99 protein-coding genes (2 of these 99 cut by a window edge) are annotated in these 115343 nt (G+C 35.6%); 51 read left to right on the top strand and 48 right to left on the bottom strand.

Features of this window, described 5'->3' with window-relative positions:
• Positions 1–276: the 3' end of a TonB-dependent receptor gene (locus tag ACEN2N_RS07150; protein ID WP_441823684.1), read on the top strand. It extends 1899 nt beyond the left edge of the window; 276 of the gene's 2175 nt are visible here — the last part of the coding sequence; its start codon lies off the left edge, out of view; it ends in the stop codon at positions 274–276.
• Positions 277–380: 104 nt separating this feature from the next.
• A complete protein-coding gene (locus ACEN2N_RS07145) occupies positions 381–1046 on the top strand; it encodes a hydrolase (protein ID WP_441823683.1) in 666 nt (221 codons plus the stop codon).
• 3 nt (positions 1047–1049) lie between these two features.
• On the opposite strand, the gene ACEN2N_RS07140 is transcribed toward ACEN2N_RS07145, so the two are convergent.
• Positions 1050–1484, bottom strand: a complete 435-nt coding sequence (locus ACEN2N_RS07140) for a hypothetical protein (RefSeq protein ID WP_441823682.1) — start codon at positions 1482–1484, stop codon at positions 1050–1052.
• Positions 1485–1619: 135 nt separating this feature from the next.
• Between ACEN2N_RS07140 and greA the strand changes: the two genes are divergently transcribed.
• Positions 1620–2096, top strand: a complete 477-nt coding sequence (greA, locus tag ACEN2N_RS07135; RefSeq protein WP_441823681.1) for a transcription elongation factor GreA — start codon at positions 1620–1622, stop codon at positions 2094–2096.
• A gap of 76 nt (positions 2097–2172) precedes the next feature.
• Positions 2173–2565 (top strand): HIT family protein, encoded by a 393-nt coding sequence (locus tag ACEN2N_RS07130; protein ID WP_441823680.1) that lies wholly within the window; start codon positions 2173–2175, stop codon positions 2563–2565.
• On the opposite strand, the gene ACEN2N_RS07125 is transcribed toward ACEN2N_RS07130, so the two are convergent.
• On the bottom strand, positions 2552–2908 hold the full coding sequence (locus tag ACEN2N_RS07125) for a hypothetical protein (RefSeq protein ID WP_424003125.1): 357 nt from the start codon (positions 2906–2908) through the stop codon (positions 2552–2554). The two genes, ACEN2N_RS07130 and ACEN2N_RS07125, sit on opposite strands and share 14 nt — an antisense overlap.
• Positions 2909–2910: 2 nt before the next feature.
• Complete coding sequence (locus ACEN2N_RS07120) at positions 2911–4059, bottom strand: ATP-binding protein (RefSeq protein ID WP_441823679.1); 1149 nt, start codon at positions 4057–4059, stop codon at positions 2911–2913.
• 126 nt (positions 4060–4185) lie between these two features.
• Here ACEN2N_RS07120 and ACEN2N_RS07115 point away from each other — a divergent pair, with 126 nt between their 5' ends.
• The gene (locus ACEN2N_RS07115; RefSeq protein WP_441823678.1) at positions 4186–4563 is read left to right on the top strand and encodes a DUF3127 domain-containing protein; all 378 of its coding nucleotides are present in this window, start codon (positions 4186–4188) and stop codon (positions 4561–4563) included.
• A 131-nt stretch (positions 4564–4694) separates the two neighbouring features.
• Entirely contained in the window at positions 4695–5327 is a 633-nt protein-coding gene (gene aat / locus ACEN2N_RS07110; protein ID WP_441823677.1) for a leucyl/phenylalanyl-tRNA--protein transferase, read from the top strand.
• Here aat and ACEN2N_RS07105 read toward each other — a convergent pair.
• The 5 genes from ACEN2N_RS07105 to ACEN2N_RS07085 all read right to left on the bottom strand — a co-directional run bounded on the left by ACEN2N_RS07105 (position 5319) and on the right by ACEN2N_RS07085 (position 8773).
• The gene (locus ACEN2N_RS07105) at positions 5319–6014 is read right to left on the bottom strand and encodes a DUF2490 domain-containing protein (protein WP_441823676.1); all 696 of its coding nucleotides are present in this window, start codon (positions 6012–6014) and stop codon (positions 5319–5321) included. The two genes, aat and ACEN2N_RS07105, sit on opposite strands and share 9 nt — an antisense overlap.
• A complete protein-coding gene (locus ACEN2N_RS07100; protein WP_441823675.1) occupies positions 5995–6582 on the bottom strand; it encodes a hypothetical protein in 588 nt (195 codons plus the stop codon). Before ACEN2N_RS07100 ends, ACEN2N_RS07105 begins: the two co-directional genes overlap by 20 nt.
• 19 nt (positions 6583–6601) lie before the next feature.
• Positions 6602–7165 (bottom strand): DNA-3-methyladenine glycosylase I, encoded by a 564-nt coding sequence (locus ACEN2N_RS07095; protein ID WP_441823674.1) that lies wholly within the window; start codon positions 7163–7165, stop codon positions 6602–6604.
• Positions 7166–7200: 35 nt separating this feature from the next.
• Positions 7201–8163 carry a sodium-dependent bicarbonate transport family permease gene (locus tag ACEN2N_RS07090; RefSeq protein ID WP_441823673.1) on the bottom strand — a complete coding sequence of 321 codons (963 nt, stop codon included), beginning with the start codon at positions 8161–8163 and terminating at the stop codon, positions 7201–7203.
• 295 nt (positions 8164–8458) lie between these two features.
• The gene (locus tag ACEN2N_RS07085) at positions 8459–8773 is read right to left on the bottom strand and encodes a hypothetical protein (RefSeq protein ID WP_441823672.1); all 315 of its coding nucleotides are present in this window, start codon (positions 8771–8773) and stop codon (positions 8459–8461) included.
• A 96-nt stretch (positions 8774–8869) separates the two neighbouring features.
• On the opposite strand from ACEN2N_RS07085, the gene ACEN2N_RS07080 reads away from it, so the two are divergent.
• Positions 8870–9793 carry a LysR family transcriptional regulator gene (locus ACEN2N_RS07080; protein ID WP_441823671.1) on the top strand — a complete coding sequence of 308 codons (924 nt, stop codon included), beginning with the start codon at positions 8870–8872 and terminating at the stop codon, positions 9791–9793.
• On the opposite strand, the gene ACEN2N_RS07075 is transcribed toward ACEN2N_RS07080, so the two are convergent.
• Positions 9790–10107: a hypothetical protein gene (locus tag ACEN2N_RS07075; protein WP_441823670.1), complete on the bottom strand. Its 318-nt coding sequence runs from the start codon at positions 10105–10107 to the stop codon at positions 9790–9792. The genes ACEN2N_RS07080 and ACEN2N_RS07075 overlap by 4 nt on opposite strands.
• A 186-nt stretch (positions 10108–10293) precedes the next feature.
• Between ACEN2N_RS07075 and ACEN2N_RS07070 the strand changes: the two genes are divergently transcribed.
• From ACEN2N_RS07070 to ACEN2N_RS07050, 5 genes are all read left to right on the top strand, one after another.
• Positions 10294–10980: a TetR/AcrR family transcriptional regulator gene (locus ACEN2N_RS07070; RefSeq protein ID WP_441823669.1), complete on the top strand. Its 687-nt coding sequence runs from the start codon at positions 10294–10296 to the stop codon at positions 10978–10980.
• Complete coding sequence (locus ACEN2N_RS07065; RefSeq protein ID WP_441823668.1) at positions 10973–12655, top strand: peptidase domain-containing ABC transporter; 1683 nt, start codon at positions 10973–10975, stop codon at positions 12653–12655. The genes ACEN2N_RS07070 and ACEN2N_RS07065 overlap by 8 nt, the downstream gene beginning before the upstream one ends.
• A complete protein-coding gene (locus ACEN2N_RS07060; RefSeq protein ID WP_441823667.1) occupies positions 12648–14000 on the top strand; it encodes an HlyD family secretion protein in 1353 nt (450 codons plus the stop codon). Before ACEN2N_RS07065 ends, ACEN2N_RS07060 begins: the two co-directional genes overlap by 8 nt.
• Before the next feature lie 2 nt (positions 14001–14002).
• On the top strand, positions 14003–15406 hold the full coding sequence (locus tag ACEN2N_RS07055; RefSeq protein WP_441823666.1) for a TolC family protein: 1404 nt from the start codon (positions 14003–14005) through the stop codon (positions 15404–15406).
• A gap of 62 nt (positions 15407–15468) precedes the next feature.
• Positions 15469–16092, top strand: coding sequence for a thioredoxin family protein (locus ACEN2N_RS07050; RefSeq protein WP_441823665.1), 624 nt, complete (start codon positions 15469–15471; stop codon positions 16090–16092).
• Positions 16093–16152: 60 nt separating this feature from the next.
• On the opposite strand, the gene ACEN2N_RS07045 is transcribed toward ACEN2N_RS07050, so the two are convergent.
• The 6 genes from ACEN2N_RS07045 to ACEN2N_RS07020 all read right to left on the bottom strand — a co-directional run bounded on the left by ACEN2N_RS07045 (position 16153) and on the right by ACEN2N_RS07020 (position 21570).
• Positions 16153–16881 carry a hypothetical protein gene (locus ACEN2N_RS07045; protein WP_441823664.1) on the bottom strand — a complete coding sequence of 243 codons (729 nt, stop codon included), beginning with the start codon at positions 16879–16881 and terminating at the stop codon, positions 16153–16155.
• 64 nt (positions 16882–16945) lie between these two features.
• Positions 16946–17659: a tRNA pseudouridine(55) synthase TruB gene (truB, locus tag ACEN2N_RS07040; RefSeq protein ID WP_441823663.1), complete on the bottom strand. Its 714-nt coding sequence runs from the start codon at positions 17657–17659 to the stop codon at positions 16946–16948.
• A 23-nt stretch (positions 17660–17682) separates the two neighbouring features.
• Positions 17683–18480 (bottom strand): undecaprenyl-diphosphate phosphatase, encoded by a 798-nt coding sequence (locus ACEN2N_RS07035; protein WP_441823662.1) that lies wholly within the window; start codon positions 18478–18480, stop codon positions 17683–17685.
• Entirely contained in the window at positions 18481–18744 is a 264-nt protein-coding gene (locus ACEN2N_RS07030; protein ID WP_133674069.1) for a DUF3098 domain-containing protein, read from the bottom strand.
• Between the two features lie 9 nt (positions 18745–18753).
• A complete protein-coding gene (locus tag ACEN2N_RS07025) occupies positions 18754–19632 on the bottom strand; it encodes a cell division protein FtsX (protein ID WP_324025091.1) in 879 nt (292 codons plus the stop codon).
• 63 nt (positions 19633–19695) lie between these two features.
• Positions 19696–21570, bottom strand: a complete 1875-nt coding sequence (locus tag ACEN2N_RS07020; RefSeq protein WP_441823661.1) for a T9SS type B sorting domain-containing protein — start codon at positions 21568–21570, stop codon at positions 19696–19698.
• Positions 21571–21684: 114 nt separating this feature from the next.
• On the opposite strand from ACEN2N_RS07020, the gene ACEN2N_RS07015 reads away from it, so the two are divergent.
• The 6 genes from ACEN2N_RS07015 to ACEN2N_RS06990 all read left to right on the top strand — a co-directional run bounded on the left by ACEN2N_RS07015 (position 21685) and on the right by ACEN2N_RS06990 (position 28451).
• Positions 21685–22545 (top strand): UbiA family prenyltransferase, encoded by an 861-nt coding sequence (locus ACEN2N_RS07015; protein WP_441823660.1) that lies wholly within the window; start codon positions 21685–21687, stop codon positions 22543–22545.
• Between the two features lie 83 nt (positions 22546–22628).
• Complete coding sequence (gene leuS / locus ACEN2N_RS07010; RefSeq protein WP_441823659.1) at positions 22629–25463, top strand: leucine--tRNA ligase; 2835 nt, start codon at positions 22629–22631, stop codon at positions 25461–25463.
• Positions 25464–25551: 88 nt separating this feature from the next.
• Positions 25552–25806, top strand: a complete 255-nt coding sequence (locus tag ACEN2N_RS07005) for a SemiSWEET family sugar transporter (RefSeq protein WP_073240765.1) — start codon at positions 25552–25554, stop codon at positions 25804–25806.
• A gap of 140 nt (positions 25807–25946) precedes the next feature.
• Positions 25947–27047 (top strand): alanine dehydrogenase, encoded by a 1101-nt coding sequence (gene ald, locus ACEN2N_RS07000; RefSeq protein ID WP_441823658.1) that lies wholly within the window; start codon positions 25947–25949, stop codon positions 27045–27047.
• Positions 27048–27182: 135 nt separating this feature from the next.
• The gene (locus tag ACEN2N_RS06995) at positions 27183–27878 is read left to right on the top strand and encodes a zinc metallopeptidase (RefSeq protein WP_441823657.1); all 696 of its coding nucleotides are present in this window, start codon (positions 27183–27185) and stop codon (positions 27876–27878) included.
• 72 nt (positions 27879–27950) lie between these two features.
• Positions 27951–28451, top strand: coding sequence for a GNAT family N-acetyltransferase (locus ACEN2N_RS06990; protein ID WP_441823656.1), 501 nt, complete (start codon positions 27951–27953; stop codon positions 28449–28451).
• On the opposite strand, the gene ACEN2N_RS06985 is transcribed toward ACEN2N_RS06990, so the two are convergent.
• Positions 28448–28918: an Lrp/AsnC ligand binding domain-containing protein gene (locus tag ACEN2N_RS06985; protein WP_027065872.1), complete on the bottom strand. Its 471-nt coding sequence runs from the start codon at positions 28916–28918 to the stop codon at positions 28448–28450. The genes ACEN2N_RS06990 and ACEN2N_RS06985 overlap by 4 nt on opposite strands.
• Before the next feature lie 150 nt (positions 28919–29068).
• Positions 29069–30442 carry a saccharopine dehydrogenase family protein gene (locus ACEN2N_RS06980; protein ID WP_441823655.1) on the bottom strand — a complete coding sequence of 458 codons (1374 nt, stop codon included), beginning with the start codon at positions 30440–30442 and terminating at the stop codon, positions 29069–29071.
• 81 nt (positions 30443–30523) lie between these two features.
• Here ACEN2N_RS06980 and ACEN2N_RS06975 point away from each other — a divergent pair, with 81 nt between their 5' ends.
• From ACEN2N_RS06975 to pckA, 4 genes are all read left to right on the top strand, one after another.
• Complete coding sequence (locus ACEN2N_RS06975) at positions 30524–30916, top strand: DUF423 domain-containing protein (RefSeq protein ID WP_441823654.1); 393 nt, start codon at positions 30524–30526, stop codon at positions 30914–30916.
• A gap of 61 nt (positions 30917–30977) precedes the next feature.
• The gene (locus tag ACEN2N_RS06970; protein WP_441823653.1) at positions 30978–32444 is read left to right on the top strand and encodes an SLC13 family permease; all 1467 of its coding nucleotides are present in this window, start codon (positions 30978–30980) and stop codon (positions 32442–32444) included.
• A complete protein-coding gene (locus tag ACEN2N_RS06965; protein ID WP_441823652.1) occupies positions 32445–33572 on the top strand; it encodes a glycerate kinase in 1128 nt (375 codons plus the stop codon). It begins immediately after the preceding gene.
• Between the two features lie 256 nt (positions 33573–33828).
• The gene (gene pckA / locus ACEN2N_RS06960; protein WP_441823651.1) at positions 33829–35445 is read left to right on the top strand and encodes a phosphoenolpyruvate carboxykinase (ATP); all 1617 of its coding nucleotides are present in this window, start codon (positions 33829–33831) and stop codon (positions 35443–35445) included.
• Between the two features lie 57 nt (positions 35446–35502).
• Here the strand turns inward: pckA and ACEN2N_RS06955 are convergent, their stop codons facing one another.
• From ACEN2N_RS06955 to ACEN2N_RS06945, 3 genes are read right to left on the bottom strand one after another with little or no spacing between them, the layout of a single operon-like run.
• Positions 35503–36246 (bottom strand): uroporphyrinogen-III synthase, encoded by a 744-nt coding sequence (locus ACEN2N_RS06955; protein WP_441823650.1) that lies wholly within the window; start codon positions 36244–36246, stop codon positions 35503–35505.
• An 8-nt stretch (positions 36247–36254) separates the two neighbouring features.
• Positions 36255–36908 (bottom strand): DUF4271 domain-containing protein, encoded by a 654-nt coding sequence (locus ACEN2N_RS06950; protein WP_441823649.1) that lies wholly within the window; start codon positions 36906–36908, stop codon positions 36255–36257.
• Positions 36908–38581 (bottom strand): ArnT family glycosyltransferase, encoded by a 1674-nt coding sequence (locus ACEN2N_RS06945; RefSeq protein WP_441823648.1) that lies wholly within the window; start codon positions 38579–38581, stop codon positions 36908–36910. The genes ACEN2N_RS06950 and ACEN2N_RS06945 overlap by 1 nt, the downstream gene beginning before the upstream one ends.
• 135 nt (positions 38582–38716) lie before the next feature.
• Between ACEN2N_RS06945 and ACEN2N_RS06940 the strand changes: the two genes are divergently transcribed.
• Genes ACEN2N_RS06940 through ACEN2N_RS06930 form a run of 3 tightly spaced genes read left to right on the top strand, consistent with a single transcriptional unit; the run spans position 38717 to position 41216 of the window.
• Positions 38717–39445 carry a polyprenol monophosphomannose synthase gene (locus ACEN2N_RS06940; protein ID WP_424003060.1) on the top strand — a complete coding sequence of 243 codons (729 nt, stop codon included), beginning with the start codon at positions 38717–38719 and terminating at the stop codon, positions 39443–39445.
• A 2-nt stretch (positions 39446–39447) separates the two neighbouring features.
• Positions 39448–40785, top strand: a complete 1338-nt coding sequence (locus ACEN2N_RS06935) for a dihydroorotase (RefSeq protein WP_441823647.1) — start codon at positions 39448–39450, stop codon at positions 40783–40785.
• Entirely contained in the window at positions 40782–41216 is a 435-nt protein-coding gene (locus ACEN2N_RS06930; protein ID WP_441823646.1) for a DUF4296 domain-containing protein, read from the top strand. Before ACEN2N_RS06935 ends, ACEN2N_RS06930 begins: the two co-directional genes overlap by 4 nt.
• On the opposite strand, the gene ACEN2N_RS06925 is transcribed toward ACEN2N_RS06930, so the two are convergent.
• Positions 41197–42204, bottom strand: coding sequence for an SDR family oxidoreductase (locus ACEN2N_RS06925; RefSeq protein WP_441823645.1), 1008 nt, complete (start codon positions 42202–42204; stop codon positions 41197–41199). The two genes, ACEN2N_RS06930 and ACEN2N_RS06925, sit on opposite strands and share 20 nt — an antisense overlap.
• A 104-nt stretch (positions 42205–42308) precedes the next feature.
• On the opposite strand from ACEN2N_RS06925, the gene tyrS reads away from it, so the two are divergent.
• The 4 genes from tyrS (at position 42309) to ACEN2N_RS06905 (ending at position 45140) form a co-directional block, all read left to right on the top strand.
• Positions 42309–43601 (top strand): tyrosine--tRNA ligase, encoded by a 1293-nt coding sequence (tyrS, locus tag ACEN2N_RS06920; RefSeq protein ID WP_441823644.1) that lies wholly within the window; start codon positions 42309–42311, stop codon positions 43599–43601.
• Positions 43602–43628: 27 nt separating this feature from the next.
• Positions 43629–44012 (top strand): hypothetical protein, encoded by a 384-nt coding sequence (locus tag ACEN2N_RS06915; RefSeq protein ID WP_441823643.1) that lies wholly within the window; start codon positions 43629–43631, stop codon positions 44010–44012.
• Positions 44013–44090: 78 nt separating this feature from the next.
• Positions 44091–44624, top strand: coding sequence for a hypothetical protein (locus tag ACEN2N_RS06910; RefSeq protein WP_441823642.1), 534 nt, complete (start codon positions 44091–44093; stop codon positions 44622–44624).
• Between the two features lie 69 nt (positions 44625–44693).
• Positions 44694–45140: a hypothetical protein gene (locus ACEN2N_RS06905; protein WP_441823641.1), complete on the top strand. Its 447-nt coding sequence runs from the start codon at positions 44694–44696 to the stop codon at positions 45138–45140.
• 7 nt (positions 45141–45147) lie between these two features.
• Here the strand turns inward: ACEN2N_RS06905 and ACEN2N_RS06900 are convergent, their stop codons facing one another.
• The 6 genes from ACEN2N_RS06900 to ACEN2N_RS06875 form a co-directional block, all read right to left on the bottom strand.
• On the bottom strand, positions 45148–47637 hold the full coding sequence (locus ACEN2N_RS06900; RefSeq protein WP_441823640.1) for a DUF3857 domain-containing protein: 2490 nt from the start codon (positions 47635–47637) through the stop codon (positions 45148–45150).
• Between the two features lie 131 nt (positions 47638–47768).
• On the bottom strand, positions 47769–48746 hold the full coding sequence (locus ACEN2N_RS06895; RefSeq protein ID WP_441823639.1) for an acyl transferase: 978 nt from the start codon (positions 48744–48746) through the stop codon (positions 47769–47771).
• A 74-nt stretch (positions 48747–48820) separates the two neighbouring features.
• Positions 48821–49144, bottom strand: coding sequence for a T9SS type A sorting domain-containing protein (locus ACEN2N_RS06890; protein WP_441823638.1), 324 nt, complete (start codon positions 49142–49144; stop codon positions 48821–48823).
• Between the two features lie 175 nt (positions 49145–49319).
• The gene (locus ACEN2N_RS06885; protein ID WP_424003038.1) at positions 49320–49628 is read right to left on the bottom strand and encodes a T9SS type A sorting domain-containing protein; all 309 of its coding nucleotides are present in this window, start codon (positions 49626–49628) and stop codon (positions 49320–49322) included.
• 244 nt (positions 49629–49872) lie between these two features.
• A complete protein-coding gene (locus ACEN2N_RS06880) occupies positions 49873–51927 on the bottom strand; it encodes a hypothetical protein (RefSeq protein ID WP_441823637.1) in 2055 nt (684 codons plus the stop codon).
• Between the two features lie 55 nt (positions 51928–51982).
• Positions 51983–54811, bottom strand: a complete 2829-nt coding sequence (locus ACEN2N_RS06875) for a TonB-dependent receptor domain-containing protein (protein WP_441823636.1) — start codon at positions 54809–54811, stop codon at positions 51983–51985.
• 184 nt (positions 54812–54995) lie between these two features.
• Between ACEN2N_RS06875 and ACEN2N_RS06870 the strand changes: the two genes are divergently transcribed.
• From ACEN2N_RS06870 to ACEN2N_RS06850, 5 genes are read left to right on the top strand one after another with little or no spacing between them, the layout of a single operon-like run.
• Entirely contained in the window at positions 54996–55682 is a 687-nt protein-coding gene (locus ACEN2N_RS06870; protein WP_441823635.1) for a response regulator transcription factor, read from the top strand.
• Complete coding sequence (locus tag ACEN2N_RS06865; RefSeq protein WP_441823634.1) at positions 55683–56753, top strand: sensor histidine kinase; 1071 nt, start codon at positions 55683–55685, stop codon at positions 56751–56753.
• Positions 56754–56805: 52 nt separating this feature from the next.
• Positions 56806–57474: a tRNA (guanosine(46)-N7)-methyltransferase TrmB gene (trmB, locus tag ACEN2N_RS06860; RefSeq protein ID WP_424003028.1), complete on the top strand. Its 669-nt coding sequence runs from the start codon at positions 56806–56808 to the stop codon at positions 57472–57474.
• A gap of 4 nt (positions 57475–57478) precedes the next feature.
• Complete coding sequence (locus tag ACEN2N_RS06855; protein ID WP_441823633.1) at positions 57479–58105, top strand: LysE family transporter; 627 nt, start codon at positions 57479–57481, stop codon at positions 58103–58105.
• 13 nt (positions 58106–58118) lie between these two features.
• Positions 58119–58463, top strand: coding sequence for an MGMT family protein (locus ACEN2N_RS06850; protein ID WP_441823632.1), 345 nt, complete (start codon positions 58119–58121; stop codon positions 58461–58463).
• Between the two features lie 2 nt (positions 58464–58465).
• Here the strand turns inward: ACEN2N_RS06850 and ACEN2N_RS06845 are convergent, their stop codons facing one another.
• Both ACEN2N_RS06845 and ACEN2N_RS06840 read right to left on the bottom strand, forming a co-directional pair.
• Positions 58466–59812, bottom strand: coding sequence for a sensor histidine kinase (locus tag ACEN2N_RS06845; protein WP_441823631.1), 1347 nt, complete (start codon positions 59810–59812; stop codon positions 58466–58468).
• Positions 59812–61176, bottom strand: a complete 1365-nt coding sequence (locus ACEN2N_RS06840; RefSeq protein WP_424003022.1) for a sigma-54-dependent transcriptional regulator — start codon at positions 61174–61176, stop codon at positions 59812–59814. Before ACEN2N_RS06840 ends, ACEN2N_RS06845 begins: the two co-directional genes overlap by 1 nt.
• Before the next feature lie 200 nt (positions 61177–61376).
• Here ACEN2N_RS06840 and ACEN2N_RS06835 point away from each other — a divergent pair, with 200 nt between their 5' ends.
• The 9 genes from ACEN2N_RS06835 to ACEN2N_RS06795 all read left to right on the top strand — a co-directional run bounded on the left by ACEN2N_RS06835 (position 61377) and on the right by ACEN2N_RS06795 (position 78354).
• On the top strand, positions 61377–62723 hold the full coding sequence (locus tag ACEN2N_RS06835) for a TolC family protein (RefSeq protein ID WP_441823630.1): 1347 nt from the start codon (positions 61377–61379) through the stop codon (positions 62721–62723).
• A gap of 56 nt (positions 62724–62779) precedes the next feature.
• Positions 62780–64030 (top strand): efflux RND transporter periplasmic adaptor subunit, encoded by a 1251-nt coding sequence (locus tag ACEN2N_RS06830; RefSeq protein ID WP_441823629.1) that lies wholly within the window; start codon positions 62780–62782, stop codon positions 64028–64030.
• Between the two features lie 64 nt (positions 64031–64094).
• Positions 64095–64790, top strand: a complete 696-nt coding sequence (locus ACEN2N_RS06825; RefSeq protein WP_424003016.1) for an ABC transporter ATP-binding protein — start codon at positions 64095–64097, stop codon at positions 64788–64790.
• Between the two features lie 217 nt (positions 64791–65007).
• Positions 65008–67356 carry an ABC transporter permease gene (locus ACEN2N_RS06820; RefSeq protein ID WP_441823628.1) on the top strand — a complete coding sequence of 783 codons (2349 nt, stop codon included), beginning with the start codon at positions 65008–65010 and terminating at the stop codon, positions 67354–67356.
• A 231-nt stretch (positions 67357–67587) separates the two neighbouring features.
• Positions 67588–70020: an ABC transporter permease gene (locus tag ACEN2N_RS06815; protein ID WP_441823627.1), complete on the top strand. Its 2433-nt coding sequence runs from the start codon at positions 67588–67590 to the stop codon at positions 70018–70020.
• Positions 70021–70275: 255 nt separating this feature from the next.
• Entirely contained in the window at positions 70276–72675 is a 2400-nt protein-coding gene (locus tag ACEN2N_RS06810) for an ABC transporter permease (RefSeq protein WP_441823626.1), read from the top strand.
• A gap of 88 nt (positions 72676–72763) precedes the next feature.
• Positions 72764–75172, top strand: coding sequence for an FtsX-like permease family protein (locus ACEN2N_RS06805; RefSeq protein ID WP_441823625.1), 2409 nt, complete (start codon positions 72764–72766; stop codon positions 75170–75172).
• A gap of 12 nt (positions 75173–75184) precedes the next feature.
• Positions 75185–77611, top strand: a complete 2427-nt coding sequence (locus ACEN2N_RS06800) for an ABC transporter permease (protein ID WP_441823624.1) — start codon at positions 75185–75187, stop codon at positions 77609–77611.
• A 77-nt stretch (positions 77612–77688) separates the two neighbouring features.
• The gene (locus ACEN2N_RS06795; protein WP_441823623.1) at positions 77689–78354 is read left to right on the top strand and encodes an ABC transporter ATP-binding protein; all 666 of its coding nucleotides are present in this window, start codon (positions 77689–77691) and stop codon (positions 78352–78354) included.
• Positions 78355–78559: 205 nt separating this feature from the next.
• Here ACEN2N_RS06795 and ACEN2N_RS06790 read toward each other — a convergent pair whose 3' ends face one another.
• On the bottom strand, positions 78560–80236 hold the full coding sequence (locus ACEN2N_RS06790) for an amidase (RefSeq protein ID WP_441823622.1): 1677 nt from the start codon (positions 80234–80236) through the stop codon (positions 78560–78562).
• A gap of 214 nt (positions 80237–80450) precedes the next feature.
• Between ACEN2N_RS06790 and ACEN2N_RS06785 the strand changes: the two genes are divergently transcribed.
• From ACEN2N_RS06785 to ACEN2N_RS06770, 4 genes are all read left to right on the top strand, one after another.
• The gene (locus tag ACEN2N_RS06785) at positions 80451–81593 is read left to right on the top strand and encodes a P-loop NTPase (RefSeq protein WP_441823621.1); all 1143 of its coding nucleotides are present in this window, start codon (positions 80451–80453) and stop codon (positions 81591–81593) included.
• A gap of 2 nt (positions 81594–81595) precedes the next feature.
• On the top strand, positions 81596–81838 hold the full coding sequence (locus tag ACEN2N_RS06780) for a NifU family protein (protein WP_424002994.1): 243 nt from the start codon (positions 81596–81598) through the stop codon (positions 81836–81838).
• A 72-nt stretch (positions 81839–81910) separates the two neighbouring features.
• Positions 81911–82969: an NAD(P)/FAD-dependent oxidoreductase gene (locus ACEN2N_RS06775; protein ID WP_441823620.1), complete on the top strand. Its 1059-nt coding sequence runs from the start codon at positions 81911–81913 to the stop codon at positions 82967–82969.
• A 69-nt stretch (positions 82970–83038) separates the two neighbouring features.
• Positions 83039–83371 carry a 2Fe-2S iron-sulfur cluster-binding protein gene (locus tag ACEN2N_RS06770; RefSeq protein WP_027065921.1) on the top strand — a complete coding sequence of 111 codons (333 nt, stop codon included), beginning with the start codon at positions 83039–83041 and terminating at the stop codon, positions 83369–83371.
• A gap of 253 nt (positions 83372–83624) precedes the next feature.
• Here ACEN2N_RS06770 and ACEN2N_RS06765 read toward each other — a convergent pair whose 3' ends face one another.
• Entirely contained in the window at positions 83625–85361 is a 1737-nt protein-coding gene (locus tag ACEN2N_RS06765; protein ID WP_441823619.1) for an ABC transporter ATP-binding protein, read from the bottom strand.
• A 162-nt stretch (positions 85362–85523) separates the two neighbouring features.
• On the opposite strand from ACEN2N_RS06765, the gene ACEN2N_RS06760 reads away from it, so the two are divergent.
• On the top strand, positions 85524–86570 hold the full coding sequence (locus ACEN2N_RS06760; RefSeq protein WP_441823618.1) for a TPM domain-containing protein: 1047 nt from the start codon (positions 85524–85526) through the stop codon (positions 86568–86570).
• Positions 86571–86617: 47 nt separating this feature from the next.
• Positions 86618–88798 (top strand): acylase, encoded by a 2181-nt coding sequence (locus ACEN2N_RS06755; RefSeq protein WP_441823617.1) that lies wholly within the window; start codon positions 86618–86620, stop codon positions 88796–88798.
• A 16-nt stretch (positions 88799–88814) separates the two neighbouring features.
• On the opposite strand, the gene ACEN2N_RS06750 is transcribed toward ACEN2N_RS06755, so the two are convergent.
• The 11 genes from ACEN2N_RS06750 to ACEN2N_RS06700 form a co-directional block, all read right to left on the bottom strand.
• Complete coding sequence (locus ACEN2N_RS06750; protein ID WP_441823616.1) at positions 88815–89849, bottom strand: agmatine deiminase family protein; 1035 nt, start codon at positions 89847–89849, stop codon at positions 88815–88817.
• A gap of 5 nt (positions 89850–89854) precedes the next feature.
• The gene (locus ACEN2N_RS06745) at positions 89855–90739 is read right to left on the bottom strand and encodes a carbon-nitrogen hydrolase (protein ID WP_441823615.1); all 885 of its coding nucleotides are present in this window, start codon (positions 90737–90739) and stop codon (positions 89855–89857) included.
• Positions 90740–90820: 81 nt separating this feature from the next.
• On the bottom strand, positions 90821–91468 hold the full coding sequence (locus ACEN2N_RS06740; RefSeq protein ID WP_441823614.1) for a hypothetical protein: 648 nt from the start codon (positions 91466–91468) through the stop codon (positions 90821–90823).
• Between the two features lie 104 nt (positions 91469–91572).
• Positions 91573–92640, bottom strand: a complete 1068-nt coding sequence (locus ACEN2N_RS06735; protein ID WP_441823613.1) for a dipeptidase — start codon at positions 92638–92640, stop codon at positions 91573–91575.
• A 2-nt stretch (positions 92641–92642) separates the two neighbouring features.
• Positions 92643–93755: a D-TA family PLP-dependent enzyme gene (locus ACEN2N_RS06730; protein ID WP_441823612.1), complete on the bottom strand. Its 1113-nt coding sequence runs from the start codon at positions 93753–93755 to the stop codon at positions 92643–92645.
• A gap of 5 nt (positions 93756–93760) precedes the next feature.
• Positions 93761–94228: a RidA family protein gene (locus ACEN2N_RS06725; protein WP_441823611.1), complete on the bottom strand. Its 468-nt coding sequence runs from the start codon at positions 94226–94228 to the stop codon at positions 93761–93763.
• An 11-nt stretch (positions 94229–94239) separates the two neighbouring features.
• Entirely contained in the window at positions 94240–95556 is a 1317-nt protein-coding gene (locus tag ACEN2N_RS06720) for a gluconate:H+ symporter (protein WP_441823610.1), read from the bottom strand.
• A gap of 98 nt (positions 95557–95654) precedes the next feature.
• On the bottom strand, positions 95655–96347 hold the full coding sequence (gene aqpZ / locus ACEN2N_RS06715; protein ID WP_441823609.1) for an aquaporin Z: 693 nt from the start codon (positions 96345–96347) through the stop codon (positions 95655–95657).
• A gap of 122 nt (positions 96348–96469) precedes the next feature.
• Positions 96470–97591: an acyltransferase family protein gene (locus ACEN2N_RS06710; RefSeq protein WP_441823608.1), complete on the bottom strand. Its 1122-nt coding sequence runs from the start codon at positions 97589–97591 to the stop codon at positions 96470–96472.
• A 75-nt stretch (positions 97592–97666) separates the two neighbouring features.
• Positions 97667–98842 (bottom strand): helix-turn-helix domain-containing protein, encoded by a 1176-nt coding sequence (locus ACEN2N_RS06705; protein WP_441823607.1) that lies wholly within the window; start codon positions 98840–98842, stop codon positions 97667–97669.
• 1 nt (position 98843) lies between these two features.
• Complete coding sequence (locus ACEN2N_RS06700) at positions 98844–99743, bottom strand: serine/threonine protein phosphatase (protein WP_441823606.1); 900 nt, start codon at positions 99741–99743, stop codon at positions 98844–98846.
• A 110-nt stretch (positions 99744–99853) separates the two neighbouring features.
• On the opposite strand from ACEN2N_RS06700, the gene ACEN2N_RS06695 reads away from it, so the two are divergent.
• Positions 99854–102226, top strand: a complete 2373-nt coding sequence (locus ACEN2N_RS06695; protein WP_441823605.1) for a GAF domain-containing protein — start codon at positions 99854–99856, stop codon at positions 102224–102226.
• Here the strand turns inward: ACEN2N_RS06695 and ACEN2N_RS06690 are convergent.
• Positions 102215–103432 carry a Pycsar system effector family protein gene (locus tag ACEN2N_RS06690; RefSeq protein WP_441823604.1) on the bottom strand — a complete coding sequence of 406 codons (1218 nt, stop codon included), beginning with the start codon at positions 103430–103432 and terminating at the stop codon, positions 102215–102217. The genes ACEN2N_RS06695 and ACEN2N_RS06690 overlap by 12 nt on opposite strands.
• A 57-nt stretch (positions 103433–103489) precedes the next feature.
• Here ACEN2N_RS06690 and ACEN2N_RS06685 point away from each other — a divergent pair, with 57 nt between their 5' ends.
• Positions 103490–107212: a metallophosphoesterase gene (locus tag ACEN2N_RS06685; RefSeq protein WP_441823603.1), complete on the top strand. Its 3723-nt coding sequence runs from the start codon at positions 103490–103492 to the stop codon at positions 107210–107212.
• Positions 107213–107221: 9 nt separating this feature from the next.
• Here the strand turns inward: ACEN2N_RS06685 and ACEN2N_RS06680 are convergent, their stop codons facing one another.
• The 5 genes in view from ACEN2N_RS06680 to ACEN2N_RS06660 are tightly spaced (at most 23 nt apart) and all read right to left on the bottom strand, a layout consistent with a single transcriptional unit that may run on beyond the window.
• On the bottom strand, positions 107222–108079 hold the full coding sequence (locus tag ACEN2N_RS06680; protein ID WP_441823602.1) for a hypothetical protein: 858 nt from the start codon (positions 108077–108079) through the stop codon (positions 107222–107224).
• The gene (locus tag ACEN2N_RS06675; protein ID WP_441823601.1) at positions 108072–108971 is read right to left on the bottom strand and encodes an AraC family transcriptional regulator; all 900 of its coding nucleotides are present in this window, start codon (positions 108969–108971) and stop codon (positions 108072–108074) included. The genes ACEN2N_RS06680 and ACEN2N_RS06675 overlap by 8 nt, the downstream gene beginning before the upstream one ends.
• Before the next feature lie 23 nt (positions 108972–108994).
• Positions 108995–110326: a vanadium-dependent haloperoxidase gene (locus ACEN2N_RS06670; RefSeq protein ID WP_441823600.1), complete on the bottom strand. Its 1332-nt coding sequence runs from the start codon at positions 110324–110326 to the stop codon at positions 108995–108997.
• A gap of 4 nt (positions 110327–110330) precedes the next feature.
• Positions 110331–113582 carry a VCBS repeat-containing protein gene (locus ACEN2N_RS06665; protein WP_441823599.1) on the bottom strand — a complete coding sequence of 1084 codons (3252 nt, stop codon included), beginning with the start codon at positions 113580–113582 and terminating at the stop codon, positions 110331–110333.
• Positions 113572–115343, bottom strand: the 3' portion of a protein-coding gene (locus ACEN2N_RS06660; RefSeq protein WP_441823598.1) for a VCBS repeat-containing protein. It continues 1585 nt past the right edge of the window; the window shows 1772 of its 3357 coding nt (coding positions 1586–3357); its start codon lies off the right edge, out of view; it ends in the stop codon at positions 113572–113574. The genes ACEN2N_RS06665 and ACEN2N_RS06660 overlap by 11 nt, the downstream gene beginning before the upstream one ends.

The raw sequence follows: 115343 nt of genomic DNA, 5'->3' as shown, positions 1-115343 counted from the left end.
ATGGGGAATATAGATTCTGAAAATTCTGTTTTAGATGCGTATTCGCAGAGCGATTTGAATATTCAATATGCTATTAACTGTAATGGGTTTTTGAAAAGTATTGTATTCTCGGGCTTGATAAACAATATATTCAATGAGAAATATGTTTCTAATGGGTATTTCTTTACCTATGATGATGATTTTTCGGTACCTGACACTATTACAACTATTGAAGGAGCCGGTTATTATCCACAAGCGGGCACCAACTTTTTGTTAGGAGCTACAGTTAATTTTTAAGGATTTCGATAGATTTTTTCCGTTGCAAATTTGTCTTAAATGTTTGCTTAAAAAGTTCGGAGTGAAGCAGAATATTTTAAATTAGATTTTTAATATTCAGGGTTATGGATCGCAATATTCCGATTTTTGGTAGTAGGTTAAGAAACAATATAGTAACGGTACCAGAAGTAATATCTCAATGCTCGGGCATTCGAGTTTTCGGTCAATCTATAAAGTCGTTTCTGTTTAGTACAGATGTGGCAATTATTAGAAACACAAATGCCAATGCAATTATTGCGGTGTACCCGTTTACCCCGCAACCTGTAATTTCAAATGCATTGATTTTAGCTGCTGATAAACCTATTTTTTGCGGAGTAGGTGGTGGGTTAACAACAGGTGTACGATCATTAGAGTTGGCAATACATGCCGAGTTTCAAGGCGCATTGGGTGTAGTTTTAAATAAACCTACACCCAATAGTCTTATCACTTTATTAAAAGAAAAAATAGATATACCAGTTACTATTACGGTAGTTTCAGAGAAAGATGATTTTAAAGGAAGACTAGCTGCAGGTGTTGATATATTTAATGTTTCTGGCGCGGGTAAAACAGCCGATATTATTAAAAGAATAAGAGATTTAGATGCCGATGTAGCAATTATTGCTACAGGGGGCAAAACAGATGAAACAATAGTCGCCGCAATCGATGCTGGTGCAAACGCTATATCCTATACTCCACCAAGTACGGGCGAATTGTTCAAAGAAATTATGGATAGGTACCGAGCTGAAGAATAGTGTTTAGTTAGAAATGACCACACTACCGCCACTAAAACTTGTACGGTATTCTAGCATGTCATAATAACGATTTTCATCATCGGGTCTATTTAATAGTTGACCAGTAAATAAACTGTATTCATAATCGTCACATGAGCATATTGCAATCTGACCGTCTAACACCATGGTAGAGCAGTCGTTTGGTGCATGGTTTGGGCAACTGCCTTCAAAAGCTCTAAACTGATCGAAACCAGAGTTGATAACAAAAACACCTCTAGTACCGGCAAGATCACTATTAATGTACACTGCGCTTCCAGTATTTGTAAGTGGACTGTAGGAAGGAAGATTTAAATTAGCTTCAAAACGAAAACTTATTTCTTGTAAATAAGGGTTTCTGTTTGTACCATCATTGCTACATGCCGTGATAATCAATAGAATGAGGATACTTAATCTGTTCATCTTACTTTAATTTTGTTTTGAAAAACTTCAGCAAATGTGCGTAAAAATTATGTATATTTGTGTTAAATCCTCGCTTAAAAAGCCGAATTAATAGGCAATTGCAGAGGATTTGTCTATTTATAAAACGAGGAAGTAATGAGTAATATATCATACTATACTGTCGAAGGGTTAAAAAAACTAAAGGCAGAACTAAATCATTTACGAGATGTTGAGCGCCCAAAGGCGTCTCAAGCAATTGGCGAAGCAAGAGATAAAGGTGATTTGTCAGAAAATGCAGAATATGATGCTGCAAAAGAAGCTCAAGGTCTCTTAGAAATGAAAATTGCTAAACTGGAGAATACCGTAGCCAACGCACGTTTAATTGACGAGTCTCAATTAGATACGTCTAAAGTTTTGGTGCTATCGACCGTTAAATTAAAAAATCAAGTTAACGGCATGGAAATGTCGTATAAATTGGTTGCAGAAAGCGAAGCTGATACTAAAACCGGTAAAATTTCTGTGAATTCACCTATAGGTAAAGGGCTGCTTGGTAAAAAGGTAGGCGACACTGCAGAAATTGTAGTGCCTAGCGGAGCTATTAAGTTTGAAATTCTTGAGATTACAAGAGATTAGATTTTATTAAATAACTATATTTAATCCTATCCTTTTACGGGGTAGGATTTTTTATTCCCACTAAATAAACAAGAGTATGCCAACGATTTTTACGAAGATAATTAATGGTGAAATTCCATATTTTAAAGTAGCTGAAGATGAGAATTTCTTAGCTTTTCTAGATATAAATCCAAATGCAAAAGGGCATACATTATGCATACCTAAAAAAGAGGTAAACAAGTTTTTGGATCTTGACGAAGAAACCTATGTGCAGTTAATGTTGTTTTCTAGAAAAGTTGGTAAAGCTTTAGAAAAAACTGTCGATTGTAAGCGTGTAGGTATGTCGGTTATTGGTTTAGAGGTACCGCATGTGCACGTGCATCTTATTCCTTTAAATGACATGAAAGAGGCAACTTTTCAGCACAAGGTAAAATTAAGTAACGAAGAACTTACCGAACTTGCCCAAGCAATTGGGGCTAAAGTTGAATAGTACCAGAAATAAATACATATATTACTGCTGCAACTAATGCAATAAGCACCAAAATAAGGCTGTAAAAAAGCAACGTTGGTTTAGATGATTTTTTAGCAGGTATAGCAGTTTTTTGATAGTAGTTGAACATACGTTCAATATCATCTGTCCAGGTAACAGGGTAAATATTTGAGTGGCAGGTATTGCAAACCAATTTATTACTTAGTTCACCTGTAACCTTATGAAAGAAGCTACCGTATGTATGTTTTTGGTAAAAAGTAAGATTCAAATCTTGATTAAAACATTCAGGGCAGTTGTTATTTAGATTGGCTTCTTTAATAACTTCTAGTTTTTCCTTGGCCATAATTAGTGAGACACTTTTAGAGATATTTGCATTATAGTTCCTTCTTTGCCAGATGATAACACCTTTATTTTTCCATCGTGATATTCTTCCACAATTCGTTTGACCAAAGAAAGTCCTAAGCCCCAGCCTCGTTTTTTAGAGGTAAAGCCTGGTGTAAAGATACTATTATAGTTGCTTTTAGAAATACCGTGCCCTGTATCGGCTATTAAAATGTTTACAAACTTGTGGTCTTGTACAATTTCTATAGCAATACTACCCTTGCCGCGCATGGCATCAATTCCGTTTTTAACCAGATTTTCTATGGTCCAATTATATAAAGAACTATTGAGCATAACGGGTAAGTGATCCACCTTTGTGCTAAACGAAAAATGAATAAGTTTAGAGCTTCTTCGTTTCAGGTAATCGAAAGCATCTTGGGTTTCTTTTACAATATCACTTTCTACCAATTTAGGTAAAGAGCCAATTTTTGAGAAACGTTCGGTTATAGTTTGTAAACGGTCAATATCTTTTTCTATCTCTTTGGTAATGCTAGGGTTTATATCTTCAGATTTTAATAACTCGTTCCATCCTAAAAGAGAAGATAGCGGTGTGCCGATTTGGTGTGCAGTTTCTTTAGCCATACCTGCCCATAATTTATTTTGCTCGGCTGCCTTATTCGTTTTGAATAGAAAATAAATAACTGCGGCGAAGAGAAATATGATCAGTAGTAAAGCAATAGGATAAAACTTTAATTTGTTCAAAACATCAGAATTACCATAATATAATGTTGCCAAATGTTCACCTTGTTGATCAATTGAAATAGGGATATTCTCGTTCTTAAATTTTTTAAGTTGACTTTGTATGAAAATAGTGTCTTTGTTTTTGTTCGGAGGAAAGTTGTTTACCCGAATAGACTTATCCTTATTTATAAGGATCATAGGGGTAGATGTATTGTTTTGAAAGACCTTTAAATGAAGGCTTCCTAAATCTACGGTTTCAGATGATTGTAGAAATTCAGACTGTGCGGTAGCCCAGATCTCCATTTTTAGGCGTTCTTCCTCTTTAAATTGTTTAAAAAAGCTATTGGTATTCCATAAGATAAGACTCACAACTACGAAAGAGCCTATCAATAGAAAAATGTTGGAAATTTTGTTTTTAGGAATAAAGTTCATCCAATAGTTATCTAATACTAAAGATAACCCTAATTGTGAATAATTGTTGTGTTGTTAATGTGGTAGGCTGTTTTATTAACGCATCATTTTATGTATTTTTGACCTCTATTGTAAAAAGAGTTTAAGATGGAAATAGAAGGTAAAGTAAAATTGATAGGAGAAACCCAAACCTTCGGGTCTAATGGGTTTAGAAAAAGAGAATTAGTTGTTACTACAGACGAACAATATCCACAACATATCATGGTAGAGTTTGTACAAGATAAATGTGATTTATTAAATAGTTACAGTATAGGTCAAGATGTTAAAGTGAGTATTAACCTTAGAGGTAGAGAATGGGCGAACCCTCAGGGCGAAGTAAAATACTTTAACTCAATACAAGGTTGGCGTATAGAGGGTGCTTCAAAAGCAGCACCTGCAGGTGGTATGCCCCCAGTAGCACCAATGGAGGCTTTTGAGCCTGCAGATGATTTAAATGAGGAAGATCATGATGATCTTCCTTTCTAAGAATTATACTACTTTTTAGTAAGGCGTAATGCCCGTATAATATAAAACTTGTTTAGCTTAAATAGTTAAACAAGTTTTTTGTTTTAAGACCTTTTATTTATTTTCAAAAAAATTAAAAGCCACAAATAGTCATGTATTTTTTAACAGATGAACTTGTGTTTCCTCCAGTAGATGAAGCCAATGAAGAAGGCTTGTTGGCAGTGGGTGGAGATTTATCTCCAGAACGTTTGCTTTTAGCGTACCAAAGCGGAATTTTTCCGTGGTTCGATAACGATTCTATTATTTTATGGTGGAGTCCCCATCCTAGAATGATACTCTACCCAGATCATATCAAAATTTCAAAAAGCATGAAAAAAGTTATTCGAAGCAATCAATTTCGATTAACTAAAAATACGTGTTTCAAAGAAGTGTTAGAGTATTGTTCGGCTGTACCAAGAGAAGGGCAAGAAGGTACTTGGATAACTGATGACATGAAAAATGCCTACATAAAACTTCATGAAAGGGGAATTGCAAAGTCGTACGAAGTTTGGGAAGGCGATACCTTGGTAGGTGGTCTATATGGTATAGATTTAGGGTATATTTTTTGCGGAGAAAGTATGTTCAGTTTAACTTCTAATGCGTCAAAATTTGCTTTCATTAAATTAGCTGAAGAATTAAAGGCAAAAGAATATCGCATAATAGACTGCCAATTGCATACCGATCATCTAGAAAGTATGGGGGCACAAGAAATTTCTAGGCAAGAGTTTATGAAATATTTACAGTGATATAACGAAGCTATTTAGTAATAAGAAAACATGTTCGGTGTTTTCGGTATAATTCTCCATTCTAAACTGCACGCCTAATTGGGCTTTTAAATGTTCTGAAATTGACCAGCCTATTTGAGATGTAATTCTTTGGTCGTACATGGGTTTTATACTTTTGCCTACACTTAATAAAGATTCTGTTGTAGCGACTAAATAAGGTTCGCCAATATCCATTTTTAAACCCTTTAGAGGTATATCTACTGCAAAACGATATCTAAAACGATGAACAAGTGTAGAGGGTTGAATACGCTGTTCTACTCTAAACCTATTACCAAATCGGGCACTGTTCGTTTTCTTGATACTATTAAATTGTTGGGTTAATCTAAGTTCATTTTCCTTGTCCTTTTCAAAGGCTTCTCTGAAACGGTATTGAAAACCTAGTCCAATACTTTTATAGGGGTCAATTGTTAATGAAGAAAAATGGACAATTTCTATTTGCCTAATCGTTAGTTCAGAGTTTTGATTACGATAAATGTAATTTCTATTTGATAAAGAAAAGTTCTGTTTAAGTAGTGGTGTTACTTCGTAATTTATGGCAACATCAGGCTCCCAATAACCAGTGGTATTGCCTTGCGATACGGCGTAGAACGAACCTAAAAATAGGCATACTATTAAAATAAAATGACCCCTAGTAAAGTACGTGATCATAATTTGGAGGAAGAGAAGTTCTTATTTTCTTAAAATTTCCTTCAGCATCGAACTGAATTTCATAATCTAAATACCCCTTGTCTTTTTTACCGACTATGACTATTTCGTAGTTGTTAGTAGATAAAATAAGATTTTGAAAGGCGCTCTTAAAAGTTTCTTCTAACGACTCATTTTTTGAAGGATATTGCTGTTGAAGTCTTTTATGGCGGTATTTCGTGAAATTTTTGTTCAAATAGCTTTCTATTCTGGCATAAGTGTCATTGGGTATATCGGTTATTTTTATTAGAATTTCAATATCTTCCAATGTCCCGTTTTCATCAAATTCTATACTATACCAAAGCTTATCTTTTTTTAATTTCGCTTCAAAGCTAATTTTGGTGTTATCGGTTTCTTTGTAGAATTTAATCCGTTTAAAATCTGTCAAATTCTCATTGATGGTTGCGATGGCCTTTGCCGGAAATTGAGATTTCAAAATTCGAAACTCCCTTTCATATTTATATTGTGCTTGAACAATTTGAAAACAAAAAAGAAAGATAATAGCGAATATTTTTGATGGAATAGTATTCATAGTAGGTATCTCAATAGGTTTATACTTGGTGGTATCTAAAACAGTCTAATTGATGATCATTCACCATGCCGGTAGCTTGCATAAATGCATATATGATGGTACTGCCAACGAATTTGAATCCACGTTTTTTTAAGTCTTTGCTGATCGCATCAGAGATTGGTGTGTTTGCAGGGGCTTCTTTATAATGTATCACCTCGTTAATAATAGGTTCATTATTAACAAATGCCCAAATATAGTTGCTAAAAGATCCAAACTCTTTTTGAATATTTAGATATGCCTGAGCATTTGTTACCGTTGCACGAACTTTTAATTTGTTTCTAATAATACCTTCGTCTTGTAGTAAGGCAAGAATTTTAGATTCAGGATAAATTGCAATTTTTTGATAATCAAAATGGTCAAAAGCAACTCGAAAATTCTCTCGTCTTTTTAAAATGGTAATCCAGCTTAAACCAGCCTGAAACGTTTCTAAAACAAGAAACTCAAACAAAAGATCGTCATCTTTTACTGGCACTCCCCATTCATGATCATGATAAGCTTCGTAGAGCTTATCGCCTTTGCACCAACCACATCTATTTTTATCCATAGAATAAAAGTACTATATAATGGCTTGTGGTCAAATTAAAACCAATTAACAATAGCTAAATATAAGGGCATGCCTATAGTTATGTTAAATGGAAAAGTAATTGCCAGCGCCATGGGTAGATATAAGCTTGGGTTTGCTTTAGGGGCGGCTAAGCGCATTGCTGCAGGTACCGCTATATAAGAAGCACTTGCTGCTAGAATGGCGAATAAAAAACGATTTCCAATACTTTCGGTAAAGGTTGAACTAACAACTGCCACGATGCTGCCATTTATTAGTGGTATAATTACCGCGAAAAGAAATGCGAACCATCCTTTCTTAATAAAATCAGCTAATTTTTTACCACTGGTTATACCCATATCTAAAAGGAAAACAGCTAAAAAGCCTTTGAAAATATCTGTAGTAAAAGGTTCTATACCCCTGGCATGTTGGTCACTGGCCAAAAAACCAATAATTAAACTTCCAATAATTAATATCACGCTTCCATTGGTTAGAGAGTGCCTTACGACATTGGGCAGAGAAATTTTATTTTCTTTATTTTTTTGAAAATAAGACATAAGTAGCACCCCGATAATAATTGATGGAGCTTCCATTAGTGCCATAACAGCGACCATATGACCACCAAATTCTATTTGTTCCATTTCAAGAAATGAAACTGCGGTGACAAAGGTTACTGCGCTTACAGAACCGTATGATGCCGCTATCGCACCTGAGTTGGCTACACTAAATTTTCTTCTTAAGATAAAATAGGTGTATATAGGTACGAACAGGGCTAAAAAAACACCGAATAGCAAAGACCATAAAATTTCTATATCTAAAGCGCTATGAGAAAGTTCTAAACCGCCTTTAAAGCCAATGGAGAACATTAAATAAAGGGAAATAAACTTTGATGAATTTGGCGGAATTTCTAAGTCACTTTTTAATTGAACTGCAATAACACCTAAAAAGAAAAAGAGCAGAGCGGGGTTGGTCAGGTTATCTAACAGTAAATGTAAATCCATAAATATTTATTTAGTAAGGCAGGTTTAAGGGAGTTTGGTGTAAAATATGTGATAACTGAAAACTCCCTTATTTCTATGTAATAGATGAGTTGAATTAACCATTAATTATTTGTCGTTAGCTCTAGAATTAATAAACATGATTAAAGATATAATGCCACATGAAATTAATAGTTGATTTATAAAGAGACCATTGTTTGTGTAGGATGCAAGAATTAATAGCGCCATCATTAAAAAAGTGACTATTCTAGAGAGGTTTGCTTTTTTGTACATATCATTTTTTTAAGGCACGATTTGTCTATTCGTTTATAGAGATTTCTAAGACCCCGTTAATTTCGATCGTTACTTTTTTATTGTATTTATCTTTAAAAAATTCTTTTGAAATCAGTTTATCTTTTTCTAGTTGACTAATTCTGCCATCTGGGTATTTGGTGTTCGATCCAGAATACCCTTCGCAAAGAGTAAGGCGCTGTAATTTGTGAAAATTTATTTTTTCATTGATCAGGTTTTGTATAATGTCATTTGCTTCAGAAACTGTAAAGACACCATCTACAAGTTGAATTTTCTGTTTAGTACTTGTTGTACTTACCGAATTTTTAGATTCTACTTTCATAATTTTAATTTATATCATTTAATGCGGATGCAAATCTTAGATTTTTAATTCATAAAATTTTATTTATATTTATTATGATATACATAAAAATAATTTATGAATTATACATTGCATCAGTTGAAGATATTCTTAAAAATAACTGAAAATCAGAGCATTACAAAGGCTTCTGAAGAGTTGCATCTTACGCAACCTGCGGTATCTATTCAGCTGAAAAATTTTCAAGATCAATTTTCAATTCCGCTTACTGAGGTCGTAGGAAGAAAGCTGTATGTTACCGATTTTGGAAAAGAAATAGCAGTCGCGGCCAAAAAGATACTGAACGAAGTAGATGCAATCAATTATAAAACGCTTTCTTATAAAGGTGAGTTGGTAGGTAAATTAAAATTCTCTGTAGTTTCTACGGGCAAGTATGTAATGCCATATTTACTTTCTAATTTCTCGCACCAGAATAAAGGTGTCGATTTAATCATAGATGTAACTAATAAAGCTCAGGTAATTGAAAGTTTAGAATTGAACACAGTAGATTTTGCAATGGTATCTGTTTTGCCAAAGAAATTAAATGTAGATAGAGTAGAACTCATGCAGAACAAATTATATTTAATTGCCGGTAAAAACGGATTAGCGAATAAAAATCTATCTAAGAAGAAGATTTTTGAAGAGTCGGCATTGCTCTATAGAGAGACGGGTTCGGCCACTAGAGCTGCCATGGAGAATTTTATAATAGAAAATAAATTTGAGGTTCGTAAAAAAATTGAGCTTACCTCTAATGAAGCGGTTAAACAAGCTGTAATTGCGGGTTTAGGTTTTTCTATTATGCCGATTATAGGATTAAAAAATGAGCTTAAAAATAATGAAGTTCAAATAGTTCCTATAAAAGGCTTGCCAATACTTACAAGGTGGAATATCATTTGGCTTAAATCTAAAAAGCTATCACCTACTGCATTGGCATTTTTAGAATATTTAAACGCTGAGAAGGATCAGGTCATAAAAGAAACTTTTGATTGGATAGAAAGATATTAAACCTTAGCGGTTTGGTTTCTGAGGCTCTGTGTTTGTTCCTCATCCATATAAATAATTGGTACAGCATAAAATAAGGGCATATTTGTTCTGTAGGTTACTCTTAGAATTTCATTTATAGTACTAAAAAGCAATGCCTTTGTTTTACCTTCGATTATCGTTTGTTTTTCAAAATCAATTTCGCCAGTTTTTAAATTCTTACTGAATACTTTTTTCGTTGAAATACTAGCGCTATAGATTAAGTTTTGTGCTAAAAGTAATTGAGCTATTTCTTTTGCCTGCTTCTTTTTCTTAACAATGATATAGCCTAAGATCATAATGATATATTTTAAGGGTTAGAAGCAATAGTTAAAGCGTTATTTCAACTAATAATTTCTTTTGTCTTTGTTTGTTGAAACACCATATTACCCCAAATTTACGTATTACTATCAAAAAAATATGTTAAACTATTATAATATGATAGTAATACTATTATATTTGCAATCGATTTAATAAAGAAATTTATGGATAGGTTGTTGCAAGGGGTACAAATAAGAATAAATGAAAAACTTTATTTGAAAGATCCAGAATCCTCAGAACTTGGTAAAAAAATCATTGAATATAGTATTCAAATGATTAATGAAATCGGTTTTGAGAGCTTTACATTCAAAAAGCTAGGAGCTCAAATAAAATCGAACGAAAGTTCTATTTATCGTTATTTTGAAAATAAGCACAAGTTGTTGTTATATCTAACATCATGGTATTGGGGGTGGATGGAGTATCAAGTAGTATTCGCGACCAACAGCATCAGTAACCCTAAAGAGAAGTTGTTGAAGTCTATACTTATAATAACTAGAGAGATAAAAGAAGATTCATCCTTCTCGCATATTAACGAAGTGTTATTGAATAAAATCGTCATTAACGAATATTCAAAATCGTACACGACAAAAGAGGTTGATGCCGAGAATAAAGAAGGTTTTTATAGTATTTATAAAAGATTGGTAGGTCGATTAGGTGAAATGATTTCTCTAATGGATGCAGACTATCAATACCCTGCTAGTTTAGCAAGTACCATACTTGAAAACGGTTTACATCAGCATTTTTTAAAAGAACATTTTCCATCACTTACAAATTGTAATAACAAAGTGACGCCAACACAGTTTTTGACGCATCTTGTTTTTAATACATTAAATCAAAAAATAGATGAATAAAAACATACTAACCGCTTGGCAACGCTTTCTTGGTCTTTTAAAGCTTGATAAGAAAGATGTGTTTCAGATATTTTATTATGCCATATTCGCTGGTGTTGTAAACCTGTCTTTGCCATTAGGTATACAGGCGATTATTAACCTTATGCAAGGTGCGCAGATAAGTTCGTCATGGGTGGTATTGGTAATTTTGGTAACCTTAGGTGTTGCCTTTGTGGGTATACTTCAACTAATGCAGATAAGGATTATTGAAAACGTACAACAAAAAATATTTACAAGGGCCTCATTTGAATTCGCGTATCGATTTCCAAAAATAAAAATGAGTGAATTGCATAATTACTATCCGCCAGAATTAGCGAATAGATTTTTTGATACGTTGACCATACAAAAGTCATTATCAAAGGTGTTAATAGATTTCCCGGCGGCGTTATTGCAAATCGTTTTTGGTTTATTGTTGTTGTCATTTTATCATCCGTTTTTTATCGTGTATGGTCTGTTGCTAATGCTATTGATCTATATCGTATTCAAGTTTACGGCACAAAGAGGTTTCGATACCAGTTTAGATGAGTCGAAGAGTAAATATAAAGTGGCGCATTGGTTACAAGAAATTGCCCGTTCAATAGTTAGTTTTAAGCTTTCGGGTAAAACTTCTCATGCATTAGATAAAAACGATACGTTGGTAGTAGAGTATTTAAATGCAAGAGAAAGTCATTTTAAGGTGATAGTGATACAATTTATACAAATGATCGGTTTTAAAGTTCTGGTAACCGGTGGTCTTTTGTTGATCGGTGGTTTATTGGTATTGAATCAAGAAATGAATATTGGTCAATTTGTTGCAGCAGAGATTATTATTCTTTTGGTGATCAGTTCTGTAGAAAAGTTGATTCTTGGTTTAGAAACTTTTTACGATCTATTGACATCTTTAGAAAAAATGGGGCAGGTAGTAGATAAAGAATTAGAACCGCAAGAAGGAGAAAAGCCATTTTTAGAGAACCAAGCATTTACTATTGAACTGAGCGATATTTCTTATAGTGTGCCGCAGCAAAAGCGAGATATAATTAAAAACCTAAGTTTAACAATTACACCTACCTGTACTATTTTATTGAGAGGTAATAGTGGTTCTGGTAAAAATACTTTGTTGCGAATAATAGCGGGTATTCTAGAGCCAGATAGTGGTGGTGTATATGTAAACGGAGTTTCTTTAAAAGGGATGAATTTAAATTACTACCGCTCTCATCTTGGTCAGTCATTACCAGAAGAATCACCTTTTGAAGGTACTATTCTAAATAACATCACATTTGGTGATAAAGAGACAACGAATGAGCAGGTCTATTGGGCGCTTGATAAAGTAGGTTTGACCGATTTTGTAAAAAAGCAACCAGATGGTCTTAACACCGTACTCTACCCAGAGGGTAAACAGATTCCGCATACGGTATCCAAAAAGATTGTACTGGCAAGAAGTATTGTTCGTAAACCAAAATTACTTATTCTAAAAGATCCATTAGATCAGTTCAATAGTGAAGAAGCTGATCGAATTTTAAGTTTTCTAAGCGACCCGGCAAATGGTTGGGCATTGCTTGTTGTAAGTGAAAATGACAAGTGGATCAAAAAATGTTCGCGTATAATTACTATGGATAAAGGACAGATTATTAACGAAATCTCAGGAAAAAATGCTTAACATATCTCATAATAAACTAAACGAGAGAGTTTCAATTGAGCGTTTTAAATCCGTTCAAAAAGTAGACCATAAAAAATACTATAAGCACTTCAATAGATTTCTATTCGCTTTTGCGGTAGTTGGTGTAATTGTATTGTTTTTACCATGGACACAAACTATAAATGCCAGAGGATTTCTAACGACTTTGACTCCCGGTCAAAGACCGCAAACTATTCAATCTCAAATTCCGGGTAGAATAGAAGAATGGTATGTGCAAGAAGGCGATTATGTAAAAAAGGGGGATACCATTCTTTTTATATCAGAAGTAAAATCAGAATATTTCGATCCAGATTTAGTAGAAAGAACAGGAGAACAATTAAAGTCTAAAAGTTCATCTGTTACCTCATATGGTGAAAAAGTAAAGTCATTAGATAATCAGGTTGCCGCACTTATTAATGAAAGAAGATTAAAATTAGAGCAGGCCAAGAATAAATTATTGCAATCGAAATTAAAAGCACAAAGTGACAGTATAGACTTTGAAGCTGCTAAAACCAATATTCAAATTGCAGAGCGCCAATATGAGCGTACAGTTCAATTAGAAAGTGAAGGTTTAAAGGCGGTAACCGATGTTGAAGAAAAACGATTAAAGCTACAAGAAACACAGGCAAAGTTACTTTCTCAAGAGAATAAGCTGTTAGCTGCTAAAAATGAAATTATCAATGCCGAAGTAGAGATTAATAGTGTGCAAGCTTCGTATACCGATAAAATTTCAAAGGCACAGAGCGATAAATTTACGGCAATGTCGAACCAATTCGATTCTGAGGCGCAGGTAAGTAAATTAGAGAACGATTATACCAATTATCAAATGCGAAATGCATTACGCTATATTCGAGCACCGCAAAACGGGTATATTAATAAAGTGCTTACAGCAGGTATCGGTGAAACCTTTAAAGAAGGTACGCCGTTAGTTGGTATTATGCCGGCAGATTATGATATGGCTGTAGAAACGTTCGTAGACCCTATAGATTTACCGTTAATTCATTTAGATGAATCTGTACGAATTCAGTTCGACGGTTGGCCAGCAATTGTATTTAGTGGTTGGCCAAACGCATCTTACGGTACGTATGCAGGCAGGGTAGTGGCCATTGAAACTTTTATAAACCCTAATGGAAAATATAGGGTGTTGTTGTCGCCAGATAAAGAAGATCAACCATGGCCAAATGCCTTGCGTGTAGGTTCTGGTGCAAATACGATTGCATTGTTAGAAGATGTGCCTATTTGGTACGAACTATGGCGACAATTAAACGGCTTCCCTGCCAATTATTATCAACCAGATGGGGCTCAAGATAAACCTGTAAAAAAATAACGATGAAGAGAATTGTTGTCTTTTTATATCTAATTGCTGGGTTATTTTCTAATGCTCAGACTGCAGATTCTGTACAGCTAAATTTTAGAGAGTATTTGGGTTATGTAAAAAAATATCATCCTATAGCGAAGCAGGCAGAGATGGTTATGAGCGTAGGTCAGGCAAATCTCATGAAAGCACGTGGTGGTTTCGATCCTAAGATATCTGTCGATTATTCAACCAAAGAGTTTAAAGGCACCGAGTATTACGATTTATTGAATTCTACCTTTAAAGTACCTACTTGGTATGGTATAGAATTAAAAGGGGAGTTTGAGCAGTATTCGGGCGAATATTTGAATGCAGAAAGAAATGTACCCGATGACGGACTCTATAGTGCCGGAGTAGCGCTTTCTCTGGGTCGTGGTTCTTGGATCAACGAGCGAATGGCTACCGTAAAAAAGGCAAAGTTTTTTAGAGAGCAGTCAAAGGCAGATAGAGATTTATTGGTCAATCAGATTTTGTTCGATGCCTCTTTGGCTTATTTCGATTGGTTACAGGCATACCGTAATATTTTGGTATTCAATGATTTTTTATTGAACGCCAAAGTAAGGTTGAAAGGTGTTAACCGAAGTGCACAAGCGGGTGAAATTGCTGCTATTGATACTGTTGAGGCGAAAATTTCGGTGCAGAATAGAGCTTTAGAAATGGAACAGGCGAGTGTTGTTTTACGAAATGCAAGATTAGAACTTTCTAATTACCTGTGGATGGGTGAAAATATACCGATGGAACTACAGCCGAACGTTGTACCAGAAACCTCGTTAGATACAGAAATAGATCAAGCTCTTGAAATTTTAGGTAAACCTTTGGATAGTTTTATGTTAGAGAATCATCCTAAGTTAAAATCATTAGGCTATAAAATTGATGGTTTAGTGGTAGATAAGCGTTTAAAAACGAATAAGCTATTGCCTAGAATAGATGTGGAATATAAGTTTATAACCGATCAGCCAGAGTACTTGAACTCATTTGAAACTCAAAATTATAAAGGCGGATTGAATTTTGAACTTCCGCTATTTCTTAGAAAAGAAAGAGGAGATTTGAAATTGGCAAAATTGAAATTAAGAGATGCCCAATTCGAGTTTGATAACGCTCAGGTTCAGATTCTTAATAAAATAACCGCCATCTATAACGAGTTAGATTCTTTTGAAAATCAGAATGTATTAATAGCTGATATTGTAACAAGTTATGAAGCACTATTGGCAGCCGAAGAACGAAAATTCAGCTTTGGCGAAAGTTCACTGTTCTTAATTAATTCTAGAGAAACCAAGTTGATCGATGCCGTTTTAAAACAAAATCAGGTTGAGAATAAATTCTTTACCGCCAAAGCGAAGTTGTTCAACAGTTTAGCGGTAAACCCAGAGAATTTGTAAGCAATTTAAATTTAGTACTACTAATGGGTTCGATTAGAGTATATAATTAAAAAGTAAGCTTGATGGAATTAGTTGTTGAAGATTTGATTGAAAAGGGAGCAGAGAAGAGTTATACCTATACAGAATACAGGGCATTGGTTTCTGAACTTGCAGAAAAAAATGAATCTACCGGTCCTGAACAATCAGAAGCTTTGTCGCAATATACTCAGCTTAACAATAGCCGTATGCGACGCTGGGATAAAATGTTGAAGTTTAGCGACGAGTCTGTAGCTAAGATAAAATCTGTCGATCAGAAAATCTCATGGTTAGTTTTGTCAGAAAGTTGGTGTGGCGATGCTTCACCTGCATTGCCGGTAATGAACAAAATCACTGAAATAAATCCGAATATTTCTTTGTCAATTATACTTCGTGATGAGAATTTAGATATTATGAATCAGTTTTTAACCAACGGTGGCATGTCCATACCTAAATTAATTGCGATTGATAAGAAGGATGATTCTGTAGTAGCCACTTGGGGGCCTAGATCAATAAAGGCGACAAAGCTCGTAGAAGATTATAAGACAGCACATGGTTCGTTAACACCAGAGTTTAAACAAGATTTACAAGTATTTTACAATAAAGATAAGGGTCAAAGTATTTTAGAAGATTTACTACTATTGCTAGACAATGGAGTAAAAAAGGTTTAAAACTGTACTTAGAACTACAGTAGGCATTTTAAGAAAAACTAGCTTATTTCTTGCGTTAGTTTATTTCCCTTGAAATAAATAGGTAATAGTGCCTTTTTGAGACTCTTTGTCAGAAGAATTGAATCTTGCTTTTAAGGCGTAATTAATAGCATTTTCAACAAGGCACCCGTTAGAAGTGCCAGAACTTTTTTCGTTATAATCTGCTTCGGTAACATAACCTAAAGCATTTACCTCAATATTAATAACGACTTTACCACCTTCTATGCAAGTATATATTGGTGGGGGTAATTTGTAATTATTTCTGTCTACTAAAGAATACGATACCGAAGTTTTTCTTGCAGCCAGGTTATTGGTAAACTCTTTCTTTTGAGCTTCCTTTTCGCCTAGAAGTTGTTTTTTCTCTTCTCTCTTTTTTGCTAAGGCCTTTACTCTTTCAGAATAACCCGTGTCAGAAATAACATCTTCGTTAGGGTCACCATCGCTCATTTCACTGCGCTCCTCCATCAACTCTTCTAAAGTTTGTAGTGGTTCTGGGTTGCCATAACTAGGCTTTGCTGTTTCGTTAAAGGCTAAATGACTTTTTATAGGATCTGCGTTCGCTTGGTCTTCTTGTAATTCCTCTTCTTTTAAAATTTCTTCTAAAACCTCAGGATCCATGACCATTTCAACAACATAATCTTCATGTGATTCTTCTTGACCTCCAAACTGAATACCATACAGCACCAACACTACGATAGACAAGCTAAAGATAGTGGCAAGTAATGATAGTTGTTTTCGGTTTAGATTCATGGTTATATAACCTTAATAATACCAAAATATTTTAAGTAATCGACAAAAGGCAATCAATTGATTGTTATCTGTTGTTTTCAGGTCCTAATAATTTCTCGGCAAAGACCAAAGGGTCTTGAGCATTATCTACGTTAAAATCACCTATTTTGGTTCTTCTAAGTGCTGTTAAATGTGCGCCAGAATTTAGTGCTTTCCCAAAATCATGTGCAATAGATCTTATATAGGTTCCTTTACTACAAGCGATTCTAAAGTGAATGTTCAAGCCATCGATATCGGTAATATCAAAAGCGCTTACATTTACTTTTCTCTTTGGTATAACAACTGTTTTTCCTTCACGGGCCAATTCATAAAGTCGCTTACCATCTTGCTTTAATGCAGAGAAAACAGGTGGTGCCTGTTCGATGTCACCAATAAATTGTTGGGTAGTGGTATTTATAAGATCAGGTGTAATATGATCTGTTGCAAAGGTTTCGTTTACTTCTGTTTCAAGATCGTAAGAAGCAGTGGTGCCACCTAAGGTAAACACACCGGTATATTCTTTTTCTTGCCCTTGGTATTCGGTAATTTTCTTAGTGAATTTTCCGGTGCAAATGATAAGTAGTCCCGTTGCTAACGGATCTAAAGTGCCTGCGTGTCCAATTTTAAATTTCTTTAAACTGAACTTTTTTCTAATTGCCCATTTTAATTTATTGACTGCCTGAAAAGAAGACCATTCTAATGGTTTATCAATCAATAATACCTGACCGCTTAAATAGTCTTCTTTGGTCAAATCTTTCATGAATTTGGGTGTTTAAAGGAGTTCTACGGATTAGTGAATCCGTATATAACGGCGATCAATCCTACAATAAGACAGTAGATGGCGAAATAAGATAACTTGCTTTTACGTACCAATTGGATCATCCAAGTACAAGCGGCAAGACCAGCAACAAAGGCGGCAATAAAACCTGCACCCATCGCTACATTATTCTCACCGTCAAAAGTTAAATCGCCACTCATAAGGTCTTTTGCAATCTTACCAAAGATCAATGGTACCACCATTAAGAATGAAAATCTTGCGGCCTTTGATTTGTCTACGCCTAAAAGCACAGAGGTAGAAATGGTAGCTCCACTACGAGAAATACCAGGTAGCATTGCAATTGCTTGCGAGATGCCAACTATAAAAGCATTTTTAAAACTTACTTTTTTATCGGTATCCTTGGCTTTATCTGCAAAATATAGAAGTACTGCCGTTATGATAAGCATAAATCCGACAAAGCGAATATTACCGCCAAAAAACGATTCAAGTTGTTCTTCAAAAAATAAACCTACAAATACAGCAGGTAGCATAGAGATTATAATTTTAGCAGAAAACTGACTTTCTTCGTTCCATTTAAATTGAAACAAGCCGCTTAGAATTTCCCAAATATCTTTTCTAAAAACAACGATGGTACTAAGAGCGGTAGCAAAATGAAGTACTACGGTAAATAATAAGCTTTCTTCTTGAACAGAGTTATCCCCTAAAATGGCTTTGCCTAATTCTAAATGACCACTAGAAGAAACGGGTAGAAACTCGGTTAATCCTTGAATAATGCCGAGTATAATAGCGTCTAATGTATCCAATTAATCTTTCTTTTTGTGAGGGTTTAATAAAATGGCATAAATTTCTATACCTAAGCCAATAAGCACTAAAGTTGGTGCTAGTCTTATTCTTCTGAAATTATAAATTTCAGGGTTAAATACGTTGGGGTCATCGCTGCCGCCGCCGCTCATTAAAATAAAACCTATTGCAATACAGGCAAGACCAATGAACATGAACATATAATTTTTCTTCTGAAAAATAAATTCTTGTTTAGTGTGCTGTTCCACTTTGTTGTTTTTACTCATGCCGCAAATTTAATAATATAATTCGTCCGTTCTAAGATTTAAGAAGCGTTGGGTCGCGAAATAGGTGCTAATGAACGAAATAAGTATGCCCAATAGAAAAACACTAACAAATAAAATGACTAAAATATAAGGTTCATCGAATAATCCTAAATCTTGAAAATTAGTGTTTACATAATATACGACGCCACCTATAGCCAATAAAGCAATTGCAGCACCGATCATGCCTAGTTTAATATTTTGCCATATAAATGGTCTTCTAATAAAGGTCTTTGTCGCTCCGACCATTTGCATGGTTTTGATGATAAATCTTTTAGAATAGATAGATAATCTGATAGAACTGTTAATCAATAATACAGCTATAAAAGTGAAAATAGCGCTGGCTACTAAGATCCAGAAACCAATTTGTTCAACACTTTTTGCGACCATGCTTACTAAGACCTTGTCGTAACTAACTTCATCGACAAAACTTTTTTCTGATAAGGTATCGGCAATTTCTTGTACTTTCTCTGCAGTAACAAAATCTGCATTTAACTTTACGTCGATAGAATTCTTTAGCGGGTTGTAGCCTAGGTAGTCAACAAAGTCTTCGCCGATTTCTTCACTATGTTGTTCTGCAGCTTCTTCTTTAGATACGTACGTAGAAGATTTCGTGTATTCAGACATTGCTAATGTCTTTTGAAGCTGTTCAATCTCGATTTCTTTAGTGTTTTCTTTTAAGAATACAGAAATGGTGATTTGTTCTTTTGAACGATCTGCCATTTTTTTAGTGTTTAAAACCAGTAATCCTAAAATACCTAATAGGAATAAGACTAATGCAATACTTAGCACCACAGAAAAATAGGAGGAGATAAGTTTGCGTCTTTGATAATTTTCGAAGGAGTTCGCCATAGTACTTAAAAGTGCAGTAAAAATAGCAAAGTATTGTTAAATGGGACTTAAAATAATCAAGCCTTAACGTTTTAAACTGAAGTGTCCCTTAAATTGAGTGGAATCAGCCTCAATTAGATACCAATAATCATCTTCTGGTAATCGTTCTCCTTTAAAAGTACCGTCCCAAGAAGTGGAATTTGTATTCCCAAATTTAATGAGCTTACCGTAGCGGTCAAAAATTAAAATCGTAACAGAATTAAAAACTTCTAATCCATCAGGTTCAAAAACATCATTGACAGTATCTCCGTTCGGAGTAAAGAATTTTTGAATGACCAGGTGATAAAAATCTTGAGTTACTACACCACAATCTGTATTGTCTTGAACGTAAATAGTGTAGAATCCGCCTGCTACGGCATCAAATACAGGACTAGACTGAAATGAGCTACCATCTAAAGAATATTCGAAATTTCCACCGTTGGCAGTAGAGACTACTATTGAGGGACCGTCAGATACTATTTTATCAATTCGTGGTAAATCTATTTGTTCAACTGTGAAGGTGCGAGTAGCTGAGCAGCCATTTGCATTGGTAATGCTAACATCATAATCGCCAGGTTCGGTAACGTCTATTAGTTGGGTGGTCGCACCAGTAGACCATTGATACGTGACATTCTCAACTTCTGCATCTAAAGTGGTAAAAGAATCTTCGCATAAAAACGTGCTTAAGTCATCTGGTATTTGGGGTAATGGATTAACGGTTAAGGTAACCGCAGTCCTAGTGATGGAGGCACATTCTATTTCATTTGAATTGGACTCGGCATAATACGTGCCGGCTATCCCTATTTCTAAATTTTGATTTTCAGCTAAAATTAAATTTCCACCAGTAGGGGCATCATACCAATTAATGGAATATGAATTTTGAGTTGTAGCAGTTAAGGTTCCTAATTCGCCTTCGCAAATAATAACATCTCCTGCGCTGGTTGGGGCATTGGGTACAGGTAAAACTATAATATCAAAAACATCCGATACTACATTGCATAAGTCATTGTTCACATTTATGGGGTCTTCAGATGTTTTTACCCTGAAATATGTGGTACTGGTTACAGCAGGTGTCGATAAGGTGTCACCTGTTTCCCCAGGAATATCTGTCCAGTTTTGCTGGTCTGTACTCTGTTGCCATTGGTACGCATGTGTTGAGAAAATGGAAAAATCTGGTGTAACGGTTAATGTTCTAGAAACCCCGCCTTGATTTTCGCAAACCACCAAGCTCTGTTCGTTGGCACCAGAAGAAACGTTGATATTATCTCCGCAAGATTTAAATAAAATATCATCTATGGCAAGGTCATTTCCGCAGCCGCCATTACTGTTATTTCTCATCTTTAGAATTACGGATGTCTGCCCTGGTTCTGTTTTAAAGACTAAAGCGTATTGCTTCCATTCGGTAGTCCCGATACCTGTTATGCTCCCTGTATCACCTTGTGCAAGCATATTGCTATCTGTTTCGTCCCATATCTGAAAACGAACATTGACGGGTATGCTATTGCCGTCGCAACTACCTGCTCGTTGTAAATTAATAAGCCATGATGAAAACTCATAGGTGGTATTCTCGCACAAGCCTGTTACTTGGCGTTGGTAAAATTCGCCGGCCGTAAAACTTGCATTGACAATAAAAGACTTACCGTTGCTGTCACCTAGAGTATGGTCTTCAATCGAAAGCCAATCGAAATAATTGGTCGTACTAGAAATTGTATAGTCACCGTCATTAGGTGTTCCTGTGGTAAAATTATATGTTGTGGTGCCAGCGGGTAATGCGGGTCCGTCGGTGGTACCAGAGCCAAAATCTTCTGTAAATATTGGATCACCAGAATTACCGCCACAGAAACCTAGTTGCGCATGCAATGAAGTTATGCCGCAACACGTTAGTAGAATAGTAAGTAGAAAACATCTGGAGTACATCATATTCACTGGTTAAAGATATACTTTTTAGTACGATGAATAAATAAACTCAATTCAAGGTACAGAGCCTATTTGAAGATTGGTATTTTCACCAAAATCACAACCTAATTTTAAAAGATGCTTAATGTATTGGATCTAAAAATATCGAGACCCGGACTTTGGTTTCCTACAATTTGGATTTATTTAGTTCCTTTTGGTGATCAGGTAGATTTTTGGTTGAATAGTAATTTTTGGCTGGGTCTGTTCTTTGTTACCTTTCCATTGAACTATTTGGTTTATGGTCTAAACGATTATAATGATATAGATGCAGATGCCGTAAACGACAGAAAAGGCAATTTTCTCTTTGGCGCAAAGGCTTCAAAGTCTCAGCTCAGTGGTGTGCTGACTAAAATTACCATACTCACGTCTGTGTTTGTAATTGTATTTACCTTTATTTCTGGTTTAAAAATGTTCTTTTTGCTACTGTTTATGGTGGTCGTGAACATCCTTTATAATTTTAAGCCGTTTAGAATAAAAGAAAGACCTCCGTTCGAAATTTTAATTCAGGTTGGTTATGTGGTTACGGTGTTCTTTTCGACAGCACTGAATAATTTAGAAACACTCCCATGGCAGACATTGGTGTATTTATCATTATTTGCATTTCAGGCACATATAGCTGGTGAAATAATGGATATAGAGCCAGATTTAGCTTCGGGTAAACGCACTACCGCAACGTTGATAGGGCGTAAATATTCAAAATTACTGATGCTCTTGATATTGGTGTGCGAATCTGTTTTGGTTTGGTATTGGTTTCAAGATATAGTTTTAGCATCATTTCTTGGTCTCTTCTCTGCGTTTATGGTATTAGATATTTTTGTGATATTTAAGGGTAGAGCGTATACATTACCAGAAATGAAATTATTTGGCTATCTCATTAACTTATCGGCATTACTTTCAATGCTTTGGGTATTGTATAGTGGAAAATTATTGATGGTTTAGCACAAATGCTATCAATGACGTTATTCTTTCGGTTTTAGCAGAATAAACCTATTTTTGCGACTTACAGAAAAGAAGTAAATATCATGCAATACAATTTCAACGAAATTGAAGCCAAATGGCAAAAATACTGGGCAGAACATCAAACATTTAAAGCAGAGAACGATTCTGAAAAAGAGAAGTTTTATGTGTTAGATATGTTTCCTTATCCGTCTGGTGCGGGGCTCCATGTTGGTCATCCGTTAGGGTATATTGCAAGTGATATTTATGCACGATATAAAAGGCACAAAGGTTTTAATGTATTGCACCCACAAGGGTATGATTCTTTTGGTTTGCCGGCAGAGCAATATGCTATTCAAACAGGTCAGCATCCTGCGGTAACAACAGCAGCAAATATTAAAACATACAGAAGACAATTAGATCAGCTAGGTTTTTCTTTTGATTGGAGCAGAGAGGTACGTACTTCTAGTCCCGAGTATTACAAGTGGACGCAGTGGATATTCATTCAAATATTCAATTCTTGGTATAATAAGGATACCGATAAGGCAGAGGATATAGAAACGTTGATTGCTAAATTTTCTACGGATGGTAATGCCAAGGTAAGTGCAGTATGTGACGATGATATAGAACCTTTTACAGCTGAAGAATGGACCGCATTTTCTGATGTTAAAAAACAAGAAATATTATTACAATATAGATTAACGTACTTGGCAGATACTGAAGTAAACTGGTGCCCTACACTAGGCACGGTATTGGCGAATGACGAAATAGTAAATGGAGTATCTGAGCGTGGTGGTCACCCAGTGGTTCGTAAAAAAATGACCCAGTGGAGTATGCGTATTTCTGCATATGCACAACGTTTGTTAGACGGTTTGGCGAAAATCGATTGGCCACAACCGTTGAAAGATTCCCAGACAAATTGGATAGGTCGTTCTCAAGGAGCTTCGGCTGTTTTTAATGTGAAGGATCATGATGAGAAAATAGAAGTTTTTACCACCAGACCCGATACTATTTTTGGAGTTTCTTTTATGACTTTGGCGCCAGAACATGAGTTGGTTTCTAAAATAACGACTGAAGCTCAAAAAGCTGAAGTAGAAGCCTATATAGAAGCAACTGCAAAACGTTCGGAGCGTGATCGTATGGCAGATGTGAAGACTATTTCAGGTGCTTTTACAGGTGCATATGCAGAACATCCATTTACAAAAGAACCTATTCCAATTTGGATTGGTGATTATGTATTGGCTGGTTATGGTACAGGTGCGGTAATGTCCGTGCCATGTGGTGATCAACGAGATTACGATTTTGCAAAGCATTTCAATATACCTATCCCTAACATATTTGAAGGTGTTGATATTTCTGAAGAAGCATTTGCTGATAAGGATAAAACGGTTATTGCAAATTCTGATTTCCTAAACGGATTACCGTATAAGAAAGCTATGAAATTAGCTATCTATGAGTTAGAGAAAATAGGGCATGGTGAAGGAAAAATAAACTATAGATTGCGTGATGCTGTATTCAGTCGTCAACGCTATTGGGGAGAACCTTTCCCGGTGTATTATGTAGACGGTATGCCTCAAATGATTTCAAAAGAATACTTACCCATTGCGTTGCCAGAAGTTGAAAAATACTTGCCCACCGAGACAGGAGAACCGCCATTAGGTAATGCTGAGGTTTGGGCTTGGGATACTGTAGCAAATACCGTTGTAAATAATAGTGAGATAAATAATACCACTGTGTTTCCGCTAGAATTGAATACCATGCCAGGTTGGGCTGGTAGTTCACAGTACTTTAATAGGTATATGGATCCGCATAATAGTGAAGAGATATTTTCTAAAGATGCTATTGATTACTGGCAAGATGTAGATTTATATATTGGCGGTAGTGAGCACGCAACAGGGCATTTGTTGTATTCGCGTTTCTGGCAAAAATTCATGTTTGATAAAGGTTTGGTGCCTAAAGATGAGTTTGCTAAGAAACTTATTAATCAGGGTATGATTACTGGGACTAGTGCTTTTGTTTATAGAGATGAGGATGGAAAAACATTGATTTCTAAAGGCTTAATAGAAGGAAGAAATGTTACTCCAATTCATGCAGATGTATCTTTAGTAAATGCATCAGATGAGTTGGATGTTGAAGGATTTAAAAAGTGGAGGGATGAATTTGCGGATGCGGAATTTATCACTGAAGAGGATGGAACATTTAAAGTAGGTCGCGAAGTCGAAAAAATGTCCAAATCTAAATACAACGTCGTAAATCCTGATGCTATTTGTGAGGAGTACGGTGCAGATAGTTTGCGTTTGTATGAAATGTTCTTAGGGCCATTAGAGCAATCTAAACCTTGGAATACAGCTGGTATTTCAGGTACACATTCTTTCTTAAAGAAATTATGGCGTTTGTACGCTCCATTTATTGATGAAAATGCGGTCGCTGAGCGTAGCCGAAGTGAAGAAGAGCCATCAAAAGAATCTTGGAAGACATTACACAAAACAATTAAGAAAGTAGAAGAAGATATAGAAAACTTCAGCTTCAATACATCGGTATCTACATTTATGATTTGTGTTAATGAGCTTTCATCGCAGAAATGTTATAGTAGAAAAGTATTGGAGCCATTGGCTATTTTAGTGTCACCGTACGCACCACATATTGCAGAAGAACTTTGGAGTAAATTGGGTCATACAGAATCTATAGCTAAGGCACTTTTCCCAAAATTCGAAGGAAAGTTTTTGGTTGAGAGCAGTAAGGAGTATCCTATTTCCTTTAATGGTAAAATGAAATTTACTTTAGAGCTTTCGTTAGACTTATCTAGAGAAGAGATAGAAGCTGCGGTAATGGCGAATGAAAAAACCCAACAACAATTACAAGGTCGCGAGCCTAAAAAGGTGATTGTAGTGCCAGGTAAAATTGTCAATATCGTTGGGTAGTTAAGAGAATATATTTAAAAGAAGAGGCGATATTTATCGCCTCTTCTTGTTTGTTAGTTTTGTTTATGCAGTTGTAAAATATGAAAATATGGATAGTGTTGAAATCTTAGGTTTGATCGCAGCTACTTTAACCACAGCGGCATTTGTACCACAGGTATATAAAACGTGGAAAAATAAATCTGTTGAAGATATTTCCCTTACTATGTATACTGTTTTATTAATAGGGGTTTTGCTTTGGTTGGTTTATGGAGTGAATATAAATAGTCTGCCTGTAATTTTAGCAAATGGAATTACATCTGCCCTTCTAATTTTAATGGTCTTAATGAAATTAAAGTATAAATAAACAGTATACCCCCTAATTTTATAGGGGTGTAAACTCGTAATTATATATTTTTACCAATCAACCCCTACGTTTTATCGAATTATTGTTTGTTTTCTGCATAATTAGCTCCAATTTTGCAGTGTAACATAAAATGATAAATCATGATTGTTGGTATTCCAAAAGAAATTAAAAACAATGAAAGCAGGGTAGGTATGACACCTGGCGGGGTTTTCGAATTGGTAAAGAATGGACACAAAGTATATGTTCAGTCAGAAGCAGGGGAAGGGAGTGGTTTTTTCAATCAAGATTATCAACAAGCAGGTGCTGTAATATTAGATACAATTGGTCAGGTATACGCCATGTGCGAAATGATCGTAAAAGTAAAAGAGCCTATTGAAGAAGAATATAATTTAATTCAAGAAGGTCAAATATTGTTTACCTATTTCCACTTTGCTTCAAGTGAAGCGTTGACCAAGGCTATGATCAAGCAAAAGGCGGTTTGTATAGCGTATGAAACAGTAGAAGATGAAGAAGGTACATTACCATTATTAACGCCAATGTCAGAAGTAGCCGGTAGAATGGCCATACAGCAAGGGGCTAAGTATTTAGAGAAACCTGTAAAAGGTCGTGGTGTATTGTTAGGCGGCGTGCCAGGTGTTGCTCCGGGTAAAGTTTTGGTGTTGGGTGCTGGTGTAGTTGGTATTCAAGCTGCTAAAATGGCAGCAGGTTTAGGTGCTCATGTGACGATACTAGATGTGAACATGAAACGTCTACGTTATGCCAACGATGTAATGCCGCCGCATGTAGTTACAGAATTTTCAAATGAATTTAATATTCGAAGACTAATAAAAACACATGATCTGATTATTGGTGGTGTTTTATTGAAAGGTGCAAAAGCTCCGAATTTGATTACTAGAGACATGTTGAAAGAAATGAGACCAGGTACTGTAATCGTTGATGTTGCCGTGGATCAAGGCGGATGTGTAGAAACAACCAGACCTACCACACACGAAGACCCTATTTATATTATTGATGATGTTGTTCATTATTCCGTTGCAAATATGCCGGGTGCAGTACCTTATACATCGACAATGGCGTTGACCAACGTAACCTTGCCATATGCTTTGAAATTAGCAAATTTAGGTTGGAAAGAAGCTTGTGAAAAAGATGCCTCTTTAAAGAAAGGATTAAATATAGTAGAAGGCAATATAGTGCTTCAAGAAATTATTGAAGCCTTTGGTTGGGAAGAAATAGTTGCTTAGCCAGTACAATCTGTCAGTATATTAGGCCTTGCCAGTTCCGAAAGGAATTTGGCGAGGTTTTTGCTTTTATCAAAATAGATTCTTAAAAAAATACGAATCTTTAGTATATTTAGTCGATTTAAAAATTGAAACGTTATGATGGGATATTATATATTGATTGGGGCAATTGCTTTGGTCAGCTGGTTAGTAAGTAGTAAGTTAAAGAGTAAGTTTAAGTTTTATTCTAAGGTTCATTTAAAGAATGGAATGAGCGGTGCTGAGATTGCCGAAAAAATGTTGGCGGATCATGGTATTAGAGATGTAAAAGTTGTTTCTACGTCTGGTATGCTTACCGATCATTACAATCCTGCTAATAAAACAGTAAACTTAAGTGAGGGTGTTTATAATCAAAGAAATGCATCTGCAGCTGCCGTTGCGGCTCACGAATGTGGTCATGCGGTACAACATGCACAGGCGTATGAGTGGTTAGGAATGCGCTCTAAGTTGGTACCAATAGTAAGTGTTACATCAAGCATGTCTATGTGGGTTGTTTTCGGTGGTTTGGCTTTAGGTGCAGCTGCTGGAGTAGGATTTGGGTATTGGGTTGCAGTAGCTGGTCTGGTGATGATGGGCTTTGCTACATTATTTAGTTTTGTGACCTTACCTGTAGAATATGATGCAAGTAATAGAGCGTTGGCATGGTTAAAAAATAAAAACATAGTTACGCCAGAAGAATATAAAGGATCTGAAGATGCCTTAAAATGGGCTGCTCGTACGTATTTGGTAGCGGCAATTGGTTCATTGGCAACTTTAGTATACTGGGGACTTCAAGTTTTTGGTGGTAGAGATTAATTTTAAGTGTATTCAATAATAAATAAAAACCTGCCTTTTAAGGCAGGTTTTTTTTGTCTTAACTAAGAACATATGAAACAGCTGGAAACCGAAAGATTGTATCTAAAATCTGCAAACTTGAAAGATGCACATTTTATTTTTGTTTTACTGAATAGTGATAGCTGGTTAAAATACATCGGAGATAAAAAAATTTTAAATCTGAACAATGCAAAAGAGTATATTCAAAATACATTAATTGATGGGTATGCTAAAAACGGATTTGGACTTATGTTGGTTACTCTAAAAGATGGCACTCCGATAGGGGTTTGTGGTTTTTTAAAAAGAGGTTATTTAGACACTATAGATTTGGGTTTCGCTTTATTACCGAAATACGAAGGTTATGGTTACGCATTCGAAGCAGCAAGTGCTACCATGCAATTTGGAAAATTAGAATTAAAGCTATATCGCGTGCTAGCTATATGTATGAAAACGAATGAAAAGTCACTTGCTCTATTGAGTAAATTGGGGTTTAACAAAATAGATACTATTAAACTTAGTGAAGATTCAGAAGAATTGCTCTTGCTTTCTACTTAAATAGATATTTGTCTATCTATCTGTTGTGCTAATGATATAAAGGTTTCAGTTCTTGAAACCCCTTCAATGGCTTGTATTTCTTTATTCAATACCTGCATTAAATGTTCGTTGTCTCTACATAAAACCTTAATTAGAATAGACCAGTTACCAGTAGTGTAATGGCATTCTAGTACTTCCGGTATTTTCTCTAGTTGTTTTACCGCCATTGGGTTGCTCATCGCTTTATCCAAATAAATCCCAATATATGCCATTGTAGTATACCCTAATGATTTAGGATTTACAATGAATTTAGAGCCAGATAAAAGTCCCGATGCTTCTAGTTTTCTTAATCGTTGATGTATAGCTGCGCCAGATATACCGATACTTCTCGCAATTTCAAGTACCGGTTTTCGAGCATCTTCCATTAAAAAACGTAAGATTTTTTTATCTATACCATCAATTTTAGCCAATGAAGTAGGTGTTTTCATGTTCTATCAAATCAATAACCTCGACCCAAGTTTATGAGGTCTGTTTCTAAATTTATATTATTTCGAGGCAAGCCTCAGTGAATTAAACCCTCAATGAGGGATTAGAACATAAATGTACTTATTTGGTTTCAATATGATAGTTAAAAAGGTTTAGCTAATTACAGAATTTGGATTGTACCCCAAATATGGTATGTCATATTCTTTAAAATTTACTCCATAACTCTCTAATTCCTTTAATATAGGCTCGTATACTTCTTTGGTGATAGGTATTTGTACCCCAGGTGTGGTAATTTTACCATTCAATATTTTCAATGTAGCCATTGCTACTGGTAACCCTACGGTTTTAGCCATGGCAGTAAACGTTTGGTTTTCGCCTGTAACTACAAGTTTAGAATCTATTTGTTTCTTTTCGCCATTTAACTCATAACCGAATTTATGATACATAACGATCATATCTTTCTCTTCCGCTTTAAGCGTCCAGCTATCTTCTAAAATTTTTTGAAGCGCCTGTGCCGGTGTGGCATTTGGTATACCTATCAGTTTGGTATTATCAAAAATATTCAGTTCCTGTAATTTATCCCAGCGGATATCATCTTGATCTAATTTCAGGTAATGTCTAAGTTTTAATTCAACAGAATCTGTAGGTGAATAAGGTAAAAATAGATTGATGAATTCTCTGTAACTCATTTTATCAGAGTTTTCAATCGTGTATGTATCGTCGGTAGCTCCTAATTGAATGAACATATTCCATGCCTTCGAAAAACCAACGCGACGCATGGTGCCTCTGTAAATGGTTAAGGCATCTTGTAATTTATAAGCTTCTCTGTAGTTGAGAGAATCACGATTGGCATATCCTTCAAAACGACCATATCCTTCTATTTCAAAGAATTCGGTACGTCTAAACAAACGATGATACGGTATGTACTTATAGGTGCCTTCTTGTATGAATTTAGCAGTACCACCTTGACCGGCAAGCACTACATTTCTTGGGTTCCAAGTAAATTTATAATTCCAAAGATTGTTGTCGTATTCAGGGGCAACTAATCCGCCACAGAAAGATTCGAACAATATTATTTTACCTCCTTTTTCGCGAATACGATCAATTACCTGCATGGCACTCATGTGGTCAACACCAGGATCTAAGCCAATTTCGTTCATGAATACAAGTCCCGCTTCCTTAACCTCTTTATCAAGAGCCATTAATTCTGGACTAACATATGATGCGGTTACCAAGTGTTTTTTAAGGCGAACACAATCTTGGGCGACCTTTATATGCATATGGGCAGGAAGCATTGAAATGACGATGTCTGAATTTTCAATAGCTTTTTGCCGAGCAGTCTCTTCAAAGATATCTAAAGAGATAACATTGCAGTTTTTATGGTTTGCAATCGACGACGGTATTGCGGCAGGGTTGATATCACCAATGGTGATTTCTAATTTTTCAGTATCTGATTTTCCTAAAAGATAATCTAATAAATATGAGGTAGATTTACCTGCACCTATAACAAGAATTTTTCGCATCATACGATTTCAGTATTTTTGATTGGTAACGATTTACTAAGGTATCAAATTGTTACATTTATAAAGAATGTTATAAGAAAAGTTATGAAAAAAACAATTTTAGGTACTGCGTGCCTGTTTGGTATGTTTGCAGTTGTTCTCGGTGCATTTGGTGCACACGGCTTGAAAAATCTAGTAGAACTAGAGGCGGTAGCGACTTTTGAGACAGGAGTTCGATACCAAATGTACCATGCTTTTTTTCTGCTGGCCCTTGGGTTATTGCCAAGTGAAGTATTAAAATCAAAAAAAGCGATTTATATCTGTACGGTAGTGGGTGTGGTTCTTTTTTCATTCTCCATTTATCTATTGGCATTGAATAGTTTGGTTGTATTCGATTTTAAAGTATTGGGTATTGTTACCCCCATCGGTGGTTTATTTTTAATTGCCGCTTGGGCGATGATGGGTTACGGAATCATGAAATCTAAAAATGTGAAATAGCAGCCGAAAGAAATCATTTTAGTTCATAAAAAGCGTATTTTCATTCTGTAATGGTACTTCTATGAGTAAAACTAAAGTATTGGGACTTGTTTTAGGTCCGCTTTCATTTATACTAATTCATTTCTTTTTTCATCCGGTCGGACTTTCTGATCAAGCCAATGCGGTATTAGCTTCTACCTTATGGATCGCTATTTGGTGGATCACCGAAGCGATACCTATTGCGGTAACCGCCTTGCTACCGTTAGTACTGTTTCCGCTCTCTGGCGGGTTAGACTTGTCTTCGACCTCAGGATCTTTCGGTCATAAATATGTCTTTTTGTATATGGGTGGGTTCATTATCGCCATTGCCATAGAAAAATGGAATCTACATAAAAGAATAGCCTTGAATATTATTAATTTTATAGGCTCAGATGTTCGAAAGATCATTTTAGGTTTTATGATGGCGACCGCATTTTTATCAATGTGGATTTCTAATACGGCAACCGCTGTAATGATGTTGCCGATCGGTTTGGCAATTATCAAGCAGCTACAAGATAACCCAGATACGGTAGAAGATGAAAACCAGACTTTTGGTAAAGCGCTAATGTTGGCAATAGCGTATAGCGCTTCTATTGGCGGCGTGGCAACTTTAATTGGTACGCCGCCAAATTTGGTGCTTGCAGGCGTAGTATATGATACTTACGGTTATGAGATTACTTTTATGCAATGGTTTGCATTCGGTTTGCCCATATCTATTATTTTAATATTTATATGTTGGTTATACTTGACCAAATATGCCTTTCAGTTTAAGCAAAAATCCTTCCCGGGTGGTAAGCAAGAAATAAAACGGTTGTTGTCTAACCTTGGTAAAATATCATATGAAGAGAAAGTAGTGTCGTTCGTATTTGCATTAACGGCATTCTGCTGGATCACACGTTCATTTTTACTAGAAAGAATATTGCCAAATTTAGATGATACTATTATAGCTATATTTTTCTCAATTGTATTGTTTTTGATTCCGTCGAAGAAAAAAGGGGTGCAACTTATTAATTGGGAAGAAGCCGTGAAAATGCCGTGGGGTATAATACTTTTATTTGGCGGGGGTATGGCTCTCGCTAAAGGTTTTGAAGACAGTGGGTTAGCGGTATGGATCGGTGGTCAAATGACCACTTTATCAGGTTTACCCATAATTGTTTTAATATTGGTACTGATTACGGCGGTAAATTTTTTAACGGAAATAACTTCCAATCTGGCTACTACAGCAATGTTATTGCCTGTTTTAGCGCCAATGGCACTAACTATAGATGTGCACCCTTTTGTATTAATGGTCGGTGCTGCAGTTGCTGCTTCATGTGCTTTTATGTTACCGGTAGCCACGCCGCCAAATGCGGTAGTATTTGGTTCTGGATATTTAAGAATACCAGATATGGTAAGCAAAGGTTTTTTTATGAATATAATTTCTATCATTATATTAACCTTTTTCGTATATTTTGTTCTCCCAGAACTATGGGGTATAACCATAAATAGTTTCCCCGATAAATTTAAATAAATGAAACTATTACTCATTCCAGATAAATTTAAAGGGTCTCTAACTAGTGAAGCATTTACAAAGGCTTTTGTTGCGGGTGTAGAGCAATCGGGTGTTTCTTTTACTTCTCATTTCGTAAAAGCATCAGACGGTGGTGATGGTTTTATGAGTGCCATTGCAAGTTATAGACCATGCATTGCTATGCAGGTAATTAGTGAAAATCCGTTAGGCAAGTTAATTCAATCGTACTACCTGTATAACCAAAAAACAAAGTCTGCTTACATAGAATTGGCAAATACTTCGGGTATGGAACTGTTGAAGCCAGAACAACGAAATCCTATGTTAACCTCTACATATGGTACGGGTTTACAAATTAAAGATGCCATCGATAAAGGTGTAGAACATGTTTTTATAGGTCTTGGTGGTAGTGCCACAAATGATGGTGGTATAGGTATAGCACAAGCTTTGGGCTATGTTTTTTTAAATGACAATGATGAGGAGTTGGCGCCTATTGGTGCTAGCTTGCAATTAATTAAAAAAATCGATGACACCGGTGTAACCGATTCTGTTAAGAGGGTGAAATTCTATGCGGTTAATGATGTTACCAACCCATTATTCGGCGAAAATGGAGCATCTTATGTGTACGCCAAACAAAAGGGTGCAACAGATTTTATTATCGAAGACCTGGACAAAGGACTCAGGAATTTAGATATGCAGGTCTCTAAAAAGTATCATATTAATAATGGTGAATTACCGGGTGCTGGTGCGGCAGGAGGAACAGCCTTTGGATTAAAATCTTTTTTTGACGCAGAAATGCTAAGCGGAATAGATTTCATTTTAGAATTATCGGGAGTTCATAAATTATTGGCCAGAGAAAAGTTTGACTATATCATTACAGGTGAAGGAAGAATTGACGAACAAACATTGAATGGTAAATTATTACAAGGCATAATCAATTTGGGTAAAAAATACCAGTTGCCTGTAATTGCTATTTGTGGAACATTAGAGATTTCTAAAGACGCCTTACTAGACAGAGGTATTTTTGATGTATTTGAAATTCAAGATAACAGTAAAGATCTTGAATATAATATGAAGCACGCAGCGCTGCTTTTAGCTACAAAAACAGCTGATTATTTCAGCGTAAAGTAAAAATATGGGTTTAAAAAATGACCTATTTTATTATTTATTTCTTAATATTTACATTCAAAATCAATAATAACGTATTCAAAATAGCTATTCACTTGTAATAGTTTAAAAAAATGATTGGTTTGGCTGAGAATATTTTTATATATCGTTCATATTTAATAGAATTCGTATTTCGACCGTAAATAGCTGTAATTGAGCTCTGAAAATCAGTGGTTCAGCTTTTATTTTTTTAGATTTACACGAACAAATTTTCTAAAGCATGAAAAGCTCAATGACAAATGCGAATACCATATCCCTAAAAAATTACGGGATTACACACGCCAATTTTCATTATCAAGAAACACCTGAACATCTTCAGAAAGCCACTCTAGAAATGGATATGGGAGTTGAAACAAGCAATGGAACACTTGCTGTTAATACAGGCGAATTTACTGGTAGATCGCCTATGGATCGATTTATCGTGAAAGATGATATTACAAAAGATAAGGTCTGGTGGGGAAATATTAATATTCCATTTGAAAAGGATAAATTCGATGCATTATATTCAAAGGTAATTTCGTATTTAAACGAAAAGGAACTTTTTGTTAGAGATAGCTATGCATGTGCAGACGAAGATTATAAACTGAATATTAGGGTCATTAATGAATATCCTTGGTCTAACATGTTCGCTTATAATATGTTTTTACGCCCTACGGCGGAAGAATTAAAAGATTTTACTCCCGAATGGACAGTAATTAATGCGCCAGGTTTTATGGCTGATGCCGAAGTAGACGGTACAAGACAGCATAATTTTGCAATTTTAAACTTTACCGATAAAATCGCCCTAATTGGTGGAACTGGATATACTGGGGAAATCAAAAAAGGAATTTTCTCTGCATTGAACTTTATTTTACCAGTTTACAAAGAGACATTGCCAATGCACTGTTCTTCTAATATCGGTAAAGATGGCGATACCGCAATCTTTTTTGGATTGTCTGGAACAGGAAAAACAACTTTATCAACAGACCCTAATAGAAAACTAATTGGTGATGATGAACACGGTTGGACGAGCAGAAATACCGTTTTTAATTTTGAAGGTGGTTGCTATGCAAAGGTTATTAATTTATCTGAAGAGCAAGAACCTGAAATTTACGGTGCTATTAAGCCAGGTGCTATTTTAGAAAATGTAGTATTAGATGACCAAGGTAATGTTGATTTTGCCGATACGTCAATAACACAAAATACAAGAGTTAGTTACCCAATTCATCATATCGATAATATTCAACAGCCATCTATTGGTAAAAATGTAAAAAATATATTCTTTTTAACTGCCGATGCCTTTGGTGTACTGCCTCCGATATCTAAGCTTACTCCTAGTCAGGCTGCATATCACTTTATCTCTGGTTATACTGCTAAGGTTGCTGGTACTGAAGCTGGTGTTGTTGAACCGGTACCATCATTCTCTGCATGTTTTGGTGCGCCATTTATGCCATTGCACCCAACAAAGTACGCTGAAATGTTGAGTAAGAAGATGAAAGAATCGGGTGTAGATGTATGGCTTGTAAATACAGGTTGGACAGGCGGACCTTACGGAATCGGAACTCGAATGAAATTAAAGTATACTAGAGCAATGATCACAGCAGCCTTAAACGGCGATTTAGGCTTGTATTCGTACGATAAGTATCACATTCACTCCGTATTCGGTGTTGCACAACCTAGAGAGTGCCCGGGTGTGCCAACATCTGTGTTGAGTCCAAGATCAACTTGGAACGATGATGAGAAATATTATACCACTGCATTTAAATTAACAAATGCCTTTAGGGAAAACTTCAAGAAGTATGAAAGTTACGCCAGTGAAGAAATTAGAAGAGGCGGACCACAGCGGTACGCATTTTAAGACAATAAAAAAGCCTTGCATTGCAAGGCTTTTTTTATGAAGTTATTTTGAAATGTATTATTTATTTACGCTCATAATATATTTCTGTAATGCCATCGTCATAGAAGGTGTCTCGGGTGTCGGTGCTTTAATATCTATGCGCAAGCCAGCATCTGTTGCCGCATCTACGGTAGAGTTTCCAAAAACAGCTATTCTAGTTTCCTTTTGATCGAAATCTGGAAAATTCTGTAATAAAGATTCGATACCAGACGGACTAAAAAATACCAAAATGTCATAATACACATTTCTTAAATCTGAAAGATCGCTAATTACAGTTTTGTAAAAAATAGCTCTTTTCCAATTGATACTTAAAGTATCTAAAGTGTCAGGTACATCTGGCTTAAGTACATCTGAAGAAGGGAGTAAGAATTTTTCATCCTTATATTTCTTGATCAACGGCACTAAATCTGTGAATAATCTTTTTCCTACGTAGATTTTACGTTTTCTGTAAACTACATATTTTTGAAGGTAATAGGCAACCGCTTCAGATTGGCAGAAGTATTTCATAGAATCTGGCACTTTAAAACGCATTTCATCTGCGATTCTAAAGAAATGGTCTACTGCGTTTCTGCTGGTTAAGATAATTGCAGTAAAATCATTCAAATCTATCTTTTGTTGGCGCACTGTTTTTGCATCAACTCCTTCTACATGAATAAAAGGTCTGAAATCAACCTTTACTTTCTCTTTGTCGATAAGCTTGGAATAGGGGGAATTTTCCATTTTTGGCTCAGGTTGAGAGACTAAAATCGTTTTTACTTTCATACGCTGCACTATTTTAGAAAGCTTCCCATAATAAGTAAGGGTGCAATTTCGAGTGCGCAAAGGTACAAAATAAAATAGAAAAAATAGGAGCTTATGAATTTTTGATAATTCCTTAATACTGTTACCCAACCAATTATATTGATAACGAAAAATAGGATTAGTGCAATAATGATTAAGATTTTCGAGTCAATAAAGACATAAGCTAAAAATACATTGGCAATAAAAAGAACAATGCCTGCATAATTAAGGTAGGTTAGCTTCTTAAAAATCAACTCATTAAAGATGTTGTAAGAGTTAAATATGAATCCGTTAAAAAGCTGCGACATGGTTTTCGCAGTAATAAATAAGAAAACACCTGCAAGCAATAATGGAAAAATGTAAGGATTTTTTGCCTCGGTAGGGTTGAAATAACTACGCCAAATAAAAAAAATAAATAAAGTGGTGTTTATAATTTGAAACACACTCATTAGAAAATGAAACCAATTGAACAGTTTTTCTTTCTTCGTGTACATGGTAATGTACTTATTATTGAACGGAAGAATCATGAAATTGAAAAAACGTGGATAATAAATGCTTTTGGCAATTAATGGAAATATAAGACTCACCATAAGAGTTATGGTGATCCAATCGGTTTGCCCCAATGTTCTTGCAATAGGTTCCATTAATTAATAGGAATTGCTTTTCCGTTTAGACCGTATAAAAGATCGTTCTCAGAAATGACTACTCTAAAGTAACCAATGTTTTCCTTTTTTGTTTTAGGCAGTTCAAATATAAAATTAGTTGTGTCTAATTGTTTTAAGACTGTAGTCGACGTTTGCGTAGCTCTTGGTGTAATCTGTAGCGTCTGTACAGGTGTTTTGTAATCGTCCATGTAGGTAATGCCGAATTTCAATTTTTTAAGATCGATATTTTCATTGTATGGATTGAAGATTTTTAGATTTATAGTTTCATCAGAATTTAATGAAACTGCGCTATCATCGATAATTGCATCTAATTTACGAAACGATTGAAAGTTAGAAATGTACCTGCCTTTATAGAGTCCGCCATCTTCTCTGGTATATGTGAAAGTTGGGGTATTGGCATATTTTGAAACGTAAGCAACATTTTTACCTCGCACTTTTTCTTCAGAGTCGTCTATAGAATATTGATTTTTACGATACATAAAATTGTTCAACGAAAAGGTAGGTGTTGCATTAGTATAGAAAGAATACATTGGAGCATTTCTATACGAGTTTTCAAATACCACAGGTATATTGCCTACTTCCTCTTCAATAGCCTCTGCCCATTCTTTATTACCATGACTTTCATAATAGAAATTAAATAGCAAGGGTTGATAGGCAAGTCCCATTCTTAAGTAAATAATAAGAACGGTATTGATGAGTCCTAATCTAAAAATCCAGGTTAATGCCTGCTTATTTTGTAGCATGTAATTAAAGGCAATAACTACTAGAGGAATACAGACTATAATGATCCATTGTGTTTGTACCCTTCTATTAAAGCTAGAAACGAAAAAGAAAATCAATACTCCGTAAGTAAGGTATATAAGTGCTTTGTTGAATAAGTCGTTTCCTTTGGTTTTAAACAACGCTTTGTAGATAAACGGAAAAGTTAAACCAAAAATAGCTACTAAATTAACAAAGAAACCGACCGTATATTTTTCAAAGCTATATGCTCCATTTGGTCTTTCGTACAAATGATATTTTATAGAAACAAAGTCATTCTCGTATAGCCAATAAAAGTGCGGCATGTAACAAAATAAGGCGACTGCAACGGCAAGCCAAGCATATTTGTTAGTGGTAAGTTTAAGGTTTGATAGTAGTACAAAAAATATGACCAGAACAGCATGATACTTACTGTACATTAAGGCAGCCATAAAGATGCCCATAACAATGGCGATACCAAAGTTTGGCTTCTTTAAAAAATGCTTGTAGGTCAATAAAAAGCAACTTGTAAAAAATAATAGGGGAGTATCTGGTAGAGTGAAAAAACCATAGGCATTTAACAGCGTCATCGAAAAAACCAGAACAAAAAATTGCTTGATATAATCATTCTTTTTTGGGTTGTCTATCATGAGCCAAAGCAGAATAATATTCACTGCAGACAACACGCAACTCATAAAACGAACACCGAGTTCGCCATTAAAAAAGAAGCTACTGATTTTCACTAATAACGCTACCATCGGCGGATGGTCAAAGTAACCCCAAGCCATGTTCTGACTGTAATACCAGTAATAAGCTTCATCAAAAATGAGTTGCGTAAAACTAGATTGAATAAGGTTTAGAATGAATAGTACAGCTAAAAAAAAGTAAAACTGCTTCGGAATTTTAGTCAACATTTGCATAGGTTACTAAGTGGCAAAATTACAAATTTAAGGCAACCTACCTAGTTTAAATATTTCATAAAGGTATTGATGTCCATTTTAAGACGACTATTAAAACCTTACTTTTGTCAAAACACCTATAAATAACTTATGTCCAGTAGCATTGTAATCATACCTACGTATAATGAAATTGAAAATGTAGAGGCTATTATAAGAGCGGTATTCGATTTGCAGAAAGAGTTTCATGTGCTTATTGTCGATGATAATTCGCCGGATAAAACTGGTGATTGCGTTCGCGGACTGCAACAAGAGTTTCAAGGAAAACTTTTTTTAGAAACTAGATTAGAAAAATCGGGGTTAGGTACCGCATACATTCATGGATTTAAATGGGCAATAGCCAAAGGCTATGATTACATATTTGAAATGGATGCTGATTTTTCGCATACACCCTCAGATTTGTTGAGGTTGCTAAAAGCGTGTGAAAACGGTGCGGATCTTTCTGTAGGTTCTAGATATAAAAAGGGCGTAAATGTTGTCAATTGGCCATTGTATCGGGTGTTATTGTCTTACGGTGCCTCTATTTATGTGAAATTGATTACCGGTATGCGTGTAGATGACCCAACAGCAGGTTTTGTTTGTTATAAACGCGAAGTGTTAGAAGCTATAGATTTAGATTCGGTTCGGTTTGTAGGTTATGCTTTTCAGATTGAAATGAAATTTAGGGCCTACCTAAAACATTTTAAAATAGAGGAAGTTTCCATTATTTTTAGGGATCGTGTTTTGGGGAAATCAAAAATGAGTTCATCTATAATTAGTGAAGCGATTTGGGGTGTATTTATTATGAAAATGAGAAGTCTATTCTTAAAAAATAAGTTTTAATTATGGGTAAGATTTTATTAAAGAACGGTACAATCGTTAATGAGGGGATCATACAACAAAGTGATATTTTAATTGTTAATGATATCATCGTAAAAATAGCGAGAGATATATCTGATGCAGATGCTGAGGTTTTCGATGTTACTGGTAAGCATATATTGCCAGGCGTTATTGATGACCAAGTACACTTTAGAGAACCCGGTCTTACACATAAAGGTACTATAGCAACAGAAAGTAGAGCCGCTCTTGCCGGTGGTATTACCACTTTTATGGAGCAGCCGAATACCACACCGCAAACCACCACAATTGAGAAACTTGAAGAAAAGTTTGCGATGGCGGCTAACTCTGCCTATGCTAATTATTCTTTTTTATTCGGTGGTACCAATGATAATTTAGAAGAACTAAAAAAGCTTGACAAAAATGCCTGTTCGGGTATTAAATTATTTTTAGGTTCATCGACAGGTAATATGTTGGTCGATGATGAAAAGGTAATTGAAAGTATATTCAGTAATACCGAAATGGTCATCTCTGCGCATTGCGAAGATGAAACGACCATTCGCAAAAACATGGCTAAGTATAAGGCACAGTATGGTGATGATATACCTATGGCAATGCATCCTATTATTAGAAGTGAAGAGGCGTGCTATCTTTCTTCTTCAAGGGCAATTGCTTTGGCTAAGAAAACAGGTGCTAGGTTGCATGTTTTTCATTTATCTACCGGAAAAGAAACAGATTTTTTCCGAAATGATATCCCGTTAGAGCAAAAGAAAATAACTGCTGAGGTATGTATACATCACCTTTGGTTTTCTGATGCCGATTATGCCGAAAAAGGGTCATTGATAAAATGGAACCCGGCAGTTAAAACAGCGAAGGATAGAGATATGCTTTGGGATGCTCTTTTAGATGACAGAATAGATGTTATCGCTACAGATCATGCCCCTCATTTACTAGGTGAAAAGGATAATGTGTATACAAAAGCACCATCTGGCGGACCACTAGTTCAGCATGCATTGAACGCCATGTTAGAAAAGGTAAAAGAAGGTAAAATTACATTAGAGAAAATGGTACAGAAAATGTGCCATAACCCGGCAATCTTATTTCAGATAGAAAAGCGTGGATATATTAGAGAAGGCTATTATGCAGATTTGGTAGTAGCAGATTTAAATAGCCCATGGACGGTTACGAAAGAGAATATCGCCTATAAATGTAAATGGTCTCCTTTTGAAAATACTATGTTTTCTTCAAAAGTGGTACATACTTTTATTAATGGACATTTAGGTTATAGTAACGGTCAGTTTTCTGAAAAACGAAATGCAAAAAGGCTAACATACAATAGACCATGAGATCACTAATTTATTTACTATTTGGGCTACTTTTTTTGTCTTCTTGCGCCGAAGAATTAATTGAAAAGCCCGATAATTTAATACCAGAAGATAAAATGGTGGCAATTATCAAAGAAATGGCGGTGGTCAACGCTTCAAAATCAACAAACCTTGGCAAGTTGCGAGAAAATGGAATAGAGCCTACAAATTACGTGTTTACCAAGTTTGAAATAGATAGTGCGCAGTTTGTAGATAGCGATAGGTATTATGCCTCGAAACCTTTGCGTTATGAGAATATGTATAAGAAGGTAGAATCTGATCTTGAAGAGCAACGTTTAAAACTAGAAGCTGAGAAAAAAATTAGAGATAGTCTAAGTTTAGTTGAAAAGTCTAAAAGTAAAATTGACAAATTGGCGAAAGATTCTATACCCTCTAGCGATGTTCAGAAATAAATAGTTTCGAACAAAATTTCAGTTGTTCATTAATAAGTTCAAATTCTAGACTTAACGCTTCTTTAATTTTTTCGTTTTTGAATGTAGTTGGGTGTTGTAGGCCATAAATAGTACTCTTGGTAATAGTTCTTTGGCTGCCAGTTAGTAGATTTCTTAGTCCGTCTACGATTCTTCCAATATGTAGTTGCCAGAATTTTAATGATTTTGTCGGTGGCTTTTTTTTCATATGTGTAGCAATTCTTCGTAAAACTTCTTGGTACGATAAATTTTCTGACACCAATATAAAACGCTCGCTACAAATTTCAGAATTCATTAGTGCGATCATAATGTTGGTGACATCGTTTACGGTTACAAAACCTGATCCGCCGGGTGGGTAATAGTTATATCCTTTAGAAGCTGTTTTAAAGAAAGAACCACTGCCACTGTTCCAAAAACCAGGACCCAATATCACTCCCGGATTTACTATTACGACCTTAAGATTTTCTTGTGCCCCACGCCAAACTTCCATCTCTGCAAGATGTTTGGTAATCGCATATGGGTTGGCATGTTGTCTGGTCCACTCCGTTTCTTCATCAACTCGTTCTGTGGTAATTGGTCTTCCGATCGTACCAATGGTACTTACATGGCATAACTTTTTTACACCACTAGCAATACATAAATTTACAATATTGGCGGTACCCTCTCTATTGATACGTTCTAGCTCTTTAAAATCTAAAGGGTTGAAAGAAATATAAGCGGCACAATGGTACACCAAGGTAACATTTTCAATGGCATTTTCTAAAGACGGTATGTCTAAAATATCACCCTGTACCCAATCGATTTTATCGAATAAAGCATCGGAATCATTCGAGTAGTAAGAAAAGATTTTTTTGACAATAGTCAGTTTATCCGCAGATCTATAAAGAGCTCTAACATTCTTATTATTCAATGTTAATTTCAGCAGCAAATGCGACCCCACCAACCCCGTGCCTCCTGTAACTAATACCATAATTCAAATTTAGCGAATACAGGTGGATAAATTCATGCTTTAATCTACTGTGTACTGGCGAGAATTCCATTTATATTTGCATTTCAATTAAAATTAAGCAAGAGATGACAAATTTTGTCAAGGAGTTACAATGGCGCGGAATGTTGCATGATGCAATGCCAGGAACAGAAGAACATTTATTAGAAGAAATGCAATCGGCATATATGGGTATAGATCCAACGGCCGATTCTTTACATATAGGTCACTTGGTAGGGGTAATGATGCTTCGCCATTTTCAAGTAGCGGGTCACAAGCCTTATGCTTTAATTGGTGGTGCAACGGGTATGATAGGTGATCCTTCTGGTAAATCTGCAGAACGTAATTTACTAGATGAGAAAACGCTTCGCCACAATCAAAATGCATTGAAAGAGCAATTGTCTCGTTTTTTAGATTTTACAAGTGAGGGTGAAAATGCAGCTGTACTGGTCAATAATTATGACTGGATGAAAGACTTCTCTTTTTTAGAATTCATAAGAGATGTAGGTAAACATATAACGGTGAACTACATGATGTCTAAAGACTCTGTGAAAAAACGTCTTTCATCAGAAGCTAAAGAAGGTATGTCATTTACTGAATTTACCTACCAATTGGTTCAAGGGTATGATTTTCTGCACTTATACAGAGAACATAATTGTAGCCTTCAAATGGGTGGTAGTGATCAGTGGGGTAATATAACTACAGGTACAGAATTAATTAGAAGAATAGCCGGTGGCAAAGGGTATGCACTTACTTGCCCATTAATTACAAAGGCAGATGGCACTAAATTCGGTAAAACCGAAGGTGGTAACGTTTGGTTAGATGCCGAAAGAACATCGCCCTATAAATTCTACCAATATTGGTTGAACACATCAGATGAAGATGCCGATAAATACATAAAGATTTTCACATTTTTAGGTCAGCAAGAAATTGAAGACTTGATAAAACAACATACCGAGGCACCGCATTTAAGATTGTTGCAAAAGAGGTTGGCCGATGAGATTACGGTTATGGTTCATTCGCAAGACGATTTGGACAATGCAGTACGTGCAAGTGAAATTTTGTTCGGTAAATCAACAGCGTCCGATTTAAAGGGGTTGAATGAAAAGACATTTTTAGAAATTTTTGAAGGTGTGCCACAAGCAGAACTTTCAAAAGCAGAATTAACCGATGGTCTTGATATGATCGGGGCATTAGCAGCTAAAACTAACTTTTTAGGCTCTAACGGTGAGGCGAGAAGAGAATTGAAGCAAAATTCAATTTCGGTAAATAAAGAGAAGGTCAAAGAAGAGTTTTTGATTACTGCCGATGACTTGATCAACGATAAGTTTGTGTTATTACAGAGAGGAAAAAAGAACTATTACGTATTGGTTTTTAACTAGTTAATTTTATTTTAGTAAATGAATTTTATGAAGTTGAAACTTGTAGCAGTATTGTTCTTGTTGTTTATTTCTTGTTCTAATGATGATCCATTAATTGCAGATGCTGAATTAGAAGGAGAATGGATACTTTCTGATGTTGTCTGTTATTGCGGATTTGAACCTGACATTGATTTTTCGTTGACCAAAATAAGTTTTCTTCCGAGTAAAAATAAGGTAATCGTTACCAATGAAAGTGAGTATGTTTTCTTTAGGGATAACGGCGAACATATTTACGGTGGTCAAGCGAACCGAATCAATTTTTCTGACGGATCTGTGTATTTTTTCGAGACGAATGGCGAGCAACTTACGCTTACTTTTGAAGATAACGTTGATATTGCAGATGATGAGGTAACGTATATTTTTACGCGCTAAAATTATTTAGGCTTGTATTGTCTCATATTTTAGAATAATTCTCAAGTTATAGCGTTTGTATGCATAAACCCCCTAGTTATGCTAAAGAAGTACGTTCCTATTTTCTGTTTGTTCGTTATATTTTCTGCGTGCGATAAGCTCGATGAGTTGACAAAGTTTGATATGGAGTATAGCCAGCGAGCTACCATACCCTCTACTGCAGGTATTGATTTACCTTTTGATGTTTTTACTCCAGAAATGGAGACAAATTCAGAATCTACATTTGCCGTTAACGATACCAGAAAAGACCTTATTGAAGAAATTAGGTTGACCAAATTAGAATTGGTCATGATTTCGCCTGACGGAGCAGATTTTAGTTTTTTAAATTCCATAGAAGTGTATATTTCTGCTGATGGACTAGAAGAAATTAGAATTGCGAGTTTAGATGAAGTTCCTGAAGATGCAGGTAGCGTAATCGCTTTAGATACCTCAGATATAGATTTAAAAGAGTATATAAAGAGTGATGAATTCAGTTTACGATTGAATACCGTTACCGATGAGTTAATGAGTAGCGACCATGAATTAGAAGTGAATTCTACCTTTTTTGTTGATGCTAAAATATTAGGACTTTAATTTAAGATTGCCTTAACGCAACTATTTGTCAAGTTGGGTATCTTGTAACTAGTTAAAAGTCTTCGTTCTATGAAAAGATATGCCATTTTGTTCTTGTTTCTAGTTTTTCTTGCCTCTTGTACTAATGACGATGATTTTGGTTTAGAGTCAACACAGTTTGTGTTCTCAGAACAAAAATGGGAATTAACCCAAATGTCGGGTAGTTTTCAAAATTCAGAAACTACAGGTGAAGAAATGGAATGGCAAGAGTATTATATATTCTCACCAGAAGGCACTTTTATAAAATCTAGGACTCTTGATAACAAAGTGCTTGAAGCTACTGGTACTTTTGAGGTTGTGGAATACGATAATGATCTCAATCATTACTTAGAGCTCACTTTTGAAACCGGAAACGAATTAGCCGGTAATTGTACGGGTGATAGTAAAGAACTATTAATGTACAGAAACTCTACCGTGATCTCAAGCCTATGGATGGCATGCGATGGCCCTGGGTTAGATTATTCGCTGTCAAAATAAAAGCCTCTTAAATAGTATTGGTCAATTGTAATTCTTCGGTTTCTGATGCTGTACTTTTATAAGTGTTTACAAACGTATTTTTAACCCTTTCAGAATTTAGAAAATAGGGAATCCAGATAGCGGTAGATATAATTGCTTTAAAAATATCTGTAGTTGCAGTAGGATTTGGTATCGCAAATTGATTCATGATAAAGCTTTCAATCAAGGTGATTGATAAATTACAGGCATAAAATATAATCATCATTTTGGGCGCTGATGTACGTTTTTGCACAAATAATATAATAGTTAAGACTGCAAAAATTAGAAAGGCAAAATTATAGAACAACTCAAAACCTAAATAAACTTCCAGCATTTTTGTATTTTCATAACCGGCATATTCGAATCCGTCCCAAATACTTTTGTCAAAATAGCCATTTTGAAAAATAGTAAAAATTAGTACAATAGGTGTAAGCACTAGCCCAATCAAAGGAAGAATTAACCAGCCTCCAAATTCCTGTCCGGGTAAAGATGCTTCTTCGTTCTTTTTTGGGTTATAATTTTTATAGATTTTTATAGATAAGTAGATACCTAACGATACTGATATCATCATAATCAAAATAGACAACCAACTAATTCCCGACTCCGATTCGTTAGCGCCATAGGTTAGTTGTAAACCAATGTTATCTCTAAGGTCGTCATGTTCTTTAATGAAAGATTTTGCATCGTCGGCAGGTATAACAGCTTCCTTTAGCTCGTATTCGTAATTCAAAGTAATCATGTTACCCGTTTGATTAATGCTCTTACTAAACCTATAGTAATCATTATCAATATTGATGTCTTCTATATTTAACGACCAAGGTTCTGGTAATAATATTCGGGTTATTTGTGTAAAACTAAAAGGTACTCCGGCACTGTACGGCATTTCTCTGTCTAAAGTATTGGTGTAACTTATAAATCCGTCTAAAACCAACGAATTAGTATCGAAGTATAAAGTTTCGTCGTTTTCAATAGTACTCCAAAGATTTTCAATTTTATAGTACTCGTTGGTAGTGAAAATATTTTCCCAAGGTCTCGAGTCATCTACATAAGTTACTTTGTCACTTGATAGAATTGAAGGGTATAGGCTACTATAAAAATTTAGATATTCTTTGTTGATACTCTCTTCTTTGTTGTTTTTAAAATAGGCTCTGGTATTATCTGCTCTGCTACCATAGTATTCGGTTTTTACTTCAAATTTTGCATCACCACCAATTTTGTCTACAATAATGTCTTCTACAATTCTAACGCGAGCATTAGATGAAGTAGGTATTTTTTTTAATTCTGTACTGCCTTCTTTGAGTAGTAAGCCATTTTTATAATCGGGCGTGTATAGATTAGAAAGGTTGCCACCTTGGTTAGATATCGTAGGGTCTACGAAATACTCTTGACCACCATGCTCAAAATACACGATACAGTGGTCAAACAATAAATGGCTAGGTAAAAATTTTTCTAAATTTTCGTTTGATTTTGTATTCACCAAAATAGGAAATGAACTAACACCTTGGCTTTGTAATAGGGTAGCTAATAGTAAAGATTTGTCTTTACAATCTCCATATCTACGATCCAATACCAACTCTGGTTGAGTAGGTTTAAATGCCCCTATACCAGATTCAAAACCCAAATAGCGAATATCATCTTGTACAAATCTAATAAGCTTTATAATAACATCTTGTTTAGAATCTAGCTCGTCATCGATAGTTATAGGGTTCTTCAAGTGTTCTTTCGGAAACTTGTAATAGGGCGTCATAAGCTCAACAACACTTTCCCAATTATTAAAGGTAGAAACAGAAATACGTTTTTGTGAATTATACCAATAAGGGGTGTTACTATCATAAGTAACATAGTCACCACTGATATTATCCCAAGTATATTCTTTACCCAAAGTTGTAGTATTCACTTTAGGTTCATTGGCATCGTTTAATGTTTTAAAGGTGATAGCGTTATCTGAATTGGTTAGAATTCGATTGTATATTCTATTGACCGGTACGGTATATTCTTCATAAACAAGGTTAGAATAATTACCTTTATTTATGGGGTTAAAACCTTTGATGGAGTAAGAGTATTCGATAATGTCACCAACCCGAATATCTGAAAGATTAATAACAGATGTTAATGACCCATCATATAATGAACGTTCTAAATTGGTTTCTCTTTGGAAGGTGTTTATGAATGATTTTTTTAATTTATCAATGATTTTACCATCGCGAACAACCTGTGCTTTATGAAATTCTATTTTTTGGTATTCTGGATCGAAAGATGCGCTAATGTCTGACATTTCTTGAATACCATCACTGTTCAAAATCTTAAACGCATAGTGAACAAACTGCTCCCTTTTTATTAAGTTATCTTGATAGTCAAGCAGAAGGTATTTGTATGCACCTTCATCTTCAGAGTCTTTTTTATCGGTAAAAGAAATAGGTGTAACCCAGTCGGGAGTTGAAGTTTTTTCTGCTTGTTGCGCATTTAATGAGAAGCTCACTAATAAGTAAAGAAAGAGATAAATATAAAACCGCATTACCATTCGTTTACGTTAAAATTTAAAAGTAAGAAATACCTTAGTAAACAACGTATGACTTTTGTAAAACGTATATTTTGGTTATAGGAAGCGAATTAAAGTACCATTAAATTACATCCTCTAATATCAGAATTATCGAATCTACCGATAATCTCAAAAGTACCGTCTTGGTTTATTTTGCCTAGATCTTGAGTGGCAATAAAGGAGCAAGAATTGATATTTGCCAAATCGATTACATTAATTCCGCCAGATTTGCCATTGGTTAAATAGGTAAGTGGGTCTTCGGTATCACGAACTAAAATTTTCATCCAAGCGGGGCAATCGAAAATGCCATTTCCTTTAGAGTATGCTTGCGACAAAAGTTCTGTCATTCCGTATTCAGAGTGAATGTGTGGTACTCCGAATCCGTTTGATAATAACTGATGTAATTCTTGACGTACAATTTCTTTTCTACGACCTTTCATTCCGCCAGTTTCCATGATAATGGTATTTTGCAAAGACATATGGTATTGCTCGGTAAACTCTAACAATGCGAAAGAAACGCCTATGATTAATATTTTGGTGTCGGTTTTTTGTAGTTGTATTAGTAATTGATAAAGTTGTTCGTATTCGTTTAAAAAGAAACCGCTTTCTGGATGATTCGATTTTTTAATTAAATCATCTGCCATGTATATTAATGAAGAGCCTGTACGCTCTAAGTAAGAGGGTAAAAGCGCTAATACACAATAGTCCTCAATAGCTCCATAAAAGTGATTGAAAGCCTTTAAATAACTCTGCTCGTAGAGACTTAAGTCGGTTACAAAGTGCTTACTGGTTTCACTGCCAGTAGTGCCGCTGCTAGTAAATGTTATTTCTGGTGTATCGGTAGTACTGAGAACATCTTTAGACTTAAAGAATTCTATAGGTAAAAAAGGAATCTGTTCTAAAGTTTGAACAGCATCTGGTTGCACGTATAGATAGGTGCAAAATTTTTGATAGACTAAATTATTGTCATACTGAAACTTGAATATACGTAGTGCTTGGGTTAGAAAATCCCCATCTGTTTGTATATCAAAAATAGCATTGTGCTTCATGTTCGGTACCAATTCTGGCAAAGGTACTGAACCAAATTATTTAAAATGTTTTGAGATGAAAATATGTAGGTTATTTATTTCACCACAAGTTTACGGGTAATCGATTTTTCGTTTTCAGTCACCTGAACTACATACACTCCCGGTGAAAGCTTTGAGATGTTCATTGCCTTTGTTGATAATTTTTCAGCTAAGACGAGCTCACCGAATACATCGAAAACTCTAACCTCTTTAAGGTTGTTGTTCTGTGTTGTTACATAAACAACATCGGCAATTGCTGGGTTGGGGTATAATTTGAATCCGGCAATTTCATCGTTTCGTAGGTTATTGATATCGATGGTGTCTTGGGCGTACAAGCCAACGGAGACTGCCATAAATAGCATAAAGTAGATTTTCTTCATTTGATATTGATTTGGGATCAACACTTCAAAGGTATGGTTAAGTGTAACTTGAACACCGAAAATGTTGTGAAACCAAATTTTTTGTAGGTCAATGAAAAAGACGAAGTAATTCGTCGTAAAAACGTGTAGTTAACCGATAATGGATTTTAAAAAACTGAGAAAAAGAAAGGAGTTGTTACTTAACAATCAACTTACGTGTACACATCTTGTTTTTTTCAAGAACACGTAATACGTACACACCAGAATCTAAATCGGAAAGATTCAATTCTTTGCCTAAAATAGTAGTCTTCAATAATAATGTACCGAATACATCATAGATAAAGATTTCTTTAGGAGCGTTAAGGTTGGTAGAAATATAAACTTTACCTGTAGTAACCGGGTTTGGGTACATACTAAAACCATCAATGTCTCCATTGCTCTGAGTACTTTGCCCATAGCTGAAGGAAATAAAGAAAAAGAAGATGATTGTGTAAAGTTTCTTCATATATAGCTGGTTACAAATGCTATGCCACAAATATAGGAATTTAACACTCCTTTTTATTTTTGTAAGAGTAGATATTGTGAAAAGATCGATGAAATGCAATATAATCGATGAAATGCACTATTTATGACGTCAACTACCTTTTTTATTGGGGTTTTAGATATCATGTAATCTATGATTGTAAGAATTATTCTAAACAAAAAAGCCCACAATTTGCGGGCTTTTAATTAAATTATAATACTGTTATTTAGTTACCAGTTGCCCAAGCAAAAATTGCAACATCGACAGCAGTTCCGTTAAAAACATCGTCTTCAGCTGTAGTAAGTGCAGTTTCGTCAACAATTACGTTAGCTAATGGACCATTATCTTTCATGTCAACGTTAGTTGTATAACCAACTAGGCTAACATTTGTTAAGGTAGCGCCAGAAGTAGCTTTGAATTGTAAAGCAGTACCACCAACTGTAGATACAGCGGTAAAGTCAATTAACTTCGGATTACCGTTTGCTTTATCAGCTTCAACAGCGGTAGAAAAACCTTCTACACTATGTAATACATAAGCTGTTGTTACAGTACCGTTCCAACCTTCTGTCCAATCAATAGAATCATCTTGATTGTTTTCGAAATACAAGTTAGTAGCAGAAACAGTTCCGCCAAAGAACTCGACTCCGTCATCTTCACCATCGATCATTGCAACATTGTCAATAGTTGTTCCAGAACCTACAGCATAAAGAGTAAGACCGTTGTACTGAGATTCAGCATCAATTTGAGCACCAGCGTTCTTAATAATCAAGTAGCTAATAGAACCAGAATTGTCATTATCGGTTGTACCGCCATATTTAAAGTTTCCTACTTCTGCAGTTGCATCAACTCCTTCAGTAGTAGTTGCATCACCTAAAATTACCAATCCGCCCCAATCACCAGGGTTATCGTTTGTAGAAGTCATAACTACTGGGTTAGCAGCAGTACCTTCTATTGAAATCATTCCACCTTTTTGTACTACAATATAGGTTTCAGTTTCATCGCCAGACTCAACTTGAGCAGTAATTTTTGTACCTGCAGGTATTGTAAGTGTAGCGCCATCTTCAACACTAAGGTTTTTAGATAAGAAGTAGTTTATACCTGCATCTAAAGTAAGGTCACTAGTTAAGTTACCTGTTAAAATGCTGCTACCAACAGCTGCATCTGTATTTACCCAATCAAAAATTGCAATATCAACTGTTGCATTTGCATTGTAGCTAGTATCTGGGTTACCAGCTTCACCTTCTATAATTACGTTCGCCAAAGGACCATCGTCTTTCATGTCAATTGAGGTTTCATAACCACTTAAAGAAAGTCCGGTAATTGTAGCTCCAGAAGTCGCTTTAAATTGTAAAGCGGTACCACCTACTGTAGAAACAGCAGTAAAGTTTATTAAACTAGGGTTTCCGTTCGCTTTATCAGCTTCAACAGCAGTTGAGAAACCTTCTTTAGTATGAAGAACATATGCATTGGTAACAGTACCGTTCCAACCTTCTGTCCAGTCAATAGAATCATCTTGGTTGTTCTCGAAGTATAGGTTAGAAGCAGAAACAGTTCCACCAAAAAACTCGACACCATCATCATCACCGTCAATCATGGCAACGTTGTCAATAGTTGTACCAGAACCTACAGCATAAAGGGTAAGACCATTGTACTGAGATTCTGCATCGATTTGAGCACCTGCATGCTTTATAATCAAATACGAAATTGAACCAGAATTATCATCATTTGTAGACCCACCGTATTTAAAATTACCAACTTCAGCAGTTGCATCAACACCTTCTGTGGTAGTTGCGTCACCTAAGATTACTAATCCACCCCATTGACCAGGTTGACCACCTGTAGATTGCATAGTTACTGGAGCAGCAGCTGTACCTTGTACATCTATTTCACCACCTCTTTGTACAACAATGTATGTTGAAGTTTCGTCACCTGTTTCAACAATTGCGTTGATAACTGTTCCAGCAGGTATAATTAATTTAGCTCCAGCTTCAATACTATAATTTTTTTCTAATGAATAGGTTTTATTCGCATCAAGTGTTCTTTCTTCAGTTAATTCTCCTGTTAAAACAGTACTTTCTTCTGGGTTTGTTGTTTCGCAAGCAGTACAAGAACCACCACAATCTACTCCTGTTTCGTCTCCATTTTTTACACCATCTGTACAGGTAGGTGCTACCGCGTCTGGTCCATTATCTGGATCATTATCATCACTACTACAACTGGCAAAGGTAATAGCTGCTGCAAGAGCAAAAACTTTTACAAATTTTCTCGTTTTCAATTTCATAATAAACATTTTAAAAGATTAAAATTAAAGATTAGTGATTATTGAGTATTTCTAATTAGAATTTGTAATTAAGCCCTAAGCTTATTCCCATACCTGTAGAATAAGAGCTAACAGTCTGCTCTTGTTCAATTTCAGTAACTGGGTTGCGAATTAATTGAGTTTGTTTTATTTCTGGATTTAATAAATTTTTACCTGTAAGGTTTACTTTAATATGCTCGCCAAATTCTTTGCTGATTTGAGCGTTTAAGACAACAAAACCATTTTCAACGATAGCATCGTCATAAAAGATGTCTCTATTGGTTTGATCGGTTGGTACACCTAATGAATAAATTTTGTCTGATGCGTAGTTAGCATTCAATGATATTGCGAAAGGGTTGTCACCTGCCGTATCATAATTTAAGCTAGTATTGAAAATCCAATCAGAAGCACCTTGAAGATCAGTTTTGGTAATACCTTTATATTGGAAGCTTCTTAATAAATTACCTTCATCATTATAAATTTCTTTTAAATCTTGTTGATGCCACATACGAGTTACATTCAAAACCATATTAAGGTTGTAACCTGACTCTGAACCATTGTCATCGTTGTAAGTAGGAGTTACTAAATCTAATTTAGTTTCTGCTTCAAGACCAAAAATTTCAGCTTTCTCACCTGAGTTGAAATAAGAGAAAATACCTGCAGAACCTCTTTCTCTAACTCTGTTGATTGGGTCGGATATATCTTTATAGAAAGCAGCAACTGATACAAGTTGAGCAGCAGAAGGAAAGTATTCCCATTTTAAATCTAGGTTAATATCTTTTGAAGCTATTAAATCAGGATTACCTCTAGTTATTTGACCAGTAGGAGAAACATAGTTAAATGGCGCTATTTCTTTAAATTCTGGTAATGTAATCGTGCGACTTACTGCTAAACGTAATGCGTTTAGTTCGTTAATAGTGTACTTAACATTTAAACTAGGATAGAAGTTGCTATAATCTTGGTTGCTATCTCCTGTTCTAGGCGAAAGGTTTCCTATATCGTAAGCAACTTTAATTTCATCTCTTTGAAAACGAAGACCAGCATCAAAATTCCATTGTTCAAGTCCGACATTAAAAGAAAAGAATGCAGCCTTAGAATCTAAAGTTCCTAAATAGATATCTTTTCTTTCATCGTTTGCATTTGAACCTAAAAGATTAATTTCTAAGAGTCCCGCATCAAAATAAGATTGGCGAAAAATGCTACCTAAATCATCTATAGATGATGGGTTGACCGCATTGGTGTTGATTTCTTCTACACCAACAAACTCAGAACTAAAATCACGTTCTTTATTTCGGTAAGAAACACCAAAGTTTAACTTGAAGTTTTTCGTATCCTCATCAATAATTTTTAATTCATCTTTTATGTAAGCACTTATTTCATTGTCCTCAATTTTTTGACTCGATTTACGTTGTTGAAATCCGCCATTTCTACCTAGTTGAACAAGTGTGCCATCTGGATCAAAATTGACTTCGTTTCTAATTCTGTTTGGCTCATCGGCGTTTAAAAGGTTATAACCAGCGGCCCAATGCAATGTGTTTTTCTCACCAATTTGGTGTCTACCTATTAATTGCGTTACTAATAATCTAGTTTGTTTAGTGTTCTGATCTCTAATGAATTGAAAAAGACCTTCGCTAGGGCTTGTTTCTTCAAATATTGTTGCCTCGCCATTACGACCACCTTCAAAAACATTTTCATCTAGTTTGTTTACGAAAAAGGTACTAGACTTAATTTTATTTTTAGAATTCGCTAAATAAGTAATATCTAACAACCCGGTGTTTACAATTTTCTTTTGATATGTAGTCGCATCTGTAATAGTATCATCAATAAAGTTAGAACGGTATTGTCTAAAAACTCCTTCTCGATGCTCAAAAGATCTAGAGTGAGAAGCGGTGAAGAATATAGCAAGCTTATCGGCTATTTTCTTACCTGCAGCGATAGACATAGAATAATCCATCGGGTTTTCTTGTCGTAACGTATTCCAGCCTTGGTTGGTAATTAACTGTTGTGTAGAAAGATTTTGGTCATAGAAACCGAAAGTTGTATTCTTTGAATTCTGTGATATTCTAAAATTATCGTAAACACCGCTTTTTGCAACGTTAGAATTTACACCACCTGAAACGCCAATTGCAAGTTCGCTAGAGCCAGCTAATTCTCTTGAAGTTATGTTTATATTACCTGAAGCTTGATCAGCAGATCCTTCTACCCCGTATGTTTTACTGATACTTACATTCTGTAGTACGCGTGTTGGGAATAAAGAAAGGTTAATATTCTTTTTATCAATATCATCGGATGGTACTGGAAGTCCGTTTAGAGTAGAAGACAAATATCTATCACCTAATCCTCTAACAAATACATCTCCTGAAGCTTCACTGCTAGATACCCCTGATATTTTTGTGGTGGCGGTAGCAGCATCAGAAACACCTATTTTAGCAAGCTCAACAGCGCCTATACTCTCTTTGATCTCGATAGCTCTTTTCTGATCCAACAATAACGCTGTCTCTGAGTCTTTACGAGCAACAGTGGTAACGGTAACCTCGTCTAAAGATACCCCTTGAGATGCGCTTAGTGCAATATCAATGGTAGTAACTTTACCAGCTGTAATTTCAACATTTGGTATTTCAATCGTTTCATAGCCTAGGTAACTAAAAGATACTGTATATGTACCAGGCTCAATAGCTGATATCTCATATAATCCGTCAAAATCAGAAGTGGTACCTTTAGTAGTACCTTTTAATAAAACGTTGGCAAATGGTAATGGTTCGTTGTTTAATTCTTTATCGGTAAGTGTTCCAACAATGCTTCCTGTGTCTTGTGCACTAGAAATGATAGAGATAAAAAGGAATGTAAAAAATAGTAACTTGTTCATTAGATATATCGATTCTTTAATCAGCGGCAAAGAAACAGAGCAGTTGTAATGTTCGGGTTAGATCCATGTTAAACATTTATTTTGTTAATGTTATGTAAACGTTACTACATTAAATCAATGTTAACTGCCGTTGCAGTAATAGTATTATCTTTACTTTTGAGCGAATCAATCTAATTTGAAAACCATGAAAAAGAAGGACATTAGGATACTTTTAGTTGATGATGAACCAGACATCCTAGAGATAGTGGCCTATAATTTATCTGCCGAAGGGTACGATGTGTATACCGCAAAAAATGGTGCTGATGGAGTTGCTAAGGCAAAGAAGAAAATGCCACATCTTATTATTCTAGATTTAATGATGCCCGAGATGGATGGTATTGAAGCTTGCGAGATTCTAAGAAAAACTCCTGGTATGGAAAATACCATTATTACCTTCTTAACAGCTAGAGGAGAAGATTATTCTCAAGTAGCGGGTTTTGATGCAGGTGCAGATGATTATATTACCAAACCTATTAAACCTAAGGTTTTGGTAAGCAAGGTAAATGCACTACTTAGACGTATTAAGAACGAAGAAAACGCTCAAGAAGATATTACCAAAGTTGGTGATATCGTAATTAATAGAGAAGAATATAAGATTATCAAAAAAGGTAAAGAAATCATTTTACCTAGAAAAGAGTTTGAACTTCTTGCTTTATTAACTTCAAAACCTAGTAAAGTATTCAAAAGAGAAGTAATTCTCGATAGAGTTTGGGGTAATGAAGTGGTCGTTGGTGGTCGTACAATTGATGTACATATTAGAAAGCTTCGCGAAAAAATTGGGGAAGACCATTTTAAAACTGTTAAGGGAGTAGGTTATAAGTTTGTACTCTAAATGGCTGCTAAAGTTCGTTCAAGAAAGTCATATCGTTTTGCGTTTCGCTCATCGTTTTATATTGTAATAATCAGCATATCGGTGCTCGCTTTATTGCAATGGCGATTTAGTACTATAAACTGGGGTATTTTAATTTTTGCAGGGTTATTCTTCTTTATAATATCTTTTATCACGCTACAGTTAAGAATTGAAAAATTTATTTACAAACGCATCAAAAAAATATATGACGATGTTGAGTTGCTAGAATCTAGTACTATACCCTCATATCCTGTTACTACAGATATGAGAACCTTAACGGCTGAAATTGAAAAGTTTGCAAAGGATAAAAGGATAGAAATCGATACGTTGAAGATTAGAGAAGAATACCGTAAAGATTTCTTGGGTAACGTGTCGCATGAGCTCAAAACGCCGCTTTTTACAGTACAAGGTTATATAGAAACCTTGTTAGATGGTGCAATTGATGATAAAAATGTACGTAAGAAGTATTTAATACGTGCCAATAAAGCGGTAGATCGTCTAATCTACATCGTAAAAGATTTAGACCTGATTACGAAGTTTGAAGTAGGGCATCTTACTCTTGAAAAGCGCTCGTTCGATATTATTGATTTAATACAAAGTGTGTTCGATCTTTTAGAGATGAAAGCGGCCAAGAAAAATATTACCCTAACTTTTGATATGGAATATGTGCAACCCATATTCGTATTTGCCGATAAAGAAAAAATTCAACAGGTTCTTACCAATTTGCTGGTCAACTCTATAAAGTATGGTAATGACAATGGTACAACAGAAGTAAGTGTAGAAAATTTGGTTAAAAACAAGGTAATTGTAAGAGTAACCGATAATGGCGAAGGTATACCTGCAGTGCATATTCCTCGTCTTTTTGAGCGTTTTTATAGGGTAGATCAAAGTGGTAGCCGTCGCGAAGGTGGCTCTGGGTTGGGTCTCGCCATTGTAAAACATGTCATAGAAGCACATGGAGAAAAAATCTTTGTAGAAAGTGCTGTTGAGGTCGGTTCAGAGTTTTCTTTTACGCTAGAGAAAAGTATCGTTCAAATAGAAGAAGTACAATAATCGCTAACCCTCTCTTTTTTCTTAGATTTGCCGCAGTTTAGATGTAAAAATTGTGGGAAGTAAAAATAAATTAAAGCGATTTCAAGAAAACGAGACGTTTTCAAACGTAATTCAACCAACAAGAGACGAAGTGGTAGGAGGTTTCCCGTTGAAAGGAAAATGGAATACCCATTTCAAAAACGACAACCCTATTGTATTAGAATTGGGTTGTGGTAAAGGAGAGTATACCGTTGGCTTGGCGAAGAAATTTCCGAAAAAGAATTTTATTGGTATCGATATAAAAGGCGCCCGTTTCTGGAAAGGAGCTAAAGAAGCTGTAGAAGGAGATTTACCAAATGTTTGTTTTATTCGGACTCAAATCGAACTGGTAGACCATCTTTTTGGTAAGGAAGAGGTGTCTGAAATTTGGATCACCTTCCCTGATCCTCAAATAAAATATAAACGCACCAAACATCGCATGACCAATACGGCATTTTTAGAGCGCTATAAGCAAGTTCTAAAACCTGACGGAACCGTGAATCTTAAAACAGATAGCGAGTTCATGCATGGGTATACCTTAGGTCTGCTTCACGGTCTTGGTTTAGAAGTACTTTACGCCAACCACGATGTGTATAAGAATGAAGGTAGCCCTAAAGAAGTCTTGGAAATACAGACTTTCTATGAAAATCAGTATCTTGAAAAGGGAAAACCTATTACCTTTATTAGGTTCAAGGTAAACTGATTCAATGCAACAATTACCTATTTTATTTGTATTCACTTTTGGTGCGGCCTTTTTCGCGTCGCTACCACCCGGTTTGCTGAATTTAAATGCAGCAAAGACGAGTGTAGAAAAGGGAAAAACAAATGGAATAATTTTTGGTTTGGGGGTTGCTCTTGCAGTAATGTTACAAACGTATGTATCGGTACGTATCGCAAAATTAATTTCTAGAAATCAACATGTAATAGAAGTGCTTCTGCAATTGGCTTTGGGTATATTTTTTGTGTTGGCAATTGTATTTTTTATAAAAGGTAGAAAGCAAGAGAATAAGCCGTTGATACTTACCGAGACCAAAAAACGAAATAGTTTTTCTAAAGGAGTGTTCTTGGCACTTATTAATCTTTTGGCGATACCTTATTATAGCGGATTAAATACGGTTTTTCACTCTCAAGGTTTTATGACCTTTAAAATCGTAGATGAGGTTTTGTTCATTCTAGCTGCCGGTAGTGGTACTTTTCTTGCCATGTATTTATATGTGATTTATTTTAATAAGTGGGAGCATAAAACAAAGTCATTTTCTAAGAACAGTAATTTTATTTTAAGCGGATTAATGGTGTTGTTATTTGTGATAACCGCTTTTAGATTGTTTAATTAAACGGATGTAGCTGATGAAACCTGAAAACGAGAATTTCTTTGAAAGAGTATATCAGGTAGCACGGTTAATACCCGAAGGTCGTGTAACTTCTTACGGCGCAATAGCTAAATATTTAGGTGCTGCCCGTAGTGCACGAATGGTAGGTTGGGCAATGAATGCATCGCATAATATGGATGATATTCCCGCACATAGAGTAGTTAACAAAGTTGGACTATTAACTGGAAAGCATCATTTTGACGGCACTAACCTTATGCAACAACTGCTGGAAGGAGAAGGAGTAGTAATAAAAGACCTGCAAATAGTACAATTAGAAAATTACTTTTGGGATCCATTTACAGAGCTCAAAGCAGAATTATAGCGCTATTGAAATATTAGGGTAAATGTTGTTTTATCATTAGACACTACTCGGATCGAACCACCGTGCAAACGCATAATTTGTTTGCTTAAGCTTAAACCGATACCTGTTCCAGTATTTTTAGTAGTAAAAAATGGAACAAATATTTCATCTAATAACTCTGCAGAAACTCCAGGTCCGTTATCGGTAACCGTAATATATTTTTTACCCTGCGCATCTTCTTCTGCTTTAATAATGATGCTACCTTCATCTTGTTCTTGTAAAGCCTGCTGGGCATTTTTACCAAGGTTTAAAAGTATTTGAGTAATCTGTTTTTCGTCGATGTAAAGTTCTAGGTCTTCAGGTTCAGATAATACTTCTAAAGTAATATTATGTCCGTTCGTATACTCCTGTAATAATAACCGCACTTTTTCTAAAATCTTACTAGCGGGTATTAATTCTCGATCAGGTTCGGGTACACTTAAAAATGTACGGTACGACTGAACAAAACTCATTAAATCATTACCCTGTTCTTTGATAACCTCTAGACCTTTTGCTGAATTTTTTATTTGAAGTTCTCCGAATTCTTTAGGCGTGGAAAGCACATCTCCTTTTTTAAAGTATTTTAATATAGATTCAGAAATAGAAGTAATCGGAGTAATAGTATTCATGATTTCATGGGTTAATACACGAATTAGTTTTACCCAAGAATCAGTTTCTTTATCATCCAATTCCTTTTGAATATCGTGAACAATGACCAATAATAACTGCTTACCTTCGATGGCGATAGGCGTACATTTTAATGTCAATTCTTTTTTGCCACGTTCATTGCCTAAAGAATATAAGGTGCTTTCAAAAGGTTCTAAAGATTCAAATAGACTGTAGAGATTCGGGTCTATTTGCTTTAATTGCTTAACGTGGTTAAGGGGTCGGTAGTTGAGCAAATCTTGTACCGTTGGGTTCGCGTATAAAATATGCCCTTTGTCATTAACGGTGAAAATACCAATGTCTGCTTGCCTTAAAATTTCTTGATAATACTGCTCCTGTGCTTGTTTTTTTACATGAATATCTTGAATCATTCCGTTTAACATATTCAAGCTATGGTTCAGTTCTTCGATAGATTTTACACTCAGTTTTTCAGGAAAACGCAAGGTGAAATCTTCATTTTTTATCGCATCGAAGAAATAAGCGATTTTTCTATTGGTTTGGTTCACGTAATGTATGAGTCCGTATGTCTGTCCTATAAATACCAGACTCAAAATACCGCTAATCAGGTAATGTTCTTTGAAAATTAGAAATGCGGTGAGTAGTGCACAAACGGCTATCAGAATAATCCTAAAAATAAGTTGGTAGTATATGCTTTTGCTGACCATTATTTACCCGATTTTTTAAGTTTATTATAAAGGGTCTGTCTTGAAATACCCAATTGATCTGCAGCGGCACTATAATTTCCTTCATGGTCGTTCAGTGCTTTATTGATCATCACCAATTCCATTTCTTCGAGTGTTTTTGGTCCGCCTTCAATGGCTACGGTAGTTTTGGTATCCAATAGAAAATCGGTTGGTTTTAATACATTTCCTTCAGAAAGTATTACGGCACGCTCCATGGTATGCAAAAGTTCTCTAATATTACCAGGCCAAGGGTAGGTCATTAATTTCTCTTGTGCAGATTGATTTATTTTTAAACTAGGCTTGCCGTATTTATTAGCGAATTTTTTCAAGAAGAAATCTGATAATACTAAAACATCATTGTCACGATCTCGTAATGCAGGTACCTGTACTTGAATGGTGTTTATTCGGTATAAAAGATCTTCACGAAACAATCCGTCAGTAACCATTTGTTCTAAATTACCATTAGTAGCACATATTAATCGAATGTCAACAGCAATAGGTTTGTTTGATCCTACACGAACGACAACCCTATTCTGAATAACCGATAGTAGCTTTGCTTGCATCTGTAAAGAAAGGTTCCCGATTTCATCTAAAAAGAGTGTTCCGCCATTGGCAGCTTCAAATTTACCTGCGCGGTCATCTTTAGCATCTGTAAAAGACCCTTTTACATGTCCAAAAAGTTCACTTTCGAATAAATTTTCAGAGATAGACCCCATATCCACTGAAATAAAAACCTCATTATTTCTAGCTGAAGATTTATGAAGCTCGCGAGCGATAAGTTCTTTACCCGTTCCGTTTTCACCGGTTACTAAAATATTTACATCTGTTTTGGCAACTTTTTGCACGAGGTTTAAGACACTATTAAGCGCTTTAGAATTGCCAATAATGTAATTTGAATTCTGGTTGATAACCTGCTTCAGATTACTCTCTTTTTGTTTTAAGTGCTGCACCTCTTTCTGCGATTTTCTGAGCTCGTAAGCAGATTTTACGGTAGTTAATAGTCGCTCATTGTTCCAAGGTTTAAGAACAAAATCGCTAGCTCCTTCTTTAATTGCTTCAACTGCAAGTTCAACGGCACCATAAGCGGTCATCATAATTACAGAGATGTGCGATGCCTTCTTTTTTATTTCTCGAAGCCAGTATAATCCCTCGTTACCAGTGTTCACTCCCGCAGAAAAATTCATATCTAATAGTATGATATCAATTTCCTTCAAGTTGGGGAAAGAGGTAAGTAAGTTGGGGTTTGAAATAGTCTGTACACTTTTATATTCAAACTGTAATAATATTTCTAAAGCGCTCAATACACTTTTGGTATCATCTACAACAAGTATTTTAGCATCGATCATGGTGAATTCTATTAACTCTTTTAAAATTACACATACAAGTTTGTATTTTCATGCTACTGTAAAAATATTTGACATTATCTGTACAACAATTTTACACTAATAAATTAAGAGCTATTTTTATTATAATGTAAACAATTGTAAATCAACACTATATAATTATGGCACGCATATAGTAATAAGAATGGCATACCAATAAAGAAATGAATCAAAAATTTAAAATAACGACACTTTTACTACTCTCTATTTGGGGGTCTATCATTGCTCAAGAAAGTTGGACATTAGATGACTGCGTCACTTTTGCAATGGAGCATAACTTGCAATTGAACGACTTTAAATATACTAACCAATCTAATAAAGAAACCTATAGACAATCGGTTCGTAATCTGTTACCATCGGTAAATGCATCTTCTAGTTATTTAATTAGTTATGGTAGAGCAGAAGATCCAAATACAGGTACGTTCGTAAATCAAGATTTTTACTCGAACAACTATTCTTTAGAATCTTCAATTGATTTGTTTCAAGGATTTCAGAAAATCAATGCCATAAAAGCATCTAAGTTGTTATTTAAGGCAACGCAAGAGGAGGTATTACAGCAAAAATATTTGTTGGCATTTAGAGTGATGCAAGCTTTTTATGATATTCGATTTTTTGAAGGATTAGTAGAGATATCAAAAGAACAATTAATGGTATCGCAATCAAATTATAATCTAGTAGAAAAGCAGGTAGAATTAGGTTTAAAAGCAGGAGCAGATTTGTATGAAGCAGAATCTTTATTGTTAACCGATAAGCTAAATGTAACTCAAAGTAACAATCAATTGGCGTCAGCAAAGTTGACTTTGATTCAAGAAATGAATTTAGAAAATACTTCAGATATAGTAATTCAAAAAGATTTGGAAGAAATAGTATCAGAACTTAATAGCCAAGATATGAAATCTGATGCTGTTTATAATGAGGCAAGAGAGTTTATACCAATGATAAAAGCACAAGAGTTTAGAGCAGAAGCAGCTAAAAAGCAAGTAGCAGTTTCAAGAGGTAGATTGTATCCTTCCCTTTCATTCTTTGCAGGTATTGGTACAGGGTATTTCGAAACTTTCAGAGATACAATGGGCAACACCTTACCATTTAGAGAGCAGTTTAGAGATAATACTTCCCAATATATTGGTGTCAATTTAAATGTGCCAATTAGTAATGGTTGGTCTGCAAGGTCTAGGGTAAAGCAATCTAAAATAGAAAAGCTACGAGAAGAGAATAATTTAAAAACACAAGAGCAAGAGCTATTTCAGGCGATACAAAAATTAGTACAAGATTATAATTCTTTGCAGGTAGAGCTAGTACAGAGCAATCAGAAAATGGATGCGCAAAACTTAGCCTTTACCATTGCTCAAAAACGCTATGAAAAAGGATTGATAAATGCATTGGAACTTTTTACCGCTAAGAATTTATATGCCAGTGCGCAAAACGAAAATTTACAGGTAAAACTTCGTTCAGAAATCAATAAGAGTACATTAGATTTTTACAGAGGCTTGCCAGTTTTCGATATTAATTAGAAATCAAGCCTTGAGATTAATCAGTAACCAAATACAAACAACGAATTAAGAATAAGATGGATATAAAATTAGAAAAGAAAAAAGGACTCAAGCCAAAACACTTCGGCTACATTGCATTAGGTGTGTTGCTATTATTTGTTGGATATCAGCTATTGTTTTCTAGTTCTGTTTCAACTTTTAGAACAGAAAAAGATAAACTTTCGATTGCCGAGGTATCAGCAGGTAAGTTCGATGACTATATTACTATTAACGGTAGCGTAGCACCAATTGCCACCATTTATATGGATGCTTATGAAGGTGGTCGTGTAAGTGAAAAACTTATTGAAGAAGGCGCAATGGTGAAGAAAGGTGATATTATCTTGAAGCTAGAGAACATGAATTTATACGAGCAGATTTTGGCGAGCGAGAGTAATTTGGCATTGAAACAAAATGACCTAAGATCGACCAAAATGAGTTTTGATTCAAGACAGGTTGAAGGTAGAAGATCATTGGCAACAACAAGTACAGATTTGCAACGCTTGAAAAGAAATTATGAGCAGAACAAAGCGTTGTTTGATGAAGAATTAATTTCTAGGGAAGCTTATCAATTGTCAAAGGAAAACTATGAATTGTCTCAAAAGCAATATGAGATTATAAAAGTGCAAACCGTACAAGATGATGAGTTGCGCGAAACATCATTAAAAGGGTTGGATACCGATTTAGAACGTATGCAAAAAACATTAGGTATGGTGTACCAAAGACTTGATCACTTAAATGTTCGTGCCCCTGCAGATGGGCAATTAGGATTTTTAGATGCCGAAATTGGGCAGAGTATAGCACAAGGTCAGCGTATAGGTCAGATTAACGTACTTACAGATTATAAGATAGAAGCTGAAATCGATGAGCATTATATTGACCGTGTTAAAAGAGATTTAGTGGCTGTTTTGGAGCGTAACGGAACAGAATTTCCATTGCGACTACGAAAAGTATACCCTGAGGTAAGAAACGGTAGATTTAAGGTTGATTTAGTCTTTACCGATAGCAAGCCAGAAACTATTCGTTCAGGTCAGAGCTACAATATTAAATTACAATTGGGTGAATCTAACGATGCACTTTTATTACCAAAAGGGAGCTTCTTTCAAAGCACTGGTGGACAATGGATTTTTGTTCTAGAAGCTGATGGCGGTGAAGCAGTCAAAAGAAACATTAGAATAGGAAAACAGAATTCTAGGTTCTATGAAGTTTTAGAAGGTTTAGAACCTGGAGAAAAAGTAATTACAAGTAGCTATGATAATTTCGGCGAGGCTGAAAGAATTGTATTAAAATAAAAAACGAACTGTCACATTAAGCATCGTAAAGATGTCTTTATACTAACAATTAAAATCAATCGAAATGATAACCATTACGAACCTTAAAAAAAGTTTTAGAACAGAAGAAGTAGAAACCTTGGCATTGAATAATGTCAACCTAAAAGTAGAAGATGGCGAGTTTGTGGCTATTATGGGTCCGTCTGGTTGTGGTAAATCTACTCTATTGAATATTATTGGCATGTTAGATAACCCAACAGATGGAAGCTACAATTTTGCGGGAAACGAAGTAGGCGGACTAAAAGAGAGTCAGCGTACACAATTACGTAAAGGGAATTTAGGCTTCGTTTTTCAAAGCTTTAATCTTATCGATGAACTTACTGTTTACGAAAATGTAGAGCTTCCATTGATATATTTAAAAATGGGTAAGGCAGAACGAAAAGAAAAGGTAATGAAAGTGCTGGAGCGAATGAAAATTGCACATAGAGAAAATCATTTTCCGCAGCAATTATCAGGTGGTCAGCAACAACGTGTAGCAATATCGAGAGCAGTAGTAACTAATCCGAAATTAATATTAGCTGATGAGCCAACAGGAAACTTGGACAGTAAAAATGGAATTGAGGTAATGAACCTATTAACAGAACTAAATCAAGAGGGAACCACTATAGTTATGGTAACGCACTCAGACAGAGATTCGCATTATGCTCACCGAGTAGTAAATCTATTCGATGGTCAAATTGTAACTGAAAGTCAAAACCGAGCAATCGGAGCCATGATGTAATCCCCATTCCCCCAAAGGGGGTTTAAAAAAAAGAGTTTATTTATCAATCAATTATCAATTTCGTTCACGGAGCGGAGTCGAAGAGAAATCAACTAATCAGCCAAAAACCAAACCAATCAAAGGTATTCCTTCATCACGGATACTAATAGTATCAATCAATCACCGAACTCAATCCCCTTTCTTTGGAGGGGGCTAGGGGGAGAAAAAAACGAGAACTATGTTTAAGAACTATATAAAAATCGCATGGCGAAACCTTTGGAAGAATAAAGGCTATAGCTTGTTGAATATTTTTGGTCTGGCAATAGGTATTACCTGTGCCGCTATGATTTTACTTTGGGTAGAAGATGAGGTTGGCTATGATAAAGATTTTGCAAAACAAGATGTGGTTTATTACATACCCACCAACCAACAATACGATGGAGAATGGAGAACATTTTTTGAAGCTACTCCGGGTCCGTTAGCAGAAATATTAAAGCAAGAAGTTCCTGGAATAGTAGGAGCTGCAAGAACAAAAAGTGAAGATTTTTTGTTTCAGGTAGATGATACCGCTATTAATAAAAACGGACGATATGCCGACCCTGATTTTTTAAGCATATTTAGTCTAACTTTTGTAGAAGGCAATCTAGAAACGGCTTTTAATGATGTTGATGCCATTGTAATTTCGCAAGAAACGGCTACCCAATTATTCGGTGAAAACATTTCGGCCATTAATAAGGTGGTGAAAATAAATAATGAAAATAATTATACCGTTTCTGGTGTCTATGAAGATTTACCAAACAACGTTACCTATACTTTTGATTGGTTGGCACCTTTTGAGCGTTTTGCTGAAGGTAAAGAGTGGGTAAATGGCTATGGTGCAAATTTCGCTGATACTTTTGTAGAATTGTCTCCAGAAGCAAATTTTGATATTGTCAATCAGAAAGTGAAAGCAATACTGCCTATGAAAACCGAAGATGATGAAACTTTCGCATTTTTATTTTCGATGAAAGATTGGCATTTAAGGTCATCTTTTGAGGGTGGAAAACAAATTGGAGGTCAAATTACTTATGTAAGGCTATTTAGTCTTATTGCAATAATAATTTTATTAATAGCCTGTATTAATTTCATGAATTTGGCGACTGCCAGAAGTGAAAAAAGAGCAAATGAAGTCGGAGTCCGTAAAGTATTGGGTTCTGGTAGAAAAGGACTGATATCTCAATTTATCGCAGAGGCTATTATCACTGCCGCGTTATCTGCAGTACTAAGTGTGCTGTTATTGAAATTATTGGTACCACAATTTAATATGATTATAGACAAACAACTAGTGTTAAGTTTGTTCAATCCCACGCATATTTTAACATTGATAGGCATTACCCTGTTTTGTGGTATTGTTGCGGGTTGGTATCCGGCATTCTATTTGTCTTCTTTTAAACCTGTTGATGTATTGAAGGGAGCACGAAAAACAAAAGGTAGCGCAACATTTATCAGAAAAGGATTAGTAGCTACTCAGTTTGTAGTATCCATAGTATTTATCATAAGTACCATAATTGTATACCAACAGGTACAACATGTAAAAGGGCGAGATTTAGGGTATAATAAAGAAAATCTTGTAAAAATACCTGTGACGGGAGATATGATTAAAAACTTCATTCCTATTGAGGAAGATATGGTTGCCTCCGGAATGATTGAAAGTATCGGACTCAATAATTCAGATATTTTATCGGGCGGAAATAATACATCTGGCTTAGAATGGCAAGGGGGTGTTGATACCGAAAATGTATTGGTATCCGTTAGAAATATTACTTCAAATTTCTTTACTACTGCAGGTATGGAGATTATTGAGGGTAGAGGTTTTAGCAATAATCCCGCTCAAGATAGTACCAACATTATTATCAGTGAATCTTTCGCAAAATTGATGGGTAGCGGCAGTGCTATTGGAAAAACAGTAGCTGAAGACTACCCCGTAATTGGTGTAGTAAAAGATTATTTATATGGTGATATGTACGGGTCTAGTGATCCGGTTATATTTTTTAATGACCCAACTGAAGCACGTTTTATGTATGTAAAAGCGAAGTCTGGTATGGCAACAGCATCGGCTTTATCAGCTATGGAGACATCGTTGAAAAAGTTTAATCCTGCATTTCCTTTTGAATATGAATTTGTAGATGATACCTATAATGCCAAGTTTAAGAGTGAAAAATTAATCGGCAACCTTTCTCAAATTTTTGCGCTGCTAGCTATATTGATTTCTTGTTTAGGACTCTTCGGATTATCAGCCTTTACCGCAGATCAGCGTAGAAAAGAAATTGGGGTTCGTAAAGTTTTAGGGTCAAGTATATCGAGTATAGTAGGCTTGTTGTCAAAAGATTTTATGCAGTTGGTCGTTATCGCAATTTTAATAGCTTGTCCTCTTGCATGGCTATTAATGCAGAACTGGTTAGAAGGGTATTCTTACCGTATTTCTATAGATATATGGGCTTTTGTAATTGCAGGCGTTGTCGCCATTGTTATAGCATTAGTAACGATAAGTTTTCAAGCTTTAAAAGCGGCTAGGGCGAATCCTGTAAAAAGTTTGCGTACAGAATAAGGGCATTTATTATGATAACAAGACCCAAATTCAGAATTTATCTGTAAATATATTTTACATATTTTGTCCAAATATTTGACAGTTAAGATATTAGATTTTTATTTAAATGATTGCAAATCAAAAGTTTAGTTAATTGGCATGAAATTAGACTTCTCATTATTGTTGTCAATCATCATCATCATCATCATCAAATCACGCTAAGCAAAGTCTAAGCATCAAAAAGCAAAAATCATGTTTAAAAACTATCTAAAAATTGCCTGGAGGAGCTTAAAAAAGCAAGCCTTTTTTACTTTTCTAAATACATTCGGACTAGCCATTGGTATGGCTGGTGCATTGATTATTTCGCTATACATCTACGACGAGCTTAGTTATGATAAAATGTTTGCCGATGCAGATAGAATTTATCGCATAGATTCAGATATAAAATTTGGCGGAGCAGAAATCAAAGCAGGTGAATCTGCAGCACCAATGGCAGAAACATTAAAAAGAGATTATCCGCAGGTAGAATCTTCAGTTCGTTTTAGAACGGTAGGTAGTATGTATGTGAAGAAAGTTGGAGGAGACAGAAGTGCTAAAGAAAACCAAATAACGTATGCCGATTCTACTGTTTTCGAGTTCTTTGGTATCAATTTAATTGCTGGTAATGCTAAAACAGCGTTGACGGGCACTAATTCTTTAGTACTTACCAAAACTGCCGCAGAGAAACATTTTGGTTCAACAGATCTTATTGGTCAGAATTTACTTTTAGATAATACCGATACATACACGGTAACCGGTGTAATAGATGACATGCCCAAGAATTCATATTTCAAAGACTATAGTGTGTTTTTAGCCATGGCGGGCAACGTGGCATCGAGAGAAGATAATTGGGGCGGAAATAATTATTTTACGTTTATAAAACTAATACCGGGCGTGACGGCAGAAGATTTTCAAGAACCCTTGCAAGGCATGTTAGAGCGGTACATGTTACCATGGGCACAAAAATATTTTCCGGGTATGACGGCCGAGTCGTTTGCGGCATCGGGTAATTATATTCGGTATCACACGTTGGCATTGACCGACATCCATTTACATTCCGACAAAAGCTCGGAAATGAGTGCGACAAGCAGTATCCAAAATATTTACATTCTTTCTTTTATTGGGCTGTTCTTAATCATCTTGGCAAGTGTAAATTTCATGAATTTATCTACGGCACACTCCTTAAAGAGGGCTAAAGAGGTCGGGGTAAGAAAGACCCTTGGTTCTAATAGATCGAATCTGATATTTCAATTTTTAACCGAATCAGGTTTAATAGCATTTTTGTCCCTAATAGCGGCACTATTAATTACATTAATAGCATTACCTCTTTTCAATAGCTTCACGGGTAAATCAATCGTAATTCCGTTTACTCAGCCTTTATTTTGGTTGATGTTGTTGGTAGCTACCGTTTTACTGGGTGTTTTCTCGGGTAGTTATCCGGCATTTTTCATGTCAAGATTTACACCAGTTAAAAGCTTAAAAGGTGGTGCAACTGAAAGTGTAGGAAATGGCAGAGTACGTAATGCATTGGTCATCTTTCAGTTTTCAATATCGGTATTTCTAATCATAAGTACCTTGGTCGTATTTCAACAATTAAACTATATACAGAGCAAAGATTTGGGCTTTACCAAAGATCAAGTGTTGTTAATTAATGAGATAGGAGCACTAGGATCCAAGACCAAAGCTTTTAAAGAGCAAGTTGCTAAAATGGGTTATGTAGAGAGTGCTACGTTAAGCGATTATTACCCAACACCTTCTTGGCGATCAAATAGTTCGTTTTTTGAAGAGGGAGCAAGAGATCAAGAAAGTGCCATTCAAATGCAAGAATGGAACGTAGATTCCGATTATTTAAAAACTATGGAAATGGAAATAGTTGCTGGGCGTGATTTTAATCCGCAATATGCATCCGATTCTACGGCTATGATTATAAATGAAGCTACGTTGCCTATTATGAATGTAACGGCAGAACAAGCTTTAGGTATGCGCATATCAGAAGAAATAGAACTAGAAAATCCTACGTACTATACTATAATTGGAGTCGTTAAAGACTTTCATTATACGTCGTTACGTACCAATATTAGTGCACTAGGAATGCATTTGAATACTGATGCCGAAAATATGGCAGTTAGAATGAATGGTGGAAATTATACAAATAATATTGCGGCCATTGAAAGTATATGGAAGGCCATGGCACCAGGTCAACCTTTCGATTATCGCTTTATGGACGAAGCTTATAATACGACTTACGAAGCTGAGCAAAAACTAAGTCAGATATTTTTCATTTTTACTTTACTATCCATTTTCATTGCTTGTTTAGGATTATTTGGATTAGCTGCCTTTAATGCTGAAAAACGTACAAAAGAAATTGGCGTTAGAAAAGTATTGGGGGCTACTGTAAGTCAAATCTCATACCGACTTACGGTAGACTTTCTAAAATTGGTAGGTATAGCAATATTGGTTTCATTGCCAATAGGTTGGTTTGTTATGAATAAGTGGTTAGAAGATTTCTCGTACCGCATTGAAATCGGTGTCGGCATTTTCGCTTTGGCAGCAGTATTAGCAATAGTTGTAGCTATTGTCACGGTTAGTTATCAAAGTATAAAAGCGGCAGTTGTAAATCCGGTAAAGAGTTTACGTTCAGAATAGCCGTTTTATAGGTGGCAATTAGTCGTATTAAGTTGATACAAGGGGTAGTGTAACATTCTGATTTTTAATCGGTCTTTGTAAATATATTGTACATCTTTTGTCAAAATATTTTACACTCGGCATATCGGTTTTTATTTTAAACATTTGATAATCAGTATTTTGATAGTGTGGCACGAATTTAGACTTAAGTTTTACGTCATCAATCAACAATCAATTTTTAGCATAAGCTAATAATCAATCAAAAAACGAACAATCATGTTTAAAAACTATTTGAAAATAGCTTGGCGAAATCTCTTAAAGAACAAGGGATATACGTTTATCAATGTTGGCGGACTAGCATTAGGTATGGCAGTAACCTTAATCATAGGGTTATGGATACAAGATGAGCTTTCGTATAATCGCTATTTTAAAAATAAAGATAGTCTTGCCCAGGTCTTTCAATCACAAACTTTTAATGGAGAAACAGGTACAGGACCTGCAATACCTAGACCATTAGAAAAAGGTTTGCGAGACGGTTATGGCGACAATTTTAAGCATCTTATTATGTGCTCTTGGACTAATGATCACTATCTAAAATATGGTGAAAAAAATATATCTAGACCAGGCAATTATATGCAAAAAGCTGGTCTAGAAATGTTTGGTTTAAACATTATAAAAGGAGAAAAAGACGGGTTAAGAGAAATTAATTCTATCATGCTTTCTGAATCTACTGCGGATGCTCTGTTTGGTAATGAAGACCCTATCGGCAAAATAATTACGGTAAGTAATGAACATAAGATGAATGTAAGTGCTGTGTATAGCGATATACCGGTAAATAATTCTTTTAATGATACCGATTTTGTAATTCCGTGGGAAAAGTATTTAGCCAATAATGAATGGATACGAAATGCAGAAGATCAATGGGGTAACAATTCATTTCAGATGTTTGTACAATTGGCAGATAATGTAACTTTTGATAAAGTAAATAGTACGATCAAGAATGTAAAGAAAGACCTAAATGAAGATACAGCGCAATTCAACCCTCAGATATTTCTTTTCCCCATGGAGGAATGGTATTTACGTAGCAATTTTGAAAATGGTAAACAAGTAGGAGGTCGAATTAAGTATGTTTGGCTCTTTGGTATTATTGGGGCTTTTGTACTGCTTTTGGCATGTATAAATTTCATGAATTTAAGTACCGCAAGGTCAGAGAAAAGAGGTAAAGAAGTAGGTATAAGAAAATCAATAGGGTCACAAAGAGGACAGTTAATTTATCAGTTTTTAAGTGAATCTTTTATAGTTGTATTATTTGCTTTCGTAGTTGCTATTTTACTAGTGTTACTCTCATTAAACGGCTTTAATGAACTTTCTAAAAAAGAGATTGTATTTCCTTGGGGTAATGGAGTTTTTTGGGGAGTTTCATTACTATTCATTTTGTTTACATCATTGTTGGCAGGTAGTTATCCGGCATTATATCTTTCATCCTTTAAGCCAGTAGATGTTTTAAAAGGCACCTTTAAAACAGGGAAATATGCAGGTTTGCCAAGAAAAATATTGGTTGTGGTTCAGTTTACGGTTTCCGTGGCATTTATTATTGGTACTGTAATAGTTATGCAACAGATCAACTTTGCTAAAAATAGACCTGTAGGGTACGATAAAGAAGGTTTAATTCAGGTGCCAACATTCAGTCAAGATTTTGTTGGTAAGTATGATTTAATGCGAACTGAATTTTTGGGGTCAGGTGCAGTGATAGAAATGTCAACATCTAGTAGTCCAACAACGCAAATATGGTCCAATAGAGGTGGTTTTACTTGGGAAGGAAAGCCAGAAGGTTTTCAAGAAGATCTAGCTTGGACAGAAGTGTCTCCAGAATACGCAAAATCGCTAAATATGAAAATAGTAGAAGGAAGAGATTTCTCTAGAGATTTTGCTACAGATTCTTTGGGGGTGTTAATTAATGAAACTGCTAAGAAATATTTGGGAATGGAGAATCCGGTTGGTCAGTTATTAAGAGATGATAATGAGGAAGACCCTAATCCACCATTAAAAATAATAGGTGTTGTACAAGATATGATTACCCAATCACCCTATGAACCAGTAAAACAAGGAGTATATGTGTATGATAGAAATGACAATGCTAGTTATTATAACATGAGGTTGAACCCTAACCAAAGTGCTACCCAGAACATAGCTTTCATACAAAATGTATTTAAAGAGCACTTTCCAGATATCCCATTTGAGTATGATTTTGTTGATGGGGAATATGGAGAAAAATTTGCATCTGAAGAACGTATTGGAACACTCTCTGGGGTATTTACAGCACTTGCAATATTAATAAGTTGTTTGGGCTTATTTGGCTTAACCTCATTTGTGGCAGAACAGCGAAAGAAAGAAATAGGGGTAAGAAAAGTTTTGGGAGCCTCTATTTTTAATGTATGGAATATGTTGTCTAAAGACTTTTTAAAATTGGTGATTATCTCTTGTTTCATAGCGGTGCCCATTGCTTATTTTGTAATGAACGGTTGGCTACAAGAGTACCCATATAGAGTAATTCTAAAATGGTGGATTTTCGCAATAGCCATAGTAGGTGCTATGTTTGTGACCCTTCTAACCGTTAGCTTTCAAGCTATAAAAGCAGCAAAAGCGAATCCTGTAAAAAGTTTGAGAACCGAGTAATATAATAAAGCTGTCACCTTTAGTGCAGTTGAGAGATAAGTAGTTCTTGATTACGCTCGAAGAAATAAAAAATATAAAAACACTCATCATGTTTAAAAACTATTTAAAAATTGCTTGGCGAAACTTAATAAAAGATAAAACGAATACCGGTTTAAATGTAGTGGGATTATCCATAGCTTTTGCCGTGGCAATATTGCTGGGAATGGCAGCCATGTTTCAACTTTCGTATGATGGTTTTCACGCAAATGTCGATTCAATTTATAAGGTTGTGCGTACAGAACAAACTCCTAAAGGACCAAAAGCAGGTACAGTTCAACCAGCACCTTTAGCTCCTGCATTATATGCTGAGGTACCTGGAGTGAAACGAATAGCCAGATGTGTAGAAGATGGAACGCTTGCGCTCTATAATGACAAAGAGGTAAGTATGGATATTATTTGGGTAGACCAAGAATTCTTTTCCATGTTCAGCTTTCCTATTCTTAACGGGAATGATAAGAACCCCTTAGATAATTTAAATTCTGTTGTGGTTACAAAAGGTGGGGCAAATAAATTATTTGGGTCAACCGATGTTATTGGAAAAACGTTTAACCTTTTGGTAAATGGGCAGGAAACGCCATTTACGGTAAGTGCTATTGCAGACAATATACTTCCGCAAAGCAATTTAGATTTTCAAATTGCCGCTAGATTTGAAAGTCATAACGAGTATAATGAAAGTAAAGAAGCGTGGGATAGACAATATCACGCGGTATATGTAGAACTTGACGAAGGTATGACGGCATCGGTTTTTGAAAAAAGTAGCGAGCCCTTTATTGATCTTCACTACGAGGAAGGTATAAATCGTTTAAAAAGAGATGGAGCAACGGCAGATGAAAATGGTCGTTTTATAAATCTTAAACTGGTTTCGCTTAAAGATGTACATTTTGCAAATTTTAAAAATGGATTTGTTGAGGTGAGTAGGAGTAGACCGTACCTCATTTTCGGTATCGCTTTATTAATATTGTTCATTGCCTGTGTCAACTATATAAACATGAGTATTGCAAAGACGGCAAAACGTCTAAAGGAAATAGGTATGCGTAAAACCTTAGGGGCACAAAAGCAGCAACTGTTTTTTCAATTTTGGAGCGAAAGTTTGTTTGTTTTTCTATTATCTATAACTATTGGTGTGGTGTTGAGTGCAGTTTTTTTGAATGATTTTAAGTCAATGTTCAATACACAGATTTCTTCAGAACTACTTTTATCACCTGTATTTTTAGTAGGACTTTTACTAACAGTCCTTGTTATTACCATGCTTGTTGGTGGTTACCCTGCACTATTGATGAGCCGTTTAGGCACGATTCAGTCTTTAAAAGGAAAATTGGAATCTTCGGGCAGCAATAAGGTGAGAAACGTACTTATGGTGTTTCAATTTGGCATAGCAATTCTTATGATTGTTGGCACTTTGGTCTTATGGGGGCAAATTGATTATATGCGTAATAAGGATTTAGGTTTTGATAAAGAACAGGTGGTTTCCTTTCCTTTAAACGGCAAGCGAAATAGTCACGATATGGTAGAATTGTTGCGTGACGAGCTAAGCGGTAATCCAGATATAATTTCAGTCAGCGGTTCTGATAGTAATTTGGGCCTAGGAAAAGATGGTGGTAGGTCTTCTAGCGGCATTGGTTTTGAATATAAAGGCCGTATTGTATTGACTAATTTTTTAGTGGTTAATCATGAATACATCCAAACATTAGGATTAAATATGGTAACTGGAAGAAATTTTGCGAGTGCCGGTGATAGCTTAGGAGTTGTAATCAATGAAGCAATGGCCAAAGAATTAGGAGAACAAGATCCGCTAGTTTCACAATTAGAGATTGATGATGGTGTATTTTATCCCGTTTATGGGGTTGTTAAAGATTACAATTTCACAGATTTAGATCGGGAAATTGCGCCAATGACTTTTTTTATGAGTAGGCAACAAAATCTTACCTATGGTTTTGTAAAAGTCTCGCCAGCTAACATGGCCAATTCATTTGCTGCCATTGAATCTGCATGGAAAAAACTAGAACCTAATGCAGAATTTTTAGGATCCTTTGTAGACGAGAATATAGATAGAACATTTAAGCAAGAAAAAACAACGGCTAAAATGATTGCCAGTGGTTCTGTAATAGCAATTTTGTTAAGTTGTATGGGGCTCTTCGCAATGTCTTTGTTAATAGTATCGCAACGAACTAAAGAAATAGGCATAAGAAAAGTAGTTGGGGCCAGTGTTACCTCAATTACCTATATCCTGACCAAAGACTTTTTGAAATTGGTTTTGATTGCCTTTGTAATCGCTTCACCAATTGCATGGTGGGCAATGCGCGAATGGCTCCAAAATTATGCATACAAAATTGAATTGAGTATCTGGTATTTTGTGGCAGCGGGTGCGCTGGCATTAATAATTGCCTTTCTAACAATTGGTACAAGAACCGTTAGAGCAGCTAGGGCAAATCCGGTAAAAAGTTTAAGAACAGAGTAAAACTATACAGATATGCTACGTAATTATTTGAAAATATCAGTTCGGTATTTGTCTAAGAATAAGCTTTATTCTTTCATCAATATTTTTGGATTGGCAATAGGTATAGCTTCTTTTGTGCTTATTATGCTCTATATCAATTATGAGCAGAGCTATGATAAGTTTGAAGGGTCCGAAAATATTTATCGAGTGTATATGGATTATTTGGAAGGCAACACCTTTGTTGCTGGTGATGCACAAACTTATAATCTTTCTGGTCCAACTTTAAAAAGTGAGTTTCCAGAAGTGTTGGATTATGTACGATTCTTTTATTTTGAAAAAATGACGTTCCAATTGGGCGAAAGAATATTTGAGCAGCCCTTGGGCTCATTGGCAGATCCTTCTTACTTTGATATTTTTAACTATCCATTATTGAAGGGAGAGAAAGAAACCGTACTTTCTCAACCTTATTCAATAGTCCTTTCAAAATCGTTTGCTCAGAAGTTGTTTGGGAATGAAAACCCTCTACAGAAAACGATTTCAGCATTTAGAGATGGTAAAGAAGCTGTCCTTACCGTAACAGGTGTAATGGATGATATTCCTAAAAATGCTCATTATAGAAATACCTTTTTAATCTCTTACGAAACTGAAAAAACATGGACAGACTGGGGTCCGAAAGCGCATGAACTTAATTGGAATGCTAACAATTATTATACTTTTATAAAATTAGACCCAAATACGAATGCAGATGTGTTGCGGCAAAAGATAATTGAAAGCGATATTGAAGAAGATACGGAAGAACAGCATAATATAGAGCCTATTGAAGACATACATTTATATTCAAATAAGCCTTATGAAGTTTCTGCAAATGGTAGTATTACCCGTGTAAAGTTTCTTATGGCCATCGCCTTTATTATTCTTATACTTTCTTGGTTAAACTATGTAAACCTTTCTGTAACCAAATCGATGGAGCGGGCAAAGGAAACAGGTATTCGTAAGGTGTCTGGCGCCCAAAAATCGCAATTGATTATTCAATCTTTATTTGAATCAATATTGTTGAACCTAATTGCTATTATATTATCGTTATTATTAGTGGTTATAGTTTTGCCGTTATATAATGGTATCACAGGAAAGGGGCTTAATTTACAATTAGGGAGTTTGTCGGCTTTCTTACCTTATTTTCTTTTTATTCTATTCGGTATGGTTGCTGCGGGTCTTTACCCAGCTCTTTTGTTAAGTAGTTATTCTCCAATAAAAGCACTAAAAGGTAAAATACAGACTTCATCACAAGGCTTGGCAATTCGAAAAGGACTTATTGTAGCTCAGTTTTTAGCGACGATTGTTTTGTTAATCGGCACTATTGTGGTAACCAAACAAATTAGTTTCTTAGAAAGCCAGCCTATAGGTACTGACATTAATCAAGTTATAGCATTAAAGGGCGAAGTGGTAACGACTAGGCCAGATTCTTTACTTATAAATGAGTATAAGGTTTTAGAGGAAGAGTTAAAGAAATTACCATTCGTAGAAAAAATTGCGATTGCACAAAGTTACCCCGGTGATAGTTTTGATAATCTATCATCTAACCGAGGCATATTATTGCCAAATGGTACTAAAGAAGATGATAAATTATTCTACACATATCATGTGCAACCAGATTATTTTGATTTGGTGGATATCGAATTTTTAGCTGGTGGTACCTTTCTACCTTCATCAAATTTCGATGGAAAACAAGTAGTGGTCAATGAAACTTTTCTGAAGAATATGGGCATTTCTTCCTATGATGAAGTACTGAATAAAACGGTAGGTTTCTGGGGAGAAAATGAATGGAGGGTAACAGGTGTTATTAAGGATTATTATCATTTTGGATTGAAAAGCCCTTTATTGCCAATGGTTATTAGATATGAGCGTGACGTAAATAACATTTTAATAAAATTAGATGCTTCTGCTGCGTCGGTTGCAGGTTTTGAATCTTCCATCGCACAGATAAAATCCGAATGGACTAAAATATTTCCAAAAAGTACCTTTAACTATACGTTCTTAGATCAAAAGTTTGAGGCACAATATCAAGAAGATAAATCTTTTGGAGCTGCTTTTCAGGTATTTACTTTACTAGCTATATTGATTGCAGCCATGGGTCTTTTTGGTCTAACTTCATACACTGTTGTACAACGAAAAAAGGAAATTGGTATCCGTAAAGTAAATGGAGCCACAATACCTCAAGTTCTTACACTTTTAAATAAAGACTTTGTAAAATGGATTGGTGTGGCATTTGTTATTGCAGTACCTATTTCTTGGTATGTTATGAGTCAATGGCTTGAAGGGTTTGCTTATAGAACAACACTTAGTTGGTGGGTGTTTGCGCTTGCAGGTATTTCAGCACTTTTAATTGCATTGTTAACAGTAAGCTGGCAAAGCTTTAATGCCGCAGTGGCTAACCCAGTAGAATCTCTGCGTGATGAATAATTATTTTTAAAAAGTATAAATACGTTCAGTTTAAAAGCAACAACAAATCACTAACAAACTAATTCACTATAAAAATCATGTTATTACAATTAAGAAATATTTTCAAATGGGTACAGCAAGGCGGTCAACGTATTTTTTTGCTGAAAGATATTAATTTAGAAGTAGCCGAAGGGGAGTTTATTTCAATTATGGGTCCGTCGGGATCAGGGAAATCTACTTTGCTGAATGTTATTGGTATGCTTGATACTTTTGATGAAGGCGAGTATGATTTTCTGAGTGAATCGGTTCACACGTTAAAAGAGAAATATCGCTCTAATTTGTATAAGGAGTACATAGGTTTTGTATTTCAATCATATCACCTGTTAGATGATTTAACGGTTGAAGAAAATTTAGAAATGCCATTGTTGTACAAAAAGATAAAAAGTTCTGAGCGCAAAGCGTTAGTGGCAGATATGTTAGATAGATTTAATATAGTTGGCAAGAAAGATTTATTCCCAACACAATTAAGTGGCGGTCAACAGCAGTTGGTGGGCGTAGCCCGTGCATTGATAGGTAAGCCAAAATTGATATTGGCAGATGAACCGACCGGAAATCTTAACTCACAGCAAAGCGAAGAAATTATGGAGCTTTTTAAGAAGCTAAATGAAGAGGACGGAGTTACGATTATTCAAGTAACACACTCCGAAAAGAATGCGGAGTACGGTTCAAGAATTATCAACCTTTTAGATGGTAGAAAGATTTAAATTTCTACGGAATGTTATTTTGAGTGTAGTTGAAAACTTATAGGTTAGAATTTATTTTCGAATGTCAGTTCGTGTTCCCATTATTCATTTTTTTATTGAATAATGGGTGTACTTCGGCTAAGCTCAGGAGAACTGTCGCGAAACTTTTGAAAACAAATAGTTCCTAACTGAAAAAAAAATGTAGTATTCTAACAACCAACAACCACTAATCCGTATACCCTTCAGGATGCATTTCGTCAAATTCGGTTTGGTCTTGAAAAGCCTTGGCTAATAAAAGTATACTCGCTTCGTCATATAAATTACCAACTAAGGTGATGCTGGTAGGGTGTTTTTCTTTATCCAAACCTGTTGGAATTGCAATAACCGGGTGTCCGGTAAGATTGGTGATAATTAATTGTTTGTTGCCAAATGTAGGTGAGATCAGCACATCATAATCTTTCATGATAGCCTGCATTTTTTCAATAAGCACTTGTCGGTGACGGTTAGCTTGTAAATATTCCACTGCAGGTATAAAACGAGCTTGTCGTAAAGAGTTTGCACGTGAGCGTTGATCTTGCTCCACCATTTTATCAACATTTTCAGAACGTACCAAATCGTCGAAAAAAGCTCCTGCCTCAGCTCGTAATATCACATCAAAACTATTGTAGGGAATATCCTTTGGTAATTCTACTTCGTCTAGCGTAATTCCCATTTCTTTAAAAGTCTTCAATGCCTTTTCTAAGTTGTCTTTACTAAGCGAGGTGTCTTTGTCTATATCCTTTTTTAGATATGCAACGCGAAGTGTTTTGTAATTTTTTTTGGGTTCAAATCCGTCTGGGAAATCGGTAGTCATACCATCCTTTGAATCTTTACCGGTAATTACACTATATACAATAGCGCAGTCTTCGGCACTTCTTGCCATAGGTCCGACCTTGTCCATAGACCAACTTAAACTCATCACTCCGTGTCTGCTAACTCTACCATATGTTGGGCGTAAACCCGTAATTCCGTTTCTATTACTTGGCGATGTAATTGAACCTAAAGTTTCTGTTCCCAAGGCAAAAGGAACTAATCCTGCTGAGGTTGCAGATCCCGAACCTGCAGACGACCCTGTAGCACCCTGTTCGGTATCCCACGGATTTTTTGTTTTTCCATCGAACCAAACATCGCCACGTGCCAATGAACCAGAAACCAATTTAGCAACTAAGACTCCGCCAGCAGCCTGTAATTTTTCAACCACCGTAGCTGTCATTTCAATTTGTTGATCACGATAAGGTTCTGCACCCCATGTGGTTTTATAACCTTCGACAGCCATAAGGTCTTTTACGCCGTATGGTATGCCATGTAAAATTCCGCGGTAGTTTCCGGCAGCAAGCTCGGCATCTAAAAGTTTAGCTTGTACTAAGGCCATTTCTTCGGTTATGGTAATTGTACATTGTAATATGGGGTTATATTTTTTTAATCGGGCTATAAAAAATTGCGTCAATTCTAGCGAACTTATTTTTTTGCTTTTAATGAGGGAGGCAAGTTGAGGTATGGAGTAAAAAGCTAGGTCAGCTTCTTTGTTTGGTAGTTCTACGTTATTTGGAATTTCCCATTCAGGGAATCCTGCTTGTGCTTTTGGGGTGAAGTTTAAAGGTAAAGGGTTAAACTGTATTGCAGGTACGACATCGTTATCTAAAGTGTATTTACGTAGGGTGTCAAAACCTTCTTTATTTCGTTTTAGATAAGGGTATAGGGTGTCAATATATTTTTTATCGAAATCTAATCCCACTAGCTTTTGCGCTCTTTTTACATCTTTTTTAGAGAATTCATTTTTAGAACTAGAGCAAGATGTAATGAGTAAGAAAGTAAAGAGACAAAGAAATAAAAATAGAGCTAATCTTTTGGTAGGTTGGTGCATGACTTAAGTTTTAAAGAAGATTCTAAATTACGGTTTTTAGATAGTTTATTTCTACCTGTAAATCATAAATAATCAAGAATTGAACATCTGTTAATAAGAGGTTTTGATTATAATGGCATCTTCATTTTCAATACGCTAACTTCATAATCTAACATCTAAGGATTATCTTTGTAACCAGCTTGCCAACAAGCAGGTTTTAGAATGAATTTATAGAATGAAGATAGATAAGAAGGATGTTTTAAAGGCGTTGGAACATATTACCGTTCCGGGTGAAGGTCAAAACATGGTAGAAAGTGGTGCTGTCACCAATATTCAGATTTTTGGCGATGAGGTAGAAGTTGATATTACTATTGCAAACCCAAGCTTACAAGCACGTAAAAAGACCGAGGTAGAGATTTTAAAGATCATACACAGAGAAGTTTACGAAAAAGCCAAAATTAAAATAAACATTAAGGTCGACGCTCCTGCAGCAAAACCGAAAGTGAATGAGATAAAAGGTAAAGCGATACCGGGCATTTCTAATATTATAGCAGTGGCTTCCGGTAAAGGTGGGGTAGGTAAATCTACCGTAACGGCCAACTTAGCAGTTACTTTAGCGAAAATGGGCTTTAAAGTAGGTTTATTAGATGCCGATATCTACGGGCCATCAATGCCTATAATGTTCGATGTTGCGAACGATAAACCACTTGCGGTAACTATAGATGGCAAATCTAAAATGAAGCCGGTAGAAAGTTATGGAGTTAAACTATTATCGATTGGTTTTTTTACGCAAAGAGACCAAGCGGTAATATGGAGAGGACCAATGGCTTCTAAAGCATTGAACCAAATGATTTTTGATGCTCATTGGGGCGATTTAGACTTTATGTTGATCGATTTACCACCAGGTACGGGCGATATACACTTAAGTATTATGCAAGCCTTACCAATAACAGGTGCAGTTGTTGTAAGTACACCACAAGAAGTTGCACTTGCCGATGCAAGAAAAGGTGTGGCAATGTTTCAACAAGATTCTATAAACGTACCTGTTTTGGGAATTGTAGAAAATATGGCCTACTTTACGCCTGCAGAGTTGCCAGACAATAAGTATTATATTTTTGGTAAAGAAGGTGCTAAACATCTAGCAGAAGATTTAAATGTACCTTTCCTTGGTGAAATGCCTTTGGTACAAAGTATACGTGAAGCTGGTGATGCAGGTAGACCTGCAGCATTACAGACATCAACGCCTGTAGAAAAAGCGTTTGAAGAATTGACAAAAAAAATAGTGAGTGAGGTTGTTGCTAGAAATAAAACTCTGCCACCTACAGAAGCCATAAAGATTACAACAATGGCGGGTTGCTCGCCTGTTAATAAAAAATAAGTATGACATCAGCAGAACTAAAATTAAATGTTGAAAAAGCATTAGAAGAAATCAGACCTTTTTTACAAAGTGATGGTGGTGATATAACATTGATTTCTATTGATGATGAATCTTCTGTTAAAGTAAGATTAGAAGGTGCTTGTGTTGGTTGTAGTGTGAATCAAATGACACTAAAAAGTGGCGTTGAAATGACCATTAAAAAGTACGCCCCGCAAATTCAAGAAGTAATAAATGTAGCAGTTTAATGCCTGATAATTATCATAATTTATAATAGGATAGATTGATAATTTTGAAGGATATTACATAGAATTGAAGTAATGATTAAGACCGATATATTGATAATTGGCGCGGGACCTACGGGTCTTTTTGCCGTTTTTGAAGCAGGACTCCTAAAACTAAAATGCCATTTAATAGATGCCTTGCCACAGGCAGGCGGACAATGTTCTGAAATTTATCCTAAAAAACCTATTTATGATATTCCTGGTTTTCCAGAAGTATTGGCAGGTGATTTGGTCGATAATTTAATGGAACAAATAAAATCTTTTCAACCTGGTTTCACTTTAGGCGAGCGAGCAGAGACAATCAAAAAATTAGACGATGGTACTTTTGTAGTAACCACAAATAAAGGTACTGAGCATCATGCGCCGATAGTCGCTATTGCTGGTGGTTTAGGAAGCTTTGAGCCTAGAAAACCTTTGTTAGATAATTTGTCGAAATTCGAAGACAACGGTGTTGCTTACATGATTAAAGATCCTGAAGTATATCGTGATAAAAAAGTAATTATAGCTGGTGGCGGTGATTCTGCCCTAGACTGGAGTATTTTCTTGGCAGATGTAGCATCGCAAGTAACCTTGGTACATAGAAGAAATGAATTTAGAGGAGCTTTAGATTCTGTAGAGAAGGTTCAAGAATTAAAGAACCAAGGCAAAATTAATTTAATTACCCCTGCAGAGATTATTGGTCTTAATGGTAGTGATAAATTAGAATCTGTTTTAATCAGAAAAATTTCTGACGATAACGAAGAACTTGTTTTAGAGGTAGATGATTTTATCCCTTTATTCGGACTCTCACCAAAACTCGGTCCGATTGGAGACTGGGGGTTGGATATAGAAAAGAATGCTATTAAGGTTGATACGTTCGATTATCAAACAAACATACCTGGAATATTCGCGATTGGAGATGTAAATACATACCCTGGCAAATTGAAATTAATTCTTTGTGGTTTTCATGAAGCAACATTAATGTGTCAAAGTGCATTTCAAAAAATTCATCCAGATAAAAAGTACGTCATGAAATATACTACCGTAGGTGGTGTAAACGGTTTTGATGGTACTAAGAAAGAAGCGCCAAAAGCCGTAGTGAAAGCAATAGAATAATTATAATAAAATGTCATCCTGAGCGCGGTCTAACGACAAATGTGTTTTAGGCTATAAAATTATTACTTAATGACTGATATCAAGATAAAAATAACTGACCGCGATGGAGTGTTGCACGAGATAGATGCCCCAACGGATATGAATATGAATCTAATGGAAGTAGTTCGTTCTTATGAACTTGCACCAGAAGGTACTATAGGTATTTGCGGTGGTATGGCAATGTGTGCATCATGTCAATGTTATGTATTGTCAGATACAGAACTTCCAGAAATGGGTGATGATGAAGAAGCCATGTTATCAGAGGCATTTAATGTAAAAGATAATTCACGCTTAGGCTGTCAATTACATATTACTGAAGATATGGACGGACTTGAAGTAGAGCTTGCACCAGAAGAGCTTTAAGCGTCATTGCGAGGAAACGAGATGTAATGGAGACTGACGAAGCAGTCTGCTGAATTAATTTTAAAAGCTCGTGTTAGTCTAATGTTGGAAAATAAATTTTTATTTTCCAACAGCCAACAACCAACAACCAACAACCAACAACCAACAGCCAACAACCAACAACCAACAACCAACAACCATTTTTAAATTTGAACTTAAACTTAACTTAAACTTGAATTTTATTTTACCTAACTCCTAACTCCTAACTCCTAACCTATATCCTAGCTTGATACGTAAATAAATTATGGTATCTACCTTCTTTAACGATTAGCTCTTCATGAGAACCTTGTTCAGCAATGCGTCCGTTTTCAATCACTAATATCTGATTCGCTTTTCTAATTGTGCTTAATCTATGTGCGATAACGAAAGTGGTTCTTCCTTTGGTTAATTCTGCCAAACTTTTTTGAATTAAGGCTTCGCTTTCAGTATCAAGGTTAGAGGTAGCCTCATCTAATATTAATATTCTAGGGTTTGCCAAAACCGCACGTGCAATAGCAATACGTTGGCGTTGACCACCAGATAATTTTACTCCGCGTTCCCCAATTAAAGTTTCTAAACCATCTTCAAAACGGTCTGTAAATTCATTAACATAAGCTGCATTAACTGCTGCCGTTAATTCTTCTTCGGTCGCATTAGGTCTTGGAAAAAGAATGTTTTGGCGAATGGTACCTTCAAAAAGAAACTCATCCTGTAGAACAACGCCCAAATGCTTTCTAAAACTACTTAAGTTTACTTTGGCAATATCTTCACCATCAACGGTAATACTTCCCGATTGCGGATTCAAAAATGTAGCCGCCAACCCGGCAATAGTACTCTTACCAGATCCAGAACTACCGACTAAAGCGATAACCTCACCAGATTTTGCTTCAAAACTTATATTATGAAGCACTTCTTTGTCCTCTTCGTAAGCAAATGATACATCATTAAAAATGATATTACCTTCAAAATTTTTGAGAACCTCTGTGCGGTTTTCCTCGTCAGATTCAGGCACCATGTTCATCAATTCTTCGGTACGGTCTAAACCTGCCAAAGCTTCGGTTAATTGGCTTCCAATATTGCTCATCTGAACGATAGGGGCAACCATCAATCCTAATAAAAAAGTAAAGGTCAAGAAATCACCAATGGTCAATTCGTCCATCATAATTTTATAACCGCCAATTCCCATAATACCTGTAGTTGCCAATCCCAACAAAAAAGTAGATGAGCTGGTCATAAATGCGGTGGCAGTTAAACTTTTCTTCACATTTTGAAATAAACGATCAACCCCTTCTTCGAAGATTTTGTTTTCTTGTGCTTCGGCATTAAATCCTTTTATTACACGAACACCACCTAAGGTTTCGGTTAGTCTACCGGTAACTTCGGCATTGATTTTACCTCTATTTCTAAATATAGGTCGTATTACCTTAAAAGCTTTCAAGGCGATTAAAGCAAAAATAGCTAAAGGAACTAGTGTGAAAATGGTCATTGTCCAGCTTATACGAAGAAGTAAAATTAAAGATACAACGGCAGTAATAGTACCACCTACCAATTGCACCAAACCTGTGCCGATTAAATTACGAACCCCTTCAACATCACTCATAATTCGAGATACCAATGCGCCCGATTTTGTGTTGTCAAAGAAACTGATAGGTAATGAAAGAACTTTTTTCTGTACCTGTGCCCTAAGTTCAGAGATTAAATATTGCGCCTGAACACTCAAAATTTTAGTTAGTAAAAATGAGGTGACCGATTGTATTAAAATTGCCGAACCAACAGCAAGTACAAGAATTTTTAAAAGTTCAACGTTTTTGTTCGGTATTATATCATCCATTAAATATTTAAGGGATAATGGTGCTACAAAACTTGCCGCTTTACTGATGACAATTAAAAGCAAGCCAATAAATACAAGCTTTCGCCTTGGCCAAATAATTGTTTTAAATGCGGAAAGTACTGTTACTTTTTTTTCTGCCATAGGTATTTTTTGTTTGATGATTAGTCTGTGCCAATCAAGATTTCTAACAAACCTTCGCAAGGTACTTCAATTCTAAAGTTTTACCGAATCTAGAATAGGTTTTGATAATCGATAGTTGAATCAATAAAGGTTTTTATATTTGAGTATTAAGATTACCGACCAATGCTCAAAAAGACCATTTTATTTTTTCTATTAGTTACATTTTACGCGAATGCGCAAGAGCAATATTATGAGTTGCGAGACTTTGTAACCGATAGCGCAGGTGTTTTTACTTCTAGTGAAGTGTTTGAACTAAACCATCTATTAGTTGAGCTTGAAGAGAATACTACAAATCAGTTAGTGGTAGTAACGATAGAAAAACTAGGGTATGATACCATTGAAACTTATGCCAATGGTTTATTTAACCAAAACGGAATCGGTCAAGAGGGTAAAGATAATGGACTATTAATTTTATTCTCAGAATTAGATAGAGAAGTAAGAATAGAGGTAGGTTCTGGTTTAGAACCCTACATTACAGATGCCGTTGCATCAAGAATTATTAGAAATACGATGATTCCTAATTTTAAGGAAGAAGCATATTTTAAAGGTATCAATGAGGCTAGTAATCAGCTCATAGAATTTTTAAATAATCCAGAAGCACTAGAGGAGTTTAAAAAAGAGATTGCCGATGAAGATTCTAAAGGGAAGCTATATATGAATATATTTCTTGGTATATTTTTCTCCATATTTATAGGGGTTGGTGGCTTTTTCTTTCTTAAAAGCTATGTCAATGTTATCGAGGTTTTTAGAGGTATGTTCATGGGTAAATTAGGGGTGTTGCCTGGAGTGTTTATGCTTTTGGCAGGATCATTTTCAAGTGTTTTCGGTTTGGTGTTTATAATTGTTCCTTTAATTATAGGCTACAGTATTTACATGTCCAATTCCCAAGCTGCAGCTTTTATTTTTGATGAACCCAGTCTTATATTGTGGTTACTTCTTCCATTTTTTGGTATTGCCGCAATAATAGCATTTATAAAACTTAAGATTTCTGGTAAAGAAGATTTGAGCATTTCTTGGATCAAAAATGACAAATCCTATTACAGAAAAACATTCTCATCTTCAGGTACACATTCTTTTAGTTCGGGCAGTAGCTCTTCTGGTGGTAGTTCGAGTTCATTTTCTGGTGGTGGTGGAAGTTCTGGCGGTGGAGGATCGAGCGGTAGTTGGTAAAAATCAAGTACATTTATACATCTCAAGAATTCATTAAAATAGTAGCTATGAACAGAATTATTTATTTGTTGGCATTTGTCTTGGTTTTATCATGTAAAACTGAGAAACCTGAGAACCATGAAATTGAAAAATGGGAAGCTCAGGCTGCTAATGTAGAAATAATAAGAGATGATTTTGGGGTGCCTCATATTTATGGTAAAACAGATGCCGATGCGGTTTTTGGCTTATTATATGCACAATGCGAGGATGATTTCAATCGCGTTGAGCAGAACTATATATGGGCAACAGGTAGGTTGGCAGAAGTAGATGGCGAAGAAGCTTTATATAGCGATTTGCGTGCAAAATTGTTTATGAGCGAAGAAGAGGCGAAAGCTAATTATGAAAAAAGTCCCGCTTGGTTAAAAGAATTATGTGATGCCTTTGCCGATGGGGTTAATTACTATTTATACACGCACCCAAAAGTAAAACCAAGATTATTGACCCATTTTGAACCGTGGATGCCAATGTACTTCAGCGAAGGTTCAATTGGCGGAGATATTGAGCGTATTTCAACAAAAAAGATAGCTGCTTTTTATGATAGTAATATGGCTTTACCAGAAATGGAAGCGCTAAAGCTGAAAAAAGAAAAAGAAGTAGAAGAACCACAAGGCTCTAACGGTATTGCGATTTCAGGTAAACTAACGCAATCTGGTAATCCGCTATTATTGATAAATCCGCATACCTCATTTTATTTTAGGGGAGAAGTTCATGTGGTTTCAGAGGAAGGATTAAATGCCTATGGTGCGGTAACATGGGGTCAGTTTTTTGTTTACCAAGGATTCAATGAAAAAACCGGATGGATGCATACATCTACCTATACCGATGTAATGGATGAATTTAAAGAAACTATTGTTAAGAACGATGATAATTTATTCTATCAATACGGAGAAGAATTGCGACCGGTACAATCATCTGAAATAGTGTTGAAATACCTTGATGGTAAAAAGTTGAAAGAGAAAAAATATCCGGCATATAGAACTCACCACGGACCAATTACCCACGTTGTCGATGGACAATGGACAGCATCTGCCATGATGTGGGAACCGGTAAAAGCATTAGAACAATCATTTGTTCGCTCCAAACAAAGTGGCTATAAAGGTTTTCGTGATATGATGGATATCCGAACGAATTCCAGCAACAATACGGTGTATGCAGATGCAGAGGGCAATATTGCTTATTTCCACGGAAATTTTGTTCCTAAAAGAGATGTTCAATTTAATTATGAACTACCGGTAGATGGTAGTAACCCTAAAACAGACTGGCAAGGCTTACATTCAGTCGATGAGAATATTTTAGTGCTAAATCCAGAAAATGGGTGGATCCAAAACTGTAATTCTACGCCGTATACATCAGCTTTAGAATTCAGTCCTAAGAAAGAAGACTACCCATATTACATGTCAAAAGATCAAGAAAATTTCAGGGGCGTACATGCGATCAAATTATTGACGGATAGAAAAGGATATACTGTAGATAGTTTAATTCAATTAGCCCACGACCCATATTTACCGGCATTTAAAGCATTGATTCCTGGCTTGGTGAAAGAATATAATGCTCATGATGATAAGAATCCGAAATTAAGGGAGCCTATTGAGATTCTTGAAAATTGGGATTACACTACGGGTGAAAACCAAGTTGCCATGACATTGGCACATTTTTATGGAACAGCAATGGGTAGTAGCGCCAAGCATCCTGATAATATGAGTGATATGGAGCGCATGACCTATTTTGGTACCCATACAGAAGAATCTTTAAAAATATTCGAAGAAGTAATTGACCAGCTAACGGCTGATTTTGTAACATGGAAAATACCGTGGGGAGAGGTTAATAGATATCAAAGAATTACAGGAGATATCGTTCAACAATTCGATGATACAAAACCTAGTATCCCTATTGGTTTTGCTTCAGGAAGGTGGGGAGCTTTGGCTGCCTATGGTGCGCGTTATACAACAGACGGTGCGAAAAAATTATATGGTACAAGGGGTAATAGTTTTGTAGCTGTTGTAGAATTTGGTGAAAAGGTGAAAGCTAAAAGTATATTGGCTGGTGGGCAAAGCGGTGATCCTTCTTCACACCATTTCGACGATCAAATTGTTCGCTATAAAAATGTAAATTGGAAAGAAGTTCCTTTTTATCGCGAAGATGTTTTAAAAAGAGCACAAGAGACCTATAGACCTGGGAAAAGAAAATAGGTAGTTATTGTAGCATTTAAGATGGAATCTGCTGACTTAAACAATGAAGTGTTCCAAAGCCCCAAATTAAGTCTATACAGTTAATCCCGATTACTTCTCGGTCAGTAAAACAATCTGCTAATATATTTAATGCAATTCTATCATTGGCATCATTAAAAGTAGGTACTAAGACCGCTTTATTTATAATTAAAAAGTTAGCATAACTGGCAGGCAGTTCTAGCTCTTCAAATATAATTGGTTTTGGCATTGGTAACTCAACAACTTTTAATGGTTTACCATTTTCTAAGGTTGCGGCTTTTAAGCGTTTCAAATTATCTTGTAACGGTTGGTAATTTCTATGTTTTTTGTCTTCTTCAACAACGGTAACTACGGTATGTTCATTTACAAATCTACAAAGGTCATCTATATGCCCGTGTGTGTCATCGCCAATTATACCGTTACCTAACCAAATGGTATTGGTTACCCCAAAATATTCTTTGAAAACCGCTTCGTAATCTTCCCGTTTAAATGCTGAATTACGAACCTGAATAGACGGGTGTAAAAGACATTCTTCTGTGGTAATCAAAGTGCCTTTGCCATTTACTTCAAGTGCGCCACCTTCTAAAATTATTTTCTTACCATTGAAGATTGCTTGGCTTACTGGTATATCTAAATGATTTGCGACCTTATTTGGCACGTGCTTGTCTAACTGCCAGTTATTGTATTTGGCCCAACCATTAAAATTAAAATTTAAAGCCTCAGATTTCCCGTTATTTTTTACAATGATAGGTCCGGAATCTCGCATCCAACTTCTGTTGGTTTTATGAATGATAAAAGAGATTTTATTTATGTCTACAGTGGCCATTTCTAAAAGCTCTGTAACCGAAGTTTTAAGTTTTTCATTGGCAACAACCAAGTAAACGGTCTCGTAAAGCGCTACTTTTTTAATGAACTCTACAAAAGCCCAGCGAATAGCTTCGTATTTTCCAGGCCAATCATTTCCATTGTGGGGAAAACATAATAGTATACCTTTTTGCTTTTCCCATTCTGCCGGAAATCTTCTATTATACATAAACTTTAATCTAAAGCACGTTTTGTTATATCGCCAAAAGCATCGATACGTCTATCTCTGAAAAAAGGCCAATTTTGACGTACATTTTCCTGTAAGTCTAAATCAACTTCTGCGATTAAAATTTCTTCTTTATCATGAGAGGCTAATGCAAGTATTTCACCTTGAGGTCCGCAGATAAAAGATTTTCCCCAGAACTCTAATCCATCGGTTCCTGGTAGATATTTTTCTAATCCGATTCTGTTCGCGGCAGCAACGTAAATTCCGTTGGCAACGGCATGACCTTTCATTACATTCATCCATGCACCATATTGGTTTTCGCCATATTGCTCTTTTTCTGCCGGATGCCATCCAATAGCTGTTGGGTAGAATAAAATTTCTGCGCCTTTCATAGCTGTAAGTCTTGCAGCTTCAGGATACCATTGATCCCAACAAATTAGGGTTCCTATATTACCTTTTTTAGTTTTTATAGATTGAAAACCTAAATCACCGGGAGTAAAATAGAATTTTTCATAAAAATGTGGGTCATCGGGTATGTGCATTTTACGGTATAGACCTGCTTTTGTACCGTCTGTATCTATAATGTAAGCACTATTATGATAAATACCGGACATTCTTTTTTCAAAGAAAGGAATTATAAGGGCTACGCCTAATTCTTTTGCTAATGCACTGAAAGCCGTAAAAGAAATATCGCCTAACGGTTCTGCCATAGAAAAATTCGTTACATCTTCACTTTGACAAAAGTAATGGCTGCTATAAAGCTCTGGAAGACTGATAACTTCTGCACCTTGGTTAGCAGCTTTTCTAATCCATTCCAAGCATTTTTTTCTATTCTCGTCTGCGGTATTATTCAGGTTTAACTGAATAACGGCAACTTTATATTTCTGACCCATTAAAAAATGATATAATTAAAAACAAAGATATTAAATTAAATATCTTGTCGGCAGTGGATTAAATTTTAGAAATGTGAATTCTTACTCTTTCGTAACGATCAACGTTGCTTTAGAACCTGCAGATAAAAGCCATTTGTTAGAGTAGATTAATTCGCCTTTGTCATTGTAAACATCGACCTGTGCGGTATTTGGTGCCGAAGATCCATGGTTAAGTGCTTCGAAATCTAAACGATTAAAACCATCTTGCAAGTCAACATTTATACCTTTGAATGCACCTGTAAGTAATAGGTTGGGTTCAACCACCATATCGTTCATATAAATTTTTACACGATCGCCATCAACATATTCATGGTCTCTGCAGACTATGCCTATGAATTTTCCGCTACTTTTTACATCACCTAAATATTGATCGGCAAAATACTGACCAGAACCACCTAATCGCTCACCCGGACCAATTCGTGGATCTATTTTCATACCCGTACCAGCTTGTACCAATTCTTCATCGCGTAACATTTTTACAGGATTAGGTTCTCGCATATCAACACTTGGTTGTTCTTTAATTAAATTGGGCATGTTCAGAACAGAACCGGCACTAGGGGTTCCACTAGAGTTAATTGGATTTACCTTATCAATTTTCAACGGTTTTGATGTAGGTAAATCTGTTTGAGCAGAAACCTGAACCGCAGAAAAGGAGAGCAATGCAATAAAAAGAAAATAAAGCTTTCTCATCGAATCTTAAATATGATGAAATAAAGATAACAAATACCCTGCCATGGGTACTTAAGGCTTCGTTAAAAAAGGGTCGACGCCTTAAGTATTCGATGAAACATGATCTAAGATTGTAGATTTCGTCTTAAAAAGTTAATGAAATTTTCGTTCATTATTTTTTCAATATCCGTTTCGGCATATCCTCTGTCTTTGAGCATGCCCGTTATTTTCTGTAAATCTTCAATAGTATCGACGTCAGCGGGACCTTGTTCTGTTCCGAATCCGCCATCAAGGTCAGAGCCAATACCAACGTGATCAGCATTACCAGCTAATTGACAAATATGGTCGATATTATCTAGTATCTGCTGTAGACTTACGTTTGCAGATTGCGGAGTAGAAATACCTCTTTCCCACGTTGGTGTCATCATCCAAGCATCTAAGACAACACCGATAACCCCTTTTCTACCTATGATTTCTTTCAATTGGTCATCGGTAAATTGCCTGTGATGATTTACTAAAGACCTACAGTTATTGTGACTAGCCCAAAGTGGTCCGTCATAATTCACCATAGTTTCCCAAAAACTTAGGTCGCATAAATGAGTAACATCTAGAATAATTCCCAGTCGTTGAATTTCTTTTAATAGCTCTCTTCCTTTGGTTCCGATTCCGCCTACTGAATTTGTTCCGTGCGCATAAGTACCTGGACCATAATGCGCCGGACCAACAGCTCTTAAGCCAGAATCATAAGCTTTCTGAAGGTATGAGATGTCTACGATAGAATCTGCGCCTTCAAGACTAAGTAAATAACCAATAGGCTTCTTTTCTTCATCCGTTTTCCAAAGGGCTAAATGGGCATCAAGTTCGGTTTTGTTGGTGACCTGAACCATTTCACCAGCCTCTTCCATGCTTTTGTACCATGCTAGTTGGCCTTGAGTATGTGCCCAAGCTTGTTGGGGCGATTTCCATCCTGGCAGTGTATTGTCTTTATGTACATAACGAGCAATTTGCGTCGCCATACAGAGACCGATATTCCCTTTTCTCATAGCTTCTAAAGAAACGGTATTGTTACCACGACCAGGCTTGTCGGTTAAACCTTGTTCACTTTTTCTAATTTCTTCAATAGACCAAGTAAGGTCGCGATTCCAGTCCATGGCATTCATAGAAAGGTCTAAGTGGGCATCAAATATAAACATACTTAAATAGTAGATTTTTGAGTTCTGGCAGTTACTGGCCAGTAATCTATAACGGTATTATCTTTTATAACAGTTAGGGTATCGTACTTCGCAACAGTTGGGCATATGTGCTTTGGTATTGCATAATGAACATCACCAACCTCTGGTATGGTTAAATCATCATACTCTACTACCAAATGTTCTTCCGATTGGCTTATTTGCTTACTGTGTTTTAAGTCTAAAAACTCAATTCGAGGAAAAGGCATTTCAGGTGCAACCGATTTATGACCTAGATCAAAACATAGAATACCGGTTGTTGGTTTGCTAACAATTCTGATGAATAATACTGCAGCTGGTAAGAAGTTCATTTCTGGAAATTGGTTTCCATAACCAGAATCCCAAAGAAGGGTAGTGCCAGGGCTGGCATCTACATCTTGGCGTTTGCAGTGAAAAGGAAAGGTTGGCGAACCGCCAGCCACTATTTTTGGGCTGTGTATATTTTTATCTTCAATACTTTTCTTCAAATCGATAACCGCTTCGAAAGCGGTATTACATTCTTGCTCTCGTATTACGGGATTTGAATTGCGAAGATGACCGTCGTATACATGTAAACCCTCAGCAATTAAATTTTCATTTTCATGTAATTGGGTATACAATTTTAAAGCATCTTTGTCGGGTATGATTCCCGTTCTGTTCATGCCATTATTAATATCTACCCAAAGCGGAATTTTAATAGCGTTTGATGCAGCTATTTCATTAAGAATAGTAAGGGTTTTAATGTTATCTACAATGGTCGAGAACTTGGTATTCGGGTATTTTTTAATCAATTCAACAAAACGCTGTGCATTCGCACCAACGGGTTGCATAGCCAATAATACATCATCAGCATCGCAGTCACCAAGTAGTTCAGATTCAGCAATAGTGGCGCATTTGAATTTTTGAATTCCGCGTTCCATAAGCATGTTGATGATATTAGCGTTTTTATAGGTTTTTACATGTGGACGTAGTCGATTAGCATCACCTGTCATAGAAATCATCAAGTCTATGTTATGCTGAATTCTATCTGGATACACCAATAAAGAAGGAGATATCACTCCCTCGGGACGGTCTAAAGAATACCAATTATCTTTTTGCATATGAATTAATGATGAAGTTCGAAATGTGCTTCAATTTCAACAGGAATTCCGCCGGGTAAAATCATCCCAACGGCGCTACGAACACCTACTCCGTTATCGGGTCCGAAAATATCTGCCATGAGTTCGCTAAAACCGTTAATGACTAAAGGTTGTTGACCAAAATCGGGAGTGGAATTCACCATCCCTAAGGTTTTTACAATTCTTTTAATTCTATCAATATCACCAAAATGTGTTTGTATCGTAGAAAGCATGGTAAGGGCAACTTGCCTTGCGGCAATTTTAGCCTCTTCCATAGTCATATCATAACCAGCTCTGCCAATAATTAACGAGCCATCATTTTGCATAGGTCCCTGACCAGAAATATATAAAAAATGGTCAACGACTAAAACAGGTTTGTACAAACCTGCAGGCGGTGGAGCAGGAGGTAAAACCAATCCTAATTCTTTTATTCTTTCAGAAGGTTTCTTTTGCATATGTATTTAATTTAAATAAAGGCATTAATGGTTAAAACCCCAAGTAGACCCATGATACCCACGGTAGTTTCCATTACAGTCCAGCTTTTTAGCGTATCGTTTACAGATAGATTAAAGTACTCTTTAAATAACCAAAAACCACTATCGTTAACATGAGATAACATTAAACTACCCGAACCTATGGCTAAAACCATTAATTCTGGACTAGCCCCTGTGCCTTGAACAAGAGGTAGTACGATACCTGCAGCGGTTAAACCGGCAACAGTAGCAGAACCAACACAAACACGTATTACAGTAGCAATTAACCAAGCTAAAATTAAAGGAGAGATGGAAGATTCTTGTAATATAGCCCCAATGTATTCGCTTACGCCACTATCAATTAGCACCTGTTTTAATGCACCTGAACCCGCAATAATAAGAAGAACCATAGTAATACCGGTAATAGCACTACCAACAGAATCCATGACCTCTTTCATGCTTTTTCCGCGCCCAAGACCTAAAGTGTAAATAGCTACTAAAACAGCAATAAGCATTGCAATTGCAGGGTTACCCATGAAAACAAGAATTTTGGTAAGAAAGAAATCTTCAGGCAGTAAAAGAGGAGCCAAGGCGGCAATGGCAATTAATATAACAGGTAATAGTGCGCTTATAATACTATTTGCCATACTCGGCATTTCATTCTCCTTTAAAATTACAGGATTTAAAAATTCTTTTAACGGAGTAGCATTTATACCTTTTAAAGTTCTTGATAGTAAGGGTCCCGCAACGATTATTGCTGGTATAGCGACTATAATGCCGTATAGCAAAGTTTTACCGATATCGGCATTGAACATTGTCGCAAGAGCTGTTGGGGCAGGATGTGGTGGTAGATAACCATGCGTAACCGAAAGTGAAGCTAACATGGGTAAACCAACATATAGTAGCGGTAGGCCAGTTGCCGCTGCTATGGTAAAAACTAGAGGAACTAGAATTACAAAACCTACAGAATAAAACATGGGTATACCAACTATGAATCCGGTTAATACGACTGCCCATTGAATATTCTTTTTTCCGAATTTCTCCACCAGTTTTGTAGTGATTCGTTGTGCTGCACCACTATCGGCAACCAATTTACCTAGCATAGCGCCGAGCCCTAAAATTATAACAAGAAAACCTAAAATATTACCGATGCCTTTTTGAATGGAATCGACGACACTAATAGGTTCCATGCCTTCAGCGATACCAACGAATAAAGAGACGATAATAAAGGTGATAAAAGCGTTTAGTTTGAATTTAGCAATGAGAATGAATAGGAGAAGAATTCCTAGAATAACAATAAATAAAGGCATATTTAGAATAGAGTTAGTTTAGTTGATCCTCTAAATATACCATAAAAAAAGCTCATCATATTTAAACTAAATATGATGAGCTTGAAAAAATAATACTATTATTTATCTGTAACTTCAGGAGATATCGCTTTGTAAACTATGCCTGCTAAAATGGCTCCTACGATAGGTGCTAGCCAAAATAGCCAAAGTTGATCTAAAGCCCAATCGCCCGCAAAAAGAGCCTGACTTGTGCTACGCGCCGGGTTTACAGATGTATTGGTAACAGGTATACTTATTAAGTGAATAAGGGTAAGACAAAGTCCGATTGCCAAACCTGCAAAACCTCTTGGTGCCTTTGTATAGGTAGAACCTAATATGACGAATAAAAAGATAAACGTCATGGCGACTTCTATGACCAAGGCAGAAGTCATACTGTATCCACCAGGTGAATGTTCTCCGAATCCGTTAGATGCAAATCCACCTAAAACGAAATCAGATTTACCAGAAGCAATAAGATAAAGAATAGCTGCACCTGCAATACCGCCCATTACCTGAGCAACGATATAAGGAAAAACGTCTTTACCATCAAAGCGTCCACCTACCCATACACCGATAGTAACGGCCGGGTTTAAATGACAACCAGAAATATGACCAATGGCATAAGCCATTGTTATGACGGTTAAACCGAAGGCTAAAGAGACTCCGACAAAACCAATACCTAATTCTGGAAAACCTGCGGCAAGTACGGCACTACCGCAACCACCTAATACCAGCCATAACGTGCCGATAAACTCTGCAATAAATTTTTTCATTTTAATAAGGTTTAATTGTTTGTATTTATTTAGAAACCAAAAGTTTAATGAAGTCACAATTTTTTATGAGTTTTGTTGATACTGTTAATGGTTAGATGTTTAATTTTTTACATAAAATATAGTTAACTACCTTTTTTTAATCCGAATAGAGGGTGCAGAGGTTTTATTTTTGATATGATTAAATGATAAATTAACCAACATATTAAAAATGTACCTACGATTAAAATAGTAGCTTTTAAAAGCAAACTCCATTGCAAATCCTTTATGTAATATGCAATTCCTACGGTTACGGTTTGGTGAAGAATGTAGAATGGGTAAACAGCTCGATTGGCATAGCTCAAAAGTGGACTAGGTTTGTTTTTATACTTAGCGGCATATCCTAATAGCACTAATATCCATGACCAAAGATTCACGATTTTCAGAAAAGCTTCGGTAAAGTGACGAGTGTATCCGTCTTCAAATTGCCAAGTAATAAGCATTCCTATGAAACATATAATTCCTAAGTAAAGAGCTTTTGTGCGTATCCTTTCGATTGCATTCCAAAGAATAGGTCCGCAAGCGACCATGACAAATCCGAAGAAAAATAAAGTCATGGAAGAGAAAAAATTAAACCAATCATTAATTAGGTCATGGGTTATGTCATAAAAAGGTTCTAGCAAAGACTCCAATAAATAGAGTGGAATCGTAAAAATGTATAATCCGTAAGGTTTTTGAATGTCCTTGCTAATCCAACGTATAAATCTGTTTTTATTATTTTTTATATAAAGGAAAATAGGAGAAAGCATTACAGAAAAAATTAGTAGATAGGGAAGAAACCACAGATGGTGCCAACTTAAATTGCCTTCTGGGTAAATGCCGTCATAGGCAATAGTGCTCAGGTAGCTCCAATACGAACCTTGAAATTGACCTTTTACCAATCTTTCAAAATATACTTGTGGAGGAACAATAACGAGCATACCGCAAACAAGGGGAATCCCTAAACGCAAAAATCGCTCCTTATTAAATTGCCATATATTTCTTTTTGATAAGGCATAAAATGTACCCATACCAGAAATTAGAAATAATATTGGCAGTCTCCATTGATTTAAAAAAAGCATTGGCCACTTCAACCAATCATAGATGTTGTTATTTTTTATATGCCAGCCCCAAGGCACAAAGAACATACCCGAATGATAAATGATTAAGAGTGTAAAAACGAATACTCGCAACCAATCGATATCATACCTTCTAAACTTTTTGTCCATAATCTAATGATTTGGATCAAAGTTGAATTTAAAAATCTGGAATTATAAATTTTGGACATTACCATATGTCCTGAATTACAATTTTGGAGAAATTGACTTTGTAAATTTAAAGGGAGATATACCCGAAATCTTTTTGAAAGCATTGTAAAATGCAGACTTTGACTTAAATCCTACTGACTCGCCAATAGCCTCAATTGTTAGATGACTAAATTGAGGGTCTACTAATCTCTCTTTAGCTAGTTCAATTCTTTTGTTATTGATATAGTGATTATAATTAGAACCAAAATCTGAATTTATAGTTTTTGAAATTTGATTTGGATGAATACCTAACTGGGTGGCAAGATGTTTTAAACTGGCATGGCTATTTGTATAATACAAGTTGTTGTCCACGAATGTTTCAATTTCTTTAAATGTTATTTCATCCGCTGTATTCGAAAGCGTTTCATATTTATCTGCAACCCATGATTTTTCAAAGAACTTAGATTTAGAAATAATAATGTATGTGGTGGCAAATGATACTAAAGTTTGGAAAATGGCAATAAAATGGTCTCCGCCATCGTCGTCATATATGTAAAAGACAGCAAATAGAAGAATGAAAAAAGTTAAGAGTATTATGGCGGAATTACGAGTGAAAATGTATTTAGCGGATTTAAGGTTTGCTTTATCTGTATTATTTCTATATCGTTCTTCTTTGACTAGTTTTAGTGATAATAATGTATATAACAGTAAACTACATAAAATTAACCAATCAAATATATCTTTGATGTGATGGTACGAGTAGTTAAATGTGTCTGGAACCGATGCGGTACCTAAATTATTAAAATACGCACCTAAATAAGCGTTTAGTTTAACCGAAACTGGAGCCGTGTAAAACGGAATCTGTGATAAAAGATAACCTAGTGGTAAAATTAAGTGCCACCTAGCCATACGTATAGAAATAGGTTTTCTTTTCAAAAATGCATAAATAGTAAAGTAGAGAAAAGGACCTATAAGCAAAACAAAAACTTCAGAAGAATCATTCCATTCAAGAAGGTGTTTTATGAGACCGGTGTAACACAAATAAGTATCCAAAAAAACCAGTGTTCCGAATAATAATAAAAATGCAAAATAGAGTAGTAATCTATTGTTTTTGCTTTTTACAAAAAGTACGATACTTAAAAATAGATTTTGCGCCACTCCTAATAGCATTATGGTAGAAGTAATGTTATGTCTAACAGGAATTTGCGCTATGAAGTCTTGGAGCGTATCCATCTTAAATTTTATCTAAATAATCTTTTAATTTCTGAGGGCCTTCCAATAAAATGCGAACCACCCGTAATGTACCGTCATCAGTAGTATTTATTTGCCACTTTATTAATGAAATACATCCTTTTTCAATTTCAATACCGGTAATACTTCTTGGGTGAACACAACTACCATCATTAAAAAGAGGTATATCACCAGGCTCAGGAAAGCGTGGTCTATGGGTATGACCTACGATGGTAACTTTTAGGTTGTTTTTTAGAATCCATTTTTTTGTACGTCGCTCTACCTTTATAAGCTCTGTGTAGTTTTTAGCGGGCGAAGTTGGGTCGGCAATACCCCATACTTGTAGGGGTTTCCAAAGAACACGTACCAAAAATCGTCCCCATCGCCAAAAAGTATAGTTCCACCAATCTGCTTGGTGGCCATGGGTAAGAAAAACTTCTTGGTCGGTATCTCTATGTTTTAATACAATGGCTTCATGATATTTTATTCCCTTGAAAAGCGATTTGTCTTTGTCGTCAATAGGTTCGAAATAACTAGACAGGTGTTTTTTTACATAGTCTTCATCTTTATAGACCATATCATGATTTCCCCAAATCATATGCAATCTGTGCTCTAGATGAAATTGCTTTAAAAGCTTGAATACATTTTTATGAGCTTCAAAAATAGACTCAAAATTAATATTCTCCCAGAGTTCATCACCGTCACCTAATTCACAATAATCGAACCCTTCTGTATAGTAGAATTTTAGCGCATGATAATAGATGTTTCTATTGTTGGCAAATTCATCAGAAAAACTGTTATCGCCCCTATGGCAATCGCTAAAAAGTATGAATTTTGAGGTATCGTCAAATAGTATAACTTTAGCATTGTTATAAGCTCTTGTAAGTCTACTATCCGATGACATGGGCTATTTTTCGTTAAATATCCGAAAATCCAGTCAACCATAGCGCTTAGGACCATAAAAAACTTGGTATGTTTTGTAACTTTACACCCAATTAGTAGACTAACTGAACCATGGGAAAGCACGATAGAAAGATAATGCCGGTTAAGCACCTCATAAGTTTTGAAAAACTTCTAGAGAAGTACGATGAACATTTAAAGGGCGATGATCCTTTTTTGGCGGCTACCGCTGAACGAATTCTGTCTATTGAAAAAGGTTTTCCTGAACTGCGAGATGGTTTTTTAGATTTTACTTTATTAGAAAAGAACCAAGACCTTATTAATCGAATTCTACAAGATACATTCACAGAAGCTTTGAGTGGTAATGAGATAAAGGTGGCTACGTTACCTTATCAAGATATGATTATAAAGTCGTCTACGCGTTTTCAAAAAATTATTGAAGAGGCTGGTGATGATTATGTACCAGAGATAAGAAATGTTGGCGATGATATGGATTATATCATGAGCTGTGTAGTAGTGTTGAATTATTACTATGGTTACCATTTAGATTTTAGTCGCCCTTATTTTTATGATATTCCAGATGCAAATGGTGTAATACGCCATTATCGGATATTATATAATGCCGATTTCATTGATATAATTCCTACAGAGAATGCTAAAGAGGTTACTCAAGAAGATGTAGATGAATTATTGGCCAGTCCAAATGATATTAAGCTTTGGATGGAGAAGATTCCGCCAGAAAGTTTTATTTCTAAAGGATTTGTAATTGCCAATTTGTTCGATGTTACCATGGAGCAGGCAATTTCGAATATTAAGTCAAAGCTGATCTCAAAGGAGACTATACAGCCGACGAATTTCATGCATGATCTGCAAGAAACTTTTAAGTCGTTCTTTAGATTGCAAAATATTAAAGTAGGTTTTACTTCATTCGATGCTAAAAAAAATGAGTTCGAAGAAGTAGCTGGTATGGGGTTTGAAAGTTTTCTTTTAGGGGGTCAACACCATATGAAATGTAAAAGTGCACTGTGTGAAGATTCTTATGATAAACTCATGGATCATAATTCTTACTTTACTATTGCCGATATGGATCGTAAAGTGGAGCAGTCTGGTAATATGAATCCGTATAATGGACTAAAAGAACAAGGGATACAAAGTGCTATTTTCGCTCCAATAGCCTATGAAAATAATCTTTTAGGTGTTTTAGAAATCGTTTCTGAAAAAAAAGGGGTGCTTAATGGTGTAAATGCGCAAAAGCTAGATGATGTAATGCCATTTATAGTGTCTGCTGTTGTACGTACCAGAAATGAAGAGAATAATAGAATAGACGCTATTATACAGAATGAGTGTACTTCGGTACATTCTTCTGTCTATTGGAAATTTCAAGAAGAGGCCAAAAAGTTCATTTTAGATGAAACAGAGGGTAGGTCTCCGTCATTTAAAGAAATTGTTTTTAAAGATGTCTATCCGTTATTTGGTCAAATAGATATCAAAGATTCTTCGCAAGCTAGAAATTTAGCAATTCAGCGCGATTTAATGATTCAGCTTTCAGAAATAGATGATGTACTGAATATTGCTTTGAAAAAGTGGGAATTACCTATTTATGAAGAGTTGATCTTTAGGGTGAATAACCACCTTGAGAGTATAAAAGAGATGCTATATACCAATAGCGAGCAAGCTATTTTTGATTTTGTAAATGAAGAGATTTCACCAGTTTTTGAGCATCTTAAAAAGTTCGATAAAGATATAGAGAAGCATATTTTAAAATATGAGTCTAAAATTGATATGGGTACGGGTTCGTATTATGACCATAGAAAGAACTACGATGAAAGTGTAACATTGATCAATAAAAAACTATCATCGGTTATTGATAAACGGCAAGAAAGTGCACAGAAAATGTTTCCTCATTATTATGAGCGTTACAAAACAGACGGTGTAGAACACAATATGTACATTGGTGCATCAATTTCTGAAAACCAAGAGTATAATTCGATATATCTAAATAATTTAAGATTGTGGCAATTACAGGTAATGTGCGAAATGGAGAATGCTCATTATATCCTAAAACCAAAATTACCGGTTCCATTAGATGCCGCATCTTTAATCTTAGTGTATAATACATCATTATCTATTCGTTTTAGAATGGATGAAAAACAGTTTGATGTTGACGGAACGTATAACGCACGTTATGAGGTAATTAAAAAGAGAATCGATAAATCGTACATTAAAGGTACAGATCAAAGGTTAACTCAAACAGGTGTACTTTCTATCGTGTATTCTCAAAAGAAAGATGAATTAGAATATTTAAGATATATCAAATTCTTAAAGTCTAAAGGTTTCTTTACCAATAAGGTAGAAATTGTAGAGTTAGAAGGTTTACAAGGTGTATCTGGGTTAAAAGCTATACGTGCCGAGATTCTTTACAAAAGAGAACAAGAGCCAGAAAAAACGTATACCTACCAAGATTTAATGGATGCTTTAAAAGAATAAAACTTCACTTAGCAGCTGAATTTTACGATCCGGACCAAAGAATTTAAAAGAAACGGCGAAGGCTATGACTGATAGAATCATACCTATCATGAAGATAGTATACGTCCAACGTAGTAGTGAATACTTTCTATTTAAAACAATTCCAAGAAAATAAAGATCTTTAGTTAACGAAGTGTATATGTAATCTTTATCCTTTAGCATTTCTTGTATAGCCCATTCGTAATCACTTAGTGCCATTTTATGAAAATTACCGAAGAACAATAGGTTAACATTTTTGTTCGCCACATCTTCTTTGGTAAATTCACCGCTTGTAACATTGGGTCTTGTAGCTAGTACTGCCAAAACCATAGAAATTACACTAAACAATACGAAGATTACGGTTGGGTAAATAAGATAATCATTAGATGGATTGTCTAATTTAGGAATAAGGTTAGACAGCGCTAAAGAAATAATAATGGCATTTACAGATAATAAAATGTTCGCCTTGGTATCTGCAATATCACTAAGAGTAATATGGTTCTTTAGCGTTACACGATAAAGCGTTTGAATACCACGATCCGGACTCTCGCTTTTAAATTGTGCTTTGAGTTTTTCTTTCTTGGCAAGTTTCTTTTCTGACTTCTTGTCTTTTATTAGTTTTCTTAAATTCTTATCTTTTTTCTCAAGCCATTTCTCTTTAGCGTAATCTGTATAATACTGGTGATCGGTTCTAAATACCTGTATATTAAGCTCTAACCATTCTTTTTGGGTGTAATTTTTTAAGCCAAGTAATTTAAGTTCTTCACGTAAAAGATCAGAAGTTTCTAGGTAACTATTCTGTGCAAAATGAGAAGAATCTGCATCGCGAATAATTTCTTCCATTAAATTGTTTGGCTTTGCATTCCATTTTGTGGCAAGTATACAAGACTTGACCTTCTCAATTCCTTCTTTATTATATCCTTCTTTTGTTAAAAATTCCTCTGCAATTTCACAGCTACTTTCCTCGTGTTCATTAATACCTTTGGTGTAACCGGTATCATGTAACCAAGCCACTAGTTTTAAAAGTTCCTTATCCTGATTGGATAGAGAACATGAATCAAGTAATTGTTTAGTACTTTTAACGACTCTTTGTGTATGTCTTAGATTATGGTATAGAAACTTCTTATCCAAATGATTGGTAAGTAATTCAACTACAAATTGTTGTGTGCTTTCTAAGATGTCTGACATAGAAAAAATTGGTTAGAATTATCCAAATTACAAAAATTTAAACAGGTCATCGTCACTATGAAAAAATATTATGCTTATCTGTTAGTTATTATATTCATTACGAGTTGTGCTACCTACGGTACAAAATATGTAGATGAAAAATATGCAATCGACATTAACGACTCAAAAGAAATATCGCACACTTTTTATTTAATAGGTGATGCAGGTCTATCACCTATCGGTGATATGAACCCTGCCCTTAAAATATTCAAAAATAGATTAGATAAGGCGGATAAGAATAGTACAGCAATTTTTCTAGGAGATAATATATACCCGGCCGGTCTACCTGACCCAAAAGATTCAACGGTAGCATATAGAACAGCGAAGAATCATTTAGATGCACAGTTGAATACACTGAATGATTTTAAGGGAAGACCACTTTTTATACCAGGTAATCATGATTGGTATACCGAGGGATTGATTGGACTTGAGCGAGAAGAAAATTATATTAAGAGTGTTTTAAAGGAGAAAGAAAAAGACCCTTTTTTACCAGAAAATGGATGTCCAATTGATGTTGTAGAAATAGGGGATGATGTCGCTATAATAACTATAGACTCAGAATGGTATTTGACCAATTGGGATAAACGCCCAGATATTAATGACAAATGTGATATAAAAAGTAGAGAAAAGTTTTTCTTAGAACTTGAAGATGCGATAAAAGATTACCGTGATCGTACAACAGTCATTGCTATGCACCACCCTACCAATAGTTATGGTGAGCATGGCGGACAGTATTCTATAAGAAAACAATTTTATCCTAAAGAAATGGCAGTGCCTTTACCTGTTTTAGGAAGCTTTATTAATGTGCTTAGAAGCACTTCGGGTGCATCTATAGAAGACGTAAATAACAAACGTTATAGAGAATTAATGAACAGGGTAACTACATTGGCGCAGTACTCTGATCGCGTAATATTTGCATCTGGGCATGAGCATACCTTGCAATATATTGTTGAAAATAACACACCGCAGATTGTAAGTGGTTCTGGTGCAAAAGAAGGTTTTACCAATTTGTTGAACGGTTCTCAGTTTAATACGGGTAAAATGGGATATGCAACTTTAGAGGTATATAAGGATGGTTCGTCTAGAGTTAGATTCTATGGTGTAGGTGATGATAATAACGAAGAGTTTTTATTTACAAATGAGGTATTGCCACCAACTCAGAAAGAATATTTGGGTGAATTTACGGGTCAGTTTCCAGATAGTGTAAAGGCATCGGTGTATACCAAAGATGAAATAGATAAGAGCGGATTCTATAAAGCAATTTGGGGAGACCGTTACCGTAAGTATTATGGCACCGAGGTGAAAGTGCCGACCGTAAATTTAGATTCATTGATGGGAGGCTTAGAGCCAGTTAAAAAAGGTGGCGGACACCAATCTAAATCATTACGTCTATGTGCAAAAGATGGTAGGGAATATGTAATGCGGGCCTTAAAAAAGAGCGCAGAACTTTATTTACAGTCCATGGCTTTTCAAGATCAATATGTACTCGACGATTTAAAGGAGACCTATACTCAAGAGTTGTTACAAGATTTTTATACTGGGTCACACCCTTATGGTCCGTTTACAACAGCGAAGTTGTCAGATGCGGTAGGCATTTATCATACGAATCCTGTTTTATACTATGTGCCTAAACAATCTGCACTGAAGGGGTACAATGACACCTTTGGTGACGAGTTATATATGATTGAAGAACATACAGGTGATGGTCATGGAGATTTAGCAAGCTTTGGGTATTCTAATAATCTAACTAGTACCGATGGTATGCTTGAAGATCTTCGAGATGATGAAAAGTACGAAGTAGATAAAGACCTTTATTTGAGGGCACGACTTTTTGATATGGTTCTCGGCGATTGGGATCGACATGTTGATCAATGGCGTTGGGCAGAATTTAAAGATGAGAAAAAAGGTAAGACCATATATAGACCAATACCGAGAGATCGTGATCAGGTATTCTCTAAAATGGGCGATGGTGCTTTAATGAAAGTAGCTACACGTATTATACCTGGTTTACGACTAATGGAAGGTTTTAACGAAGATATTAGAAGTGTAAAGGGGTTCAATTCTTCGCCTATGACCTATGTTTTAGATTTAACCTTATTGGGTGAAACAGAAAAAAGTCAGTGGCTTGCTCAGGCAAAATACTTACAAGAGAACTTGACCCCTAACGATATTGAAGAGGCATTTAAATCTTTTCCTGCAGAAGTACGTGATGCAACGGTAGATGAAATTAAAGAAACTTTATTAGCACGTTTAGGTCACATTCAAGAAACTGCTAATGAGTACTATCAGATATTGAATAAGTATGCTGTAGTTGCAGGTACGGATAAAGATGATTGGTTTGAGATCAATAGACTTAACGATGAAGAAACCGAAGTAAAAGTATTTAGAAATATTGGCGATGAGAAAAAGCGTTTGTTTTACTATAAAGTATTTACAAAAGAAGACACAAAAGAACTATGGGTATTTGGTTTAGATGACGATGATATTTTCGAGGTTAAAAATCCGTCTAATTTCTCTGGGGTAAAAGTTAGAATTATTGGTGGTCATAACAATGATGTTTATAGAGTTGAAAATGGAAAAAATGTGGCGCTATATGACTTTAAGAGTAAGAACAACACATTTGAAGAAACTGGTGGTGCAAAAGTAAAACTGTCAGATGATTATGAGCTAAACACCTATCAGCCGTTAAAGTTGAGAAATAGTTTCAACCAGATTATACCAACAATCGGGTTTAATCCAGATGATGGCATGCGAATAGGTTTTGTAAATACGTATACATATAACGGTTTTAGGCAAAATCCTTTTACCCAGCAACACACTTTTGCTGCATCTTATTATTTTGCGACAAGCGGATTTGATTTTAAGTATCAAGGGGAATTTGCCCATGTATTCGAAAATTGGAACGCCGAGTTGAAAGCACGATTTACGAGTCCGAATTTTGCTATTAATTTCTTCGGATTTGGAAACAATACCGAAAATTTTGATGATGATTTAGAGCTAGATTATAATAGGGTGAAACTACGACAGATAGATTTTTCTCCTTCATTAGTTTGGCGAGGACGGTTAGGAGCGAAGGTGAAATTAGGTGTGTCTTATGAGAATATTAGTGTTGAAGAAACCAACGATAGATTCATAAATACCTTTTATCAGGAAAACGGAGAAGAAACTAATAGCGATTTTGTCGGTGCGCATGCAGCTTACACGTATGAGAATAAAGACAACGAGGCGTTCCCAACTTTAGGTATGTCTTCTTCGTTAATGGTAGGTTTTAAAGAGAACCTTTCAAAAGAGAGCGGTAGTTTTGGGTATATAATACCTAGCCTAGGTTTTGACTATAAATTGATGCCAAATGGTAGATTGGTATTGGCAACCAAATGGAAGGCTCATTTTAATATTGGTGATGATTACGAATTTTACCAAGCTGCAAGTATTGGGGGTTTAGATGGTCTTCGCGGATTTAGGAATCAGCGTTTCACGGGTAAAACATCGTACTATCAGAATACAGATATAAGATTCAGTTTAAAAAAGAAACGTACTAGATTGTTGCCAACGGCAATGGGCCTTTTTGGTGGATTCGATTATGGAAGGGTCTGGATGCCTGAAATGAGTTCTGGTCGCTGGCACACTTCATATGGCGGAGGGTTCTTTTTAAACGCCTCTGATATCATTTCTATAAACACTGCTATTTTTGCTAGTGAAGATGGACCAAGATTTACTTTCGGACTAGGATTTGGATTTTAGGTAAAATACTTACTTCAAAGAATAAGTATAAAGGTTGCCACCTTCACCATGCGCGCGTTCGTCAGAAATTAATAAGGTGTCATCATTAAGAAAACAAACGGATTCTAATTGAGAGCGGGCGCCTAGGTCAATTTCTTGTATGTTTCCTTTAGTGAAATTATCCCAAGCGAAATCTGTAAATATGAAAAGCTTGCCGTAACTAAGTGCTATAATTTTATCACCTTTTGGTGATATATCAATAGAGGTTATTTGGCAAATTTTCCAATCTGTACATGGTACAAATGAACCAACGAAAGTAGCTTCATAGTTACCTGGTGTGTCAGGTACCGAATAAATATGAGCTTCACCGGTAAACGATTTTGACCTGTTTTTAGTTACAATATATAATTTGTTACCGTGGTGAAATATAGCTTCTGAATCATAGAAAAGGGCATCCTTTTTTGGAGGAAAGTCTTTTTGGTCAGGGTAATGGATTTCAATCTTTTCAGCATCAATTTTATCACCAGATTCAATGCTGGGGTTTGGTACTTTGTAAATGACCAAATCTTTACGATCATTTGCATTATTGCCAATATCACCTATGTATAAGTTGCCGGCAGCATCTTTTGTAAGATCCTCCCAATCATGATTCTTTCCGTTTTTAACTTTTAAACTTTTAAGTATTTCTCCGTTTAGGTTTACTTGGTATATTTCATCTTTATTACCGCCATCTTCAACGACCCATACTGTTGAGTCATTATAAGTAGCTAAACCAGAATTTTCAGATAAACTACCTGGTAGATCCGCAATTACTTTTGGTTGTCCATAATTAGAACAAGAAGTAAGTGTAGAAATTAATACTATGAAGATGAAAATTATTTTACTCATCTTGATCTGTTAATGGCATAAATACTTCGGCCTTCCATCGTAAGGCATCTCCCCCCATATTTGGGTTATTAAAAAAGAATTCGATGGGTTTATGATCAACTTTAATGTTCTTCTCTTTGGCATAGTCCAGTAAAGTGTACCAGGCTCTGTCAGAGGTCATGTAGTTGCCGTTGTAAATAGCTTTTAAAGATTTCATACCTATAAATTCTTTGTAAACTAGGTCTTTAATGGTAGGTAACGTATCGGTTTTTATGATTGGATAACAAAAATTAAAACTAATACTGTCGTTTTGCATATTCCAATCCGTAGTTTCTATAAAAGGTACACCGTTTACTTGAATCCCGTTACTGGCAATTACAGAATTTATAAAAGGGTAGCTCTCCATCATTTCAAAAGCTTTGTTGCTCTGAAGGCTTTTATGTTCAACACAAGCGCAGTATGTAGAGGGAAGTTCATCTTTGCCCATGAAAGTAACTTTGAATTCTTTTCTATGTACATTTAAACTTTCAATGAAATCGGTAACTGTTTTTCTTGATTGTTTTTCAAAATTAGTATCTGAAAATGGAATAGCTATTTTATTACTTAAACTAAAGTTAGCATCCTTTACGTCTACAACTATTTGAGAGGTAGAATCGGTAATAGGGCTAATGTTCCACTTATAAATATGTGTAGAATCGCCAGAAACAATCATTTGCTCAAGAGTACTAATATCGTTCAGTTGACGAATAGAAGCTTCAGGTAGTGTTTTGTTCCATGCTTTTAAAGCTTGGTTAATAGTGCCGGCATTAGCCTTGCCAACTACCCTTATTTGATAATCTTGTGGCTTAATGAAAAAATACCAAAGTAAACCAATACAAATAATGGCAATTGTAATTGAAAGCGCTTTTTTCATGATGATCTAAAATGTGCTAAAAATTAATCTTTCTTCATCTTAATTTTAGAATTCAGTAGTGCACCTATTTTTCTACCTTGACCTACACCGACCTCAACAGCTGACCTGTAATGAATGCCGCCATACATTCTGCTAATAGCTGCTTCGTCTGCCGCTTGATTGAATGAATTGAATTTTCTGATTGGTAGACCATACGGCGTTTCGGTATCATCTTCAAAGCTAAAATCTTCACCAAAAATGCTAGTAAGAGCAATTCCTGCAGCACCTGAAACAACACTGTGGCCACTTGTGTATTCTGGGAATGGTGGTGTTTGTAAAATAGGCTTCCAATTTTCGTCTATATGTTGGTTAATTAGTGTTTCGGGTCTAATTAGATTACTGCGATATTTTTCATCCCAGCAGCTAATAAATCCGTCGGCAATTGCCATTGATGTTTTCGTATAGGCAAAAACGGTGTCGTCGAAGTTACTATTAGTTTTTTTACTGGCAATTTTCGTAATACCTATCCAATGTGCACCTGGGGTAATCTTTTTTGTTGCGAACATTAAGTGTCCTCTAGTAACGGATACGTACGGATTGCAATCCCAGAATTTAGCTATTGCTACTTCGTCAGATTCATCTCCATTCTTGGTTATTTCGTTACTAATATTATAAACTTCAATCAGTTCTTTGTAAAAATCTGAGTCTTTTTCTAATGAATATGGTGGTGGTGGAACTGGTTTAAATTGTGATGCTGAGTCTATGATAAAAGGACGAATTTTGCTCCAATGTGGCTCTATGCCATCCATGTAAGCTGGTGGAGTTGGTTGCCATCTGGTCGGGTCGTCTGTATTTACCGTAAATTTTGGCATGGTACGCGTTTGACTATAATTGTCTTTGCTCATCCATTCTTTAATATGCTCGGCAACTTTTAATCCGTAGGCTTTAGAAGCTTCAAATTCAGGTTCGTTCATTGTTTTCCATTGCGTAAATAAACTGTCTTGCAAAACATCAAACTTATCTTCAGAGAATATTAATTGTCTGCTAATATTCATGTGCGCAATCAAGGCAGATAATTGAGGGTTAATACCCGAAACGGTATCTATCGCAGGTATAGGTTTTAAATCTTTTAGTTGACCAGATAATGATTGATAGTCAGGGTTTACTTGGGCGACAATTTCATATGCAGCGATATTGGGATAAGCAAATATTCTACTTGCAACCGGTGGCGAGAAAATATCATGAATCATAATATCTATTATCTTATCAATAGAATTATGCATTTGATCAGCAGTTACGACTATGGGTTCTTGCTTTTTTTCTGTGCAGTTCGCAAATAATATCCCTGCGATTAAGATTATTAAATACCTTTTCATTGTACTATAGTTTGAGAATGCTATACACTTCTGCTGCCTCGTTATTAAAAGTGAGCAAAATGTAAGTGTTGTTGTTTGAGTTTATAATGTTCATGCTTCGAATCGATTTTCCCGTTAAATCGAGTCCTATTTCATTCGCTAAGGTAATATTGTTACCAGTACTAATCAATGCTCCTGGAAAAGAATCAAAACGGCCATGATATGGTTTTACGCCAAAATAATTTCCGGCAGCTAATACTTCAGTTTTGTTATCACCATTAAAGTCATATGCTAAAAATACCATAATAGGTGCCAACTGTAATTGATAGTTAAATGGCACAAAAGCGAACTTGCCATTGTTGTTTTGTAGGTAGCCAGAACTTAGGGTATGTACTTCTTGAATTTCTGCATTGGGTAACATATCATCGCCAAGAATTTCTTCCATCGATTTTCCTGCAAAAGAACTATAGGTATTGAATTTTTTACGAAGGGATACCAATTGGCTCGACAATTCTTTTAACCCATCTACTGGGTAGTCTTTACCGTCTTTATAGGTACTGACAATGGTTTCCGTTGCTCCGTTATTATCTAGGTCACCGTAATACATTTTCATCGGATACTTTTGTGATGCAGTAAACTTAGTATTCATTCCCCAATTACCTAATAGGTAGTCTTGGTCTCCATCGCCATCAATGTCAAAACTAGTAACAGCTTGCCATAAGCCGTTCATATCTTTATTATCTAATGGATGTATTTCTTGAAATTTACCTTGGTTGTTTTGAAAAAATCTAGGTGACATCCATTCTCCAACAAATAATATATCTTCCCAGCCATCATCATTGAAATCAGTAAAAATGGCATCGGTTATCATTCCTAATTTTTCAAAAGGATTATTGGTTACTTTGAAATTGCCGTTTTCATTTTCTAAAATATAACTGTTGGGTCTATTTCCATAATCGGCACTGATAGATTGATTACAAATGATAATATCTAAATCATTATCATGGTCGTAATCTATCTTTAAAAGAACAGATGCATTTTCGAACATCTCAGGAAATTCTTTTTGAGTAAAAGTACTATCGCTTGCCACGTAGTACGAGTCAGTTAATGGCTTCATTTCATTAAAGAAGTCTGCTCCGCCAGTACCCACTATAATATCATTTTTACCATCACCATTGAAATCACCTATTATAGATGCGATGTCTTCTTTTATGCTATCGCTTTTAATCTCCGGATATATTTTTAATTGAAAAGTGGTATCCCCTTGAATATAAATTTGTGAAGGAATAAATTTAGCTCCTCCAAAGAAAATATCGTCTTTTCCATCAGCATTTAAATCACCAACACTAACTGCTGGGCCTCTATCAGACATTTGATAAGGAATTAGCTTTTGACGTAAATAATCGCTGTAGGCATCTTCAATATGTGTATAGTTTATGCCTAGATTGTTTGATATTTTTTGAAATAGGTTCTGTTGTTTAGGGTGTAAAGAAGCATAGTCGAAAGGTTGTACTTTTTCAGGACTAAGATGAAGTGTTTGGTTGACGGCGATATTTTTCACCATTTGATAACTTTTGTCTGGCCATATTATTTTCAACGAATCAATAGTATTAAGTTCTCCGTACCCAAAGTGAATAACTGGTTCAGAAGATGCCTGAAATCCGCGAACGGTATACATTTCTTTAAATTGTTGAATTCCGTTGGCATAAGAAAATACCTTGGTACCAATTCCAAATTTGTTTTTATCAGAAAAGTTAAGTTTAATTTTTAGCCAGTTGCGTTTACTGTTTGTAGTGTTCTCTTGAATAATTGCAGGACTAAATAGATTATTGGTTATTAAATCTAAATCACCATCATTATCTAAATCGCTATATGCAGTAGCCCCAGAAATAATTGTGTCTTGGTCTATCCAAGATTTAGATTCATCTATAAATTGAAGATCTTTTGCTCCTTTAAAAATCATATTTCCAATAAATCCGGAAGGCATCATTTTAAGAGCTTTTTGATCTACTAGATTGGTATTGTTAATTTTTGACCGTATGTTTTCGTTAGATATGTAGTTGATATAGTCAAGGTCATTAGGTCTTTTCGGTATACCGTTACTAATGTATAAATCTTGTTCTCCATCTTGATTGTAATCGCCAAACAGCGCGCTCCAGCTCCAGTCTGTAGCTGCTACGCCGCTTTGTAATGCTGTTTCTAAAAACTTACCGTTTGGTTGGTTCACAGATAGCATATTTCTAGTATACTGATTGTGATAACCAAATGTCTCTGTTTTCATTTTTTGAATTTGAATATCATCATCACCTTCAGATGATTTTAAAACAATTTCATCTTTACCCAACATGTCTAGGGAAATTAAATCTGGTAGCCCGTCATGATTAATATCTGCAACATCACTACCCATAGAAAATCTTGTAGTGTGCCCAAAGGCTTCTTTAAGACTTTCTTTAAAAGTGCCGTCTCCGTTATTTAGGTAATAATAATCATCCTCATGAAAATCATTGCCAATGTATAGGTCAGGGTAGCCGTCTTGATTGAAATCGGAAACAGCAATACCTAATCCGTATCCATTTACACCACCATAAATACCAGCTTCTTCGCTGACATCTACAAATTTGCCATTGTCGTTTCGAAGGAGTTTATCACCTGTTTCATATACCCTTTTATAGCGAATTTGTGCATTACCATAAGAGTCTTGAGTGTGTATGGCGTGATTAAGAAGATACATATCTAAATCGCCATCTAGGTCGTAATCTAAAAAAGCAGCTGAAGAACTGTACGATTCAAAATCCAATCCATACTCAGCGGCACTCTCCTTAAAAGTGGCATCACCTTGGTTTATAAAAAGTTCGTTATAACCATTGAATCCGTTTAACCCGACCACAGCGCATACGTAAATATCTAGGAGTCCGTCACCATTAACATCGCCCATTATAGTGCCTGTGTTCCAAGAACTATTCCCCGCGACACCTGCAGTTTCGGTAATATCTTCAAATTGTAAATTACCTTTGTTTAGGTATAATTTGTTCTTTACTTGATTACCCGAGAAATAAATATCAGGTAGACTATCGTTGTTGATGTCGCCAATAGCAACACCACTACCATTATAAAAATAGAGGTAATCTAAAATACTAAGGTCTTTAGATTCTGTAAGTGTATTTTCAAAAGTTATACCTGTTTTTTCTGTAGAATGTTTTACAAATAACTCACCAGAATTTTCAGTACAACCAATGACTAATACCAATAAACATAGATATAGTATGTTATTTTTCATCTAGTCGATACATTTTTGGAGTGTCGTTATTGATTGCTACAATAATGAATTGATTGCCTTTCTTGTCTTTTACTATTTTTAATTGTTTTACCTCATTGCGGATAAAGAAACCGCTATCGGCATAATTTTGCCATTCAAAGTTCAATTTGCCATCGCCAAGAAGTACATTTCCGTAATTGGCATCTAGTCTAGAATATTGAGGTTTAAACTCGAAATTATTGCCCGCCATCACCAAGTCTAAGTTTCCGTCTTTATTGACATCAAGACATTGAATACCACAAATACATGAAAATTGAACTTGAGGTGGTAAAATCTTAATAGTAAAGTTGCCATTGCCATCATTTATGGCGATTATAGACTCAGAGATGTTTGACTGCTTTAATATGGTATTGTCGATAATATTTTTTGAAAATAGCTCTTGAATGGTTTTAGAAGCGTATTCAGAAGCTTTAATATTTTTCTTCTTTAGTGCTAATATTTGGGTCGTCAATTCCTTCTTTTGATGAAGAGGGTAATCACCACCATCATAGTTTTGAGTAGTAATTTGTTCTATAGTACCATCATTGTCAAAATCGTTAACCCACATTTTCATGGGTTGCCCAGGTTTTGGTTTGTAATGTAGGTTACTACCCATATTACCTAGAATTAGATCTTGATCGCCATCATTGTCTAGGTCATAACCTTCAACAGCGCCCCACCAACCACTAAGGCTGTCTAAAGAGTTTTTTGAATCGCTAAGTCTTCTGCCAGAATTCTTGTAGATTTTTGGACTACCCCAGTCAGACACGGTTACTAGATCATCTTTACCATCGCCGTCGATGTCTATCCATTTAGCATCAGTTATCATGCCGGCATCTTTTAAATCATAAGCAGAACGCTCAGTAATATCTGTGAAAGTTCCGTCTCCGTTATTTAATAAAAATAGGTGATCAGGGTTTATGCCGTACGTGCCTACTACACTTCTTGATCCAATAAAAACATCAATATCACCATCTGCATCAAAATCTGAAGGGGCGATAACGGCAACATTTTTATTAATACTCGGTAATTTGTTTGTGCTTAAAGAGAAATTACCTTTGCCATCATTTAGGTAAAGTCGAATTCCGTAATTGCCCTGCATACCTAATTCATTACCTCCGGTGCCGACCATAAGATCTAAATCGCCATCATTATCTGAATCAAAAAAAGATGCAGTGGTATCTTCTAGTAGGGCTTCTGCTTCAAAATACTTTATAATAGGTTTAGAAAGTGATCCATTACCATTATGTAGGTATAATGCACCAGTTTGATTTTTTGCTCCACCAATAAAAATATCATCGTTTCCATCACCATTTACATCACCAACGGCTAAACCAGGTCCTTCTTCTGCTAATGATTTAGAAATCAATCCCTCATTGTCAAAATCCATATAGCTATTTTCTTTATGGGTTAAAAAGGTGTTATTCTCAATAGCTTTAAAAAGAGTTGGAGTTTCTGTTTTTTTAATTTTAAATATCTCTTTGGCCTCGTCTTGCTTAAATGTAATAGTTTGGTTCGCTTTTACATTTTTCAATTTAGAGGTTGCGTCATTAGGCCAAATAATACGAATAGAGTCTAACATTTCTGTTTCTCCCAAACCAATAGTCATTGGGTATTCTACTGATGATTGAAAACCTCTTGAAGGCATCAAGGTCTGATCTATAATATTATCTGGGTAGTATAGGCGCGCAACGGTGCCTATGCCAAATTTGTTACCATTGCTTCCTTCAAATTTTAATTTTA

The organism is Maribacter spongiicola, assembly GCF_052119685.1.
In the GTDB taxonomy this organism is placed as follows: Bacteria; Bacteroidota; Bacteroidia; order Flavobacteriales; family Flavobacteriaceae; genus Maribacter; species Maribacter spongiicola_A.
The sequence above is the reverse complement of the archived record's forward strand: the minus strand, read 5'-3'. Positions and strand labels throughout refer to the sequence as shown.

Excerpts from the sequence above, each read along its gene's own strand:
- ACEN2N_RS06805 (WP_441823625.1), top strand. The coding sequence starts at position 72,764 with ATGTTTAAAAACTATTTAAAAATTGCTTGGCGAAACTTAATAAAAGAT.
- ACEN2N_RS06750 (WP_441823616.1), bottom strand. The coding sequence starts at position 89,849 with ATGTATAATAGAAGATTTCCGGCAGAATGGGAAAAGCAAAAAGGTATA.
- ACEN2N_RS06665 (WP_441823599.1), bottom strand. The coding sequence starts at position 113,582 with ATGAAAAATAACATACTATATCTATGTTTATTGGTATTAGTCATTGGT.
- ACEN2N_RS06670 (WP_441823600.1), bottom strand. The coding sequence starts at position 110,326 with ATGAAAAGGTATTTAATAATCTTAATCGCAGGGATATTATTTGCGAAC.
- ACEN2N_RS07100 (WP_441823675.1), bottom strand. The coding sequence starts at position 6,582 with ATGAATACTATTCCATCAAAAATATTCGCTATTATCTTTCTTTTTTGT.
- ACEN2N_RS06970 (WP_441823653.1), top strand. The coding sequence starts at position 30,978 with ATGAGTAAAACTAAAGTATTGGGACTTGTTTTAGGTCCGCTTTCATTT.
- pckA (WP_441823651.1), top strand. The coding sequence starts at position 33,829 with ATGAAAAGCTCAATGACAAATGCGAATACCATATCCCTAAAAAATTAC.
- ACEN2N_RS06925 (WP_441823645.1), bottom strand. The coding sequence starts at position 42,204 with ATGGTATTAGTTACAGGAGGCACGGGGTTGGTGGGGTCGCATTTGCTG.
- ACEN2N_RS06990 (WP_441823656.1), top strand. The coding sequence starts at position 27,951 with ATGAAACAGCTGGAAACCGAAAGATTGTATCTAAAATCTGCAAACTTG.
- ACEN2N_RS06680 (WP_441823602.1), bottom strand. The coding sequence starts at position 108,079 with ATGAGTAAAATAATTTTCATCTTCATAGTATTAATTTCTACACTTACT.
- ACEN2N_RS06965 (WP_441823652.1), top strand. The coding sequence starts at position 32,445 with ATGAAACTATTACTCATTCCAGATAAATTTAAAGGGTCTCTAACTAGT.
- aat (WP_441823677.1), top strand. The coding sequence starts at position 4,695 with ATGTATTTTTTAACAGATGAACTTGTGTTTCCTCCAGTAGATGAAGCC.
- ACEN2N_RS07080 (WP_441823671.1), top strand. The coding sequence starts at position 8,870 with ATGAATTATACATTGCATCAGTTGAAGATATTCTTAAAAATAACTGAA.
- ACEN2N_RS07125 (WP_424003125.1), bottom strand. The coding sequence starts at position 2,908 with ATGGCCAAGGAAAAACTAGAAGTTATTAAAGAAGCCAATCTAAATAAC.
- ACEN2N_RS06855 (WP_441823633.1), top strand. The coding sequence starts at position 57,479 with ATGCAACAATTACCTATTTTATTTGTATTCACTTTTGGTGCGGCCTTT.
- ACEN2N_RS06955 (WP_441823650.1), bottom strand. The coding sequence starts at position 36,246 with ATGAAAGTAAAAACGATTTTAGTCTCTCAACCTGAGCCAAAAATGGAA.
- ACEN2N_RS06895 (WP_441823639.1), bottom strand. The coding sequence starts at position 48,746 with ATGAAGCACAATGCTATTTTTGATATACAAACAGATGGGGATTTTCTA.
- ACEN2N_RS06935 (WP_441823647.1), top strand. The coding sequence starts at position 39,448 with ATGGGTAAGATTTTATTAAAGAACGGTACAATCGTTAATGAGGGGATC.
- ACEN2N_RS06845 (WP_441823631.1), bottom strand. The coding sequence starts at position 59,812 with ATGGTCAGCAAAAGCATATACTACCAACTTATTTTTAGGATTATTCTG.
- ACEN2N_RS06950 (WP_441823649.1), bottom strand. The coding sequence starts at position 36,908 with ATGGAACCTATTGCAAGAACATTGGGGCAAACCGATTGGATCACCATA.
- ACEN2N_RS06880 (WP_441823637.1), bottom strand. The coding sequence starts at position 51,927 with ATGAAATTGAAAACGAGAAAATTTGTAAAAGTTTTTGCTCTTGCAGCA.
- ACEN2N_RS06800 (WP_441823624.1), top strand. The coding sequence starts at position 75,185 with ATGCTACGTAATTATTTGAAAATATCAGTTCGGTATTTGTCTAAGAAT.
- ACEN2N_RS06835 (WP_441823630.1), top strand. The coding sequence starts at position 61,377 with ATGAATCAAAAATTTAAAATAACGACACTTTTACTACTCTCTATTTGG.
- ACEN2N_RS07060 (WP_441823667.1), top strand. The coding sequence starts at position 12,648 with ATGCTTAACATATCTCATAATAAACTAAACGAGAGAGTTTCAATTGAG.
- tyrS (WP_441823644.1), top strand. The coding sequence starts at position 42,309 with ATGACAAATTTTGTCAAGGAGTTACAATGGCGCGGAATGTTGCATGAT.
- ACEN2N_RS06685 (WP_441823603.1), top strand. The coding sequence starts at position 103,490 with ATGAAAAAATATTATGCTTATCTGTTAGTTATTATATTCATTACGAGT.
- ACEN2N_RS06815 (WP_441823627.1), top strand. The coding sequence starts at position 67,588 with ATGTTTAAAAACTATCTAAAAATTGCCTGGAGGAGCTTAAAAAAGCAA.
- aqpZ (WP_441823609.1), bottom strand. The coding sequence starts at position 96,347 with ATGAAAAAATTTATTGCAGAGTTTATCGGCACGTTATGGCTGGTATTA.
- ACEN2N_RS06725 (WP_441823611.1), bottom strand. The coding sequence starts at position 94,228 with ATGCAAAAGAAACCTTCTGAAAGAATAAAAGAATTAGGATTGGTTTTA.
- ACEN2N_RS06785 (WP_441823621.1), top strand. The coding sequence starts at position 80,451 with ATGAAGATAGATAAGAAGGATGTTTTAAAGGCGTTGGAACATATTACC.
- ACEN2N_RS07145 (WP_441823683.1), top strand. The coding sequence starts at position 381 with ATGGATCGCAATATTCCGATTTTTGGTAGTAGGTTAAGAAACAATATA.
- ACEN2N_RS06865 (WP_441823634.1), top strand. The coding sequence starts at position 55,683 with ATGGCTGCTAAAGTTCGTTCAAGAAAGTCATATCGTTTTGCGTTTCGC.
- ACEN2N_RS06995 (WP_441823657.1), top strand. The coding sequence starts at position 27,183 with ATGATGGGATATTATATATTGATTGGGGCAATTGCTTTGGTCAGCTGG.
- ACEN2N_RS07030 (WP_133674069.1), bottom strand. The coding sequence starts at position 18,744 with ATGAGTAAAAACAACAAAGTGGAACAGCACACTAAACAAGAATTTATT.
- ACEN2N_RS07130 (WP_441823680.1), top strand. The coding sequence starts at position 2,173 with ATGCCAACGATTTTTACGAAGATAATTAATGGTGAAATTCCATATTTT.
- ACEN2N_RS06825 (WP_424003016.1), top strand. The coding sequence starts at position 64,095 with ATGATAACCATTACGAACCTTAAAAAAAGTTTTAGAACAGAAGAAGTA.
- ACEN2N_RS06940 (WP_424003060.1), top strand. The coding sequence starts at position 38,717 with ATGTCCAGTAGCATTGTAATCATACCTACGTATAATGAAATTGAAAAT.
- ACEN2N_RS07085 (WP_441823672.1), bottom strand. The coding sequence starts at position 8,773 with ATGAAAGTAGAATCTAAAAATTCGGTAAGTACAACAAGTACTAAACAG.
- ACEN2N_RS06745 (WP_441823615.1), bottom strand. The coding sequence starts at position 90,739 with ATGGGTCAGAAATATAAAGTTGCCGTTATTCAGTTAAACCTGAATAAT.
- ACEN2N_RS06720 (WP_441823610.1), bottom strand. The coding sequence starts at position 95,556 with ATGCCTTTATTTATTGTTATTCTAGGAATTCTTCTCCTATTCATTCTC.
- ACEN2N_RS06975 (WP_441823654.1), top strand. The coding sequence starts at position 30,524 with ATGAAAAAAACAATTTTAGGTACTGCGTGCCTGTTTGGTATGTTTGCA.
- ACEN2N_RS06875 (WP_441823636.1), bottom strand. The coding sequence starts at position 54,811 with ATGAACAAGTTACTATTTTTTACATTCCTTTTTATCTCTATCATTTCT.
- ACEN2N_RS06735 (WP_441823613.1), bottom strand. The coding sequence starts at position 92,640 with ATGTTTATATTTGATGCCCACTTAGACCTTTCTATGAATGCCATGGAC.
- ACEN2N_RS07045 (WP_441823664.1), bottom strand. The coding sequence starts at position 16,881 with ATGAATCTAAACCGAAAACAACTATCATTACTTGCCACTATCTTTAGC.
- ACEN2N_RS07075 (WP_441823670.1), bottom strand. The coding sequence starts at position 10,107 with ATGATCTTAGGCTATATCATTGTTAAGAAAAAGAAGCAGGCAAAAGAA.
- ald (WP_441823658.1), top strand. The coding sequence starts at position 25,947 with ATGATTGTTGGTATTCCAAAAGAAATTAAAAACAATGAAAGCAGGGTA.
- ACEN2N_RS06890 (WP_441823638.1), bottom strand. The coding sequence starts at position 49,144 with ATGAAGAAAATCTACTTTATGCTATTTATGGCAGTCTCCGTTGGCTTG.
- ACEN2N_RS07065 (WP_441823668.1), top strand. The coding sequence starts at position 10,973 with ATGAATAAAAACATACTAACCGCTTGGCAACGCTTTCTTGGTCTTTTA.
- ACEN2N_RS06945 (WP_441823648.1), bottom strand. The coding sequence starts at position 38,581 with ATGTTGACTAAAATTCCGAAGCAGTTTTACTTTTTTTTAGCTGTACTA.
- ACEN2N_RS06765 (WP_441823619.1), bottom strand. The coding sequence starts at position 85,361 with ATGGCAGAAAAAAAAGTAACAGTACTTTCCGCATTTAAAACAATTATT.
- ACEN2N_RS07115 (WP_441823678.1), top strand. The coding sequence starts at position 4,186 with ATGGAAATAGAAGGTAAAGTAAAATTGATAGGAGAAACCCAAACCTTC.
- ACEN2N_RS07025 (WP_324025091.1), bottom strand. The coding sequence starts at position 19,632 with ATGGCGAACTCCTTCGAAAATTATCAAAGACGCAAACTTATCTCCTCC.
- ACEN2N_RS06980 (WP_441823655.1), bottom strand. The coding sequence starts at position 30,442 with ATGATGCGAAAAATTCTTGTTATAGGTGCAGGTAAATCTACCTCATAT.
- ACEN2N_RS06985 (WP_027065872.1), bottom strand. The coding sequence starts at position 28,918 with ATGAAAACACCTACTTCATTGGCTAAAATTGATGGTATAGATAAAAAA.
- truB (WP_441823663.1), bottom strand. The coding sequence starts at position 17,659 with ATGAAAGATTTGACCAAAGAAGACTATTTAAGCGGTCAGGTATTATTG.
- ACEN2N_RS07070 (WP_441823669.1), top strand. The coding sequence starts at position 10,294 with ATGGATAGGTTGTTGCAAGGGGTACAAATAAGAATAAATGAAAAACTT.
- ACEN2N_RS06850 (WP_441823632.1), top strand. The coding sequence starts at position 58,119 with ATGAAACCTGAAAACGAGAATTTCTTTGAAAGAGTATATCAGGTAGCA.
- ACEN2N_RS07095 (WP_441823674.1), bottom strand. The coding sequence starts at position 7,165 with ATGGATAAAAATAGATGTGGTTGGTGCAAAGGCGATAAGCTCTACGAA.
- ACEN2N_RS07055 (WP_441823666.1), top strand. The coding sequence starts at position 14,003 with ATGAAGAGAATTGTTGTCTTTTTATATCTAATTGCTGGGTTATTTTCT.
- ACEN2N_RS06885 (WP_424003038.1), bottom strand. The coding sequence starts at position 49,628 with ATGAAGAAACTTTACACAATCATCTTCTTTTTCTTTATTTCCTTCAGC.
- ACEN2N_RS06870 (WP_441823635.1), top strand. The coding sequence starts at position 54,996 with ATGAAAAAGAAGGACATTAGGATACTTTTAGTTGATGATGAACCAGAC.
- ACEN2N_RS06790 (WP_441823622.1), bottom strand. The coding sequence starts at position 80,236 with ATGCACCAACCTACCAAAAGATTAGCTCTATTTTTATTTCTTTGTCTC.
- ACEN2N_RS06780 (WP_424002994.1), top strand. The coding sequence starts at position 81,596 with ATGACATCAGCAGAACTAAAATTAAATGTTGAAAAAGCATTAGAAGAA.
- ACEN2N_RS06795 (WP_441823623.1), top strand. The coding sequence starts at position 77,689 with ATGTTATTACAATTAAGAAATATTTTCAAATGGGTACAGCAAGGCGGT.
- ACEN2N_RS07015 (WP_441823660.1), top strand. The coding sequence starts at position 21,685 with ATGCTTAATGTATTGGATCTAAAAATATCGAGACCCGGACTTTGGTTT.
- ACEN2N_RS06700 (WP_441823606.1), bottom strand. The coding sequence starts at position 99,743 with ATGTCATCGGATAGTAGACTTACAAGAGCTTATAACAATGCTAAAGTT.
- ACEN2N_RS06770 (WP_027065921.1), top strand. The coding sequence starts at position 83,039 with ATGACTGATATCAAGATAAAAATAACTGACCGCGATGGAGTGTTGCAC.
- ACEN2N_RS06755 (WP_441823617.1), top strand. The coding sequence starts at position 86,618 with ATGAACAGAATTATTTATTTGTTGGCATTTGTCTTGGTTTTATCATGT.
- ACEN2N_RS06730 (WP_441823612.1), bottom strand. The coding sequence starts at position 93,755 with ATGCAAAAAGATAATTGGTATTCTTTAGACCGTCCCGAGGGAGTGATA.
- ACEN2N_RS07105 (WP_441823676.1), bottom strand. The coding sequence starts at position 6,014 with ATGATCACGTACTTTACTAGGGGTCATTTTATTTTAATAGTATGCCTA.
- ACEN2N_RS06820 (WP_441823628.1), top strand. The coding sequence starts at position 65,008 with ATGTTTAAGAACTATATAAAAATCGCATGGCGAAACCTTTGGAAGAAT.
- ACEN2N_RS06915 (WP_441823643.1), top strand. The coding sequence starts at position 43,629 with ATGAAGTTGAAACTTGTAGCAGTATTGTTCTTGTTGTTTATTTCTTGT.
- ACEN2N_RS07140 (WP_441823682.1), bottom strand. The coding sequence starts at position 1,484 with ATGAACAGATTAAGTATCCTCATTCTATTGATTATCACGGCATGTAGC.
- ACEN2N_RS06705 (WP_441823607.1), bottom strand. The coding sequence starts at position 98,842 with ATGGATACGCTCCAAGACTTCATAGCGCAAATTCCTGTTAGACATAAC.
- ACEN2N_RS06905 (WP_441823641.1), top strand. The coding sequence starts at position 44,694 with ATGAAAAGATATGCCATTTTGTTCTTGTTTCTAGTTTTTCTTGCCTCT.
- ACEN2N_RS06840 (WP_424003022.1), bottom strand. The coding sequence starts at position 61,176 with ATGATCGATGCTAAAATACTTGTTGTAGATGATACCAAAAGTGTATTG.
- ACEN2N_RS06710 (WP_441823608.1), bottom strand. The coding sequence starts at position 97,591 with ATGGACAAAAAGTTTAGAAGGTATGATATCGATTGGTTGCGAGTATTC.
- ACEN2N_RS07020 (WP_441823661.1), bottom strand. The coding sequence starts at position 21,570 with ATGATGTACTCCAGATGTTTTCTACTTACTATTCTACTAACGTGTTGC.
- greA (WP_441823681.1), top strand. The coding sequence starts at position 1,620 with ATGAGTAATATATCATACTATACTGTCGAAGGGTTAAAAAAACTAAAG.
- ACEN2N_RS07120 (WP_441823679.1), bottom strand. The coding sequence starts at position 4,059 with ATGAACTTTATTCCTAAAAACAAAATTTCCAACATTTTTCTATTGATA.
- ACEN2N_RS06910 (WP_441823642.1), top strand. The coding sequence starts at position 44,091 with ATGCTAAAGAAGTACGTTCCTATTTTCTGTTTGTTCGTTATATTTTCT.
- ACEN2N_RS06740 (WP_441823614.1), bottom strand. The coding sequence starts at position 91,468 with ATGAGAAAGCTTTATTTTCTTTTTATTGCATTGCTCTCCTTTTCTGCG.
- ACEN2N_RS06810 (WP_441823626.1), top strand. The coding sequence starts at position 70,276 with ATGTTTAAAAACTATTTGAAAATAGCTTGGCGAAATCTCTTAAAGAAC.
- ACEN2N_RS06775 (WP_441823620.1), top strand. The coding sequence starts at position 81,911 with ATGATTAAGACCGATATATTGATAATTGGCGCGGGACCTACGGGTCTT.
- leuS (WP_441823659.1), top strand. The coding sequence starts at position 22,629 with ATGCAATACAATTTCAACGAAATTGAAGCCAAATGGCAAAAATACTGG.
- ACEN2N_RS06830 (WP_441823629.1), top strand. The coding sequence starts at position 62,780 with ATGGATATAAAATTAGAAAAGAAAAAAGGACTCAAGCCAAAACACTTC.
- ACEN2N_RS07005 (WP_073240765.1), top strand. The coding sequence starts at position 25,552 with ATGGATAGTGTTGAAATCTTAGGTTTGATCGCAGCTACTTTAACCACA.
- ACEN2N_RS07050 (WP_441823665.1), top strand. The coding sequence starts at position 15,469 with ATGGAATTAGTTGTTGAAGATTTGATTGAAAAGGGAGCAGAGAAGAGT.
- ACEN2N_RS06695 (WP_441823605.1), top strand. The coding sequence starts at position 99,854 with ATGGGAAAGCACGATAGAAAGATAATGCCGGTTAAGCACCTCATAAGT.
- ACEN2N_RS06760 (WP_441823618.1), top strand. The coding sequence starts at position 85,524 with ATGCTCAAAAAGACCATTTTATTTTTTCTATTAGTTACATTTTACGCG.
- ACEN2N_RS06690 (WP_441823604.1), bottom strand. The coding sequence starts at position 103,432 with ATGTCAGACATCTTAGAAAGCACACAACAATTTGTAGTTGAATTACTT.
- ACEN2N_RS06675 (WP_441823601.1), bottom strand. The coding sequence starts at position 108,971 with ATGAAAAAAGCGCTTTCAATTACAATTGCCATTATTTGTATTGGTTTA.
- ACEN2N_RS07090 (WP_441823673.1), bottom strand. The coding sequence starts at position 8,163 with ATGGATTTACATTTACTGTTAGATAACCTGACCAACCCCGCTCTGCTC.
- ACEN2N_RS06930 (WP_441823646.1), top strand. The coding sequence starts at position 40,782 with ATGAGATCACTAATTTATTTACTATTTGGGCTACTTTTTTTGTCTTCT.